Origin of the sequence: Paenibacillus hubeiensis, from assembly GCF_032334105.1 — a bacterium.
In the GTDB taxonomy this organism is placed as follows: Bacteria; Bacillota; Bacilli; order Paenibacillales; family Paenibacillaceae; genus Paenibacillus; species Paenibacillus hubeiensis.
In genome coordinates, this window is record NZ_JAVYAE020000006.1 from 230,687 (window position 1) to 317,170 (window position 86,484).

The window sequence follows — 86,484 nt, forward strand, 5'->3', positions numbered from 1 at the left end:
GGTTGCAAATGTACATTGCTCATCTTTTCGCGCTCCTTGATCCAATAATGATAAGGCGAGAATACCTCCTGACGAATAGCCAGCTTAATAGGCCTGGGCGCTTTTCGGTAGGCTGTCGGAGTAAGCTGAAAAGCCTTGCTGAATGCTCGTGTAAACGCTTCTTGTGATGAAAATCCGTACTTTACGGCAATATCCAAAATCCGCTGGTCCGTGTCACGGAGCTCCAAGGCGGCACGACTGATTCTTCGGGTCCAGACGTAATCGCGTAATGTCATTCCAGTTAATTGGTTGAACTGCCTGGAACAATAATAGGGGGAATACCCGAGCTGCTCCGACATTTTTAAAAGAGACCTGCTTTCTGTTATGTTAGCCTCCACCCAATCCACCATAAGCTGCACCATTTCGTTCCATTCGTACATGGACGTCCTCCCTCCTTTCCCCTCAATCATATCACCAGCGATTGTGGCATATTTGATCCCAGTTGCATAACAAAAGCTTGTCTGTAACGGTTAAGTTTTTGGGCCCTCATTTGTGGTAACAGACCAAAAGCGAGAAATGGCGGAGCAGGGATGAACTCCCTGGCGCCGCCATTCCTTTAATTCTGCTGATTTTTTTATAAAGTGAACTGAACTCGAATCGCTGCTTTTTAACTCTGACAATTTCTTGGGATGTATTTCTTAGGCATTCTCCGCCGTAACGGGGTTAACTGCAAAGAGGGAATGAATGTTGCCTTCTGGATCTGCAAAGAAGCCCGTGGTGTGCCCCCAGGACATCACCTTCGGCGCTGTTATCCCTGTAGCCCCTTTTGAAACAAAATCATCATACATCACATAGACATCCTCAGGAGAATCACATTCGAAGTTAAGCTCAAAAGCTTGCCCTCTACGCTCTTCTACAAAAGAATGGTGGCCGTTTGTGTTATCCGCCATTAAGGGTGCCGCGAAAATGGCCAGACGAACGCCATCATTCTCAAATTCAGTGTAATGTTCTTCTTCTACAAGAACCTTAAATCCCAGGACATCACGATAAAATCTAGTCAATCTAGGAACATCAAGCGCCAAAACAGTGATTCCTTCTAATTTTACTCCCATGCCCATACCTGCACCCCTCCAGCATCAATTTAATCAAATTCTGTCATCGGATATCATTACTATGAAATATTATATATCATCCTCATCCACTCTTACATATTAAAGTATAATATACAAAGTCTTCCTCAACCTTCGGTACGGTTCTCCGTGCTGTCCAATCTCCCTCTCGGAATGGAATTCCTCCAGAATCATTTTCGATACCTGCCGGCTTAACGGGGTGTCGGCGAACCGCTTAAGTCGAGAAGCATTCTCCAAAGCATGTCGCGTAAAGGGAATGGTTACTACAATACCAAACGGTTGAAGGCAAAAATAAAAATGAGCCCGGTACAGTACCGAACTCATTTTGAGAAAGCTGCCTGATGAAATCACCGCGTCTAACTTTTGGGGGGCACTTCAATCATATGGCTTTTTCTTTTTCAGCGACTTGGCCCAATCGTATATCAAAATTCCTACATTTAGAATTAGTTGTTTAATACTTTTGGCTCCTCATTTGCAGGCCCTACGATCGTGTTTCCGCCGAAACTGAGATGCTGACCATACTTCTCTACGATAAAGCTGTTAAACGATCCATCTGCATTCATTGTGGCAATGACTGTGGGAGCCCCTTTTTTGGTGAACGTCATTTGATCCTTGTCCCATGCATTTGTTCCTCTTGCTCCCTTATATCCTTTCAAATCCAGATTTAGCATCGTTTTTGCGTCTTTCACTGCATTCTTCATTAATGTATCCAACGTCAGATTCTTGATCTTTGCATCTTTTGCTTTTTCATCCTTTTGGAATTCTTCGTAATTATCTATGCTTTTACCATTACTATGATTTACGCCGGCTTGGAGCAGTTCCAGCGTTTGTTCTTCAATGGCAAAGCTCACATTCATCGTTTTTGATTTATACTTATATTGATACACATTCGGTTTGCCATCAAGGACAAACACACGATCCAACTTTTCTCCTTTCTTGACCTTACCATTGGTAAGCTTGGATAATACCTGAGCAGCCTTCTTCTGCACGCTTGCCGGGGCATCGTCAGGTGCATAATTTACGCCATGCAGCTCTCCGTTGTCTTCCATATAAACTTGTTTATTTTGTTTGGCATTCGATGAGATGGTACCCACATAGTAGGTTGACTCTGAGATATCCACATACTTTGGTGTTTCCCCTGGGAACAATGCTTCCCACGTTTCCTTCAGTTTGGTTTGATATTTCCCACCGTTTAACTCTTCATAATTGATTTTAATACTGATATTTTCGAGCTTTCCATTCTTTTTATAAGAAATCGTATCATATTTGAAATTCTCTCTTTTAAAATTCACAAAATCTTTCATGGCTGTTCCCTGAACTAACTTATAGGTATTTCCTGTTAGCTCTTTCAGTTTATCCTGAGCCTGCTGCATAAGCTTTTGATCCACCTTAACATCCTGTGAAGCATTGATATTTACCTTGTTAGGCGAATCTGCCTGAACAGGTGTTTGGCACCCCAGCAAACTTCCTGATAATAAGGCTACTCCGAGTAAAGGGAAAATTTTCTTTTTGTTCATATCAATGAACTCCTTTCTTTTGCTACCTCATGGTTATACTGAAATATAAGTGCATCTCCAAGCCGCTTTTCAATACATATCAGTCAATTAACAATTTGAGTTCTTCATTTGGGGGACCTACGATGGTCATTCCGTAAAAATCGATTTCCTGATTATACTTATCAATGGTAAAGCTGCTAAACGATCCGTTTTTATTAAATCTGGCAGTAACTGAAGGCGCCCCTTTTTTGGTGAACGTCATATAATCTTCATCCCATGCATCTGCACTTCTTTCTCCCTTATATCCTTTCAAATCCAGATCCAACATCGTTTTTGCGTCTTTCATTGCGTTCTTCATTAAAGTGTCCAATGTCAACTTCTTCATCTCTGTACTCTTTTCTTTTTCTCGTTCCTGGAATTCTTCATAACTATCTACACCTTTACCATCAGTATGGTGTACATCGACTTGGAGCAGTTCCAGCGTTTGTTCTTCAATGGCAAAGCTCACATTCATCGTTTTTGATTTATACTTATATTGATACACATTCGGTTTGCCATCGAGGACATACATACGATCCAACTTGGCCCCCTGCTCGACATTTCCATCGGTAAGCTTGGAGAATACCTGATCAGCCTTCTTCTGCACGCTTGCCGGGGCATTGTCAGGAGCATAATTTACGCCATAAACATCGCCATTCTCTTGCATATAAATTTGCTTGTTTTGCATAGCATTCGATGAGATTGTACCCTCATAGTAGATTGACTCTGAGATATTCACATATTTCGGTTCTTCCCCTGGGAACAAAGCTTTCCACGTTTCCTTCAGTTTGGTTTGATATTTTCCACCGTTTAAATCTTCATAATTGATTTTAATACTGAACGTTTCGAGCTTTCCATTCATGTTATAAGCAATAATATCGTCTTTGAAGTTCTCTCTTTTAAATTGGATAGCATCTTTCGTAGCCGTTCCTTGAATTAACGTATACGTATTTCCTGTCAATTCTTTAAGTTTATCCTGAGCCTTTTGCATAGGGGTTTGCTCTGATTTAGCACCTTGTTCGATGTTTGAATTTACGTTGTTATATGCATTTGATTGATTCGACGTATCAAATCCAAGCAAACTCCCTGATAATAAGGCTGCTCCGATGATAGGAAAAATTATTTTTTTGTTCATATGAATAAACTCCTTTATTTTTTATTTACTTACACACAGTTTTTAATGGAACTCTTCAGCCACGTTGAAATAAATCTATGAAATCAGCAGTCACCACCCCCTCTCATTGCATTGATTAGTCCGTTCCTTTTTCAGATAACTGCTTTAGCTCAATTTTAATTGAATAGATCGTTCCTTTAGAGGTGAATAGCGCAGTCACGTCTGGAGAACCCTCTTTTGTGAACGTTAATGTGTCAAACCGTGATTCAAGTTTGGATACGTTATAATCAGCCAAGTCCAAATTCATCCATGCTTTAGCCTGTTTCACGGTTTCCTCATGAATCATGTCCAGCTCAATTGCTTTTGTTTTCTCAACTAAATCATGATATTTATTTTTATCGTCCAATTGATTAAGTTGATCCGACAGCGGAAAAGCTACAATCCTTGTGATCTGATTCGTATTTTTTTGTACATCAATGAGGATCGAACCCTCGTGTGTATGATACACGAACTTATACACCGGATTCTGATCAGGTCTTAAGACCATTTGACTTACTGACCGTTCAATTTCTTTAAAATCCCCAACTTTATGAAAAGCTTGGTCCGCTGCATCTTTTGCAGCATCTGGAACCTGCTCCTCTCCAATCGTTTGCTGCGCATAATACCATTTACCTTGGTCAAATTCGATGGATCTGTTTTCGTTTCGCGCCTCTATGTGAAATGTGTTCGGTTTATATTCGTACATAACCACATCATTAATTCCTTCTCCTTGGGGAAAAATCTCATTCCATACCTTTTGCAGCTGACTTTTAAACTCTTGATCCTCAATGTCATCAAAGCGAATCATCCCCGAATGAAATTTCTTATTCCCATCCGAGCCTTTTACATAAATTGTATCGGCCTTCTCATTTGGATTTACTTTCATTTCTTTGGCGAACGGATTAATATATTCAAGCAAGGATAGCCGCTCTATGGCTTGAGCCATGACAGGAGTTAGAGACACACAAAAAGCAACCAATGCCGCTGCGATAACTCCCACTCTTCTTGTGAAGATCGGTTTTTGTGGTGGCACGCTTTTGGATTCAAGTTTTTCGACAATCTGTTGACTCATGCTGTGCTCTGGCGTCTCCGTATCCCGAATCATTTGCTCCACCTGGTGAATACTAACGGTTTTAGATGGATTTGGTGATCGACGCATTCACTGTTCCTCCTTCACTAACTTCCTTCGTCTGCAGTTTTTTGCGAAGGCGTTCATACTTTTTGCGCACGGTTGCTGGCTTCATATTCATGATTTCACTAATCTCGTTAAAGTGATATCGATGAATCGCCCGGAGAACTAATATATGTCTCTCTTCGGTAGTCAGTAAATTTAGAAGATCCTTCAGTGTCGTTTGACTGTCTATTTGCTGAGTCGAAGTATCAGGCTGATCATATTTATAACGATCGATAAAACGAAACCACCTTTTTCTGCTCCTGATTTGATTCAGACTGTAGTTGTAGGCAATTTTGTACAGCCATGCCGAGAAAGTCATATTTGGACGATACTTATGTATCTGTTCATACACTCTGATAAATATTTCTTGTAGAGCATCCTCGACTTCTTCTTTGTTTTTGAGCATATGGTAACAATAGATATACATTGGTTTTTCAAAGATTTTAATAATAGAAGCGAAAGCTTCCTTATCCCCAAGTTTAGTCCTTTCGACCAGCATCTCAATTTCTTCTGGGTTTGATTCATACTCTCTGTAGTCTCTATCCAAAAGTCATACCCCCTCCTGCCTACACTCTTAAAACACCAATGCAGCTCATTTTGTGACAGCAGCATCAAAAATAATACTTGGTCACATCATCAAGGCAAGTTTTAGAGCCATCCCTTATGGGATGGCTCGGGCGCTCTTTGCATCAATTACACTTTACGTACCGTAAACCAGATGCGTTCAGATCTGGACGCTGCCAAAATTTCCGGTTCCTTGCAAAAATTCATGAACCTCACCGATTCTGTGCTCCCCACTCGCACAGCTGCTCCAACACAGGCAGCAGCGTCTGCCCTCTCGGTGTCAGCGAATACTCCACTTTGGGCGGAATCTGCGGATACTCCACGCGCTTAACCAGCCCATCGGCCTCCAATTCCTTAAGCTGCGCGCTGAGAACTTTGTACGTCACCGCTCCGAGCTGTCTCTGCATTTCGTTGAATCGAATCGGCTGCTTGGCGGACACCAGATACAGAATTGCCATCTTCCACTTCCCGCCGATCACTGACATCGTATAACCGAACGGTGTGTCTTGGATTACCGTTTCCTTGCCCTTCAAATCGGAAATGCCCATGTTCACACTATCCTTTCGGATAGTAGCCCACTTCTTTGTGCGTACTATCCTTTTATTTTCGCCCAGTCTATACTAGCCTTACTTTAAAGTAAAGGGGCTAAAACAATGACGACCATTCAAACATACAACCATAATCTCTGGGATCACGGAATTTCGCAGGGGTACCTTGTCGACAGCACGCTGTATATCTCGGGACAGTTCTCCCATAACGCCGAGGGCGAGTTCGTCGGAGCAGGCGATATTCGGGCACAGATGAAGCAGACGCTGGAGAATTTGGATGCCGTGTTACGAGAGTTCGGAGCGACGAAGCATAATCTGGCTTACGTGGAGCTGTATCTGACGAATGCGCAGGAGCACGGGGAAACCGCGATCGAACTGTTCAAAAAGTATGTCGGAGAGCATCGGCCGGCGGGGAGCATGATCGGGGTGACTTACCTGGCATTTCCGGAACAGTGGGTAGAGGTTCGGGCTGTGGCGCATGTAGGCTAAGAAAAAAGAGAGGAGCTTCGCTTGAAGCTCCTCTCTTCGAATATTCGATTATTCTTCCCGAAATCGTCTAAGCTTGTGGCGTATGCTAGAGTGCAGACAGCTGCTTGATCCATCCTTCCAGCTCGTCGACCAATCCTTTTGCAAGTTCGAAATCGGTATCTTTCAAGGCCAATTCGATTTGCATTTCGACCAACTTTTTCTTTTGCTCCGTTTCCAAGTAGTCTTTATCGAAATGACTGGCATAGATCATCTGTCTGAATTTTCGCATACTCATTTTTCGAATGGTCTTATTGTCAACGATCAGCACATAATCCATCCCGTTTACGACGGAATAGAAATCGTGCGAGACCATAACGATCGCACCTTTGTAGTCGATGATGGCTTTTTCCAGCGCGATCTGTGTATAGATGTCCAAATGGCTCGTCGGTTCGTCAAGCAGCAGCAGGTTGGCTTGACTGGCCGCGACTTTAGCCAATTGGAGCATGTTCTTTTCTCCGCCGGACAACGATTCGATCTTCTGCGCAAGGATCTCTCCTTCGAAGCCGTAGTTCGCCAGATACGCTCTGACCTCGTCATAAGTTTTGAATCCGGCGTCGATGAATTCATGCAGGATCGTATTCGAATCTTGCAGCGTTTCGCCTTGAAGCTGAGATAAGTACGCCGCTTTCGTATCCGCATGGACTCCGATCGAGTCGTGATGGTTTCGGAAGATGTCCCGCAGCAAAGTCGTTTTCCCGGTGCCGTTCGGACCGATGATCGCGACTTTATCCGTGGATTTGATCTCGAAGTTTACGTTTTCCAACAGCAGCTCGTCGAAGGACGCGCTATAATGGTCGACTTTTACGACAACTGCGTCTTCCATTTCATGCTCGATCCCGAAGCGGATATCCGGCTGCTTGATCTCGACGAACGGCGCTTTGATTCTGCGCGCTTCCAGTCTTTCTTGGAACTTGACTCTGGCTTTTAACGCTCGGCCTCTGGATGCTTCTGAATTATAAGTCGCGATCGCTCTGAGGTTGTCGATGATGTGATCGTATCGCTCGATCTCTTCTGCCTCAGCGACAGCGATCTCCTGCAGCTCGATTTTGGTCTGAAGCAGCGAGAAATGATATTCGACATAGCTTCCGTCAAACTCTTGAATTTCCGTATTTTCCAGGTGAATGATTTTGTTGAAGCAATGGTTTAGAAGATAGCGGTTGTGCGTAACGACCAGCAGCATGCCTTTGTGGGAGTTGATCAATTTTTTGAGCGCGTTCAGATTTTCGAAGTCCAAAAATACATCGGGTTCGTCCATGATCATCAAGTCCGGATTCGTCAGCATTTCCTTCATGACTTGAATGAGTTTGAATTCCCCGCCGCTTAAGGAGGTTACGCTAACATCTTTTAACTTCGCGAGATTGGCCAGATTCAGCTTCTTATGAATGCGGCTCTCGAAATCGTCCCCGCCCATCGATTCCAACGCGTCCAGAGTGAGTTGATATTTCTCCATCAGCGAATCCATATCCGATGTCGTCGCCATTTCGGCATAGATCACGTTGAGCTTCTCCTGAATCTTGGTAAATTCTTCACTAATATATTCAAAAACGGTCATTTCTTTCGCCGGGTCCACCTGAGAGAACTGACTGACGTAACCGATTCGGCAGTTCGGATCGATCTCCAGCTTGCCATCGAACAAATGCTTTTCCGGGTCCATCAGAATCTCGATCAGGGTGCTTTTCCCGCTGCCGCTTGTTCCGATAAAGGCGCAGTGCTGCCCTTCTTCGAGTGTGAACGAAATGTCGGTATACAGTTCTTTTTGCGGGAACGAGAAGGATAAGTGTTCAACTTTGATCATTGTGTTACCTTTCTTGGTAGCTGAAATGGGGTTGATTAGAGGTACTGCAGAACATGAATACGGAGTCTGCCGCACCTCAGATTAACACTGTTTACTGCCAAATTCAATGCTTAGACCAAGCCCCGTTTTATTGTTAAATGATGTCTATATGATTTACTGTTGGTGATCCTCAAGTGCATCGAGACTCTAAGTCAAGAACCGGATCCCACTATTAGTGCCTTTTGGGTTTTGACATACGTTCCATGATCAAAGCCACCCTGCGCCTGCTGAAAAGTCGGATCATTAGAGCCATAAAGTAATTGCTGCGGCCATCGATGATATAGCTGCGCCCCTGATCAATTCCGCGGAATCCGGCCTGTACAACCTTTTCCGGGGTCGAGAGCTTCTGACCTGCTCCCATCTCCTCGCTGCCGACCGCATCGAAAAATCCCGTCTCGGTTGCACCCGGGCACAGTGCGAGCACGCGAACACCACGCCCGCGCGTCTCCGCCCATAGCGCCTCAGAGAAGGACAATACAAATGCTTTGGTACCCCCATAAACTGCAGAATATGCACAAGGCATGAACGCAGCCATCGAAGCCACGTTAACGATGATTCCATCCTTTCTCTCCAGCATATCGGGCAGCAGCCGATGCGTAAGATCGACTAACGTAGCCGTATTCAACAGAATCTCCTCCTGCTCGCGCTCCGGGTCTATTTCCTCGAAACGGCCATAAGTGCCAACGCCTGCGTTGTTGATGAGAATATCGACAGACAAGCCCAGTTCGGATATTTGTTCGGCCAGTTGACGCGGAGCATTCGCTTTGGACAAATCGCAAGAGAGTGCATAAGCCTCTACACCGTACTGGCGGTTGATTTCCCTTGCCATTGCATCCAGTTTGTCCTTGGAGCGAGCTGCCAGAACGACATGACAGCCTCGTGCCGCCAGTTCTTTGGCATACACTTTCCCGATTCCGGATGAAGCACCGGTGACTACAGCCAGCTTGTTTCGATATATATATTTGTTCAAGAAGCCAACCTCCTATTTAAGCGTCTCTGACGTAAATTAGCTTCATTGTACTGTCGGTGGAGGGAAGTCAACCACATCATGCTTATACTATTAGCGGGATTAACAGCCTCTGTACTCGTTACGGTTCTCTTTTGTAGAAACGGCATTCAACAGAGATTATAATAATCATATATAACGTTCTTTTGGTCCATTTGGTACTAGCAATCTGCATCTTCCCTATGAGTAAATAGATAAGTAAATAGAGGTGACCCACTTGAAAAAGAATCATTCTCCATCCGCATTGGGTGACTTCCTTAAATCGCGCAGGGAACGATTACAGCCGTCAGAGGCAGGGATCCAGCCGCTGCCCGGACGAAGACGTACTCCGGGTCTTCGAAGAGAAGAAGTCTCTTATCTTGCCAATATAAGCGTGACTTACTATGCCTGGCTGGAGCAAGGCAAGGAGGTTAATCCTTCGCCGGAAGTGCTGCTAAGTATCAGCAAAGCGCTTCAGCTTGACGAAGACGAGCAGAAGCATCTATTCGATCTCGCCAATGTAGATGTGGCTAGCGTCGTCACAGTGCCAAATAGCGAAGGGCCGGATACGAGAGTTTTGCAGCTAATCGTAGATCAGCTGCATTATCCTTCTTTTATCACGGACGAAGGTACGGACGTTATCGTCTGGAATCGAGCGGCAGAACTGATCGTAGCCGATTTCGGCAGTCTGCCGGACAACGAACGGAATATGATGGACATTATGTTTTTAAAGCCGGATTACCGCAATAGACTGGTGAACTGGGAAGCCGCTGCCCGTTACTCTGTAGCCGTTCTGCGGGCAGGCTTCGATCTTTACAAGAACAACCCGTTATATATGGAAAGGTTTGAACGCTTGACGCGGGAAAGCGCGGAGTTCGTACATTTCTGGGAGCTATATGAAATCAAACAAAAACGCGTAGCCACCGCCTTATTCCGTGTCCCTGACGCACAAGAGATGGAGTTCGAGCTCCACTCCGCGGCTGTAATCGATAATGACCCGGGACTGCACTGGTGTTTCTTTGTTCCGGTGCCCGGTTCAGGTACGGAGGAGAGATTACTGCGTATACTTGAGCGGGACAGGCAGCTACCGTAGACTGTTACTCCCGTTAATAGAATAGATGTGCTGTGGCTAGCTCCCTCCAGTTGCTTGTATGATTCAGTGGATGACAACGATTGGAGGGTGTTTAGCATGCAAACATGGTTCATTACAGGAGCATCAGGAGGCTTGGCTTCACGTATAACTCGCCAGTTGCTTGATAGAGGGGACCGTGTAGCCGCAACGGTACGCAAGCCGGGTGTGCTGGATGATCTGCAGGCACAGTATGGCTCTGGGCTATGGCAGGCTAATCTAGATCTGACAAACTCTCAGCAAATTGCTGAAGTGGTGGAACGTGCATTTTTAGAACTGGGTACGATCGATGTGTTTGTCAATAACGCAGCCTATGGATTGTATGGCGCAGTGGAAGAAGCAAGCGACAGGCAAATTGAGCACCAGTTTATGACCAATGTGCTTGGCTCCCTACGTGCAGCGCGTGCAGTCCTGCCCTTTTTCCGCAAGCAGGGCGGCGGTCACATGGTACAGATTTCGAGTATGGCGGGTCATTATTCTATTCCGGGTATGGGGCTGTATTGCTCTTCGAAATGGGCGGTCGAAGGAGCCTTTGAAGCGCTGGCTAAGGAAGTGGCTCCGTTCAATATTAAGACCACTATGGTGGAGCCCGGCGGAATCCGAACGAATTTCATTACAAGCAATGCCGTATTCGGCGAGCGGATGGACGAATACCGGGATACGGAGGCAGGCCAATTCGTTAGCCTGATGAAGGGAGAACTGCCTGGTATAGATATGAGCATGTTCAATCAAATGGTTGTCGGCGATCCGGATAAAATGGCGCAGCAGATTATCCGTCGTGTCGACCAGGGAGAGGGCCCGATACGTATGGCGTTGGGCAGTGACGCCTATGAGCAAATCCGGGCAGCCCTGCTGGACAGACTGGCCGCTCTGGAAGCACAGAAAGAGCTGGCTTACTCCACTGATTCAGATGATGTGGTAAAACCATCTTAAAGGATACCAAAGCATTCGACATCCACGACAACTGATATGCTCCTCTGAAGTAGCCGGGTTATTTATTAATCCTGTCTACTTAAAGGGGAGCTTGTTTAGGGATTTTCGTTATTTGTGATACGGTTCAGCTTAACGGGTCTACGGCGAATTTTAAAAGTACCCAATTAATTAAATGACCATTTAAGCAACTCAAAAACCGGGATTCGCCAAATAAGGCGTCCCGGTTTTTGACGTTCTATGTTGGGTTAATCATCTCAGATAGCAGAGGATATCTTTCTCTCCCTGATCCTTTATTGAAATCCATCTTTCAGCCAAGCGCTGGCTAATGCAGTAGCACCGCGGGCGGCCAACGTATCCGCCAAAGCATTCAACATGACGAAATCATGAATGATTCCTTGATAACGCACCGTTGTGACCTCTACACCAGCTTCCCGAAGCTTATTCCCATAGGCCTCGCCTTCATCTCGAAGAACGTCGGCTTCCGCCGTAATGATGAGAGCTGGAGGAAGATCGCGAAGCTGGTCGATGGAAGCTCTCAGAGGAGAAGCATAGATTTCATTTAACTCTTCCGGTTTGTTGATGTACTGTTCCCAGAACCAAGCCATCCCGTCACGGCGAAGGAAGTATCCTTCGGCAAATTCATGATACGAGTCCGTATCCATTCCCCCATCCGTAACCGGATAGAATAGCAGCTGGCGTTTAATCGCAGGTCCCTTTCTTTCCTTAGCAATCAACGTTATTGCCGCTGTCATGTTGCCGCCAACGCTATCGCCGCCGATGGAGATATGATCCGAATCCAGGCCATGATCCTTGCCGGAGGAAGCGATCCATTGCAGCGTAGCGTAGATCTCTTCAAGAGCTGTCGGGTATTTGACTTCGGGAGACAAGCTGTAATTAGGAAATACGATGGCCGATCTGCTTCTGACCGCTAGCTCGCGAATCAACCGATCATGGGTATGGGCATTACCGAACACCCATCCTGCACCATGTATGTACAAAACCGTTTTAAGCAGTTGGCCAGCCGTGTTCTTCGGACGCAGGATCCGAACGGACACTTGACCGCCTGGTCCGCCTGGGATATTGAGATCCTCAATGTCTACATCTTTTTTCTTGGTATCTCCCGACTGAACTTCGTCTACCGTCGCTCTCCCCTGCTCAGGTTCAAGATGGAATAAGTAGGGCGGATTCGCAGTTGCCTCAGCAAATTGTTGTGCGGCGGACTCCAGAATAATTTTTTTGGTCATTTTCAACATCTCCTCATATCACATTAGGTTTAAGAAATTAAATTGTGCACAATTATTAAGGGTAAAAAATTCGTTTCTATTATTGGGACAGCCAAGAATTGGCCAACAGCATTGCTCCGCGTGCAGCATTTGTATCCTTTAAGGCATTCAACATTACAAAGTCATGAATAATGCCTTGAAAGCGTACAGCCGTTACAGGTACACCTGCTTCTCTGAGCTTGTTAGCATAGGCTTCGCCTTCATCTCGCAGGACATCCGCCTCACCAGTGATTACAAGCGCTTCCGGCAATCCCTTTAACTGATCCTTCGTTGCACGAAGCGGTGAAGCATAGATTTCGTTTCTTTGTTTCGGATCTGTCGTATACTGATCCCAGAACCACTGCATACCATCACGACGCAGGAAATAGCCCGTAGCGAATTGTTGATAGGAGGCGGTGTCGAATTTGGCATCCGTAACAGGGTAGAAAAGAAGCTGCTTGCTAATTTTCGGGCCTTTACGGTCTTTAGCCATCAATGTAACCGCCGCCGTCATATTGCCCCCCACACTATCTCCAGCTACTGTGATTTTCTGTGAATTCAGTCCATTATTATTTCCATCTTTGGCCACCCATAGTAGCGCTGTGTAAATCTCCTCGATAGCAACCGGATATTTTGCTTCCGGAGAGAGATCGTAGTTCGTAAAGACTACAGCTGAGTTGGAACCAACGGCTAGCTCACGAATGAGACGCGAATGTGTCAGCTCGTCTCCAAATACCCAACCTGCTCCGTGGGTGTACAATATAACCGGCAGATCTTTCGTTACTCCCTTCGGACGAACAATAGTAAGTGACACGCTGCCTTTTGGTCCGCCTGGAATCGTCAAATGCTGAAGATCCACGTCTGGCATTTCCACGTCACCTGATTGTACTTGATCCACGGCTTTCCTTCCCTCTACTGGGCCGAGATCGAACAAATAAGGAAGTTTGGCAGTATCCTCGACAAACTTCTGAGCTGCCGGTTCAAGCACGACTTTATGATTAGAAGTGGTGGTGTTATTTTCCGACACCGTGGAACCGATCGAAATCTGCTTATTCTGAGCGTCGTAGACGGTCGAAACGTGTAGAGCATCCGCTAGGGTGCGAACCGGAAGATAAGTCAAGTTCTTATAGCTGATCGGCAAAACCTTGTTACCGTTCGCATCCGTAGGAGCATATTCCGCGCCATTGACCTTAAACTTGATATCATTGTTTAAATATGCCGTGATCTTCTCTTGATGGGTTCCTGCATATACGCCGGCCGTGCCGGTAATGGTCATGCCGAGCGCCATCATGGCCACAACGGATGTTTTGAATTTGTTCTTCATTTTCGGGTTCTCTCCTTTGTTATTCCATTCATTGGTAATCATATATTGCATCAATGGCAGGCCTTTGCCGTCCAATGTAGTTATGGCCATTATTAGTTGTTAAAAATTTAATTTTGCACAATCTTTACGGGTAAAAAAAAGATCATAACTTTTGCAGCTCCCAGAGAATATCCTCCGGTTCCATTCTTTTGGTAAAATCGGGATTCACATATGCGGAACGGATAACGGCGTATTCGTCAATCATGAACGTTCCCGTCATCGGAAGCACCCAATGATCTGTCCCATTGTACTCGTGCAGATCAATATTATGGCTTAAGTACATGTCCCTCAGATAGTCAGGCACGTCATACAACAGGTTATATTTGGCGGCAACGATTCCCTTAGGGTCGCTGAGAACTTTAAATGACATTTCTGCTTTCTCTTGATCAGACAGTGTATAATCCGGCAATTGTGGACTGACTGCGATAAGCTGCGCGCCTAGCGCCTGAATGTCGGGGAGAATCTCTTGGTATGCTCTTAACTGCCGATTGCAGTAAGGGCACCATCCTCCTCTGTAAAAGGTAAGGACAACGGGACCTTTTGCCAGTTCGTCGGCTAAATTTATTTGGTTCCCAAGTGAATCTGACAGTTCAAAGTCCTTGGCTTTCGTCCCGACTGGTAGCCCTGTGGCGTTCCCTCCCTCTTGAAGCTGCTGGATGACACGTTGGTGTATCGCCTGCACTTCAAAAGGGCTTGCTGCCGTAATCTTCTCTAACGCTGAAGTTAAGGTCATAGTTGACATGATCACACCTCGAATGGATTATTTCCCGCTAGTCTGAACGACTTTCTCTACTAACTCTTTGATCGTTTTGTTTAATTCCGAGACATCTTCGATTGACATTCCGCTGGCTGAGAGGAGTTCGGATGGAATACAATCGGATTGCTCCTTAAGGGCCAACCCTTTCTCTGTGAGCAGGACCAAGACAACCCTCTCATCTTCCGTTGATCTTACTCTCCTAATCAGTTCGTTCATCTCCATCCGTTTCAGCAGCGGCGTCAAGGTGCCTGAATCGAGGTCTAATTGTTCTCCCAGTTCTTTCACCGTCCGCCCGTTACTTTCCCAGAGGGATAGCAATACGAGATACTGAGGATAGGTAATTCCCATCTCCTCTAATAGCGGTCGATACAACCGAGAAATAGCTCGGGAGCAAGTATATAAGGAAAAGCAAAGGTGTTCGTTAAGTTGCAGCATGTGAGGTCAACCTCTCTATAATGTTGATTAATGATGTGACATGTACTTCACCTCATTTTAAGTTGTTTGCAAATTAGTTGTGCACAACTTTTATAAGCCAATAATACATACCCCTTTCTATATTGTCAACGATTTAATTTTATACAATTTAAATTTAGGGAATTTTTTTGAACACGTATTTCATGATAGGCGCTAGAGATGCCCGCTCAATAGTGAAGATTCCCAGGTAACGTGGCGGAGGTCACGTGCACCTAGAAGTTCGTCGAGTACTGGAAGAAGCGTGGATTTGAGATCGTGCAGAAGAATGAGGTGCGACTGATGCAGGATAGAGAAAATCATCCCGAGACTAACCTGACGTTTACCGACCAGGCCGTGAAGCTAGTCAAAATAGGAGCTGAGTGTAATTCTCGAACACCCAGGGGTTGTCCCACGCCCAGAAGACGCGGGCTATGAGGCTGTGCACGGGAAAAGATAGCTTTGATTTACTCGGTATGTACCCCAGAATGCAACTGGGACTTCTCTAAGTAAATAAGAACTCTACTTAAAGCGCTAAAATTGGACGGGCGGTTTGTTCTCCTATTCCTTTATCACCTGCCTCAATCCCTAGGATTCAACAAACATGCCGACCCCAAAAGCCCGTCGGTTGGTGCCATCTCCTTACTCGGATTCTCCACTTGGTTGACAGTGTAAAATGAAAGACAAGACAAATACCCCTTCTTGTGAAAAGGGGTAAGTTATCTTCATAAAAACCACCGGATGTTATTTCAAGCCAGTGCTCAGAAAGTTTCAGTTCAGGATTACTCCCTGTTCGCTATTTGCTCCTGAGCGAGACGGACCAATTCCCTAACCATGGAACCGCCAATTTTGCCACCGACATGGCCTGCTGATTCTGTTGTCAGTTGACCATTGTTTCCTGGGTGCAGAGGCACACCAAGCTCCTTCGCCACTTCGTATTTTACATCGTCTGGTTGATTCGGATTTACGGTATATCCTTCGCGCTTCATTACATCTGCTTTGAACGCTTGCATTCCCTGTTCGACCCCTGGCACCGCATATTTTCTCCTTCTTCTTGCCATCATACAGCACTCCCCTCGATGTTATTCCATAACATGCCCGGAAGCACAAAATTTCATCCCTATTCCCTAAAATTTATGAGTTAAATCATCATCTCCTCTTAATCTCCCGATCAAAGTACTTTTGATTCATTTACAAAAGACGAAGAAGCTGTTTTTGCACTTCTCACTTGCTGAAGAATCTGAAGCGACTGGATCAGTCGCCAAATTCAGCAGGCTATGAAACAATTGTTTTATTGACAATAGTCATTCGTAACGCATAATGCCTCAAACAGACGTTTTTTAAAGATCTCAAGGCCAGGAAACAGCAGTTTTCGCCCTACTTATGATACGGTTCAGCCCGCTAACTATTACGGCAGGTTTGATAAGCTATCATTCCAATAAATTTGGCAGATTTAGAGTAAAACCCTGTGTTCCAATATATTTTTCAAACTGATATGAGACTTTGAGGGACCCAGCTTTAAAAGGGAATCTTGAAATTCGGCAAGTTCCTCAATCGATGTCGTTTGTACCTTGATAAGATAATTATATTCTCCGCTTATTCGATATAAATCCGTTACTTCCCTAGCCATTTCACAAAAATCAACGATCATCTGGCAATGTTCTGTTTTGACTAGTATAAACGTAGTCATGCCCCGATTCAGATTCTTTAAATTTAATTCTGTGGAATACCCGGAAATTATCTTCTTATCTTCAAGTTTCAAAATCCTCTCTTTAACTGAAGGTTGGGACATACTGACTTCTTTACTGATTTGAGAGATAGACATTCGTGCATTGTGTTGAAGCAGCTGCAAGATCTTTTTATCCATATCATCGATTAGATGATCCATCCCCATCACTCCCTTGAATTGAATTTTAAAAAACTAAGCCATATCCATTAAAATAGCTTATATTTAGTTACCATCCTTTCATTATATCCTCATATAACATATGTAATTCAACAAGTTAGTAGCTGTATACTATAAACAACATTCAAAATATACACAAGGAGAAATCAAGAATGAGCATAAACGGTCTTTCACATGTGGCGATCCAAGCCAAAAACTATAAAGCTACTATTACATTTTATATTGAAGTTCTAGGGTTCAAGGTTGGTCATCATTGGTCTCTGCCATCCTTTCAAATCAAAGAAGCCTCCATGCTAGTTTCACCTGACCAAAGAACCTGTATTGAGATCTTTGATAACGACGCTGTCATCCCTGCTCAAGGGAAGAAAGCATCGTCTGAAGAAGATATAACTTACGGAGCGTTATTACATTTAGCCTTCTACGTGAATAATGTGGATGAAATGTATCAAAAAGCCCTTGCTCATGGAGCAAAGGCTTTTATAGAACCGGATTACCTTTCACTTGGCGAACCCCCACTTGTAGTGAAGAATGCTGTCATTCACAGTCCCAACGGAGAAGTTATCGAATTTATTGAAGAGGTTGATTTTGATATGTCTATCAAGACTCATGCAAATTAAGCTTTATAACGAAAACTTGCCCTTATTTGTGATACGGTTCACCTCAACGGGTCTATCGGCGAAAAATGCGAAAAGGAGCTGTCGCGGCCAGCTCCCTTGTACTGTAATCAATCCAATTCGGCGCGAGAGAATAACTCCCTGATTGCTCTTGTTTGACATACGACCCGCTATAAAAATGAAACTATTGTCGCAGCTATAGCTCTTTTTTGTCTTATCCCAAGCAAATCAGGGCAAAAACATCCTGGTTACGGAAAATCCAGCTCATCATCGATGACACGGAATATCTCCCTATTCCGCACCGGATACCGGGCATCCAGTTCCTCCCACTGCCGCTTCGGTAAAATCAAAAAGTCGTGCGTATCGGAAAGATACGAGGCCTCAAATCGTCGAATTTCGTATTTGTCCCGGATCAGCTCCTGAAAGCCGCGAATCGTGATATAGCGATCATTTCCGGTAAAGGTAAGCGCAATCGAATGCAGTTGTCCATTGTAGGTAACGTCCAGTCCTTTGTCCGTAGACGTCACCTCGATCGTTTCATCTGGAAGCCGTTTACCAAACAATCGGACGATCTCCTCGTCATCCTCTCCCCAATCTACAGTGACGCTGTATACAAAAGCCCATAAATATACACAGAAAGCCACCGAAGTAATCGGCAGCCTTATTATCGATGATTCAACTATCGTTCCGTTAGAACTATGGAGCCATTTAACGAAACGATACCAAAAACTTTATTCAAGTTTTTTCCAACTCTGTGTGGTGGCTGATCTACCATCATCATCTTCATCATTGACTCTTCCAAGTTGTTCAAGGGACTTTTTGTGTTCCTAGCAAAATAGTTCGTAGTAAGTAGAAGATTATGATAGCAATCTAATTTTTTATATCGTATGATTCTTCACATACCATAAGATTTTGCAATAATAAGCTTCATAATATATATCTTATTACACTTTAGGGGAATAAGGCGTACTGCGGATTATTTATATTTTCCGTACGGGAGTTTTTTCGGAATGGAGAGACTATGAAAAAAAATATTGTCTTTATGATTGCATTACTTATACTGTTCACCGGCTTCGCAACACCAAGTTATGCATTATCAGACTCGCAATCTGATTCAATACAAACATTGTTGGATGATGCAAGCCGTATATCAGGTGTACCGGGAATGTCAATCTCAATACTTGCGAACAATGAAGTGCTCTACTTTTCTTCCGGGTACGCAGATCGTGAAAAGGGACTGCCGGCAAGTGAAAATACTCTATATGAGCTGGCTTCGGTAAGTAAAGCCTTTACCGGCATGGGTATTCTGCTGATGGAAGAACAAGGACTGCTGTCAATGTCAGACCCTATCCAGAAATATTTGCCTTGGTTTACGTTAAAGTATCAGGGTAAACACGTGGATATGCAAAGTATTACACTCAATAACTTTTTACACCATACTAGCGGCTTAACAAATGGCAGTCACAGTCAAAACATTCCACAAGGCAATACGCCGGATATGTTGCAAAAAACCGTAGAAACGCTCGTAGATTCTGAATTGTCGTTCTATCCTGGTGAGCAGTATACTTACGGAACTGTTAATTATGACGTATTAGGTCTGGTTATTGAGATTGTGTCGGGACAAAGCTATGAGGACTTTATGAGGGAACAGGTATTTCAGCCGTTGGGTCTTCACCAGACGTATGTTTATAAAGAAGATGCTCGAGCCACCGGACAGTTGGCACAGGGCTACCGTTCTTCCTTTTTTATGACAACTCCATATAACGCGCCGGATTTTTCCGGGAATAAACCCGCAGGCTACATCATTTCTTGTACAAAAGATATGGCGCGTTGGATGGGCATACAGATGGGTATTGTGCAGGACATACCCGAAATATTCCATACGGTTATCGAAAAATCACATCAGGGTGATATGTCTGTTCCTGCTGTCAACGAAATGTATTATGCGGCGGGCTGGTCGGTAAACGCCAAACAAACGATTATAGAGCACCCCGGGGGCAATCCCAATTTCGGAACCGAAGTGGTCATACTGCCAAATGAACGAATAGCCATCAGCTTGCTGACCAACGGCGAAAATATCAATAGAAGCATGGTACTAAAATTTAAAGATATATTAGACGGCAATCTGACGCAGTCATATGGAATAAGCGGCACACAGCTTTTGGACATCATTTTGTCGTCTGCCACAATTATTCTTTGCCTATTGGCTGTTCTGTTCTTTCTCTTGGGATTACGCAGAAGGAAAACGAATGAGCGGCAGCCAATGACAAAAAGGCGAATAATCGTAACAGCTATTTTGCTAATTGCTACGATTGTCCAGTGTATAATATGCTATGCATTAGATTGGTCAGAGATACTTATTTGGCGAACGTATAGTGTTCTTACAGCTTTGATTTCGGCGGCCTTATTAACAGCAAGCATTACATGGTTTGTATACACTCACCGATATAATGCCTCGCTCCGAAAATAAGCATTTCATTCGTTCGCCTTATTGAAAAAACGCGAAGATTTCTTTTAATGAGAGAACAATATCAGCTTAGAAGGAAGTGTCAGGCACCCCCTATTTTTCGCCGTCACTTATGGTAGGGTTCACCGCGGTTAATCTTTACCGCCCGATAAATTTGCTCCACCAGCACCAGACGCATCAGCTGGTGCGGCAAGGTCATGCGCCCAAAGCTCAAACGCTGCTTCGCGCGGCGCAGCACCTCATCGGAGAGCCCATGGCTCCCTCCGATGACAAACACGACATGGCTCGTCCCGTACGTGCCGAGCTTGTCGATTTCCGCGGCCAGCTCTTCCGAGCTCCAGAGCTGGCCATCAATGGCGAGCGCGACGACATGCGCCTCGCTCTTCACATGCGCGAGGATGCGTTCGCCCTCGCGCTCTTTTACCGCCCGTACCTCTGCTTCGCTCAGGGTATCGGGCGCTTTCTCATCCGCGACCTCGATCATCTGAAATTTGATGTACGGGGCGAGGCGCTTGGCATATTCCTGAATGCCCAGCGTCAAATATTTTTCCTTCAGCTTGCCCACGCCAATAATCTGAATCAACATAAAACCATTTCCTCCATATCTTCAATCTCGGTATGTATCCATTTATGAGCGATGCCTCGACACGCCGTATATCCTCTAACGAACCTCACACACCTTATTCAGCCTCATTTACACATTTTGCGCGCCTAATGAACTTCAGCCACGCTAATATGCAGCATTTAAGCCATATGCACATCATTCCGGGCAAATAGCGTGGCTACGGTTCGTTAGCGCAAACATCGACCCAATTTACTCCGAATAAGACGTCTGAGGTTCCTTAGCGTGATTGCCCCCCTGCTCAACCTCCCCACAGACAGCACGCCACGCCAATGCGCAAACTCCCCCACAAAACGCAAAAAGAGCGCTCCGACACGCTCTCTTTGCTTCTTGCCTGTGATGTTCATACCGGATGGAAGGCAGGCCGGGGGCACCCTATCATACAGTGCCTGCGGCCGTTCGTTCCTACAGTACGCTAAACGACGAGGAATTCCGCGTGCTGTTCGCATTCGGAACATTTGGCAGGCGGGTCCCAGTCGGCAAATTCCGTCTCCTTCAGATCAACGATATCCGGAGCGTCCTCATACTCATCGACGAACTTGTCAATGGCGATGTCCACGTGTTCTTTGCATACAACGTACATCCGTTCAAGCATCCTTTCTGTAACCAGCTATGCTCCCGATTCACAACCGCTTATCCATACAGGATAGCCACTTCTCTGTTCTATCACACCTCAGGCTGAAAAGAAACCCCTAACTCCCATTTATCGTGCCCAACTTCCAGGAAACCTCTCCATTCGCCACGAGCAAACGGCAAAAAGCGCCCTCTCCGGGCGCTGTATCATATATATTCGGTTAGGCAGCTCCATTTACTCCAACCCGGATTGCGCCTTCGTCAGCAGCTTGCCGCCCTGGAATGCCAATACCGCATTGGCCCCCGTATCGCCAACCCCTTTGTAGTTATAAACCACCATATTTTCTGCTTCGCTCAAGGCTTCTCCCTCACCGCCCAGGATGTCGATTACTTCGTCAAACGTCATGCCCACTTCAATTTTCTCGTACTGTGCAAACGTAATAACTACGCTATCGCCCCTGCCTGCGGAACCGTTATTGCCTGGTCCGGCAGATGAGCTGCCTCCGCCCTGGCTTGCAGCAGCGACGCTTGCGCTCAGCTCATCCAGCTTTTTTTTCAGATCCGTAATTGTAATGTTCTGTTCTTCCAGCTTGCCGGACTGTTCCTCCAGCTTTTTCTCCAACGCGGCTACGCGGTCCTCCTGCCAGGAAGCATCGCCGCCGGATGCAGCATTCGTTTCTGTCTTGCTTCCGCATGCCGACAATACGGATAACAGCATCATAAGCGAAGTTCCGCCAAGCAGCAGCTTTCTAGCGTATTTCATAGTCCCAGGGCCCCCTATATTCATGTCTGCTTCCATTCTTCCGTCCAATACAACAACCTCAAGCGGAACACCAACGCCAACCCTCGACCATCGTCTCATGTCCTATAAGGCATAGTACTCACATGCTAACCAGTGTATCATAGCAGAAAACTTCTGTAACTGAGACTTTGGCTCTGGGCCCATCCGCTTAATCGGATAAACAAAAATCCCCTATATTCGCCAAACTGCGAGCCATGCCTGCATCAGACAAATGACAACGCCGTTCCCGAACAGGGGATACTCGCAATAATGTGCAACTGATAAACGGAGTGACTCCGCGCCTTGATCGAACAATCAAACAAGGCGGGACGATCTCCGCTTCGTTTTACTCCGGTTTATCTGCCAACGTTACGCTCACCTTTTCCACTTTTCCATCGCGGTAGAACGTCACTTCCAGTGTATCGCCGATTTTCTTTTTGTCGTACAAGTATTTCCGCAGATCCAGCGTAGAGGTAATCGGTTGCCCGTCAAATTCCGTAATGACGTCGTTCAGCTTCAGGCCGGCTTCGGCAGCCGGACCGGATGCCTCCAGCACCACCACCCCGCTGTCTACATGCGAAGGCAGCTTCAAATCCTTGCGCTGCTCATCGTCGAGCGGAGCGTACGGGTTGCTAAGATCAACGGTGTACACGCCCAGATATGGACGCGTTACCTTGCCGTGCAGCAGGAGGGCATCCACCGTTTTCATCACTTCATTCATCGGGATCGCAAAACCAAGCCCCTCTACGCCCGTATCCGAAATTTTCATCGTATTGATGCCGACGACCTTGCCGTTCAGGTCCACCAGCGCACCGCCGCTGTTCCCTTCATTGATCGCTGCATCCGTCTGAATGACGTTTTGCTCCCAATCGTACACGCCATCCTGGTTGATCGACACCGGCAGAATGCGATCCGTGTAACTGACGATGCCGGAGGTCAACGTACCTCCCAGTCCGAGCGGATTACCGATGGCCAGCACCGTTTGCCCGCGCTGCAGCTTGCTCGAATCGCCGATCTCGGCAGCCGGGCCAAGCCCTTCCGCATCCGCAGACAGCACGGCAATATCGCTCACCCTATCCTGACCGACCAGTTTGGCTTTGTGCGTTTCGCCATCTACCGTCACAATTTCCAAGTCGCTGGAACCTTCAATAACGTGATGGTTGGTCATGATGAAGGCTTTGCCGTCTTCCTTCTTGAAGATAACACCGGAACCGAGCGCGGACTCCTCCATCGACAGACTGCTGCCCGTTTTGTGATTGACGATGCTGACGACGGAAGGACGGACCTTCGCAGCCGCCTGGATAATCCGGTCATACGGATCGGCTGCTTGCGCCGCTTGAACCGAGCCTCCGCTTCCGCTGCCAATGACGTTGGACAACGGGACTGCTGTCGGCTGCGAAATGAAGCTGTAAAGCATCACCGTCACGACCGAGCTAATCACCGAACTGATGACAGCCACTTTGACGGTCGAACCGAATCCGGAGCGGGAACGCGATCTGCGCGGGTTCTGCCAGCGATCGCGCCCACCGGGGCGGAGAATCTGAAGCTTGCCTTTCTGTACAGGCTCGGCGCGTCTTGATACCTTGGTTGAATAAAAGTCGTCTCCAAACAATCCCATCGTGATCCTCTCCCCTTCGTTGTCACGCATCAAGACCTTGACTGCCGCCTGCCCTAATGTTCGTCGCGAACATGAACCGTCGCGCATCCCCGCATCGTTCACGCAAGCGACGGACAAAATTTCCGATCACTATTCCTTAAGCATGCTGCATCCATCATATTGGCGCTTGCCCGTTTTGCTACTTCATGCTCATTTTCGGAAATCTTTCATATCGTTACATTTTCGAAGGCAGCGGATGCCATCGACTATGTATAACAACATCGCTTCCATCCCGGTTCGCCATGCTGTTTGCAGCCTGATATTTATGCATAAAGCTTCTCGATTCCACACGAACTTATGGCCTTTAATCCAGCCCTCTATATACTAAACACGAAATATTCCAAAAAGTTGCATAATCATGAAGATGATCGTAAATTCTCTGCATTTTTTCTGTCTTCCGCACCCTGCGGCTAATTAGTCACACTATCTATCACCACAAAAACAGCCCTGCTAACCGCCTATTTCCGGCGTAAATAAAATAATTTCCAGTCCTGCCGAGCCGTCCCTTTCAGCATACACGCCATTCCAGCCAATTTGTAGAGGGAAAAAGAGGAATGTTTTCCACGTCCTCTGACTACAATAATAGTAAAAGATATTCGAAGCTTCATAGAAGGAGGGTTAACGTTGAATCGCACACGCACACTCACAGCTATGGAAGAGGTTCATATGGCATCCAAACTGGCCGACCTGAAGGAAGAGCATTATCGCAACACGCTTGCGCTCAGTACGATGATCGAACTGCTGGTGGACAAAGGCATACTCACCCGCGAAGAGGTGGAACGCAAGGCTGCCGAACTCGACAGCTTTATGGCTGACCCACCCTATCCCATGGCGTAGGTCGGTCGTAATACGTGTCGCACAGCCTGAACTCATGGTCCTTATAAAAGCAACCGCGGCTCTCCATGGCATCGCGCACCGACATTCTGGCCAAATCGATCATATTATGGTCCAAGCTAAGGTGCGCCAGATAGGTGCGCTTGAGGCGCCCGTTCATCAGCTCGCTGAGCGCCGCTCCTGCCGCCTCGTTCGAGAGGTGCCCGATATCGCTCAGAATGCGACGCTTCGTATTCCACGGATAACGTCCCATGCGCAGCAGCTCCACGTCGTGATTCGCCTCCAGAACGAGCACATCCGAATCTGCAATCGCGTCGCGCACCTTATCGCTCATATAGCCGAGGTCGGTCGCCACCGCCAGCTTCTCGCTGCCGTCATCGAACGTATAGCCGACCGGCTCTGCGGCATCATGGGAGATGCCGAACGATTCGACGCGCAAGGAACCGAAATCCTTGTTCTCCCCCGTCTCGAAAATACGCCGGTTTTCCTCCGGAATGGCTCCGACCGATTTCTCCAGCGCTTTCCACGTGTTCGTGTTCGCATAGATTGGTAAATTATATTTGCGGGAGATCGCGCCTAGTCCTTTAATATGATCCGAATGTTCGTGCGTGACCAAAATTCCGTCCAGCTCCGCTCCCGAAATCTCCCGTTCCAGAAACAGCGCCTCCAGCCGCTTCGCACTGAGCCCAGCATCGATCATCAACGAGGTTCCCCCATGCTGGATGACTGTTGCATTTCCCGTCGAACCGCTGGACAACACGGTAAAATATATCCCCATAACGCATTACTCCTCTAGTTTGTCTGTCTTGGGACTGAATACATCCCCGCTGATACCCTGCACGTACAGAATCTCGCCGCTTTCCAGCACGAACCGCCATGCCGGCATCGCCACTTGCATATCCGAGTTGAATAACTGACCATAATATCCCAATTGAATATCCTTCACGATGGCATCATTGGGCAAAAAGTTCTCGATCAGCGTTCCCAGCGCCTTCGACGCCGGGAGCACCTGCTGCTCGCTGTCCTCCGTTGTCGTGATCCGCACCGGCGTCTGACGGTAGCCCGTAATTTTCTGATCGCTGTAGAACAGCTCCAGGCTGACGTTGAAGAGCGGCCATTTCCCGTCCACCAACGGATGAAGAACGAAGGCCCCATCTTCGGCCATCAGTTGATCAAGTCGATAACTGCCGATTTGTGCAATTTCATCTTTTAGCGCATTTTCCAACTCGCCCTGTGCAAAGATCAGCTTGCTGTCGATCGGTTGATCGAGATTGACTTCAAGGCCCGCCTTATCCTCTTCAATGAACTCATAGGACAGTTTCGGCAGCTTCGGCGTTTCACTCGGGATGGGGGCAAGCACTTGAATGCCCTTTTCCTCCATCGCCAGCTGGGTATTGTCCGCCAGGGAGGTGAAGTCCAGATTGGCTCCGGCCGTCTCCCGGGCATCCACCCAGATCTGATAACCAAGCACCAGGTTAAGCAGCAAAAAGGCGTAGATCAACACATTTTTCGCGCGTCCCCAATCCAACAACCTCACCTCCGCTATGACATGATTCAAAAGAAAACCGTTACACTAGGCCATTCCTATGACACCGTGGTCTCTTCTCCGTTCGTGAAACGGATGACCCATACGGGGATCAGCTTCAAGCCATCCTCCGTCGCAGACGGGCGGTATGCCGGATATACGTCCTCTACCTGACGAGTGGAGCCGGTCACCTTTTCGATCAGTGCCTTCAGCTTGTCCCCTCCCGAGAGCTTGACCGCCTTTTTGGTCTCCGAGCCTTCGTTCAGGTACTCCAGCGAACGTTCATAACTCGACACCGTTTCCTGCTGCATTTCCATGCTGATCGTACCGAAACGGAATTGCGCCAGATCGAGAATCGGAAAACTGCCGTAGTACTGCTGGAATTGGAGACTGGTCCGGTTATCGCTGGATTCGATCATCATGCGGGACCTGCCCTTCCACCCGCCATGCTGGTTGACGAAATCCACCGCAGACAGCGCATCCTTGGCCGGGTCGCTCTGACCCGCCGGCGGTGCCGCAGGATCGGTATACGTCATCCAGCGCTGCTCCTGTTTGATTTGCAGACTGCGCTTGCTGTCCGTATAAATCTCCGATCCGTCCTTTTCCCGAATGTTTCGGGTCATGCTTGGATCGAAGAACAGGCTGCGCTGCATCTGCTCGACCGTGAATTGGCCTGTCGGCACCTCGGCTTCGATCGTTTCCAGCGCCGCCCTTGGAATGTAATATCCGCCTTCCATCAACGTATACGGCGTCCAATTGCTGCCGAAATCCACATGCTGCTGCACGTCCTGCACGGTCAGGTCGGCCTGTGCAGCTTCGTATACCACATCGCCTTTGGCACTAAAGAACAGCGCATGCACCTTGGAGTCGTTTTTGGCCGTATAAATGGAAATCCGGTTGATCGTCTCTCCCTGGAACAGCGAGTCCGTGCCAAGCCGCATTACCCGCTGCAGCAATTGCACGGGAATGCCTTCTTTGAAAGACAGCTCAAAGCCTTGATTCTCCTTGCGAATCTTCTCCCAATTGACGGATTGCACGTTTCGGCGCTGGAAATCCTCAAACGTCCGGCCCTGAATCCGCGAATAGATCAACTGATAAAAGGTATTGCCCGGATAGAACACGGTATGTTTATCCCCACCCAAATGAATAATCATCTGATCGGGGAAGATCAATTCCTCAATATTGCGCTCCTGGCCCATATTCTCGGTTTTGACATAGTTTGTCTCGGAGGTGACTACCGAATCGCCGCCGCCAGGCAGACGATAAATCAGGAAATAGCTCTGCACGAGGCTCGCAGCTACCAGCGAAGCAAGCACGAGTGACTTAATGCGTTCCTTCACTGTGCTCACCTCCTTCGCTCCGCATCGGCAGCTTAAACGTAACCGTTGTGCCGACGTCCAGCTCCGATTCGAGCGAGATGCTGCCGTCATGCGCTTTTACGATTTCCCGGGCAATGGACAGCCCGAGCCCTGTGCCGCCCATGCTGCGGGATCTGGCCTTGTCTACCCGGTAAAACCGCTCAAAAATGCGGTCCAGGTCCCGCTGCGGAATACCCACCCCGGTATCGCTCACCGAAACGGCCAGCGTATTCCCGCCTTCGCGCCTTGCCGAAATCGTAATCGTGCCGCCCTCCAGCGTGTATTTCAGCGCATTGGACACCACGTTGTCCAGCACCTGGTCAATCTGGTCGCGATCCAGCGGAACAAGCGGCATCCCGTTTTCCACCGACAACACGGACTGAATATCCTTCTGATGCATCTGGAAGGAGAAACGGTCCGTCACTTCCTCCAGCATTTCCAGCACATCGGTCGGCTGTTTGCGGAGTCGCGCCTCTTTGGAATCGAGCCGCGACAGATGCAGCAAATCGGTAACCAGCCGAATCATACGCTCCGTCTCGTTTTGGATGACGCCCACGAAACGGCCCGCCAGCTGCGGATCTTCCAGTGCGCCGTCATCAAGCGCTTCGGCATAACTCTTGATGGTTGTGAGCGGCGTGCGCAGCTCATGGGAGACGTTGGCGACGAACTCCCTCCGCGACGCTTCCAGTTCTTCTTGCTCCGTGACGTCCTGCAGCACGGCAATCGTCCCTGTAATGCCCAGGTCGCGCCGATGCACAGGCGTGAATGTCATGCGGATGACGACAGGCTCCTCCTGCCCGGCTGGCGCAATCTGCAGCAACGTCGATCCGGTGAATCCGCTCGCCAGCGCCTCGGCATCCTCCGGATCTATGCCGAGCAGCACGGCAAAATGCCTGCCCTCGATATCCGCAGGACGCATGCCCAGAATGCTGCTGGCGCGGCGGTTCACCAGTATGACTTTGCCATATTCATCGGTTGCCACCACGCCGTCGCTCATATTGGTCAGAATCGAAGTCAGCTTTTCCTTCTCTTCTTCGTTCTGGGAGAGAGCGTCGCGCAGCCTGCTCGTCATATAGTTAAAGGCCCGGCTGAGCTGTCCGATCTCATCCGTGCCGAATACGGGCGTCTGCTGGTCGAAGTTGCCTTCGGCCACCGCCGTGGCCCGCCGCGTGACTTCTTTGATTGGCTGGGTGATCGTATGCGACAGGATCACGCCAAGCACTGCCGTTAGCACCAGGGCGATCAGAATGCCCGAAATGAAAATTTTGTTGATGCCTTCCATGGTGGCGTACAACTCGCTCATCGAAGCGGCGATGTACACTGCGCCGATAATTTTGCCGCCGGACATGACCGGCTTGGCGACGACTTTTTTGCGCACATTATCTTCGTCGACAATGTACTCTTCATTATCCCGAATGCCTTGCAAGGCACGACTAACTACGGTCTGCGTGTTTTTCCGCCCCACGTAATCGGAATGGGAGCTTAAAGAGGTCGTCAGCACCTTCCCGCTGGCATCGAGAACCTGAATCTCCGCACCGTTGATATTGAACAGATTGTTCACCAACACGCGCAGGTTTTCCGTACGGTCTTCACCAGCCTCCGGGTCGCCGCCAGCCAGCGTTTCGCCCACCAGCACAGACAACATTTCAGCCCGGGCCTGCAAATCCTCCGTAAAATTGCTCGTTAACGAATTCTTCATCGCGCTGACGAAATAAACCCCGATCAATTGCATCGCAATCAGGATTAGCAGCACATAGATAATAATCAGCTTGGCTTGAATCGTGCGAAAGAATGAAAACTTCAAGAAGCGGCTCATTACAGACCTACGCTTTTGGGGCTGCGCACCAGATAACCGAGACCGCGCCGGGTCAAGATCGTTTCCGGCTTGCTCGGATTCTCCTCAATCTTCTCGCGCAGGCGGCGAATCGTCACGTCGACGGTCCGCACATCCCCGAAGTATTCGTAACCCCATACTGCCTGCAGCAGATGTTCGCGCGTCATCACCTTGCCCGAATTTTTCGCCATATAATAGAGAAGCTCATACTCGCGATGAGTCAGGTCGAGCGGTTCGCCTCCTTTGTACGCTGTATACATGTCCATATCGAACGCCAGGTCGAACAAACGCAGCACTTGCTTCTCATCATCCTCTGGTGCCTCCGTTGACGCTGCAGCGATGACCGGCTTCTGCCGCCTGCGCATCTGTGCCTTTACCCGGGCAAGCAGCTCGCGCGTACTGAACGGTTTCGTGACGTAATCATCCGCGCCCAGCTCCAGCCCGAGTACCTTGTCGATCTCGCCATCCTTGGCGGTCAGCATGATAATGGGCATCTCCAAATGAGCGCGAACTTCACGGCATACGTCCATGCCGTCTTTGCCCGGCAGCATCAAATCCAGCAGCATCAGGTCCGGCTTCTCGGATAGCGCCAGCTCAACCGCACGAATGCCGTCAAAGGCACAGATGACCTCATACCCTTCTTTCTCCAGATTAAACTTCAGAATGTCCGCGATAGGCTGCTCGTCGTCAACCACCAGAATCTTTCCCTGCATCTGCTGTATTCACCCCTATATCCTGCATGATCCGCCGCAGCGGTCTATTTCTCTTTTCTATATAAGCAACGCTTCGCTTCTCCAGATTGGTTCTGCCTCTCCGTTAGCGTGTAAAAATTGAGTTCAGCCTATATGCATGCTCATTCTCTATATAACGCACAAACGATGCTGCTATTTCCCGGTGGCGAAGCTTGTCTCCCCAATTCGGGAAATCACACATGTTTGTCCTACATTGGATGGATTATAATCAATAGTTTAACATACCTTGAGCGGCGTAACATCCCGAACCGGCGTCTCAATACTCAGAAATTGAAAGTTTTTTACATATTGATGATCATCGCAAAAAGGCCAGCCTAAGCTGACCCATAGATATAGCGGTTCGCACAGCAGCATTCGCAGCCACCACAATCCGCCTTATATTCAGTTCTAATTCAAATAAGTGAGCGGGTTCTCCACCGTTCCGTTGTTATGGATCTCAAAATGAAGATGGGTTCCGGTAGAGCGTCCCGTATTGCCCATAACGCCGATGCTTTCGCCTTTTTCGACGACTTGTCCTACCTTGACGCCGATGCTGTCCAGATGACCGTATAACGTTTCGTATCCGTTGCGATGGTTGATGATGATCACATTGCCATAACCGGTCTTCTGGCCTGCAAACGTCACTACGCCTTCGTCGGACGCCTTCACGTCCCGATTGCCGACCAGGTCGATGCCTTTATGCTGGCGGCCCCAGCGTTGTCCGTAGCTGCTGGATATGGAAGCGCTCGATACCGGCCAGGCAAACGCGCCAGTCCCTTCGCCCACGACCTTGGTTCCTTTCAGAACCACTTCCGTTACGGCAGCCTTCACGACTTCCTGACCCAGCCATTCTTCCTTAACGACCTCGCCATTCTCTTTGGTGACGCGGTACTGCATGTTTTTCAGGCCGCTCTGCCCCGGGCGGACCACTTTGGTCGTGCCAGCTTTCAGATCGGCGCTTTTGCGCACCTCGACTTGTGGTTTAATCTCGATTTGTTCCACGATCTGTTCGACCGACTTGACGGTCACGGCCGGTTTCGGCACCGTCAGCGTCAGTTTATCGCCGATTTGCATCGACGTTTCCTTGATTCCGGGATTGTTCTTGCGAATCTCCGCCTGCGTAATCTCGAATCTCGCTGCGATGGAGGAAATCGTGTCTCCTTCCTGCACAACGTAAGTTACCGGCGAGTCCTTGCCTACGGTCAAAGCCTTGACCGCTTCGGACACGTCCCAAATTTTGTTGGGGTCGGCTTTTACGGCGTCGGTGGAAACCTCCTCCTGGATGTCGACCGACTTCAGCGTGGTGCTGGGTCCATCTGCCTTGGAGGAAGAATTCGCCGATACCGACTTCGTCTTGAGCGGGCTGCTCACGGCCGCTGCCGATATGTATTTGCTCTGCACCTGTTCGAGTACCTTGTTCGCCGTTTCCTCGTCTTTCACGATGCCGATGACTTCACCGTCCACCTTGATTTCGACGCCTTTGGCGTAAGCTGTCAGCATATCGCTCAACTTATCCAACGTACCCTGACTGTCCACTTGAGGCTTGTAGGATTTCGCCGTTTCCGTCGTAATGCCTTCGGTATTCAGGACCATCTCTGCGTCCGGATATTTATTTTGGTATTCCTGCGTTTTGTCTGCGAATAGTTGTTGCAATTGTGCCTCGTCCGAGATGCTTCCGACAGGATTGCCTTTAACCAATACGTTGTAATACGTAAGCGTGTTGGCCGCTATGTATTGCTTGGCTGCGAATCCGATCGAAGCTGCGATGAATATCCCGCATGATGCGGCGATGATCCATTTGCGCGAGGTCCAGGCGCGCGCTTTCGTTACACTGAAGTTGGACATGCTCATGCTGTTCTTGTCTTCGGCCTTCGGGTGTTTTCCGGATGGTTCGTGTTTCCGGATTTTTTTGCCCGGTTGGCTTATGCCTTTGAAACCTTTCATGATTCTCTCCTTTTCAGCACTTCTAAAACCGCATTCTGTAAAGACATTACCCATCGTGTCTGTCTTATGCCTGTCAATGGTTATATTGGGTGTCCGCAAAAATCAGGACTTTAGCTGCGTTTGTAAAAGTGTCAAAATTTTAACCTTTCATCACACCCGTTTACTTTAACACAGGTTTTACAGGCATTTCAACTACAGCGATCACGGCGCAAATGTGCGCTCCCAGGCCGTTTTCCTTATTTATGCATAATGTGGAAGACCATCGCCGTCTGTGGCAATGCATTTTTTCCAAACTGGATTCACCCAAAAGCAAAGCCATTAGGAGTAGGTTCTAAGACCCAGTTTAACATCTTGATGATGCGCATTCACACCTTGTCTGGCTTGGGATTTCACCTTCTATGAAAGAGCCGACCATCCTGTACGGCCGACCTCATCATAGCGGAATTTTGATCCGTTCATCCGATGGCGTCCCAAGTTTTAGCGAATGTTCCAATGTAGTTTTGATCGTCCGGCAACCACGTATACAGTGAATTATTTTCCAGCAGAGAATGCCTGCGATGAATCGGCCACAGGATCTCAAAGATGTAATTGCGCTAATTCCCTCCCAGCTCCCGAGAGCCAAAAAAGCCACCGGGAAGGGGATAATCCCGTTCCGATGGCTTCTATTACATGTCCTGACCAGCATGCGTACATAAGTCTCTATTCCGGCCCTAGGCCTTGAAAATACCTAGCTATTTTAACCTCTTCATTCCGCCTGCAGCACTTCCATTAGGCCGTCGTATTCTTCGCTCGTTAAATACTTGGAAATGACCTGCTCAATCTCTCGCAATTCTTCTTCCGTCAATCCGCCCTCCATGGCGCTCGATATTTGCTGCATCTCCTGTTGCGGCAGCTTGTTCATGAGCAGACTGAAGATCTTCTCTTTCTCCGCCTGCGGCAAGCTGTCTTTTTTGTTCGTAATATCGTCCGGTGATACAACGACCGCTCCGGTCTCTGCGGAGGCTTTGCCTTCCTCCGTTCCATTGGACGCGTCTGTGGTACCAGCGGTTCCATTGGACGTCCCTGCTGTACCAGCGCCAGCATTTGCACCGGTTTCCGATCCTGTTTCGGAATTGGCTCCTAGATCCGATTTTTCATTTAAGTTGCCCTGGCCTGAATCCGGGTTGCCCTGCGATGCATCCTGCGAGGCTTTTTCCTCACTCTTCGTGCTCCCGTCACCTTCGTTCCCCATCACTGAAATGGCACCCTCGGGCACCTTCTCCTCCTCGGCACCGACGGGTTTATCGGTCGGTTCCGATTCAGGCTCACTCTTCTTTTCGTTGGTTTTGCTCCCGCCCAGAGCACCCTGAAACATGGAGGTTAATCCAAGCGATGACCCTTCCCATTCAATATTGAAGCTTGCCAGCAGCGATTTTACGTACGATTGCACTATCAGTCCGGTTGTCAGCAGCGTCAATGAGCTGACCAGCACAACCGTGAGCAGCATTTTTACAAACCATTGCAGCAGTTTCATTTCTCTTCACTCCCTCCGATGATCCGTCCTCCAGCCTGTCCGGGTGACGGTTAAGCCAAATCCGCTGTTAACCAGTATTGACGGAAAATCGGGGTTTCATATCAGATCAAATGCGAAAAAGCCCCAAGCGACGCCGGATAGGCAGTACTTGGGGCTTACTTATTTATAATGATGGATCAGACGTAGATCGGCATAACCTGATTCGTCTGTTCACGGTTACGGCCTACCGAGAAGATGGCAATCGGAATGCCTGTCAGCTCGGATACGCGTTTGATGTAGTTTTGCGTGTTCACTGGCAGATCTTCCAGCTTTTTCGCTCCCGTGATATCTTCACTCCAGCCTGGCAGCTCCTCGTAAACCGCTTCGCACTCCGCCAGCATTTTCAAGCTAGCCGGATAATGAGTGATGATCTCGCCTTTGTATTTGTATCCGGTACAGATTTTCACGGTTTCCAATCCTGTCATCACGTCCAGCGAGTTCAGGGACAGGCCTGTGATACCGCTCACGCGACGCGCGTGACGAACAACGACGCTGTCGAACCAGCCAACGCGGCGAGGACGTCCGGTAACCGTACCGTACTCATGACCCGTTTCGCGGATCTGGTCGCCAACAGCATCAAACAGTTCCGTTGGGAATGGACCATCGCCTACGCGTGTTGTATAAGCCTTAGCCACGCCGATGACCTGCTGAATGCGTGCCGGGCCAACGCCGGAACCGATACATACGCCGCCTGCGGATGGGTTCGAAGACGTTACGAACGGGTAGGTACCTTGGTCGATGTCGAGCATAACGCCTTGCGCGCCTTCAAACAGCACCTTTTTGTTCTCGTCGATGAACTCGTTCAGGACGACGGAAGTATCGCGCACGTATGGACGAAGAACCTCGGCATACTCCAGGTAATCCTTCAGGATTTGCTCTACATCCACCGGCTCGCCATCGTATACTTGCTCAATGACGCGGTTTTTCTCCTGCACCAGATGGCGCAGCTTCAGTTCGAACTCTTCGGCATCCATCAGGTCAGCCATGCGGATTCCGATACGAGCTGCTTTGTCCATGTAACAAGGACCGATCCCTTTGCCTGTCGTACCGATTTTGTTCGGTCCTTTACGCTCTTCTTCCAGCGCATCCAGTACCATGTGATATGGCAGAATGATATGTGCCCGGTCGCTGATCGTCAGGTTTTTCGTTGTAAAGCCATTGTCATGAATATAATTAATCTCTTCAATAAGTGCCTTCGGGTTAATGACCATGCCGTTGCCGATGACGCAAGCTTTGTCAGTGTTGAAAATCCCCGATGGAATCATCGTCAGCTTATATTTTTTGTTATCGATCAAAATCGTATGGCCGGCATTGTTACCTCCTTGGTAACGAGCGACCACGTCCGCGCTTTCCGCGAGATAATCCGTGATTTTGCCTTTTCCTTCGTCTCCCCATTGCGTTCCCACTACAACTACCGTTGACATGTGCATTCCTCCGTGGGTGCCTTGCGCACCTTTTATTGATCTGTCCGTCCTCTATCTCGGCAGGCAAATGAATGTGAAAACACCGGCGGAGAAGCGTGCTAACGGACAGTGAAAACTCCTTCGTTACATTGGAAGGAAGGTTTTCGCTGCTTTAACGCAGCAGTAATAGTGTACCAGTCCCCATTTTCAAAGTCAAATCAATAAACGAACTAATCATATATTTTTCGTTGTTAATGTTCGGAAATACACCTAAGTTGCGGCTAAATGTATCCATTATTGTTCCAAAAGCACGCAAAGAAAACCGGCTATGCCTGCGCCCTGGAAGCAGGATGGCATGCCGATTTCTTATGGCAACACGGAATTGCGCAAAACGGCGCAACTCCATCATTGCATATAATGCTTTGCGCATCAGAGGTCTGAACTACATCGCGAATGCATCGTTATGCGCCCGCTCGTAGTTGACGAATTTGTTGAACTGCTTCAGGAAGACCAACTCTACCGTACCTACCGGACCGTTACGCTGTTTGGCGATAATGATCTCGATAATGTTCTTCTTCTCGGTCTCCTGGTTGTAATAATCATCCCGGTACAAAAACGCCACGATATCGGCATCCTGCTCGATCGAACCCGATTCCCGCAAGTCACTCATCATTGGGCGCTTGTCCTGCCGCTGCTCCACGCCCCGGCTGAGCTGGGACAACGCGATAACCGGAACTTCAAGCTCACGGCCGATCTGCTTCAGCGTACGGGAAATCTCGGAGACCTCCTGCTGGCGGTTCTCCCCTGCTTTGCCGCGGCCGCTGATGAGCTGCAGGTAATCGATCAGGATCATGCCAAGCCCCTTCTCTTTTTTGAGACGGCGGCATTTGGCACGAATGTCGGCTACCGTGATCCCGGGTGTATCGTCAATATAGACTTCCGCTTCCGACAATGCAGCAATGCCCATCGTCAGCTTCTGCCAGTCCTCGTCGCCCTTGAAATCCCCGTTACGCATGACACCCGCATCCAGGTTCGCCTCAGCGCAGATCATCCGCTGCACAAGCTGTGCCGCCGACATCTCCAGACTGAAGATGGCTACCGTCTCCTGCGCACGAATGGCCACGTTCTGGGCGATATTCAGCGCAAAGGCGGTTTTACCTACGGAAGGACGTGCCGCTACAATGATCAAGTCACTGCGCTGAAAACCTGCGGTCATCTTGTCCAAATCGATAAATCCGGACGGAATGCCTGTTGTTGTTCCCCTGTTCTGATGCAGCGTCTCGACACGGTCGAACACTTCCATCAGAACATCGCGGATGGCAATAAAGCCGCTGCTGGAGCGACGATTGGAAATTTCCAGGATGCGCCGCTCGGCTTCCCCGAGCATGGCCGATACATCCTCTCCGCCTGCATAACCTTCGCTCACAATCTGCGTGGCGGTACGGATGAGTCGCCGCAGCATCGATTTTTCTTCGATGATCTGGGCGTAATAATCGACATTGGCTGCCGTAGGCACGCCATGGGCCAGCTTCGCAAGATAGCTGACGCCGCCGGCCTCCTCCAGCTCGCCTTTGTCCTTCAAACGCGAAGTCAGCGTGACAAGGTCAATCGGCTGATTTTCCTCGCCAAGCTGAATCATCGTTTCATAGATGAGTTGATGCGGCTTGTCATAGAAATCCTCGGTTTGCACCCGTTCCATCGCTGTAATCAGGGCCTCGCCCTGAAGCAGGATTGCACCCAGCACGGCCTGCTCGGCTTCCAGGTTCTGCGGGGGAATCCGGTCGAATAACATTTCGCCGCCCATCTTACTCCTCCGTTACCTGTACCTTGATAGTCGCTTTGACTTCAGGATGAACCTTCACCGTTACTTGTGTTACGCCGAGCGTACGGATTGGATCGTCCAGTTCGATTTTGCGTTTATCGATTTTCAAGCCTTTGGCTGCAAGCGCCTCAGCGATTTGTTTGCTTGTGATGGCCCCGAACAGGCGACCGCCTTCACCCGCTTTGGCTTTCAGTTCGGTGACTTCAGCCTCCAGCTTTTTGCCGAGCACTTCCGCTTCCGCTTTTTCTTCTTGTTTGCGGCGCTCTTCGGCTGCATTCTGGTTCTCCAGCGTTTTCATGTTTCCGTCGGTAGCCAGACGCACCAGCCCGCGCGGCAGAAGGAAATTCTGTGCATATCCTTCCGATACTTCCTTCACTTGTCCTTTTTTCCCCTGACCTTTAACATCTTTTATAAAAATGACTTTCATTCGAACAGCCCCTCTTCCTTTTCGATTTCAGCCAGTACGTTCATCAGCCGTTTTTCTGCCTCTCCCAGCGATCCTTCCAGCTGAACAGCCGCATTGGTCAAATGCCCGCCGCCGCCGAGCCGTTCCATGACGACCTGTACGTTCATGCGGCCGAGCGATCTTGCACTGATTCCGATCAGCCCGTCCGGACGCTCGCTGATCACAAATGAAGCGACGACGTCGTTCATGTTCAGCAAGGTGTCCGCCACTTGGGCGATCATCATTTGCGGGAGCTTGCTGCCGCGTTCAGTGACCGCAAGCGCAATGTTCCCATATACCATTTTAGCATGCTTTATGATTTCTGCCTTAGCAATATATTCTGACAGATTTTCTTTCATCAGCCGTTGGATCATGATGGTATCTGCACCACTTCTGCGCAGGAAGCCGGCAGCCTCGAACGTTCTTGACCCGGTATGCAGCGCGAAATGCTTCGTATCCACCGTAATTCCCGCGAGCAGCGCCGTCGCTTCCAGCGGCGTGAACTGTACCTTGTCATGGATATATTGCAACAGCTCGGTAACAAGCTCGGCAGCCGATGAAGCGTAAGGCTCAAGATAAATCAGCACAGCGTCGTTAATGAATTCCTCGCCGCGGCGGTGGTGGTCCACCACGACTACGCGCGTAGCGGCCTGTACCAGCTTGGGCTCCATCGTCATGGAGGCTTTGTGGGTATCGACAACGACGAGCAGCGTGTGCTCGGTCATGACCTGGGTTGCCTGTTCGGGCGAAATAAAGGCTTTGGCCAACTTTTCGTCCTTGTTCACCAGCTCCATCATTCGCTCAATGGACGGATTTACCCCATCCAGGACGATGCGTGCCTCCACATTGTACAGGCTGGCCGCTTTCCACACCCCGATGGAAGCGCCGATCGCATCCATATCGGGCATTTTATGCCCCATAATAATGACCCGATCGCTCTCCTGCATAAGATCCCGCAAAGCATGCGCAATGACCCGGGCGCGAACCCGCGTCCGTTTCTCGACGGCATTGGACTTGCCGCCATAGAAGGACAGCCGCTGTCCCGATTTGACGGCAGCCTGGTCGCCGCCGCGTCCTAGCGCCATATCGAGACTGGACTGAGCAAGCTCTCCCAGCTCGCTAATGCTATCCGAACCAAAGGCCAGCCCGATGCTAAGCGTCATCGGCACCTTGAGATCGGCGGTCATTTCCCGCACCTCGTCCAGAATGACAAACCGGCTCTGCTCCAGTTCCTGCAGCGCCTTGTGGTTCAGCATCATCAGGTAGCGGTCGGACGACAAACGGCGCAAATACACTTCGTACCGCTTCGCCCAAGCCGTGATTTCGCTGGTTACGCGGGCAATCAGCGAGGTGCGCTGCTGGTCGTCCATGCCTTGTGCCGCCTCGTCCAGATTGTCGAGCACCAGAATGCCCAGCGCGATTCGTTCATTTTCGTACTTATCCCGGAGAACAGCCAACTCGGTAATTTCATACACGTACACGTACCGTTCCAGCGGGTTATGGATGACGCCGTAATATCGGTCATCGAGTTGGAACTCGTCGTGCAGTTCCTTGGATGCCGCGTCTTTCGATCCGTCCTTCTTTTCTTTCGGCTGCGGCAGCTTTGGAAACAGATGGGTTAGCGTGCTGCCCACCATCGTTTTCTCCTGAAACATATCCGCCACAAAGCGGTTATGCCATTCTACCGTACGGTCTTCGCTGTACAGCACAATGCCGAAGGGAAGCATGTTTACCGCTTCCCCCTCCATCCGTTTGATGCGTATGGATAATCCATTAATGTAATCATTCAATTCCCGGCGAAAGGCAAGCTCCGCTTTGATCATGACAATGCCGAGCGCCGAAGCGAGTATCAGGCTGATCAAACCAAGCGTCCAGTTGTAAATGGTCACGAACATGACCAGCAGGAGCAATAGAATAAACGCCCATACGGTATAGTAGCCGTGCCAGCGCTTCTTCAGAAATTTAGGCATGACTCATCACCCTATCGTTTTGGTTTCGAAATTGCCTCTCGAAGCGGGAACGCCAGATCAATGATCCCGATAATCCGAAGCGGCCCAATGAAAAAGACGGCGGCGGCCAGCAGATAGGGGATTACCGGATTCCATTTCCTCACATGGGACAAGAAAAAGAAAAAACCGATAGCTTGAATCATGAAGCCCAAATTGATTAGCGGCGACAGATTGGCCGCGATCATCGTCCAATACGTCCCGTCGCTTTGTCTTGACACGACCTCGAAGATCAATGCAAGGAAGTAGTACCAGATCAACGCGCGTGGCATTCTCCATTCGCGTGCAGGCGGCAATTTGGACACCGTCACGCCCATAACACTCAGGATGGGACGAGCGACTGCATGCGTGATAAGAGCCATCACCATAGAGGTGACAACCAGTGCAAACGGAATCATGAGCTGCGTCTGTCTCGCCACGTCCTGCGTCATTTCCGGCGTCCATACAAAACCGTTAACCATCTGTGTGGATGATCCGGTTAATGGTTCGACCGTCAATTGAACCACATCGGTAATATAGCCGGACAGGTCGAACTGGAAAAATACAGTGCCTAAAAGCAAAAGGAACAAATATTCCCCCAGCATCGCACCCATTCCTGACATCAAAGCAAACAGAGCCGATTTCCTTTTCTTATAAGCATTACCCATAATCATGGCGGGAATCGTGAAAATCACGAGCAATAACAAATATATGGGACTGATCATCAACAAAATGACGGCTACCGGCACGAGATGCCATACAAAGGACTTCACCGATAAGGACGCGTACAATACGACTCCCGGAACCAGCACGAAAAAGATCGCGAGCACCGATAGAGGCGTTGGCAGCGAAAGCAACAAGAGCAAATACACGACGCTCCAAACGGCCGTTTTAAAGCTAAATTTCAACAATTTCACCTCTTACGCATATGATCTTCGAGCGCGGATATATCCTGGTACCAGTCTTCCAACTGGTGACCTTCCGATTTGTGCTTTTTCAGTTTCTCTACTAGCAGTGCATCCAGATCCTTGAACGGAATACCAAGCCTGCGGCCCAATATGTACACGCTCATCATCAGACTGGCGAGACTGTCCCCGATTCGGGAGGTGCTGCCTTCCCATAACGCTTTGAACAATCGGGACACCTGGTCAAGCACTTCGGTCTTCAGCCATTCAATCACTTTAGCGCGTTTGGCTACATCCAGTTCTTTAGGCATATTAGCGAAAGTCACTCTCCCCGGAAAAAGCTTTATTCTCCATTATAGCATAAAAAGGGGGGTGTAAAAATGTTCCCCCTTGGCAATGCCCCAAGCTGTCTCCTTGGATAAGGTTATGCTTAACATGATACCGAAAAGCACGGATTATCCCTTTTCTGCAACCGATTTTTTCAAATGGATTTGGCCTTGAGCGTTTCCTTGGCAACGATGCCTTCACAATATTCGATAATTTGGCTGCGCCGCACAATGCCGATAAATCGTTCCATGTCATCCACGACGGGTACAAAGTTCTGAACTTTGGCCAGATTGATCAAATCCTCCATGTTGGCATTGATCGATACCGGCTTGATATCAAGCCGCAGCGGAACGTCCTTGAGCAAAAACTTTGAAGCGTTTTCAAATGAAATCTTCCCTTCGGAGTTCTTCATGTGCCACAACAAGTCGCCCTCAGTCACGGTACCGATATATTTGCCTTCCTTATTCAAAATGGGCACCGCCGTAAATCGATGATATTCCATCCGTTCCAACGTTTGCCTGAGTGTAGAATCCGACGTTACGCATGTTACCTCTTGCTTGGGCAATAGAAAAAATGCAATATTCATACCCTTGCGTGTCCTCCCTTGTCCTACATACTCAAAAGTTTCTCCAAACTTTATTATACGGGTTATAACACGTGATGTTCCAATCGGGGGAACTCCCTGCGAAAAAGAAAAAAAACAGCAGCCCGTAAAACACGCACTGCTGCCCTGTTCTCATCACACATCGCTGGTATAGAATGGTTGGATTACTCGATCTTCTGCCGATCGGGAATCATCAGTGAGCCGACTGGGGTCGATTCATCCATCCAGTTCGTAATCAGCTCTTTGGCATATTGGACATCCTTCTCATCGGCCTTGCCATAGTAGATGCCATCCTTGCGCATCCCCTCGCCGAGAATCGTAAAGCTGGAAATTTGCGGCTTCTCTTGGGTCAACACCTGTTTGGCCAGGTCAATGATGAAGGAAGGCTGCATATCGGTCTGAAAATTGTCTCCCATGATCTGCAGCAGCTCCGGAATCTTGCCAATTTGATTGAGATTAAGCATTTCGTTCGCCATGGCGTTCAGGAAAATCTGCTGCCGTTTGGTCCGGTTAAAGTCGCTATCCTCACGGTACCTCACGTAGTAAAGGGCTTCCTGACCATCATAGATGGGTTTGCCGCCTTCAATGGTGAACTGTACATGATCCGGGTTTTTGTTCACGATATCCTCTTCAATGGGCAGCTTCACGCCGCCAAGCGCATCGACCACTTTTCGGATTCCATCAAAATTGATCGTGGCATAGTACCCGACATCGGCATCTAAAAATTTCTCCACCGTATTGATGGACATATTCTCTCCGCCAAAAGCGTAAGCATGCGCGATCTTGTCGTAATCGTCTTCGCCATCCTTGTTAGCATCCCGCCCTACAATCTGTACATAGGTATCGCGCGGAATAGATACCAGCAGCACCCTTGACTCCTTTGGACGCACAACGGCATACATGACCGTGTCGGAGCGTCCGCGGGTTTTCTCATAGGCGCGCTTGTCGGACCCGAGCAGCAGCACGGAGAATGGTTTCTCGCGATATACGATCGGATCGGGCGTTTTATTGCCTTCCTGCGGTACGTATGATCTGGAGAGCGAGTCTTCGACCGTACCGGCCAGAAACAGATCGAATGCAGCCACAGCGAGCTGCTGGCGGAACAAATAACCGCCAACTAATAGTACGACGAGTGATAAGAGCGTTATATATAGGCCTTTTCTTTTTTTCTTTTTCTTCTCTTTAGTTCTTCTTGTCATTCGCGGATTCCTTCTTCACTCTCAAAATGAATTGCCAATCTACACTTAACCGCCTGGAATGCGTTCTGACACAATGTTGCCTGACGTCCCCCGTCCTGAAACAGGGTACCTTATGCTCGTTCTATTGTAAACACTGCTGCTCCGCGAAAAGTTACAATCTGGTTAAAAGAAAAGAACAGCTTTCCCTTCATGAACGAGCCTGTGGCCATTCGAATCCCTGTCCCTGCCTGAAAGGGAGAAGCAGACCGGTTGGATCAGCCTCGAATATTTCTTCAACAGGATTTGGAAATCCGAACACACGCGGATCAGAGAATGCTGCACTCGTATAACAGATCGCTGTCCTTTCCATCCATATATGAAATGATACACCGGATTCAGCTGTTCGTCACGGCCTCGTTTGACTGAAGGCTTTTCTCACGGCTGCGAATGCGTCCCGTAATCAGCGCCGCCACAAGCGTAAGCACACTGAAGATTACAGCCGACCAGAACAAGCCGCTATAACCCTGTCCGGTCGTCTGATGCACAGCCTCCAGCAGCGTATCGCGAATGCCCTGATCGGGGATTTGCGCCAGTCCCTCCGTCAGACTGGATACATCGCTGCTCGCGGCCCCTTCGGATGCGAATTGATCCATCATTTCCGGCTGGACCTGGATGCCTTTGTCGGTGAAGGCATGCTGGACATTCGTGCCCAGGTTCGTAAACGAGCGAGCAAGGAAGCCGGCGAAAATCGTAGGCGCAATCGCCATGGCCATCTGGCGGAACAACGAACTGGTCGCTACGGCGATCCCCTTGTTGTTCTCACCCGCTTGCTCCGTAACCAGCACATTCACGGGTGCTCCCAGCATCATGCCGAAGCCGATACCGACCAGCACGCTCGCAATGACGAACTGCCAGAGGTCTTCCACCCATAGCGGGAAGAGCAAGAAACCGACGGCAGACAGGAGACCCGCTACCGATAGCGTCCAGATCGGCCCTTTACGATCGACAAGGTACCCGCCGCCGCCCGCTCCGATGCCGGATGCAAGGGCCAGCGGCGTAAACCAATAGCCGGAAGCCGTGTTGGACACGCCCAAATACTGCTCGACGAAACCAGGGATAAAGATGACCGATGCCAGAATGGCTCCGGAGAAAAACGCGATAAGCAGCGTCCAGCGAAAAGAAGCGATGCCGAGAAGCCGCGTAGACACCACAGGCTCGCGGCGTGTTCCTTCCAGCCTTTTCTCAAGGTAGTAGAAAATAATCAGGATAGCGATGCCTCCGGCGAAGAATCCGTAAAACATAGGGGATACGATGCTCTCCAGCATGTTGACGCCATCCAGATTGCTGAAGCTGTACATCAGACTGAGCACCCCGAGCGTTAGGACCGCTATGCCGCTCCAGTCTACAGCCGCTTTGTTGAGTTCCTGCTCCTCCTGGATATAACGGATGCCTGCCACAAACAACAGAATCGCAATCGGCACGTTAATGAGAAACAACCAATGCCAGTTGCCCGTAACATCCAGAATAAACGAACCGACGTTAGGCCCAAGAATGGCCGCGATGCCGTTCATGCCCCCCAGGATCCCCAAAGCGCTCCCTTGTCGTTCTGCGGGAAAACGGCTTAATACATATGAGCTCGCAATGATAAATATCCCGCCGCCGCCAAGCGCTTGAATAACGCGGGATATCAGGAAAAACGTAAAGGACGTGCTTAAGGCGACGAGCAACGAGCCGATGCCAAACAGAGCAACCTCAATCAAAAACAGCTTCTTGCGGCCATAACGGTCCGACAGCTTGCCTGCAATGGGCACGCTGACTGCAAGGCCCAGCGTATACAGCGTAATCGTCCACGCCCCCCATGTTGGCGTCACGCCGAACGAAGCGTTCAGCGTTGTAAGCGACGAAGTAATAATGCCGTTATCCAATGCTGCCATAAAAACGCCGACCGCGAATAACATGAGCGGCCATTTCATCTGTCTTTGCATTTCGCTGCCTCCTGATTCATAAAGTAGGTTTCGTTCTCTTCCTTATACATGTATATTAAACGACAACAATCCAAAATGACTCATTGGTCATTTTAAAGCAAATGGAATTCCTATGTCAATTTATGAGTAATCCAATGAAAAATGCCCCCTTGGTTTCAATAACCTGGCGGCATTCTTGACGAGCTGCACGGGTTGCCCTTAACGAAAGCCGAACCCGTATACTCTATATATGTAGATTTGTTCACGTCCGCGCTGAAACTACTGCTTGCTCGTAAAGCCATAGTTCAATAATTTGCGCGTTTCCACAAAGCGCCCTTCCTGCGTCTCGCTGCCAAACACCACTGAGATCAGGCGCTTGCCGCTCCGTTCGGCCGTCCCGACAAAATGATATCCGTCCTCTTGATCAAATCCTGTCTTGAGGCCGTCTCCTCCGTCATAGGCATACGGCCCATCTATGGAAGGCAGCATCCAGTTGGTATTGCTAACGTACATGCCTTTCTGATTCATGGATACCTGAATTTGACTGGAGATCTTCAGAATTTCCGGATGATGGCGGATCAAATAATAGGCCAGGTTGCATGCATCAAGCGCCGTCATGGAGCTATCGCCTTGGATGGCATCAGGTCTATGGGGACCAAGGAGCTCCGTGTGCAGCCCGGTGGAGTTGGCAAAGTGCGTGCGTTCCGACAAACCGATCTCGGCCGCCTTGCGATTCATCGCATCCACGAAGGCAGACTCCGATCCGCCGATATGCTCGGCGAGCGCAATCGTTGCATCATTCGCCGAATACAGCGAAACAACATTGAACAGTTCGCGTACGGTGAACCGATCCCCTTGCTTCAACGATAACTGCTTCCCTCCAACCGAGCTCGCATATTGGCTGATGGCCACCGGATCGTCCCAGTTCACCTCACCATTGGAGATGGCATCCATCACTAGCAGTTCAGTCATGATTTTACTAATGCCTGCAGGGGATACTTGATTGGAACCATTATAATCGAGAATAATCTGTTTCGTTTCTGCATCCATCAACACGGCCGATGCAGCCTTGATGGCCGGCTTACCTACCAACATGCCAGGCTGTATTCCTACATATATAATGACCAGCAAAGCTAGCAAAATGCTTGTCCGTTTCCAACGTTTTTTCACCGACGATCACCTCTTATAGATATAGACGAACGAAAGAGGCATTTTGTCTGCGATTTTTTAAAAAAAGTTAAATTTTTTTTATCTTTTTGTTACCAATGCAAATTAAATAAAAAAAACATGGACCCTGAACACCCGTGCAAGGCGTACAGAATCCATGTTATTCAAAGTCGCTCCTAAGCCATTAAGTATGTTTAAGTAGAATTAACAATCCCGCTCGTCAGAACCCCAATCCCTTTAAGCAGGTTAGTTAAATTAATTTAAGCCAGATGGCAAGCTACAAAATGCTGCTTTTCCACTTCCCGATATTCGGGAATCTCTCGCTTGCAAATATCCGTCGCTATCGGACAACGCGTATGGAATTTACAGCCGGAAGGCGGATTAGCTGGGCTAGGAATATCCCCTTTTAATACAATTCGCTCACGACGTAATGTCGGATCCGGAATCGGAACTGCTGATAGTAGCGCCTTTGTATACGGGTGAAGCGGCTGGCGAAACAAATCCTCTTTGGAGGCCATCTCCACCATGGAACCCAAGTACATTACCCCAATGCGGTCACATAGATGTTCAACCACGCTCAAATCATGGGAAATGAACAGATATGTGAGCTGCTTCTCCTGTTGCAGGTCACTAAGCAAATTTATAATCTGGGCCTGAATAGATACATCCAAAGCCGATACTGGCTCATCTGCAACAATGAAATCAGGATTCATGATTAAAGCTCTAGCAATGCCGATTCGTTGGCGCTGTCCACCTGAAAATTCATGCGGATATCGGTCATAATGATAGTCAGCCAATCCACAAATCTTCAGCGTCTCGATTACCTTGTCCTTGACCTGACCACGGATGGACATGCCATGATCTATCAATGCCTCCCCAATTGCTTCTCCAACCTTAATGCGAGGATTCAAGGAACTGAAAGGATCCTGGAATACAATTTGCATTTTGGGACGCAAATCGCGCAGCTTATTTTTGCTAAGTGCATGAACGTCCTCTCCGTTAAAAATCACTTTTCCTTCCGTCTTGTCGAGCAAGCGGAGGATTGTCCTTCCAATTGTACTCTTACCACACCCAGATTCTCCTACAAGGCCAAAGGATTCACCCTTGTTAATTTTAAATGAAACATCATCTACGGCACGAACATTTCCAATAACGCGTTGGAAGATTCCTCCGGTAATCGGAAAATACTTTTTTAAATTCTGTACTTCGATTAAAGCTTCTGCCATGTCATTCCTCCTCCTCAAACAACCAGCAAGCAACCTTATGGCCGTTAGCGTCCATTCGAAGAGGCGGTTCCTTCTCACAACAGATGTTCATACAAAATTCGCAACGATCGTGAAAATGGCAGTTCTCCCCAAGCTCAATCGGGTTAGGAACTTGACCCGGGATTGAGTACAGACGCTCTTGCTTTTGATTGATTACCGGTTTTGCCTTCAACAATCCCTGTGTATAAGGATGCTTGGGTGCTTTGAACAACTCGTAAACTGAGGCTTCTTCGATAACCTTTCCTGCATACATAACAACGACATAATCGGCCATCTCAGCCACGACGCCCAAATCATGCGTGATGAGCATAATAGAGGTTTTCATTTTTTCCTTTACATCACGCATAAGGTCGAGTATCTGTGCCTGAATCGTTACGTCCAGTGCCGTCGTTGGTTCATCAGCGATCAGAAGTTTGGGATTACAGCTCAAAGCAATGGCAATCATGATTCGTTGTCGCATACCTCCACTAAGCTCATGAGGATAGGACTCATAGATTTTCTCCGGCCGCGGAATACCCACCAGCGTGATTAATTCAATAGCACGTTCCTTCGCTTCCTTTCTTGACATTAACGTATGCAAAAGAATAGGCTCTGTAATTTGTTCTCCAATCGTCAAAACCGGATTCAAGGATGACATCGGTTCTTGAAAAATAACAGAAATATCATTACCCCGAATACGACTCATTTCACTTTTACTTATTTTTAATAAATCTTTCCCCTCAAATAAGATTTCTCCACCTACACGAGGGGTATCCACCAGACGCATTAGCGACATGGCTGTCACGCTTTTACCGCAGCCGGATTCTCCAACCACGCAGAGTGTTTCCCCTTCACGGATCGTAAAGCTCACGTCATCCACGGCTTTCACGACACCTGCTGATGTATGAAAATGCGTTTTGAGATTTTTAAATTCTACCAGGTTATTTGCCATGTCGCATCACCTACTTTTTCATTTTTGGATCAAGTGCATCACGCAGACCATCACCAATCAAGTTGATCGCTACAACTGTTATCAATATACACGTGCCTGGAGGAATCCAAAGCCATGGTCGTTTTCGGAATTCGATAATTCCGTTTGCTTCCGCGATCATGTTCCCCCACGATGGTGTAGGTGGAACAACACCTAGCCCTAGATAACTCAGGGCCGATTCTGCTAGGATTGCGGATGCTACTCCCAAAGTAGCTGAAACGATGATAATCGGTACCGTATTTGGAAGCAAATGCTTGAAAATTTTACGTCTGTCTCGTAAGCCTAAAGCTTCGGTTGCTTGCATAAATTCCTGTTCACGCAGGGTCAAAATTTGTCCACGGACCAGCCTGGATAGACCCGGCCATGATAAAATACCGAGAATAAGCATCAAAAAATAAATCCGGTCCTGCGGGGGAACCTTCAGATCAGACAACAACGCCCCCAGAATTATCAATAACGGCAATGTTGGAATTGACATGAAAATTTCAGCAATTCTCATAATGAAAGAATCCAAGAATCGACGATAAAAACCTGCCAAAGCCCCAAGAATAGACCCGAGGACAACCGTAATGAATGTAGCCACTACGCCTACCATAATTGATATTCTCCCGGCCAGCATCACACGCAAAACTACATCTCGTCCCAACTTATCTGTTCCCAACCAGTGTTCGGCACTCGGCCCCATATTCTTATCCTTTACACTGTAGTTATCAACGTTATACGGAGATAACATCGGCCCGAATATGCAGATCAGAATCATCAATGTAAGAATCAGCAGACCCGCCAGCGCAAGTCGATTTCGAGCAAAGCGCCGAACTGCAACCCGCCAAGGAGAATCAGGTTGTCGTGCAGACACTCTCGTTTGTGATTTAATTGGTGCGGCCTCCAGTGACAATGCAATCTCCTCCTACTTCAATCTAATTCTGGGATCTGCAGCCCCATAAAGAACGTCTGACAAAAGTGTCCCTATCAAGGTGAGAGCTGCCATAAACACAGTAAATCCTAGCATAAATGGATAGTCCCTCATCGTAATGGATTCCAGATAAACTTGCCCTACACCTGGCCATACGAATATTTTCTCTAGGATTATGGCTCCACCGAACAGAGCAGGTAATTCAAACCCCATTAGAGTGATTGCAGGAAGCATGGCATTACGCAGAGCATGTTTAAAAATAACTGTTTTTTCCTTAAGCCCTTTGGCGCGAGCTGTACGGATGTAATCCTGGCGAATAACTTCCAGCATGCTCGTTCTAAAATAGCGTGTGAGACTACCCGTACTTAACATGGTCAAAACCAAAACTGGAAGAAAAGCGTGGTACCCCACGTCTATCATCCAATCCCAAGTTGATCCTGTTTGCCCTGCCGTGGTCATTCCCCCAACAGGAAAAAGCTTAAGATCAATTGAAAGGAACTTAATCAGAACAAGCCCAATAAAAAATGAAGGGAGCGACATGCAAAGAAAGACGGCCAGTGTGACCAGTTTATCAAAAAATGAATATTGGAACTTTGCGGAGAACACCCCGCTAAAAATGGCGATAATCCATGACAAAATTAAACTTAGAAATGCGATGATAAATGAATTCCAGACATAATCTCCAATAACATCAGTGACAGGACGTTTATGTTGAAGTGAATCTCCCATATTACCCGTTAACATATTCCCAACCCATATGAAATACCGTTCAACGGGGCCCTTATCCAATCCATAAATTTCTCTTAATTGGGCAGCCTTCTCGGCAGTCATATTCGGATTTTGTTGCGCTGTTATATAGTCTCCTGGAACAAGTGTCGTAATCGCGAAAACAATAATAGTAATTCCGAGCATCGTCGGAATCATCTGTAGCAGCCGACGGATAATGTACTGCTTCATAGTATTCCTCCTGGGGGTAATTAGGAAAGCCCAGCTCTGGCGAGAGCTGAGCTTATCCGATTTATACCAAATTATCTTTTATTGTTCCAGTTCAGCCTTATACAGCTCAACTACAAATTTTTTGTATGGCGTGATATCCAGTCCATTAACTCGACCGTTGATTGCCCAACCATCTCTTCTTTGGTACATCAGGATATCAGGGATATCTTTATTCAATTCTTGGTAAGCTTTCGCATAAATCTCTTTACGTTTTTCCAGATTTAACTCGCGTTTGCCTTGCTTCATCAGATCATCATATGCAGGATTGGAATATTTCAGACGATTTTGAGCGCCACCTGTCAGATATACCGTGGAATCCGGATCAGGAGTAAGTCCCCATGCCATAAAGAACATATCAAAGTCACCCTTATCCGTTTTATCCAAAATCGCATTAAAGTCAAGCGTTTCGGCAACGATATCAATACCCAACTCTTTATAATTGGCAGTCATAATTGGGAGGATCGCGTCTACTACTGGATTGTCAGCCGTACCGGAGAAATCAATTTTGAACTTCTCTCCGTTTTTCTCGCGAATTCCATCTCCGCCAACAGTCCAACCTGCCTCATCCAGCAAGGATTTTGCTTTTTCAATATCGAACTCGTATTTTTCAATGCTTTCATCTGTATATGCCCAGGATTGTTTCGACTGAGGAATGTTGATTACATCAGCAAATTTACCGTATACTGCTTCAACAATCTCTGCCCGATTTAGACCATAAATAAGTGCCTGTCTTACTTTTGGATCTTGGAATTTCTCTTTCTCGTGGTTCATACCGATGTAGCCATACCCATTTGTCGGGAAGATGTTTATGTCAAGGAAACCAAGAAGTTGCAGTGCCTCAACGTTATCTTCGTCTACAGTAACCATGTCCATGTCGATCTCCCCAGATTCAAGCATCGCCAATTTAGTCTCGTCCGTAGTGGATTTAAAAATGACATTTTTTATTTTTGGAGTGCCTGCAAAATAGTTTTCATTTGCTACCAAGGTCACTTCCTGACCCGGTTTAAAAGATGTCAGGATGTATTGTCCTGTACCTAAAGGTTTTTCGTTCAGTGCTTTAACAGTCTCTACATTGCCTTGTTTATAATTTTTACCGTAGTAGTGTTCTGGGAGGAAAGGAATCCCTCCAAGAAAATCTTTGGTTAGAGCAGTTACTTCCGTAACTTCAACCTCAACAGTATTATCGTCAATGATTTTCACTCCTGAAATCTCATTCGATTTTCCATCGTAGTAATCTTGCCCACCTTTTATTGAGTAGGACAATGGATCAGATGAACCATCATAACTTTTATCATGAAGTACCTTCAGTGCAAAGTAGAAATCCTTAACCGTTACTGGTGTACCATCAGTGTAAGTTACTCCTGGCTTCAACTTGAATGTATACTTCAATCCATCGTCACTTACATCAATACTGTCTGCAAGATGTGGAGAGTATGTTCCGTCCCCATTAATCGATTCAAAGCTGTCGAAAAGCAAAAGGTTAATCTGATCATCATAAGCAGAATCTTGGAACAAAGGATTAAATACGCCTTTAGGTGACACGGTACCTACAACAAGAGTGTCCTTGCGGTTTGTTGCCGTAGATGGATTCGCCGACATGTCACTTGCTTCGAACAAACCATCGTTTTGCGTGGCTTCTTCTTTAGCAGGTGGTGTATTGCTTTGGGTTTCCGTGTTCGTACTCTCACCAGTAGCTGGCTCCGCATTCTCTCCACCGCCGGAGCATGCAGCTAGGACAGTAACAAACAACAGCATGATTACAAGCATCAAAGAAAATCTCTTCTTCATGAAAATCCCCCTCACCAATTTCTGAATTGCAATAAATTATCAGGATATAAATATCCATGAATAATTACACATTCCAAAACTAAACTCTAAAACCAATGGTAATTCAGCCTTTAGACCATTGGTCAATTAATGCTCACAATTCCTAGCGGGATTATATTGGAAAATAATTAATGTAATCATACGTGTAAATTTAGATGACGTCAATCATTATTTTGAGATTTTTGGTATAAATGTTTTCTATGCTACATATATGGGTATTTATTATGCATTAAAGGTAAAATAAAGGAAGGTTGTACGTAGAGGATGTCCCTTTTATGGGATTTATTACAATTTGATTGCAAGAAGTGTTGCAAATATGACATTACTGTTACATCAGATCCAATGTTCAAGCATCAGGAAATGTGGTTTTCTGTAACTTTCATGTTATGTTTCGTGCCAAAAATACATTTTTCTAAATTTGTCCATGTCAGGCGGACAGCAAACAATTTTATCCAAAACTTCTTTCTTTACGCCCTTCATCAGATGATTGTAAAAATCCTAGTTATTATAGTATATGTTCATTTATTTGCTGCTGTAAAGAATGAATTGTCAACTTTTATCATTTATTTTACAAAAGGTTGAAAAAAGTCCTGCAATAAGCAGGACTTTTTTAATATTTATGCGTTTATATCAATATTTATAATATCAATGTACTCCCTCTGTTGGCGGCCGCTTCCCACGCTTTAACTCGTTAATGCTTAAGCCAAAATCCATTTGCAAGTGAGGATAATCCGGGAAATTTGCCCAGTCCCCGCCCCAAGTGAATCCCAGCTCCTTGGCAATGTCCACCACTTCCATCCAATCCGCTTTACCGTTTCCGTTATCATCGCGTTCCATATCCCATACGATGTCTCCATCCGGCGTCCGAAGGGCAAAATCAATGGCCAGTCCATAATTATGATATGATTCTCCGCCGCGGGCATTCGTAACGATGTTCCCTGCCAAGGCTCTCCCTTGTTCAAAAAGCTGATCCTGTTCCTCTATACTGCGATACCCATGCGTGATGACAACTTCAATGCCGATTCGAGCCGCCTTACGCACGAGCAATTGCTCGCCTTCCACAACCTTGGGATGAAGACCAGTAATCGGTACCGCTGCTTGCTGTTTGCCTGGCCATATTTCATGCACGCGATCCTCTTCCTGGATCCATACGTAAACGACCGAAATCAGCAATGTGGCAACAATCCATGATCCAAGCCGCCCTTTCCGCTTTTGCTTCATTCTGCGCTTTGATTTATTCATAGATTCTCCTGATGTGTGTTCTTTCGTCCAACACTGCATTCATAGACTCTATTATTATAAAACATTTCGCTGCAAAATGCCTCTCGGCGCGATTAGCGAAGGATCTTCCCGAAATGCAAAAAAGCAGCCGGCGATTAAGCCGACTGCTTCGTATCCAAGCTGAGTAAATACTACTCAGTTGTGTATGGCAGCAATGCGATTTGACGGGAGCGTTTGATGGCAATCGTCAGCATGCGTTGATATTTAGCGCTAGTACCTGTTACACGGCGTGGCAAAATTTTTCCACGTTCGCTGATAAATTTACGGAGCAAGTCCGTATCTTTATAGTCGATGTGAGTGATTTTGTTCGCAGTGAAGAAGCACACTTTACGACGTTTGTTGCGGCCGCCGCGGCGAGCCGGTCTTTTATCGTTGTCTCCGCCTTCTCTTTGCTTGAAGCTCATGCTTTTCAGTCCTTTCCTATCGTTATTCCGCCAACTCGAATGAGAAGCGGTTCACGTTAAAATGGCAAATCATCATCCGATATGTCAATCGGTTTTCCGTCATCGGAAAAAGGATCCTGATTGTTACTGCGCGAATAGCTGTTGTTGTTGTTATTCGCACGTCCGCCGCCTCCGTAAGAAGGCTCCTCACGCATTTGTCCGCCACCGCCGCTATTGTTGCTATCGCGGTTAGACTCCAAGAAACGAACGTTATCGGCAATAACTTCGGTTACGTATACACGTTTACCTTCGTTATTTTCGTAATTTCGTACTTGAATGCGTCCTTCGACTGCAGCCAGACGCCCTTTGCGCAAATAGTTTGCACACGTCTCAGCAAGCTGTCTCCAGGTTACGACCGGAATGAAATCCGCTTCCCGCTCGCCTCCTTGGCTCGTAAACGGTCTGTCTACTGCCAAAGTAAATTGCGTAACTGCTACCCCAGCCGGAGTATAACGCAGTTCAGGGTCCCGAGTTAATCGGCCGATCAGAATGACACGGTTCAACAATGTAATCCCCTCCTTCAGAGCGTGTTAGGTACAATCATCACGGGTTGTCTTAAGCAACAACGTCGTTCGTAATGAGATAACGAATAACTTCGTCAGAAATTTTCATGAGACGCTCAAGTTCGTTAACAACTGCTGGTTCAGCAGTGAAGTTAACCAGAACGTAAACCCCATCACGGAATTTCTTGATCTCATACGCAAGACGGCGTTTACCCATAACGTCGTGAGCAGTAACCTCACCACCGCCGTTGGAGATGATGCCTTGGAATTTTTCGACTGTAGCTTGAACAACTTCTTGCTCAACGTCAGGACGAATAATGTACATCACTTCATATTTGCGCATAATTTTCACCTCCTTATGGACTTCGGCCCTCAATCCGAGTTGAGAGCAAGGAACGAGCACAAACTCGAACCATATTACTATAACAAAAACAACACCCGAATGCAAGCAAACGTTCCCTTTATTCTTTGCACATGATCAATTCCCGGTTGGAGCACACTATATGGGCAGCACGAACGACCATATTCAAGGAGGGAAACACCATGGGTGAACGAACCGAGTTTGAACCTGGAGACAAGGCACCGAACGATGGTGAATATACGGAGGTTGGGGAGCGAAGTTTTCACACGGAGATCCAAAATCCTAAACGGGTAACGCTGAAAAAAGGCGAGCCTTTTCCCGAAACGAGCAATCACAATCGCAAATGGAAAAAGCTGACCAAGGCACGGGTGCATTAAGAGCAACTTTTTTTTCGGAGGGCTGTATATAATCCGTCAACATGCACATAATACAATTAGGCGATACACAAGAGAGGTGTGGTTCCGTTGGACTACGTAGCCGAACTTGATTGGTTCGTTGGAGATGCATCACGTAATATGAAGAAGCAAGTGGTAAGTGCGTAAGACCATTCGTCTGAAGCACGTGTATTGCTCAGCAGTACGCCAGGTTTCTGACCGTTACGACCGATTGTTTTCTAACTAAACGCTGTATCGCCTTAGAGAGCCCTTCGGGGCTCTTTATCTTTTTTTGCAGCTTTTCACGTTGTCCATAAGCTTAATATGAAAGATGAACCATCAGACTAAAACGAAAAGACCTTCCATTAAGGAAGGTCTTTATCTTCATTTGATAACGTTAGTAGTTAGTGGCGGAAAGGGTGGGATTCGAACCCACGCACGCTTTGACACGCCTAGCTGATTTCGAGTCAGCCCCCTTGGGCCTCTTGGGTACCTTTCCGCAGCAATACTGATTATAGCACAGTTAATCGGATATGGCAATAGTCTATCTAATTAATTTGTAATCGGCCATTGCTATGGCTGTACTGCATTCAATTACTCGTCCGTTTTAACCTCGGTTTCTTCTTCGGCAACCGTAGAACGCAGTACTTTTTTCAGGCTTTTTTCAAATTTGGCTCTAGGAATCAGAACACTGTGCTTGCACCCCACGCACTTGATCCGGATATCCATGCCCATGCGAATGATTTCCATCTCATTGCTTCCGCATGGGTGCTGCTTCTTCATCTGCACGATATCGCCAAGTTGAAAAATTTTACGCTCCACCTCTTCCATCCCCCTCGTCCTTTTCCTGGGCTGAAGCAAACTCCAGCGCAGCCTGACTGCTGTTATCCCGGTATTCGAACATTTTTTTCACATCGCTCTGGATTTGGCGTTCCACCGATGCCCGCGAATTGGGCATACACTCGGCTACGATTCGCACTACATACTCTGAGGTCGTCATAGACTGAATGCCGAGCACATCAGGAACCTTGACGATATTGAGATCGCGGTCCTCGATGCCGGCGAGGGCCCTTTTTACAAGATGGACGGACTCATCCAAGCTCTGCTCTGCTTTCATTGGAATATCGACAACAGCAAGGGAGTTGGACATGGAGAAGTTCGTCACGCTCGCGATCGTACCATTAGGAATGATATGAACCTCACCCTGCCAGCTCACCAATTTAGTCGTTCTCAGACCAATCACTTCCACTGTTCCTTTGTAAGAGCCGGTCTGAATGACATCTCCCACGGCGAACTGATCTTCAAGAATAATGAAAAATCCGGTAATAACGTCCTTGACAAGGCCCTGAGCCCCGAACCCGATGGCAAGACCAAGCACGCCGGCACTGGCCAATAGCGGTCCTACCTTGACGTTCAGCTCCGACAGCACCAGCAATACCATAATAAAGTTACACGTAATGGAGGTCGCATTTTTAAGCAGCTCGCCAACCGTTACGAACCTCCGTGGATTCACGCGTATCCGTCCTTCTTGTTTGCGGGACATGGAACGGTCGATGATTCGATGCACTACCTTTATGGCAATACGCGTAAGAATGAAAATAATGATCAGACGAAGCGAGCTGAACAGAATGCTCATCCACATTTCGCCATCGGTTAACTGGTTCCACAATTTATCTGTCCACCGGATAGCGGTCTGAACGGCTTCCTCCGACGTGGAGGTCGGTGGTTCTGTCGCAAATTCAAAGGGCAACATGATGACTCCCTCCTCTACATCGGTATGTTATCATAGCTTGTTTCATTTTTGAAATAGAGGCCCCTGATCTCGACGAATTCATTGCGAATGATCTGCTGAACTCTGACAAGATCCTCTTTGGGGAATTGGATGCATAATGCGCAGCCTGCCGTAATTTCCTTCGGCGTTGGAAACAAATCAATTTCGATCTCCGCAAACTCAAGCAGCATCTCTGCCCTAAGCGCCTGCTGGGTCGAATCAAAAGCAATAAGCAGCCAATCATCCAACCATTCGTCCATGTTCGATCCCTCCAAAAAAGCCTGACTGACAAAGTATAAAATCTTCTATCCTTCCATATACTGATACTACCATTTCAAGGGGAGAGGATAGATCCTATGAATCCAACTTCACATTCCTTTTCGTCTCATGATACCACCAGTCTAAAGATTTCGCATACTGATCCTGGCGCCCGCTCCGCTATTATCCACCGTTTAATGTTCCATCTATACAAAGCCCATTCCCTGCGAAATGTCGTCGTGGTGTGCATCGGCACCGATCGCTCAACCGGCGATTGCCTTGGCCCGCTTGTGGGTTCGTCCCTGTCGAAATGGGACAGCCCCCTCTTTCACCTATATGGGACCCTCGACGAGCCTGTGCATGCCATGAACTTGCAGGATACGTTGAATAAAATCAACGCAGCCCATCACAATCCCTACATTATTGCCGTCGATGCCTGTCTGGGGCAATCATCCAGCGTTGGATGCATTCAAGTCGTTAACGGTCCATTAAAGCCTGGAGCAGGCGTAAATAAAGAATTACCGCCGGTCGGCGATATCCATCTTGCTGGTATCGTTAACGTCGGCGGTTTCATGGAATACTTTGTTTTACAGAACACCCGGCTGAGCCTTGTCATGCGTATGTCCGAAATGATCGCCAGCAGCTTGTATTCCGCCATTCGCGAATGGCATACCCGTTCTACTCTGCTTGCTGTGCGAGACTGATAGCTTCCTTTTCCTCCGGGGATAGGGTATACGAGGATTCTCCCCCTTTAAGAGGTTTAGCGTACACATAAGAACCATCACGGTTAAAAATGCCCGTTAATACCATGCCATCTTGGCTGTCGTTGATCATGGCCACGGAAAAGCTGAGATCGCCGCCGTTTCCGCCAAAGGCATTGTACCGTTTTACGCCAACCTTGCTCTGGATGCGGGCCAGTTTCTGCGTAATCGTCTGCAACTGGTTCGTTTGCATCTGATGCCCATCCTCAATGCTATCCATTTGGATTTTGAGGTTGATCAGCAATGACTCCAAATCCTCGACGCCGCTGCCGGCCATCATTGCTTCGTATTTTCGCTTGAACTTTCGAAGTCTTGCTCCTTGGGCAATGCTCACAATCAATAAAATTACCGTCAATAATGCCAATCCGCCAATAATCCATAGCAGCTGTTCCAGAATCAGCTCGTTTATTTCAGCCATGTAGTGTAACTACCCCTCTGTTTGTTCAAATTCATGTTTGCGTCTGTTGCATCAAGACGGTATCCCACATGTTCCTATTGTTGCCTGGCGGCATTCCATTCCCTAGATTAACCTAACCCTCTTCTTCTAATCAACCCGAAAATTGTAACATGTAAACACCAAAAAGATACAAATATGGAAATCTACGCGGCGAATTCGTATTATAAAGGTGTCTTTCAGGTGAAAAGTCGTCCCTAGTCTACTCTTATTCCATGTTTGCCAGCTCTTGTACAGCCTCGATGAGGGCATTCACCTCATCCTTTGTAGTACTGTATCCCACGCTTGCCCGTACGGCTCCACTTGCCGTCGTCCCCGCCGATTCATGCGCAAGCGGGCTGCAATGGAATCCTGCCCTTACGGCAATGCCGAAGCGCCGGTCAAGTTGAAATGCCAATTGGGCCGAATCGCAGCCTTCTAGGGTAAAGGATAACAAGCCTGTGCGTGGTTGATCAAGTTTCGGTCCCAGCATGTGTATGCCTTTAATCGAAGACAGTCCATTCATCATATGCTGAATGAGTCCCCATTCATGCTGGTATATTTGTGCCGGATCCAAGGAGGATACATGCCTCACACCTGCCTCCAATCCGGCTATGCCCACCGTATTCGGCGTTCCGGCTTCATATCGGTCCGGCCGAATAAGGGGTTGTTCAATGGCTTCGGACTGGCTCCCCGTTCCCCCGTGGATCAAAGGCTGCACATCGAGTTCCGGACCTATGTAGAGTCCACCCGTACCCTGTGGGCCGAGAAGTCCCTTGTGCCCGGGAAATGCAAGCATATCGATCTCCAACTGCCGTACGTTCAAAGGCAAAATTCCAGCGCTTTGAGCGGCATCTACAAGCAATGTCGCCTTATGTTTATGAGCGAGCAGCGCAATCTCGCCGATAGGAAGTATGCTCCCGAGCAAGTTCGAACTATGCGTGCACACGACCAGCCTGGTGTTAGGTTTGAACATGCGCTGCATTTGCGCTAAATCAACATCGCCGTTCTGATCGACACCAACATAATCCACCTCAACACAGCGAGTCCGCCGTAAATACTCCAGCGGTCGCCGTACCGAATTATGCTCGGCCATCGTCGCAATGACATGATCCCCATGACGAACCCATCCTTGGATGGCGATGTTTAACGCTTCCGTTGTATTTGCTGTAAACGAGATATCGTTGGCATTATGAATGCCCAACAAGTTGGCTATTGACTTTCTGGCCCCGAACAGCACCCGGCTTGCCGAAACGGCCATGCGGTGGCTCCCTCTTCCGGGGTTGGCCCCAGATTGTTGCAAGGCATTCACCATGGCTTCTGCAACGGCTGGCGGCTTCGGCCATGATGTCGCGGCATGATCAAGATATATAATGTCTTGCACCTGAACTACCACCTCTACTTCGATGATGGCCACTTTTTCATTATGCGAGAAAAAAAGAATAATGACATATCAAGTCTCCAGCGTTCGGAGGCGATATGTCATTCTCATGAGAGGCCCCGCTGATGTTGCCCTACTTGGCTCTATTGCAGCAACTCTAACAGCCGTTCCAAATCCTGTTTGCTGTAGTAGTTAAGCTCGATTTTGCCTTTGTCCTTATTATGTTTGATCTTTACAGTTGTTTTGAAGCGTTCGCGCAGCGATTCTTCCAGCGTATCAATAAAAGGGTCCTTTTTCTTCACCTTGGCTTTGGCCTTCGCCTCGCCCAACTTGGAACGGTCCAGTTGTTGAACGGCTTCCTCCAGCTCACGAACGCTCCATTCTTGATCGATGGCCTGTTTGGCCAACTGTTTCATCATGTCCTGATCTTTTAACCCCACAATAGCACGAGCATGGCCCATGGATAACGTTCCACGTGAAACATAATCCTTAACTTCCTCCGGCAAAGCCAATAACCTCAAGAAGTTGGCAATATGCGAGCGGGATTTCCCTACTTTCACAGACAGTTCTTCTTGCGTTAATGAGAACTGTTCCATTAAGCCTTGGTAAGCGACAGCAACCTCCATTGCATTCAGGTTCTCCCGCTGCAAATTTTCAATAAGTGCAATTTCCATCACCTGTTGGTCACTAAAGCTGCGTACGACAGCAGGTATGGTTGTATTGCCGCAATATTGAGAAGCTCTGAAACGACGCTCACCTGCAATGATTTCATATCCTCTCAGCACTGTTCTGACAATAATCGGTTGAATAACGCCATGCTGGCGGATCGATTCGGCTAATTCGTGTATTGCATCTTCGTCAAAAACTTTGCGGGGTTGATATGGATTGGCCCGCAACTGATTGAGGGGGATTTCCACGACTTTGTCATCGTCATTGATTGAAAGCGATGGGATCAGGGCATCCAGGCCTTTTCCAAGCCGCTTACTCATAAGAAATCACTTCCTTCGCGAGCTCTAAATATACTTCCGCCCCTCTGGACCGAGGATCATACGTAATAATCGATTGGCCATGCGATGGAGCTTCGCTCAATCGAACATTACGCGGAATAATGGTCTGATACACCTTCTGTTGGAAATACTTCTTCACTTCTTCAATGACCTGAATTCCCAGGTTCGTGCGTGCATCAAACATGGTAAGCAGTACGCCCTCAATTTGCAAAGACGTATTCAAATGTTTCTGCACCAAACGAACCGTATTAAGCAATTGGCTTAATCCTTCTAACGCATAGTACTCACACTGAATCGGAATGATCACCGAATCGGAGGCTGTTAACGAATTGATGGTCAACATGCCAAGGGAAGGTGGGCAGTCGATCAGTATGTAGTCATAATTTTTTTTCACTAGGGCGAGTGACTTTTTCAAACGAACTTCCCTGGAAATCGTAGAAACCAACTCGATTTCCGCGCCAGCCAGTTGAATTGTTGCAGGGATAATATGAAGTCCTTCGATTTTCGTTTCCAAAATGGCTTCTTGGGGATGAACCTCATTAATCAACACATCATATATGCAGTTGGCCACATCTGCTTTATTAATTCCAACTCCACTCGTTGTATTTCCCTGAGGGTCAATATCGACGAGCAATACCCTTCTCCCGAGCGAAGCCAGACCTGCACCCAAATTAACAGATGTCGTCGTTTTCCCCACACCGCCCTTTTGATTGGCTATGGTCATAATCTTAGACAATTACTTCACCTCAAATATAGGAGTCTTTTCTTGTAGGTTTAGGTTTATGAGATATCGTTAACTAAAAGCAGGTGGCGATCATCCATTACTGCAACAACCGTTTGTGCACCCTCATTCCCTTTCGTGCTGTCCATTCATGGCTTGCGTAGATAGAAAAAGCGGCCATTGCCGCCTCAAAGCTTCAATTATTTGCGCTTAGGTATATGAATGACGATTTCATAATGGTCTTCATGGTCCGATTCCTTCGTCTTAATATCCATGCCTGAACCAGTGACCATATCAATCGATTGCCTGATCGTATTGAGGGCAAGCCGTACATCCTTTGTATAGGATATGCGCTTCGATTTTTTCACTTTGGATGCTTCTTTATAAAAGGCTACCCGCGCTTCCGTTTGCTTGACGTTCAGTTCTTTGTCGATAATTTCTCCGAGCAGCTTCATTTGCAATTCCTCAGTGTCGAGGGAAAGCAGGGCCCGTGCATGCCGTTCCGATATTTTTCGCTCCATCAACGCCGTTTTCACGCCTTCCGGAAGCTGAAGCAGCCGGATTTTGTTCGCAATCGTGGATTGGCTCTTGCCAAGACGTTGAGCAAGGCTCTCCTGCGTGAGCTGGTGCAGGTCGATCAACTTTTGATAAGCAACGGCTTCTTCAATGGAAGTAAGCCCTTCCCGCTGCAAATTTTCGATCAACGCAATCGATGCCGCCTGTGAGTCATTGAATTCGCGCACGATGGCGGGAATTTGCTCCATACCCAGCTTGCGAACCGCGCGCCAACGCCGCTCTCCGGCAATAATCTCATAGGAGCCATTTCTCACCCGAACCACGATGGGTTGGATTACTCCATGGGTTCTGATCGTTTGCAACAGTTCGTCAATTTTCTCATCATCGAAAATGGTGCGGGGTTGATACGGGCTGCTCACAATTTCATTCACCGGGATTTGTTTTATTTCGTCACCGTTATTACGCTCCGCCAAACCAAACAACTTCGAAAATTGTTCTTTCATTCCGTATACTACCACCTAGTTTCATAATAGCGCTCGTCTGAAATCGAGGGCTTCTTATTCCATGCAAAGGATGCACATATTTGGATATGTCCTAAATACTCTATCATTGGTCATGCTCATAAATCGATCTATATCATTCAACGTAAAGGCGATGTCCGCCAAGAGCCGATACTTCTATTCTACCATCTTTTCTTTCATAATCCTATGCTTACCTATTCTTTAAAACGGCTCAATTTTCCTGCTTTTGATCACTTTGAGAATCAATATTTTGGTCTGCGTCCTACGCAGGAATCTTCAGATGTCTATGTCTTTCTGTCTTGTTGAATACAATGGCTTGGCCTATTGCCACACAAGGCAAGTTGTTCCATCTTTTTTGGGGGCACAGCATATTTTCAGATGGATTTCTGCAAATCAATGTTTCGTTTCCATATTGGCTGCGCGAATACAGATCTAGATAACCGCAATAATAAATCGGACCAAGCGACTGCGAGTACAGTACCATCTTCCGATCTCTGTATCTCCAAATTTTTTTAAAAAGGGAAATCCGGTGATCAGTCCATGCTCCCGGTCCAGCTTTCTTTCCGAAACTTATAAGCGACCGCTTTGCTTCTTCAGATTGTCCTGCCTTTCCGATCCAGACAACCTCCAATCCAAACCGCACCTCATATTATCTTTAGCAGCGCTTCTGATCTTTCATTCTTTTTCTCTTATTCAAAAACAAACCCATATCTTTTTCATAACTGGCTCCTCTCAAGGATTTGCAAACCTCATTTTACTATAGCCAACCATCGCGTGGGTTGATGCTTGTCTTCGCCCAATCCTAAGGATTGTTGCTCCTTTTACGTATAGAAAAAAAAGAGAATGTTTCACGTGAAACATTCTCTTTCCCTTTTGAACATGCCCCTCATATTCTGTTATTGAATCAACGGGGTCTTCAACGGCGTCCCCGGCTTGCGTGGATATTTATGAGGTGTCTTATCAAACTTCTGTACCAAAATAATGTGGCGTGCCGATTCCTCTACAGGAAGCTGGAACGGATGTACAGCCTTTACGCGTCCCTTCAATTGATTGAAGCTGAACTCGGCTTCCTTCATTTCATCGCGAGGGTCCCCGCCTTTCATCGCGGCGAAGAATCCTCCTTTTTGCACAAATGGCAGACAGAACTCATTCAGAACGGCAAGCTTGGCGACTGCACGCGCAGTGACGAGATCATAGCGATCCCGGTAACCTTCCTTGCGTCCCAATTCCTCCGCACGTCCATGAATCAACTCAACGTCAGTCAACCCCAGCGTGTCCACCACATGCTGCAAGAAACCAATCCGTTTGTTTAAAGAATCAATGATCGTGAGCTTGATATGCGGAAAACAGATTTTAAGCGGTATTCCGGGAAATCCGGCGCCCGAACCGATATCTGCAAGTCGCTCAACCTTCTCCATATCCACATAAAAGGCGAGCGAAACCGAATCGTAAAAATGCTTGGTATACACCTGCTCCCGCTCGGTGATTCCCGTCAGATTCATCTTTTCATTCCACGATACCAATTCCTGAAAATAAAGCTCGAATTGCTCCAGCTGGCGTTCATCCAGCTCCATTCCATGTTCCTTCAAGCGTAACTGCAGCTGCTGTTGAATCGTATCCATTATTGTCCCCTTGCTGCGGTTACGCGGTTATAGTGCTCCAGGTATACGAGCAAAATGGAGACGTCCGCCGGCGTAACCCCGGAGATCCGGGATGCCTGACCAATGGAGATTGGGCGGATTTTCGACAGCTTTTGTTTCGCTTCCATCGCCAACCCATGAACGTCATTGTATTCGATGTCGGCCGGAATCTTCTTTTTCTCCATCTTCTGCAAACGTTCCACGTGGATCAATTGCTTTTCGATGTAACCCGCATATTTGATCTGAATTTCGACCTGTTCCTTCATCTCAGCCGTCAATTCAACCTCGGAAGGAGAAATGTCTGCAATCCAATCGTACGTAATTTCCGGACGGCGCATCAAAGTGAGCAATGTGCTTCCATCTTGAATCGGCGCAGATCCGACAGCCTCCAGTTTATCGTTAACATCAGCAGGACGCACTTTGGTCGCTTTCAAACGCGCAATCTCTGCCTCTACCTTCGCTTTTTTGTCCAGGAATTTGGCGTAACGTTCTTCCGTAATCAATCCGATATCGTGACCAATTTCCGTCAGGCGCAAGTCCGCATTGTCATGGCGAAGCAAGAGGCGATACTCGGCACGGGAAGTCAACAAGCGGTAAGGCTCGTTGGTTCCTTTCGTAACCAGATCATCGATCAGCACGCCGATGTAGCCTTGGGAACGATCAAGCACAACAGGCTCTTTGCCTTGCACTTTGCGCGCGGCATTAATGCCGGCCATGATTCCTTGCCCTGCGGCTTCTTCATAACCGGAAGTCCCGTTGATTTGGCCGGCAGTGAACAATCCTGGCAGCCGTTTGGTTTCAAGCGAAGGCCAGAGCTGGGTCGGAACCATGGCATCGTATTCGATCGCATAGCCGTTTCGCATCATTTCTACGTTTTCCATCCCCGGGATCGAACGCAGCATACGAAGCTGCACATCCTCAGGCAAGCTGGTGGACAACCCTTGTACGTAATACTCGGATGTATTCTTGCCTTCCGGTTCCAGGAAAATTTGATGTTTTGGCTTATCGCTGAAACGCACGATTTTATCTTCAATAGAAGGGCAATAACGCGGACCCGTTCCTTCGATCAAACCAGAGAACATCGGTGCGCGATGCAAGTTGTCGTTAATAATCTGATGCGTTTCGACCGAAGTATACGTCAGCCAGCAAGGCAGCTGCTCGTTGTCCGAAGATTCCGTTTCATAGGAAAAGAACTTCGGTTCGTCATCGCCAGGCTGAATTTCCGTTTTGCTGAAATCAATCGTGTCTTTATGCACGCGCGGAGGCGTCCCTGTTTTGAAGCGAACCAGCTCAAATCCCAACTCGCGCAGATGTTCCGACAATTTCAACGAAGGCTGTTGATTGTTCGGCCCGCTCTCGTACATCAATTCACCCATAATGATTTTGCCGCGCAGGTATGTTCCTGTGGTCAGCACCACCGCTTTGGCACGATACTCGGTTCCCGTCTGGGTTACAACGCCAACGCACTGCCCGTCTTCAACAATCAAACGATCAACCATCCCTTGGCGCATCGTCAGGTTGCGTTCGTTCTCCATCGTTTCTTTCATGGTATGCTGATAAGAGAATTTATCCGCTTGCGCACGCAAAGCATGCACTGCAGGACCTTTCCCCGTGTTCAGCATCCGCATTTGAATAAACGTTTTGTCGATGTTGCGTCCCATTTCGCCGCCCAACGCATCGATTTCACGTACGACATGCCCTTTGGCCGGACCTCCAATCGAGGGGTTGCACGGCATAAATGCCACCATATCCAGATTGATGGTGATCATCAGCGTTTTGCTTCCCATGCGGGCTGCGGCCAGAGCAGACTCCACGCCTGCGTGGCCTGCACCCACAACAATGACATCATAATTTCCGCCATCATAAGCCATTTTCAATCTACCTCCTTATGCCTTCGCATAGCATCATCTATATCCAAATCAACCAACGACCGTAAACCCTTACTTGCCCAGACAGAACTGGGAAAAAATCTGATCAATCAGCGCGTCATGCGCCGTATCGCCCACGATTTCGCCAAGCTGTTCCCATGCCAGACGCACATCGATCTGGATCATGTCGATCGGAATCAACTGTTCGGCGGCTTCGAAAGCATCGATCAGCGATTGTTTCGCCTTTTTGAGCAGGGCGATATGCCGCACATTGCTCACATACGTCAAATCCGAAGACTCCAGCTTGCCGCTGAAGAACAAGGTAGAGATCGCTTCTTCCAAACGATCCACGCCCAGATCATCTTTGACCGACATCGGCACAAGCCGTTCCTCCGGAATGTAACGGAGCAGCACATCTCGCTCTACCTGAGGCGCCAAGTCCATTTTATTCATAATGACAATGGATTGTCTACCGCGGATTTGTTCCAGCAATTCGATCTCATCCTGATGCAGCGACTCCGCCGCATTGACGACCATCAGCAGCAGATCCGCCTCATTCACCGCAGAACGTGAGCGCTCGACTCCAATCTGTTCAACGACATCCATTGTCTCACGGATCCCCGCCGTATCCAGAAGCTTTAGCGGGATATTGTTGATTGTCACATATTCCTCGATGACATCGCGGGTCGTTCCCGGAATGTCGGTGACGATCGCGCGATTATCCTGAGCCAGCGCATTCAGCAGAGAGGACTTGCCCACGTTCGGCCGCCCGACAATGGCGGTCGTAATGCCTTCACGCAGTATTTTCCCTTGTTCGGCCGTTGCAAGCAATTGATCAATTTCATTGATGACCAGACTGGATTTTTCCTTGATAAAGTCGGCCGTCAGAGATTCGACATCATGCTCCGGATAATCGATATTCACTTCGATATGGGCTAGTGTCTCCACCAACGTATGTCTAAGATCCCTGATTTTTGTCGACAGCTTGCCTTCGACTTGTTTCAAAGCGACCGAGAAAGCGCGATCGGACTTGGAACGAATCAGGTCCATAACCCCTTCCGCTTGCGAAAGGTCGATCCGTCCATTCAGGAAAGCCCGCTTCGTGAATTCGCCGGGTTCGGCCAGACGAATGTCCAGCTGCAGCAGCAGGTCCATGACCCGTTTGACCGACACGATGCCGCCATGGGCGCTGATCTCCACGACATCCTCTGTCGTAAAGGAACGCGGTGCCCGCATGACGGTAACCAGCACTTCCTCCACCTTTTCGCCACTGGCCGGATCGATAATGTGACCATAATGTACGGTATGAGAGTCTGCCTGAGACAAAGGCGTTTTACTCCGAAAAATCTTCTCCGTCTCCGTAACCGAGTCCGGGCCGCTCACGCGAATGACCGCTATGCCTGCTTCGCCCAGAGCCGTTGATATCGCTGTGATCGTATCGCTGATCATTGCTCATCTCTCCTTGATCTATTTCAAATTTCGTCCCACAGGACGCCATGGAATTTCGTTTTATACGTAAATGCAAAAGCTTATTAGTACGAAAAAAGCAATGGCTTCTGCACCGGGCAGGAAGCCATTGCATCCTCAATGTCATGTTATTTCGTCGTAATGACCACACGCCGATTCGGCTCTTCACCCTTGCTGTACGTCTTGATCTGCGGGTGGTTTTGCAGCTTCGCGTGAATCACCTTGCGCTCGAGCGGCGGCATCGGCTCCAGCATGACTTCCTTGCCGGTCCGAATGGCTTGTCCAGCAAGACGCTCAGCCAGATCTTCCAGCGTTTTACGTCTGCGCTGGCGGAAGTTTTCCGCATCCAGCACAATGCGCACGAAGCTCTCCGAATAACGATTGGCAACAATGTTCGTTAAATATTGAAGGGCATCCAGCGTTTGTCCACGTCTTCCAATAATCATGCCAAGGTCTTCCCCGGCAATGTTGAACAGGTGTCCATCCCACTGTTTCTTGATGCTGACCTCAACGCTAAGTCCCATACCTGCTGCGACTTCCTTCAAAAAAGCAGCCGCTTCCTCATAGGGATTTTTCGCCGCGACGTCCTCAGGCGTTACATCCGCGCGGGGAGCATTCACGACTGGCTCGCTCGGCTGTGGTGGTGCCTCGGGAACAGGCAGCAGCCTGACTTCAACCTTGGCCGGTTTCACCCCGATCAAGCCCAGGAATCCTTTTGACGGCTGTTCTAACACTTGTATCTCGACCTTGTCCCTGCTCACGCCGAGTTCGGCCAATCCTTGGTTTACAGCATCTTCAATGGTTTTTCCTGACGTAATGACTTTGGTCATTTCGATTTTTTGGCCCCTTTCGACCGTTTGCCAGAGACGGTTGCCTTGCCGCCATTTTTGCGTTTAGCCCCGTTGTTGGAGCTGCTCTGCTTCACGTTCACCTCGGCTACGGCTTTGTCGTTATTCCGGTAAAGGAAGAAGTTTTGCACGATGGTGTAGATATTGCTGTAGAACCAGTACAACGGCAATGCCGAAGGGAACTGGTAGGACATGACAAAAATCAGGATCGGATATACCCATAACATGAATTGCATCGGTCCAACCTGCTGGGCCGGATTCATGCGCATCATCATCCAGGTTTGGACCCAAGTCGTGATCGCTGCCAGAATCGGCAAGATGAACAAGTGGTCCGGCGCTCCGAGCTGCAGCCATAAGAAATCATGCGTTCTCAGACTGGAGTTGCCGTAAATCGAGTTATAAAGTGCGATGTAAATCGGCATCTGAATCAGAAGCGGCAGACAGCCTGCCATCGGATTAACCTTGTTTTCCTGAAACAGTCGCATCGTTTCCTGCTGAACCTTCTCAGGTGTATCTTTATACTTTGCTTGAATTTCTTTCAATTGCGGCTGAATTGCCTGCATGGCCTTGGAACTGCGAACCTGTTTCATCGTCAGCGGCAGGATCAATGTCCGTACGATAAGCACCATCACAAGGACGGCCAGTCCATATTCACCGTTAAACCAGTTGGCAAATGTATCGAGCGCCAATGAGAACCAATACACTACATTGCTTTGCCAGAAAGATTCACTGTTCCTCAAGTCTTCCGTTGTTACACCGCTCCCTTGCGGAGTACATCCGGCGAGTACGGCGACCATTGCAATGACTGCAATAAGGAGAATCCACTTCCCCTTTGATGTCTTCAATCGCGACACTTCATAACCCCTCTCTTAACCATTCCATTCCACCGTAAATCATACCATATTCAGGAGGACAAATAAACCGAATACTATCGCTTGCTTGACTTCAAGAGGCTGCCCTTGCGCAAGACATGCAGCACGCTTTTTTCCATCTCCTGATAAGACATGGCCAAGGCTCCCTTTCGCACGATGAAAATCAGATCCATCTGGGTCACGATTTCCTGCTCGTGCCGTCTGACAATTTCCTTCACCATGCGTCTCATTCGGTTGCGAACGACAGCATTCCCGATTTTTTTGCTGCAGGACACTCCGACCCGGAATTGTTCGGTATCTTTACGGCGGCAGCCATACACTACGAATTGATGATTGGCGAACGATTTTCCATACCGGTATACGCGGTTAAAATCCGCCCGGTTTCGTAAACGCAGTCTTTTGTACACGGCGCTTCTCCTTGCTATTCTCCACCGTCCAACTTGACGGGGCTCCATTACTGATTTAGTATAGGCTTTCTTGCGTGGCGGTAAACCGCCGGAGCACAACTTGTTATATATGAAAAAGTACGTCGCACCGATGCCTGATCATACACGCCTGCGCCTAAAGCTGCGTCTCTCGCAATCTTTGGTTGGCTGCTGACTCCGGCTGCTTATGCTCTTGATATATATAAGGAAGTTTCCCGTTATCTTGTCGTGCATTGCATGAAAATCGGTTTAGCTTTGTAATGAAAAAAAAGACCACCGAAGTGGTCTTCTCATGCATTAAGCACTCAGGACTTTACGGCCTTTCAGGCGACGTGCAGCCAGAACTTTACGTCCGTTTTTTGTGCTCATTCTTTTACGGAAACCATGAACTTTTTTACGCTTGCTTACGTTCGGTTTGAATGTAGGTCTCAATGTATTGCACCTCCTTACAAGGAAATACTTATGTGATGAATCATTTTCATCTTCACAGAAAACACCTTTATATATTTAACCACGTCCCCATGCAAAAGTCAACTGAAAACGTATCCCCTCTTCCTCTTTTTCAAAAATATAGAATGATCCTCTCGCAAAAAGTTATCCCCAGCCTATGAGCAGGACCGTATTCTCCAATCCGATTCGATTTATCCACACCCGCGGAACGGATCAGCTTCATTCCCTTCGGCCTGGTTATACACATGTGGATAATCTTTTGTCCAGCTTCTTTTCTTTTTGCTTCAATATTCTGCCGTATTTTTTGATGATCTGTAATTTTCCGGGATTGAACTGGTTATGCTATCGTAGAAGCTTGAAATTTAATGTATTCGCTTTAATGTTCAGGTTTACAAGCTTTTGCGAAAGGTGTAGCATAAATAATGAGCTTGTATACAAGTATACTTATCGATGTCGTAAAATGTCTTTCGTGCCAAGATCGCTTCAAAAAGTCAGCGGTCCTCCGGTTGTGTTATGATCAGTATGGACGCATTCGGACTGCCTGCAAGTGGAAGTCTGTCTCGTGTACTCAAGAACTGATTATATTATAGGAGCGTTAGCCATTATGCAGTTTCCTTCTTCCTGGCTGCAGGGAGCTTCCCGCGGGGAAGCGATTGCCTGCGAATTGAGGTTGCGCATCATCAGCGGGGAACTCCGCCCCGGTGAAACATTGTCGGAAAACCGGATTGCCGCTGATTATGAAAGCAGCCGTTCTCCAGTGCGCGAAGCATTGCGTACACTGTCGAATGAAGGCTTGATTCGACTGGAGCGTATGGGCGTGGTTGTGCTCGGTTTGAAAATCAGCGATGTTGAAGAGCTATATGACGTCCGTTTTTTGATCGAGAGCTTTGTGCAGCAACGGTTGGCGAACAATGTACCCGTACAACTGCTGACGCAGCTTCGCAATACGATTGACAAAATGGAACTTGCCGGACGGCACAGGGACGCCATTGAGTTTGCCCATCAGGATCTGACTTTTCACGAGGCGATCATTGAAGCGGCCAAGCACACCCGGATCTCCCATTTATGGAAAAGCATCCGATACGTCGTCATGACGGTGATGCTGCTTACGACCCGCAGGGTTTTCGCTCAGGGCGAACAAAAAATAAGCGATGTCATTCATAAGCATCGCCTGCTCCTCAAGGCACTTGAATCGGGGGATAAAGAACAGATTCAAGCCGGGGTCCGCGCCTACTTCAAAGATTCGGGCAAGACGCTTCACGAAAGCTTTGAGTCATGATCGGCGATGTATCGCGCTTCCTTTAAACGGCACACGAAGGTCCCCGTAAGCATAACGTTGCTTTTACGGGCGGCCACAATCATTCTGCAGGGGAATGGTTGGACATTTACTTGTCGACAAGTATACACAATGCGATTTCCATTCATCCTCGGGGTCCATTGTAAGCGTTATATAAACATAAAAAGGAGCATACACCATGAGTACTCTTTTTGGTCTATCCCATAATGCCACCTTGTTGGTATGGACATTGATTGCGATCGTATTCCTGATCGTGCTGATCTCCAAATACAAATGGAACCCGTTTATAACGTTGATGCTGTCGGCCCTGATGCTTGGCTTGCTTGCCGGCATGAAACCGGCTGACGTGATTTCATCCATTACCGGCGGATTGGGCGGCACGCTCGGAACGATCGCCATCGTTATCGCGCTCGGCACCATGCTGGGCAAAATGATGGCAGAGTCCGGCGGTGCCGAACGCATAGCAACGACGCTTGTCGACCGCTTCGGGGTGAAGCGGGTACACTGGGCGATGATGATCGTTGGTTTTATCGTCGGCATCCCGGTGTTCTTTGAAGTCGGGGTTATTCTGCTTATTCCGATCATTTTCACGGTTGCCCGAAAAACCGGCATGTCCCTGCTTCAGATCGGCATTCCGATTCTGGCCGGACTTTCGACCGTACATGGTCTCGTTCCACCCCATCCCGCTCCAATGATCGCGATTGACGCGTTCAAGGCAGACCTGGGCAAAACGATTTTGTACTCCCTGATCGTCGGCATTCCGACGGCCATTATCGCCGGTCCCTTGTTCGGGAAGTTCATCGGCAAACGTATTCAACTGGAACCGCCGACCGAACTGGCCGAGCAATTTTCCACCAGCAAAACCGACCGATTGCCTGGGTTCGGGATCACCCTGTTTACAATCCTTCTGCCTGTTATTCTGATGCTGATCGGGTCGATTGCGAACATTGTGGACCCTGAGGGTACTAGCTCCTTCACGGTTTTCTGTGAATTTATCGGCCATGAGGTCATCGCGTTGCTTATTTCCGTCGTGTTCGCGCTGTTCTCCCTCGGATTCGCACGCGGGTTCAATAAACACGACATTTCCCGGTTCACCAGCGAATGTCTGGCTCCGACAGCTACCATCATTTTAATCATCGGTGGCGGCGGCGCGTTCAAACAAGTACTGATCAACAGCGGTGTGGGCAATGCCATTGCTGAAGTGGCCACGCATGCCCACATCAATGTCATCTTGTTCGCCTGGCTGGTTGCAGCCCTCATACGCGTAGCCACCGGTTCGGCCACGGTTGCCATGACGACTGCCGCGGGCATTGTAGCCCCGGTTCTGGCGCTCACGCCAGGTGCAAGCATTGAGCTGGTCGTGCTCGCTACAGGTGCCGGTTCCCTCGTCCTGTCTCATGTGAATGATGCCGGCTTCTGGATGATCAAGGAATTTTTCAACATGAGCGTTGCGCAGACCCTCAAGACGTGGACCGTTATGGAAACACTATTATCTGTTGTAGGCTTGATCTTTATCTTGATTCTGAGTACGGTGCTGTAAAGCACCTGCTCAGATTCGTTTTATTTTTAGGGGAAAAGAGGTTTAAATCATGAGTAACTATATGATCGGAATCGACATCGGCACCACCAGCACCAAATCGGTATTGTTTACGGAGCAAGGTGCCGTTGTTAGTACGTGCACACAAGAATACCCGCTGTATACGCCCGCGCCTGACGTAGCCGAGCAAGATCCGGAACAAATCGTACAAGCTGCCGTCCGTTCCATTCGCGGGGTCATGGACGAAAGCGGAGTCTCCGCAAATGAGATTCTGTTCGTATCTTGCAGTTCAGCCATGCATAGCTTGATAGCGATGGACAAGGATGACAAACCGATTACCAACTGTATCACCTGGGCAGACAACCGGAGTGCTGCTTGGTCCAGCAAACTGCAGGAGAATGGCGTAGGCCATCGTATCTATCGTCGTACAGGTACGCCAATTCATCCCATGTCACCGCTGACCAAGCTGATGTGGCTTCGCCACGACGAACCAGAGCTGTTCCAACGTGCCGCCAAATTCATTTCCATTAAGGAATATTTGTTTTTCCGTTTATTTTCTTCATATATCGTGGACTACTCCATCGCATCCTGCACAGGTCTGCTGAACCTGGAACAGCTGGATTGGGACGCAGAGGCGCTTGAGCTGGCCGGAATCACTCCGGATCGTCTGTCCCGCCTCGTACCAACAACACATACTATAGAGGGAATGCATCCGGAGTGGGCTGAAAAAACGGGACTCTCCCTCTCTACTCCTTTCGTCGTCGGAGCAAGTGACGGCGTGCTGTCCAATCTCGGCGTCAATGCCATCGAGCCCGGAGTCGTGGCAGCCACGATCGGCACCAGCGGCGCGATCCGCACCGTCGTCAATCGCCCTGTCACCGATCCGAAAGGCCGTACCTTCTGTTATGCCCTGACCGATAACCTGTGGGTTGTAGGTGGTCCCGTGAACAACGGCGGCATGCTGTTTCGCTGGGTACGGGACGAGTTTGCCGCTTCGGAAGTAGAAACGGCGAAACGTCTCGGCATCAATTCGTATGACGTGTTAACCCGCATCGCCGAACGTGTCAGCCCAGGATCGGAAGGGCTGCTGTTCCATCCGTACCTTTCGGGCGAGCGTGCCCCCCTGTGGAATCCGAATGCACGAGGTTCCTTCTTCGGGCTCACCCTTCATCACCAGAAGGAGCATATGATCCGCGCTGTGTTGGAAGGGGTTATTTTCAACCTGTATACCGTGCTGCTCGCTATGGAAGAACAGATCGGGCACCCCTCCTCCATTCAGGCTACCGGCGGATTTGCCCGTTCCCCGCTCTGGCGGCAAATGATGTCCGACATCTTCAATCAGGAAGTCGTGGTGCCCGAAAGTTTCGAAAGCTCCTGCCTCGGCGCCGTGGTTCTCGGTCTTTACGCAACTGGCCGTGCGAAGTCGCTTGATGTCGTCGCCTCCATGGTAGGCACAACGCACAGACATAGCCCTGTGCCGGAAAATGCAGCTATTTATCGCGAGCTTCTCCCTCTTTTTATCCGCATTTCGCGCAAACTGGAGGAGGAATATGCCGATATTGCAGAATTCCAGCGCAAACACTCTGTTCTGAAGGAATCCAAGTAGGACTCCTCCCTCTTAATAAGCTAAAAGGCAGCACCGCGGACCGTTGGTCCGCGGTGCTGCTTTTTTTCCTCCATATCAACGTGCCAGGCCACATCCGTGTTGAGCATCTGGCCTGGCATGACGCAATGATGCACTCCGTCGACGACAAAAGAGTTCACTTTAAAAATCCCATTCAACATCAAAGGACATCTTTTGTGCCTCTGTTTATCCACAATAAAGTTATTCACAAAATAGAAGCCCCATTTACGCACACTCGCCAAATTCCGCCGGATAACCTGTGAATAATCACATTTAGATTTTTAGGGCTTCATGTCGAAAATTAAACAAATTATAAACAATATATAGTGTTGTGATTAAAAATTATACACAAGTTATTGAATTTGTGGATAAAATCTCGCGATACATTGAAATGCCGGGCTTCTTTTGCTATGATTGTATTACTTTTGGATGTGAATATGTGATCTGAACCATAATATTATCAACAACCTGTGGATAAAGTTGTGAACAATTTTCCGTTGTTCATTCTTTTTTTGTTTTCGGCTTGCGGGAGTTTGGGGATAAATGCAACATTATTTCTCGTATTTCGACACTGCAACATGGCTTAAGCCACACTTGTAACATGTAAAAGGAGTGACAGTCTGTGGACAGCCATACTTCCGACTTATGGCAGCAAATCTTATCAATCATACAAAGCAAGCTCAGCAAACCAAGCTTCGATACCTGGTTCAAGGCCACCAAAGCAACCAAGCTGACGGACCAGACCATCGTCATTTCCGCGCCAACAACGTTTGCCGTCGAATGGCTGGAGAGTCGTTACACCAAATTGGTCGGCTCGACAGTATACGAATTGCTCGGCAAACAAGTCGACGTGAAATTTGTCATCGAAGAGAACAAGCCGGCTGAACCGGATCCGCAGCTTCCTGCACCAACACCTACCGTTGTACAAGAGGAAGCTGTGCTTAGCATGCTTAACCCCAAATATACATTCGACACTTTTGTCATCGGACCAGGCAACCGGTTTGCCCATGCCGCATCGCTGGCGGTCGCTGAAGCGCCCGCCAAGGCCTATAATCCCCTCTTCCTTTATGGAGGCGTTGGATTGGGCAAAACGCACTTGATGCATGCGATCGGACACTATGTTCTAGAACATGACCCAAGCAGCAAAGTGGTTTATTTGTCATCCGAGAAATTCACCAACGAATTTATCAATTCCATCCGCGACAATCGCGGGGAAAGCTTCCGCAACAAATATCGTAACGTGGACATCCTGCTTATAGACGATATTCAATTTTTGGCGGGAAAAGAATCGACTCAAGAGGAATTTTTCCATACGTTCAACGCGCTGTATGAGGAGCGGAAACAGATTATCATCTCCAGCGACAGACCGCCAAAGGAAATTCCGACATTGGAGGAGCGCCTTCGCTCCCGATTTGAATGGGGTCTGATTACGGACATCCAGCCTCCGGATCTGGAAACGCGGATCGCTATCCTGCGCAAGAAGGCCCGCGCGGAAAACCTGGATATCCCGAATGAAGCGATGATGTACATCGCCAACCAAATTGACACGAACATCCGCGAGTTGGAAGGGGCTTTGATCCGGGTCGTAGCCTACTCATCGCTGACAAACCAGGATGTCACGTCCCATCTTGCTGCCGAAGCCTTGAAAGACATTATTCCATCCAGCCGTCCTAAAATGATCACTATTCAAGACATCCAACAAAAGGTCGGGGAATACTACAACCTGAAGCTCGAAGATTTTAAAGCGCGGAAGCGAACCAAGGCCGTTGCCTTTCCGAGACAAATCGCCATGTATCTCTCCCGCGAATTGACCGATTTTTCGCTGCCGAAAATTGGCGAGGCTTTTGGAGGAAGGGACCATACCACTGTCATTCATGCGCACGAGAAAATCTCCCAATCCATTAAAAGCGATCAGGAGCTCTATAAAGTTATCAACAACTTAACCGAAAAAATTAAGAACCCAACCTGAACAAGTCCAAAGCCTATGCACAACGTGTACACATGTGGATAGGCTTAATTTTATGGGTTTTAACACACTTATCCACATATTCAGTGCCCCTATTACTATTAATACTAAAAAGATTTAAAATATATCTTCTCCTAAACAGACAAGTCGAAACAGGCCTATCGGCCTTTTGAATAACCGTAGCCCATCACTTGACCACCTAATGCACACACCCAAAAAATCCGTCAGGAGTGAAACCATGAAAATCAGCATAATGAAAAGCTATTTGAACGAGTCCATACAGCATGTATCCAAAGCGATCTCCAGCCGTACAACGATTCCGATCCTGAGCGGGATCAAATTCGACGTAAATCATCAAGGCGTCACGTTGACGGCAAGCGACACTGATATTTCGATCCAATCCTTCATCCCTCTTGAGGATGGAGATCGCAGCGTAGTTCAAGTCGAGCAGCAAGGAAGCGTCGTGCTGCCTGCCAAGTTTTTTGTCGAGATCATCAAAAAGCTGCCTTCGCAGGAAGTTCACATGGAGGTCAAGGAAAACTTCAATACGTTTATTTCAGCCGGAGCTACCGAAATCCAACTGGTCGGCCTTGATCCGGAAGAATTCCCTGTATTGCCAAGCATCGAGGAGAATCAAACCGTATCGATTCCCGGCGATTTGTTGAAAAACATGATCAAGCAAACGGTATTCTCCATTTCCACTCATGAAACCACGCCTATTCTTACAGGGGTGCTTTGGAGCCTGGCGGATAACGAGTTGAAATTTGTGGCAACCGACCGCCACCGTCTTGCCACCAGATCGGCAATGTTGGATAATGCAGAAGGCGTTCGTTTCAGCAATGTCGTTATTTCGGGAAAAACGCTGAACGAGCTGAGCAAAATCGTGCCGGACCAAAACACGCTTGTGGATATCGTTGTCGCTGATAACCAGGTCCTGTTCAAAATCGACCGGGTGTTGTTCTATTCCCGCATTCTGGACGGAACATATCCCGATACTTCTAGAATTATTCCGACTTCGTACAAAACAGAACTTGTTCTCGATACAAAAAAATTGAGCGAGTCGATCGACCGCGCATATTTGCTGTCCCGCGAGGAGAAAACGAATATTGTGCGCATGCAGACGATGGAGAACGGATCGATCGAGATTTCTTCCAGCTCCTCCGAGCTGGGGAAAGTAAGGGAAGAGATCGAGCCAGCCGAATTCACCGGCGATCCGCTCAAAATTTCGTTCAACTCCAAATATATGCTCGACGTACTGAAGGTTGTGGAAAGCGAGCAGCTGATGATAGCTTTTACCGGCGTCATGAGCCCGATTATCCTCAAACCGATGGATGACAGCCATAGCTTGTATGTCATTCTGCCTTACCGTACGACGAACTAACGAAAGGAAGATTCCTTTGAAACGAGTGACCATTCGTACAGACCGTACGGAATATATCAAGCTTGACCAGTTTCTGAAACTCGCTGACTGCGTCCCGACCGGAGGTATGGCCAAAGCGTTGCTTCAGGAAGGGCTTGTGAGTGTGAACAATGAGCCGGAGGAGCGCCGGGGACGGAAGTTATACCCTGGGGATATCGTTGAGGTGGACGGAGAAGGCACTTTCGAGGTTGCCGCGGAATAAAACGATGTGCTCCTGATGCCTCCTGATGAACGGAATCACAAGGGAGGGTAACGCGTGTTTGTCAAAAGCATAGATCTGCAGCAGTTCCGCAATTACGAGCATCTGAGACTGGATTCGTTCGGTCCGGTGAACCTGCTGATCGGGCAAAATGCCCAAGGCAAGACGAATATGGCCGAGGCTATATTTGTCTTGGCCCTTACCAAAAGCCATCGCACGTCCCGGGATAAGGAGCTGATCCGTTTCGGGGAAGAACGTGCCCGCTTGTTTGCTGAGGTTGACAAAAAGTATGGCGGGGTCCAACTGGAACTGTCGCTGTCCCAACAAGGCAAGAAGGCGAAGATCAACGGCCTGGAGCAGCGCAAGCTTAGCGATTTTATCGGGGCGCTCAATGTGGTGATGTTTGCTCCCGAGGATCTGGAGATCGTCAAAGGAACACCGGGGGTTCGCCGCCGGTTTCTTGACATGGAGATCGGACAAGTGGCACCGGGTTACCTCTATCATCTGCAGCAGTACCAGAAGGTGCTCGTGCAGCGGAACAATCTGCTTAAACAGCTGTGGGGCCAGGGCGCTTCCGCCCAGACGATGTTGGACATCTGGAACGAGCAGTTGGCCGAGCACGGTGTTAAAATCGTCAAAAAAAGGAAACAATTCATAAAGAAACTGCAAAAGTGGGCCGAAACGATTCATCAAGGCATCACCGGCGGCGGAGAAGTGTTAAAACTGGCATATGTGCCATCATTCGGCGAAGCCGCCGAGGAAGATGAAGCTGTTTTAATGGACCAATTTATGATAAAATTATCACAAATGAAAGAGCAGGAGATTCGCCGGGGGACTACGCTGAGTGGCCCGCATCGGGATGACCTGTCCTTTTTCATTAACGATCGGGAAGTGCAAACATATGGTTCGCAGGGACAACAGCGCACAACCGCATTGTCCCTTAAACTTGCAGAAATCGAACTGATCCATGAAGAAATCGGAGAGTACCCCGTCCTGCTGTTGGACGACGTGCTGTCCGAGCTGGATCCTTTTCGCCAGACGCAGTTGATCGAGACGTTCCAGAGCAAGGTGCAGACCTTTATTACGGCTACCGGAGTCGAGAGCCTGAACGTTGACAAGCTCAAGGATGCCAGTATTTATCACGTTCATGCCGGACAGGTTGAACGCTAGGGAGTGAGGGTGCCATGTACATTCATCTGGGCGGCGAGAAAATTATCCGTTCTTCCGAGCTGGTTGCTATTTTTGATATATCGATTGAAAAATCCTCAAAGATTTCCAAGCAATATGTTACGCATGCAGAGCAGGAAAAAACGGTGGAACACATCGGCGAAGAGGAAGCCAAGTCCATCGTGGTAACCAAAAACATTGTGTACTACTCGCCGATTTCATCTGCTACGCTCAAGAAGCGGGCGCACATCTTTCCGGACCTATGACATGTGCAAGCAACACGAGCGTTGCCTCCCGTTCCTTGGTTTTATTATGTTTAACGCATATTTAGGATATTGAATCTATAGAAGTAGGTGAAAGGCATGTCTATGAATCAACCGTCATATGATGCGAATGAAATTCAGGTCCTTGAGGGACTGGAAGCCGTACGGAAGCGTCCGGGGATGTACATCGGTTCTACCAGCGCCAAAGGTCTGCATCATTTGGTGTGGGAAGTAGTGGACAATAGTATTGACGAAGCACTTGCAGGATACTGTGACCATATCGAAGTGACGATTCATGAAGATAACAGCGTTACCGTCGTGGATAACGGGCGCGGAATTCCGGTCGGTGAGCATGCCAAAATGAAACGCCCTGCGCTTGAAGTCGTCATGACCGTACTTCACGCTGGCGGTAAATTCGGCGGCGGCGGTTATAAGGTATCGGGCGGTCTGCACGGTGTAGGGGTATCGGTCGTTAATGCCCTGTCCGAGAAAGTGGTCGTGACCGTTAAGCGTGACGGTCATATCCACCAGCAGGAATATCGCCGCGGTGCGCCGCAGTACGATCTGAAAGTCATCGGCACGACGGATGAGACGGGAACGACGGTTACGTTCCATCCAGACCCGGAAATTTTTACGGAAACGACCGTATACGACTATGAAACGCTGCTGACTCGTATTCGGGAGCTTGCTTTCTTGAACAAGGGAATCGGTCTTACGCTCACCGATGAGCGCACGGGGGCAACCAACTCATTCCTGTATGAGGGCGGAATCATCGAGTACGTATCTTTCCTCAACCAGAAGCGGGAAGTGCTTCACGAGAATCCGATTTACGTTGAAGGCTCACGCGATAATATCCAGGTAGAGGTGGCGTTGCAATACAACGACAACTATACCGAGAACATTTATTCTTTTGCCAACAACATCAACACTCATGAAGGTGGAACACACGAATCCGGATTCAAGAGCGCCCTTACCCGGATCATTAATGACTATGCACGCAAAACAGGCGTTATCAAGGACAGCGCGAGCAACCTGTCGGGCGATGACGTACGTGAGGGCCTGACTGCCATCATTTCGGTCAAAATCCCTGAACCGCAATTTGAGGGACAAACGAAAACCAAATTGGGCAATAGCGAAGTGCGCGGTGTCGTTGAATCCCTCTTCTCGGAGAAGCTGCAGGAGTTCCTGGAAGAAAACCCTTCTGTATCCCGCAGAATCCTGGAAAAAGGTCTGCAGGCTGCACGCGCTCGAGAAGCTGCGCGCAAAGCGCGTGAGCTGACCCGGCGCAAGGGAGCGCTTGAGGTAAGCTCCTTGCCAGGGAAGCTGGCGGATTGCTCCTCCAAGGATGCTTCCATCAGCGAACTGTACATCGTCGAAGGGGATTCGGCGGGCGGATCGGCCAAACAAGGCCGGGATCGTCATTTTCAGGCCATCCTGCCATTGCGCGGTAAGATCCTGAACGTCGAAAAGGCGCGCCTTGACCGGATTTTGGGCAATGCAGAGATTCGGGCCATCATAACGGCAATGGGGACAGGAATCGGCGACGATTTCGATATTTCCAAAGCACGTTATCACAAAATCATTCTGATGACCGATGCCGATGTCGACGGTGCGCATATCCGGACACTATTGTTGACATTCCTGTACCGCTATATGCGCAAGATTATCGAAGCGGGCTATGTATACATTGCCCAACCGCCTTTGTTCAAAATCGAACGTAACAAGGTCATTCGCTACGCAGGTTCCGAGAAGGAACGTGATGAGATCATTGCAAGCTTCGGCGAGAACGTGAAAGTCAACGTCCAGCGTTATAAAGGTTTGGGCGAAATGAACGCAGAGCAGCTGTGGGAAACGACGATGGACCCTGAGAGCCGGACGATGCTTCAAGTATCCATCAATGATGCGATGCTTGCTGACGCCATGTTTGATACGCTGATGGGCGATAATGTCGAACCACGACGCGATTTCATTCAGGAAAATGCAAAATACGTTAAAAACTTGGACATTTAATTTCGTTGATTGCGAACGGCTTAATGACAAGGATATGGGGCGCCTGATGGCGCCCCTTTCACTTTGTGGTCATATAATCCGGTGGTGGCGTGCAATAGAGCAGACAGTCACTGTTTTTTGGACTTAGCGGCACTTGTTTTTAGCTGGCGTATTTGGCGGGCTGGCTTTGATTTTTTGGAAGGCAGTCTGCCATATGCGATGGCATAACGCTTAATCTTACGGTAGGTTTCTTTGTCGGGCAAAAGGCCGAATGCATAAATGCCGGGAAGTGTGTTGACTTCCAGAATCCAGGGTTGACCCGATGGGTCCAGCGCAATATCAACGCCGATTTCTTTGATTCCGGGGTAGTACTTCCTCAGTTGCCGTGCAATCAGGACCCCTAGGATATTCAGTTCGTTGCGAAGCTGCTGATAGCGCTTTGGTGTGAAGTGAGGTTGTACGAGTTCCGCGAAGGTTGCGAGGCGTCCGCCGCCGTGAATGTTGGTTATGATTTTGCCGGGGGCGGCGACCCTGCCTAAGATACCGGTCGTTTCCCAGTTTCCTTTCAAGTTTTTTTGCGTCAGCACCCGGAGGTCGAAGGGCAAATCCTCATGTTTGAGCAGGGGGATGCCTTGCTGGATGATGTAATCATGGTTTTTGATCCGTTTTTGCAGTGCCGAATCCAAATCGTCCAGACTGTGATATGAAAACTGTTCCGTACCATGTTGCAGCTCGTAAGCAAAGGTTGGGAGTGCGGAGATTTGGGCTTGGAGGATTTCGGAATTTCCCTCGATTGTGGACAATTCGGACTGTCCGACGGCTTCATCTCCAGCAGCATCATGTCGGAAATCCTGAGGAACTTGGTAGGTACGAAGCGCTTTGACTCGCATAACTCCATTCCCATAGGTGCCACGATCGGGTTTGATATAGTTCGATTCAAATAAATTTAACATTTGTTCCAGGGTCTGGCGACTATATTGGCGGGTGACTGGAATATATGGGGCTATACCATGGTTACGCCGTAAAACTGCTGTCTTGGCCCATTTGCTGGAGACGCGCTGGATACTCAGAGGGCATCGTTCCTTTCTGTTGTAATCAGAATCGCGTGCAGGCAGAATTGCAGAGAAATCAAAGGACAATTGAGGATTTCAATGGTATAATAGAGAAATATGGCGTTTTGTGCGGTTTGCTGCACAATTTGCAGTTTAGTCTTGTGAATGGGAATGGCGAATGCCTGATGGAAGCAGTATAACTGCCGCTTTTTCTAGCATTGTATGTACAAATGCCGAGGAAGTAAGGGCTAACCCCCAAACTACCCCAAGTTCCCGGAAAAAGGCTAAAACCCAGCGGACGTTTAATTGTGTAACTTTTGTGAAAGTAATATAATAAAGAGTAGCGTTTTTGTGCGGTTTTAGCCTTGTTATGCTTTTCACATATAGTGATTGAATGGATTTGGAACGTTTGTTGAAGGTCAAGAAGGAGGTCCAGCATGGCGGAAGAAATGAACTCGCAGATAAAGGATCGGGATATTGGCGTCGAGATGCGTGAATCGTTTATGGACTACGCGATGAGCATCATCGTTAGCCGCGCGCTTCCTGATGTGCGTGACGGATTGAAGCCGGTGCACCGGCGGATTTTGTACGCAATGTCAGAGCTAGGCATGACACCCGATAAACCGCATAAAAAGTCGGCCAGAATCGTCGGAGAGGTCATTGGTAAGTACCATCCGCACGGAGACTCGGCTGTATACGAAACGATGGTACGGATGGCTCAGGATTTCTCTCTTCGCTACATGCATGTCGATGGTCACGGCAATTTTGGTTCGGTAGATGGCGATATGGCGGCTGCCATGCGTTATACCGAGGCACGCCTGTCCAAGATTGCGATGGAGATGCTGAAGGATATCAATAAAGATACGATCGACTTCCAACCAAACTATGACGGCGAAGAAAACGAGCCGGTTGTTCTGCCTGCCCGTTTTCCAAACTTGCTTGTCAATGGTGTAGGGGGGATCGCCGTAGGTATGGCGACCAACATTCCTCCGCACAATCTGGGTGAGGTTATTGACGGCGTACAAGCGATGATCAAAAACCCGGATATTACTTCGATGGAATTGATGGACTACATTCAAGGGCCGGATTTCCCGACGGCTGGTTACATCATGGGCCGTTCCGGTATTCGCCAAGCTTATCAAACGGGCCGCGGATCAGTGACCATGAGGGCGAGAACCAACATTGAGGAACATAACAACAAGGCCCGCATTGTCGTTACGGAAATTCCGTATCAGGTCAACAAGGCAAGACTTGTTGAGAAAATTGCCGAGCTGGTGCGTGACAAAAAAATCGACGGCATTACCGATCTTCGGGACGAGTCGGATCGTAACGGGATGCGTATCGTCATCGAGCTACGCCGCGACGTGAATCCAAACGTTGTGCTTAACAATTTGTACAAGCATACAGCGATGCAGTCGACTTTCGGGATCAATATGCTGGCCATCGTGAATAAAGAGCCGAAAATTCTGAATTTGCGCGAAGTGCTCTATCACTATCTGCAACATCAGATTGAGGTTATCCGTAGACGGACCCAGTTTGAGCTTCGGAAGGCTGAAGCCCGTGCACACATTCTCGAAGGATTACGCATTGCTCTTGATCATATCGATGAGATCATTGCGCTGATCCGATCTTCGGCGACGGCCGATGCGGCAAGAGAAGGTTTGATTGAACGCTTCGGACTCAGCCATGACCAGGCGCAGGCGATTCTTGACATGCGTTTGCAGCGTCTGACAGGTTTGGAGCGGGAACGCATTGAGAACGAATACCAAGAACTGATGGCCAAGATTGCCGAGTATCGCGAAATTTTGGCGAATGAGCATCTCGTTCTCGACATCATCAGCACAGAGCTGGAAGAGATTCGCGAGCGCTTTTCCGATGATCGCCGTACCGAGATTACGATTGGCGAGGAAAGCATTTTGGATGAGGATCTCATTCCTCGCGAAGAGGTCATCATTACGATCACCCACACGGGCTATGTGAAACGTCTTCCTGCGTCGACATATCGCAGCCAGAAGCGCGGCGGACGCGGCGTGGTTGGCATGGACACAAAGGATACGGATTTCGTGGAGCATCTTTTCGTGACCAACTCGCATAACTATTTGATGTTCTTTACCGATAAGGGTAAAGTATACCGTCTTAAAGCTTATGAAATTCCTGAACTTGGCCGTACGGCACGTGGAACACCGATCATCAACCTGATCCAGATCGAGCAGGGAGAATCAGTCAACGCGGTAATTCCGGTGCAGGAATTCGAAAGTGACAAATATTTGTTCTTTGCCACGCGCCAAGGGGTTGTGAAAAAGACGCCGCTTGAGGACTATACCAATATCCGCAAAGGCGGTCTGATCGGTATTTCCCTGCGCGAGGACGATGCCTTGATCGAAGTGAAGCTGACCGATGGGCAGCAGGAGATCATTATGGGGACAGCCCACGGAATGTCGATTCGCTTCTCCGAAGAGAATGTTCGTTCAATGGGTCGCAGTGCTACCGGTGTCAAAGGGATCACGCTTGAAGGCGATGATGCCGTTATCGGCATGGACGTTGTCGATCATGATCTGGACGTACTCATCGTGACTGCCAAAGGTTACGGCAAACGGACTCCGGTTGCGGATTATCGTATTCAGACCCGGGGCGGTAAAGGGATCAAGACGATTAATGTTACCGATAAAAATGGCGAAGTAGTCAGCCTGAAAATGGTTAAGGATGACGAAGACTTGATGATTATCACATCCAGCGGCACGCTTATTCGTACAAGCATGGATGGCATCTCCACGATGGGGCGTTACACCCAGGGCGTGAAGCTGATCAATATTCGTGAAGAAGACGATGCGGTGGCTACCGTCAGCCGAATCGACAAAAATGAAGAAGAACCGGACGAGCAAGAACTCGAAGGATTGGAGGGCACGGATGCCGATAGCGAGGCAACTGCCCCGATGGAAGATTCAAATGCTGACACGGAAAACGATCCTTCCGATACAGAAGCATAAAACGGAATAAACATGGATGAAGAGCCCTGCATAAGGGCTCTTTTCTTTTATGCTCTGATCTAGGCAGATAATGTACAGCAGCATAGCTGTGCGGAGAAAATCCTTAGAATATGGGATGTACAAGCCCGTTTGCTCAGTAATATAATGGGGAATATCATGCGATCCGGGACTATGGTCATACAAAATTCATAGATAAACAACGAGGGGATAAATATGGGACTAATTACCGTGTCTGAGGCCAAACCAGGCTTTAAACTGGGAAGTGACGTGCTTACTACGCGCGGAAACGTGTTGTTGCCGAAAGGCAAGGTCATCTTACCAAAGGATATTGAAGTGCTAAAAGCTTTCATGATACATAAGGTCGAGATCGAACAGGCGAAAACAGGTGCAAATGCTCCGACCTTCATCCCGAACGAAACAGAAGATCCAATCCTGAACGGAAAGAATGCTGAGCGGCCAGTTTCGGATGGAGGAGCAGCTTCAACTGTGCAGTCTTCTTTACAGGATGAGTATGAGAAGATGGTGAATTTGACTAAAAGTGCTTTTTTGGCCTCTATTGCTGCCGAATTGCCAATATATGAGCTTCGTACGCAGTTGGAATCCTTGCTAGGATATATTAAGCAGTACAATCCGCTAACCTTCAGTCCGAGAAATATGATGGATCACGATTATGTATATCACCAAGCGGTGTTAAGTGCAATGACCTCCTACCAATTGGCTCAATGGATGGATCTTCCGTCCAAAGACTGGATGCAAGTAGCTTTTGCAGGGTTATTCCATGATATAGGAAACAGCAAGGTCGATCCTCAAATTTTGCATAAACCAACGACGTTGACAAGCTCGGAACAGGAGGAAATCCGACAGCATACGAAATATGGGTATCAATTGCTGAAGCAGGCAAAAGCGATTAATGAAGGGGTCAGGCTTGCCGCTCTCCAGCACCATGAAAAAGTGGACGGATCGGGTTATCCGCTACAGCTGAGTGGCAGCCAGATCCATGTATATGCGAAGATTGTTGCCATAGCGGACATTTTCCATGCGATGACACTGGAGAAGGTTTACCGCAAAGCCCAGTCTCCTTATTTGGTGCTCGAGCAGCTCCAAAGCGAAGCGTTCGGTAAGTTGGATCCGGCGATTGTAAATGTTCTGGTTCAACGTTCAACGCAAATTCATAATGGAGTAAGAGTAAAGCTAAGCAACCATCAGATTGGTGAAATTGTATTTTCGGATCGGGATCATCCCACGCGCCCAATGGTTTCTGTGGAGGGCAACATCATTAATTTGATGCAACAGCGGCAGCTACATATTCAGGAGGTTATTGGTTGAACTGAATCCTGGACAAAGCACGATGAAGAAACTAGTCAGGTTATAAAGTGTGTTTCTTTATCGTGCTTAAGTTATGTATCTTCTGCTGCCACCATAAATTTTATTCGAAATATTATTAAAAAAACACTTGCATAATATTTATGTACATGGTATATTCTAAATCCGGCCAAGAAAACACCGAGAAACATGGTGCGGCAAGCAAAGCAAATAAGCTTCGAAAAAAGAAACTTAAAAAAATGCTTGCAAAGTTGGTTCGGATGTGA

81 protein-coding genes, 1 tRNA gene and 1 pseudogene (1 of these 83 running past the window's edge) are annotated in these 86,484 nt (G+C 48.2%); 20 read left to right on the forward strand and 63 right to left on the reverse strand.

Going from position 1 to position 86,484, the window contains the following annotated elements; genetic code table 11:
- Together RSX24_RS17915 and RSX24_RS17920 are read right to left on the reverse strand one after the other, a co-directional pair.
- Window positions 1-419, reverse strand: partial view of a helix-turn-helix domain-containing protein gene (locus tag RSX24_RS17915; RefSeq protein WP_343261369.1) — the start only. 487 nt of this gene lie to the left of the window's left edge; the window shows 419 of its 906 coding nt (coding positions 1-419); it begins with the start codon at window positions 417-419; its stop codon lies beyond the left edge, outside the window.
- Window positions 420-677: 258 nt separating this feature from the next.
- Complete coding sequence (locus RSX24_RS17920; protein ID WP_236413594.1) at window positions 678-1,097, reverse strand: VOC family protein; 420 nt, start codon at window positions 1,095-1,097, stop codon at window positions 678-680.
- 225 nt (window positions 1,098-1,322) lie between these two features.
- On the opposite strand from RSX24_RS17920, the pseudogene RSX24_RS17925 reads away from it, so the two are divergent.
- Window positions 1,323-1,451: pseudogene (locus tag RSX24_RS17925) on the forward strand (IS3 family transposase); the annotation flags it as partial.
- A 101-nt stretch (window positions 1,452-1,552) separates the two neighbouring features.
- On the opposite strand, the gene RSX24_RS17930 reads toward RSX24_RS17925, so the two are convergent.
- The 5 genes from RSX24_RS17930 to RSX24_RS17950 all read right to left on the reverse strand — a co-directional run bounded on the left by RSX24_RS17930 (window position 1,553) and on the right by RSX24_RS17950 (window position 6,083).
- Window positions 1,553-2,626, reverse strand: a complete 1,074-nt coding sequence (locus RSX24_RS17930) for a hypothetical protein (protein ID WP_343261370.1) — start codon at window positions 2,624-2,626, stop codon at window positions 1,553-1,555.
- 79 nt (window positions 2,627-2,705) lie between these two features.
- The gene (locus tag RSX24_RS17935) at window positions 2,706-3,779 is read right to left on the reverse strand and encodes a hypothetical protein (protein WP_343261371.1); all 1,074 of its coding nucleotides are present in this window, start codon (window positions 3,777-3,779) and stop codon (window positions 2,706-2,708) included.
- Window positions 3,780-3,894: 115 nt separating this feature from the next.
- Entirely contained in the window at window positions 3,895-4,956 is a 1,062-nt protein-coding gene (locus RSX24_RS17940) for a hypothetical protein (protein ID WP_343261372.1), read from the reverse strand.
- A complete protein-coding gene (locus RSX24_RS17945) occupies window positions 4,931-5,518 on the reverse strand; it encodes an RNA polymerase sigma factor (RefSeq protein ID WP_343261373.1) in 588 nt (195 codons plus the stop codon). The genes RSX24_RS17940 and RSX24_RS17945 overlap by 26 nt, the downstream gene beginning before the upstream one ends.
- 229 nt (window positions 5,519-5,747) lie before the next feature.
- The gene (locus RSX24_RS17950) at window positions 5,748-6,083 is read right to left on the reverse strand and encodes a winged helix-turn-helix transcriptional regulator (protein WP_236413601.1); all 336 of its coding nucleotides are present in this window, start codon (window positions 6,081-6,083) and stop codon (window positions 5,748-5,750) included.
- Window positions 6,084-6,188: 105 nt separating this feature from the next.
- On the opposite strand from RSX24_RS17950, the gene RSX24_RS17955 reads away from it, so the two are divergent.
- On the forward strand, window positions 6,189-6,572 hold the full coding sequence (locus tag RSX24_RS17955; RefSeq protein ID WP_236413602.1) for a RidA family protein: 384 nt from the start codon (window positions 6,189-6,191) through the stop codon (window positions 6,570-6,572).
- 85 nt (window positions 6,573-6,657) lie between these two features.
- Here the strand turns inward: RSX24_RS17955 and RSX24_RS17960 are convergent, their stop codons facing one another.
- Both RSX24_RS17960 and RSX24_RS17965 read right to left on the reverse strand, forming a co-directional pair.
- Window positions 6,658-8,406, reverse strand: coding sequence for an ABC-F family ATP-binding cassette domain-containing protein (locus RSX24_RS17960; protein WP_343261374.1), 1,749 nt, complete (start codon window positions 8,404-8,406; stop codon window positions 6,658-6,660).
- Window positions 8,407-8,617: 211 nt separating this feature from the next.
- Window positions 8,618-9,415 (reverse strand): SDR family NAD(P)-dependent oxidoreductase, encoded by a 798-nt coding sequence (locus tag RSX24_RS17965; RefSeq protein WP_343261375.1) that lies wholly within the window; start codon window positions 9,413-9,415, stop codon window positions 8,618-8,620.
- A gap of 244 nt (window positions 9,416-9,659) precedes the next feature.
- On the opposite strand from RSX24_RS17965, the gene RSX24_RS17970 reads away from it, so the two are divergent.
- Together RSX24_RS17970 and RSX24_RS17975 are read left to right on the forward strand one after the other, a co-directional pair.
- Window positions 9,660-10,523: a helix-turn-helix transcriptional regulator gene (locus RSX24_RS17970; RefSeq protein WP_343261376.1), complete on the forward strand. Its 864-nt coding sequence runs from the start codon at window positions 9,660-9,662 to the stop codon at window positions 10,521-10,523.
- A gap of 96 nt (window positions 10,524-10,619) precedes the next feature.
- Window positions 10,620-11,492 (forward strand): SDR family oxidoreductase, encoded by an 873-nt coding sequence (locus tag RSX24_RS17975; protein WP_343261405.1) that lies wholly within the window; start codon window positions 10,620-10,622, stop codon window positions 11,490-11,492.
- 290 nt (window positions 11,493-11,782) lie between these two features.
- Here the strand turns inward: RSX24_RS17975 and RSX24_RS17980 are convergent, their stop codons facing one another.
- From RSX24_RS17980 to RSX24_RS18005, 6 genes are all read right to left on the reverse strand, one after another.
- A complete protein-coding gene (locus RSX24_RS17980; RefSeq protein WP_343261377.1) occupies window positions 11,783-12,736 on the reverse strand; it encodes an alpha/beta hydrolase in 954 nt (317 codons plus the stop codon).
- 79 nt (window positions 12,737-12,815) lie between these two features.
- On the reverse strand, window positions 12,816-13,781 hold the full coding sequence (locus RSX24_RS17985) for an alpha/beta hydrolase (protein ID WP_343261406.1): 966 nt from the start codon (window positions 13,779-13,781) through the stop codon (window positions 12,816-12,818).
- A gap of 439 nt (window positions 13,782-14,220) precedes the next feature.
- Window positions 14,221-14,859 carry a peroxiredoxin-like family protein gene (locus RSX24_RS17990; protein WP_236413609.1) on the reverse strand — a complete coding sequence of 213 codons (639 nt, stop codon included), beginning with the start codon at window positions 14,857-14,859 and terminating at the stop codon, window positions 14,221-14,223.
- A gap of 18 nt (window positions 14,860-14,877) precedes the next feature.
- A complete protein-coding gene (locus tag RSX24_RS17995) occupies window positions 14,878-15,309 on the reverse strand; it encodes a MarR family winged helix-turn-helix transcriptional regulator (protein WP_236413611.1) in 432 nt (143 codons plus the stop codon).
- 797 nt (window positions 15,310-16,106) lie between these two features.
- On the reverse strand, window positions 16,107-16,388 hold the full coding sequence (locus RSX24_RS18000; RefSeq protein WP_438286854.1) for an alpha/beta-type small acid-soluble spore protein: 282 nt from the start codon (window positions 16,386-16,388) through the stop codon (window positions 16,107-16,109).
- Window positions 16,389-16,777: 389 nt separating this feature from the next.
- Complete coding sequence (locus RSX24_RS18005; protein WP_343261378.1) at window positions 16,778-17,212, reverse strand: Lrp/AsnC family transcriptional regulator; 435 nt, start codon at window positions 17,210-17,212, stop codon at window positions 16,778-16,780.
- A gap of 170 nt (window positions 17,213-17,382) precedes the next feature.
- On the opposite strand from RSX24_RS18005, the gene RSX24_RS18010 reads away from it, so the two are divergent.
- Entirely contained in the window at window positions 17,383-17,847 is a 465-nt protein-coding gene (locus tag RSX24_RS18010) for a VOC family protein (RefSeq protein ID WP_343261379.1), read from the forward strand.
- A 245-nt stretch (window positions 17,848-18,092) separates the two neighbouring features.
- Here RSX24_RS18010 and RSX24_RS18015 read toward each other — a convergent pair whose 3' ends face one another.
- Entirely contained in the window at window positions 18,093-18,407 is a 315-nt protein-coding gene (locus RSX24_RS18015; RefSeq protein ID WP_343261380.1) for a hypothetical protein, read from the reverse strand.
- A gap of 458 nt (window positions 18,408-18,865) precedes the next feature.
- Between RSX24_RS18015 and RSX24_RS18020 the strand changes: the two genes are divergently transcribed.
- The gene (locus RSX24_RS18020) at window positions 18,866-20,314 is read left to right on the forward strand and encodes a serine hydrolase domain-containing protein (RefSeq protein ID WP_343261381.1); all 1,449 of its coding nucleotides are present in this window, start codon (window positions 18,866-18,868) and stop codon (window positions 20,312-20,314) included.
- A 103-nt stretch (window positions 20,315-20,417) separates the two neighbouring features.
- Here RSX24_RS18020 and rlmH read toward each other — a convergent pair whose 3' ends face one another.
- The 4 genes from rlmH to RSX24_RS18040 all read right to left on the reverse strand — a co-directional run bounded on the left by rlmH (window position 20,418) and on the right by RSX24_RS18040 (window position 23,905).
- Complete coding sequence (gene rlmH, locus RSX24_RS18025) at window positions 20,418-20,897, reverse strand: 23S rRNA (pseudouridine(1915)-N(3))-methyltransferase RlmH (protein ID WP_236413617.1); 480 nt, start codon at window positions 20,895-20,897, stop codon at window positions 20,418-20,420.
- Window positions 20,898-21,348: 451 nt separating this feature from the next.
- Complete coding sequence (locus tag RSX24_RS18030; RefSeq protein WP_236413618.1) at window positions 21,349-21,516, reverse strand: CxxH/CxxC protein; 168 nt, start codon at window positions 21,514-21,516, stop codon at window positions 21,349-21,351.
- Between the two features lie 225 nt (window positions 21,517-21,741).
- A complete protein-coding gene (locus tag RSX24_RS18035) occupies window positions 21,742-22,269 on the reverse strand; it encodes a hypothetical protein (protein WP_236413619.1) in 528 nt (175 codons plus the stop codon).
- Between the two features lie 364 nt (window positions 22,270-22,633).
- Entirely contained in the window at window positions 22,634-23,905 is a 1,272-nt protein-coding gene (locus RSX24_RS18040; RefSeq protein WP_236413620.1) for a S1C family serine protease, read from the reverse strand.
- Window positions 23,906-24,595: 690 nt separating this feature from the next.
- Here RSX24_RS18040 and RSX24_RS18045 point away from each other — a divergent pair.
- Window positions 24,596-24,781, forward strand: a complete 186-nt coding sequence (locus tag RSX24_RS18045) for a hypothetical protein (RefSeq protein ID WP_236413759.1) — start codon at window positions 24,596-24,598, stop codon at window positions 24,779-24,781.
- Here RSX24_RS18045 and RSX24_RS18050 read toward each other — a convergent pair.
- The 26 genes from RSX24_RS18050 to rpsF form a co-directional block, all read right to left on the reverse strand.
- Window positions 24,750-25,556: an MBL fold metallo-hydrolase gene (locus RSX24_RS18050; RefSeq protein WP_339275411.1), complete on the reverse strand. Its 807-nt coding sequence runs from the start codon at window positions 25,554-25,556 to the stop codon at window positions 24,750-24,752. The genes RSX24_RS18045 and RSX24_RS18050 overlap by 32 nt on opposite strands.
- Before the next feature lie 6 nt (window positions 25,557-25,562).
- The gene (yycI, locus tag RSX24_RS18055) at window positions 25,563-26,306 is read right to left on the reverse strand and encodes a two-component system regulatory protein YycI (RefSeq protein ID WP_343261382.1); all 744 of its coding nucleotides are present in this window, start codon (window positions 26,304-26,306) and stop codon (window positions 25,563-25,565) included.
- Between the two features lie 56 nt (window positions 26,307-26,362).
- Entirely contained in the window at window positions 26,363-27,643 is a 1,281-nt protein-coding gene (locus RSX24_RS18060; RefSeq protein WP_236413626.1) for a YycH family regulatory protein, read from the reverse strand.
- On the reverse strand, window positions 27,627-29,477 hold the full coding sequence (walK, locus tag RSX24_RS18065; RefSeq protein ID WP_236413628.1) for a cell wall metabolism sensor histidine kinase WalK: 1,851 nt from the start codon (window positions 29,475-29,477) through the stop codon (window positions 27,627-27,629). Before walK ends, RSX24_RS18060 begins: the two co-directional genes overlap by 17 nt.
- Window positions 29,477-30,208: a response regulator YycF gene (gene yycF, locus RSX24_RS18070; protein ID WP_339275416.1), complete on the reverse strand. Its 732-nt coding sequence runs from the start codon at window positions 30,206-30,208 to the stop codon at window positions 29,477-29,479. Before yycF ends, walK begins: the two co-directional genes overlap by 1 nt.
- Before the next feature lie 426 nt (window positions 30,209-30,634).
- The gene (locus RSX24_RS18075; RefSeq protein ID WP_236413632.1) at window positions 30,635-32,170 is read right to left on the reverse strand and encodes a peptidoglycan DD-metalloendopeptidase family protein; all 1,536 of its coding nucleotides are present in this window, start codon (window positions 32,168-32,170) and stop codon (window positions 30,635-30,637) included.
- A gap of 745 nt (window positions 32,171-32,915) precedes the next feature.
- Window positions 32,916-33,683, reverse strand: a complete 768-nt coding sequence (locus RSX24_RS18080; protein ID WP_343261383.1) for a hypothetical protein — start codon at window positions 33,681-33,683, stop codon at window positions 32,916-32,918.
- Between the two features lie 176 nt (window positions 33,684-33,859).
- A complete protein-coding gene (locus tag RSX24_RS18085) occupies window positions 33,860-35,146 on the reverse strand; it encodes an adenylosuccinate synthase (RefSeq protein ID WP_236413636.1) in 1,287 nt (428 codons plus the stop codon).
- 421 nt (window positions 35,147-35,567) lie between these two features.
- Complete coding sequence (dnaB, locus tag RSX24_RS18090; RefSeq protein ID WP_236413638.1) at window positions 35,568-36,929, reverse strand: replicative DNA helicase; 1,362 nt, start codon at window positions 36,927-36,929, stop codon at window positions 35,568-35,570.
- Window position 36,930: 1 nt separating this feature from the next.
- Complete coding sequence (gene rplI, locus RSX24_RS18095; RefSeq protein ID WP_236413640.1) at window positions 36,931-37,374, reverse strand: 50S ribosomal protein L9; 444 nt, start codon at window positions 37,372-37,374, stop codon at window positions 36,931-36,933.
- Window positions 37,371-39,362 (reverse strand): DHH family phosphoesterase, encoded by a 1,992-nt coding sequence (locus RSX24_RS18100; RefSeq protein ID WP_339275420.1) that lies wholly within the window; start codon window positions 39,360-39,362, stop codon window positions 37,371-37,373. The genes rplI and RSX24_RS18100 overlap by 4 nt, the downstream gene beginning before the upstream one ends.
- Window positions 39,363-39,373: 11 nt before the next feature.
- Complete coding sequence (locus RSX24_RS18105; protein WP_236413644.1) at window positions 39,374-40,285, reverse strand: DUF2232 domain-containing protein; 912 nt, start codon at window positions 40,283-40,285, stop codon at window positions 39,374-39,376.
- A 5-nt stretch (window positions 40,286-40,290) separates the two neighbouring features.
- Window positions 40,291-40,593, reverse strand: a complete 303-nt coding sequence (locus tag RSX24_RS18110; protein ID WP_236413646.1) for a MazG-like family protein — start codon at window positions 40,591-40,593, stop codon at window positions 40,291-40,293.
- A 170-nt stretch (window positions 40,594-40,763) separates the two neighbouring features.
- Complete coding sequence (locus tag RSX24_RS18115; protein ID WP_236413647.1) at window positions 40,764-41,195, reverse strand: CBS domain-containing protein; 432 nt, start codon at window positions 41,193-41,195, stop codon at window positions 40,764-40,766.
- A 182-nt stretch (window positions 41,196-41,377) separates the two neighbouring features.
- Entirely contained in the window at window positions 41,378-42,412 is a 1,035-nt protein-coding gene (locus RSX24_RS18120; protein WP_236413648.1) for an LCP family protein, read from the reverse strand.
- A gap of 374 nt (window positions 42,413-42,786) precedes the next feature.
- Entirely contained in the window at window positions 42,787-44,376 is a 1,590-nt protein-coding gene (locus RSX24_RS18125) for an MFS transporter (protein WP_343261384.1), read from the reverse strand.
- Between the two features lie 258 nt (window positions 44,377-44,634).
- Window positions 44,635-45,525 carry a D-alanyl-D-alanine carboxypeptidase family protein gene (locus RSX24_RS18130; protein ID WP_343261385.1) on the reverse strand — a complete coding sequence of 297 codons (891 nt, stop codon included), beginning with the start codon at window positions 45,523-45,525 and terminating at the stop codon, window positions 44,635-44,637.
- A gap of 257 nt (window positions 45,526-45,782) precedes the next feature.
- Window positions 45,783-46,748, reverse strand: coding sequence for an ABC transporter ATP-binding protein (locus RSX24_RS18135; protein ID WP_343261386.1), 966 nt, complete (start codon window positions 46,746-46,748; stop codon window positions 45,783-45,785).
- A 1-nt stretch (window position 46,749) separates the two neighbouring features.
- Entirely contained in the window at window positions 46,750-47,718 is a 969-nt protein-coding gene (locus RSX24_RS18140) for an ABC transporter ATP-binding protein (RefSeq protein ID WP_343261387.1), read from the reverse strand.
- A 10-nt stretch (window positions 47,719-47,728) separates the two neighbouring features.
- Entirely contained in the window at window positions 47,729-48,652 is a 924-nt protein-coding gene (gene opp4C, locus RSX24_RS18145) for an oligopeptide ABC transporter permease (protein WP_343261388.1), read from the reverse strand.
- Between the two features lie 12 nt (window positions 48,653-48,664).
- Window positions 48,665-49,627 carry an ABC transporter permease gene (locus tag RSX24_RS18150; protein WP_343261389.1) on the reverse strand — a complete coding sequence of 321 codons (963 nt, stop codon included), beginning with the start codon at window positions 49,625-49,627 and terminating at the stop codon, window positions 48,665-48,667.
- A gap of 78 nt (window positions 49,628-49,705) precedes the next feature.
- Complete coding sequence (locus RSX24_RS18155; RefSeq protein ID WP_343261390.1) at window positions 49,706-51,454, reverse strand: ABC transporter substrate-binding protein; 1,749 nt, start codon at window positions 51,452-51,454, stop codon at window positions 49,706-49,708.
- Between the two features lie 684 nt (window positions 51,455-52,138).
- Window positions 52,139-52,735 carry a M15 family metallopeptidase gene (locus RSX24_RS18160; RefSeq protein WP_236413658.1) on the reverse strand — a complete coding sequence of 199 codons (597 nt, stop codon included), beginning with the start codon at window positions 52,733-52,735 and terminating at the stop codon, window positions 52,139-52,141.
- Window positions 52,736-52,905: 170 nt separating this feature from the next.
- Entirely contained in the window at window positions 52,906-53,178 is a 273-nt protein-coding gene (gene rpsR / locus RSX24_RS18165) for a 30S ribosomal protein S18 (protein WP_062327715.1), read from the reverse strand.
- A gap of 56 nt (window positions 53,179-53,234) precedes the next feature.
- Window positions 53,235-53,723 carry a single-stranded DNA-binding protein gene (gene ssb, locus RSX24_RS18170; RefSeq protein ID WP_236413659.1) on the reverse strand — a complete coding sequence of 163 codons (489 nt, stop codon included), beginning with the start codon at window positions 53,721-53,723 and terminating at the stop codon, window positions 53,235-53,237.
- Window positions 53,724-53,772: 49 nt separating this feature from the next.
- Window positions 53,773-54,063, reverse strand: a complete 291-nt coding sequence (gene rpsF, locus RSX24_RS18175; RefSeq protein ID WP_236413660.1) for a 30S ribosomal protein S6 — start codon at window positions 54,061-54,063, stop codon at window positions 53,773-53,775.
- Between the two features lie 200 nt (window positions 54,064-54,263).
- Here rpsF and RSX24_RS18180 point away from each other — a divergent pair, with 200 nt between their 5' ends.
- Window positions 54,264-54,458, forward strand: a complete 195-nt coding sequence (locus RSX24_RS18180; RefSeq protein WP_236413661.1) for a YjzC family protein — start codon at window positions 54,264-54,266, stop codon at window positions 54,456-54,458.
- Between the two features lie 405 nt (window positions 54,459-54,863).
- Here RSX24_RS18180 and RSX24_RS18185 read toward each other — a convergent pair.
- The 4 genes from RSX24_RS18185 to RSX24_RS18200 form a co-directional block, all read right to left on the reverse strand.
- Window positions 54,864-54,954 (reverse strand) — tRNA-Ser (locus RSX24_RS18185).
- A gap of 95 nt (window positions 54,955-55,049) precedes the next feature.
- A complete protein-coding gene (locus tag RSX24_RS18190; RefSeq protein WP_343261391.1) occupies window positions 55,050-55,277 on the reverse strand; it encodes a DUF951 domain-containing protein in 228 nt (75 codons plus the stop codon).
- Window positions 55,267-56,208, reverse strand: coding sequence for a mechanosensitive ion channel family protein (locus tag RSX24_RS18195; protein ID WP_339275437.1), 942 nt, complete (start codon window positions 56,206-56,208; stop codon window positions 55,267-55,269). The genes RSX24_RS18190 and RSX24_RS18195 overlap by 11 nt, the downstream gene beginning before the upstream one ends.
- Window positions 56,209-56,222: 14 nt before the next feature.
- The gene (locus RSX24_RS18200; RefSeq protein WP_343261392.1) at window positions 56,223-56,486 is read right to left on the reverse strand and encodes a putative Se/S carrier protein; all 264 of its coding nucleotides are present in this window, start codon (window positions 56,484-56,486) and stop codon (window positions 56,223-56,225) included.
- Window positions 56,487-56,582: 96 nt separating this feature from the next.
- On the opposite strand from RSX24_RS18200, the gene yyaC reads away from it, so the two are divergent.
- A complete protein-coding gene (gene yyaC / locus RSX24_RS18205; protein WP_236413670.1) occupies window positions 56,583-57,188 on the forward strand; it encodes a spore protease YyaC in 606 nt (201 codons plus the stop codon).
- Here yyaC and RSX24_RS18210 read toward each other — a convergent pair.
- From RSX24_RS18210 to rpmH, 12 genes are all read right to left on the reverse strand, one after another.
- The gene (locus RSX24_RS18210; RefSeq protein WP_236413671.1) at window positions 57,163-57,663 is read right to left on the reverse strand and encodes a DUF4446 family protein; all 501 of its coding nucleotides are present in this window, start codon (window positions 57,661-57,663) and stop codon (window positions 57,163-57,165) included. The genes yyaC and RSX24_RS18210 overlap by 26 nt on opposite strands.
- Before the next feature lie 244 nt (window positions 57,664-57,907).
- Window positions 57,908-59,062, reverse strand: coding sequence for an aminotransferase class V-fold PLP-dependent enzyme (locus tag RSX24_RS18215; protein ID WP_343261393.1), 1,155 nt, complete (start codon window positions 59,060-59,062; stop codon window positions 57,908-57,910).
- A 140-nt stretch (window positions 59,063-59,202) separates the two neighbouring features.
- Complete coding sequence (locus RSX24_RS18220; protein WP_236413672.1) at window positions 59,203-60,048, reverse strand: ParB/RepB/Spo0J family partition protein; 846 nt, start codon at window positions 60,046-60,048, stop codon at window positions 59,203-59,205.
- The gene (locus RSX24_RS18225) at window positions 60,041-60,802 is read right to left on the reverse strand and encodes a ParA family protein (RefSeq protein WP_236413674.1); all 762 of its coding nucleotides are present in this window, start codon (window positions 60,800-60,802) and stop codon (window positions 60,041-60,043) included. The genes RSX24_RS18220 and RSX24_RS18225 overlap by 8 nt, the downstream gene beginning before the upstream one ends.
- 185 nt (window positions 60,803-60,987) lie before the next feature.
- On the reverse strand, window positions 60,988-61,806 hold the full coding sequence (noc, locus tag RSX24_RS18230; protein ID WP_236413675.1) for a nucleoid occlusion protein: 819 nt from the start codon (window positions 61,804-61,806) through the stop codon (window positions 60,988-60,990).
- A 914-nt stretch (window positions 61,807-62,720) separates the two neighbouring features.
- On the reverse strand, window positions 62,721-63,446 hold the full coding sequence (gene rsmG / locus RSX24_RS18235; RefSeq protein WP_236413677.1) for a 16S rRNA (guanine(527)-N(7))-methyltransferase RsmG: 726 nt from the start codon (window positions 63,444-63,446) through the stop codon (window positions 62,721-62,723).
- Window positions 63,446-65,335 carry a tRNA uridine-5-carboxymethylaminomethyl(34) synthesis enzyme MnmG gene (gene mnmG, locus RSX24_RS18240; RefSeq protein ID WP_236413679.1) on the reverse strand — a complete coding sequence of 630 codons (1,890 nt, stop codon included), beginning with the start codon at window positions 65,333-65,335 and terminating at the stop codon, window positions 63,446-63,448. The genes rsmG and mnmG overlap by 1 nt, the downstream gene beginning before the upstream one ends.
- Window positions 65,336-65,404: 69 nt before the next feature.
- A complete protein-coding gene (mnmE, locus tag RSX24_RS18245; protein ID WP_343261394.1) occupies window positions 65,405-66,781 on the reverse strand; it encodes a tRNA uridine-5-carboxymethylaminomethyl(34) synthesis GTPase MnmE in 1,377 nt (458 codons plus the stop codon).
- A 146-nt stretch (window positions 66,782-66,927) separates the two neighbouring features.
- A complete protein-coding gene (jag, locus tag RSX24_RS18250; protein ID WP_343261395.1) occupies window positions 66,928-67,629 on the reverse strand; it encodes an RNA-binding cell elongation regulator Jag/EloR in 702 nt (233 codons plus the stop codon).
- Complete coding sequence (locus RSX24_RS18255; protein ID WP_236413684.1) at window positions 67,626-68,501, reverse strand: YidC/Oxa1 family membrane protein insertase; 876 nt, start codon at window positions 68,499-68,501, stop codon at window positions 67,626-67,628. The genes jag and RSX24_RS18255 overlap by 4 nt, the downstream gene beginning before the upstream one ends.
- Before the next feature lie 74 nt (window positions 68,502-68,575).
- Window positions 68,576-68,926, reverse strand: coding sequence for a ribonuclease P protein component (gene rnpA / locus RSX24_RS18260; protein ID WP_236413685.1), 351 nt, complete (start codon window positions 68,924-68,926; stop codon window positions 68,576-68,578).
- A 315-nt stretch (window positions 68,927-69,241) separates the two neighbouring features.
- Complete coding sequence (rpmH, locus tag RSX24_RS18265; RefSeq protein ID WP_019914530.1) at window positions 69,242-69,376, reverse strand: 50S ribosomal protein L34; 135 nt, start codon at window positions 69,374-69,376, stop codon at window positions 69,242-69,244.
- 622 nt (window positions 69,377-69,998) lie between these two features.
- Between rpmH and RSX24_RS18270 the strand changes: the two genes are divergently transcribed.
- The 9 genes from RSX24_RS18270 (at window position 69,999) to gyrB (ending at window position 80,877) form a co-directional block, all read left to right on the forward strand.
- Window positions 69,999-70,673: a GntR family transcriptional regulator gene (locus RSX24_RS18270; RefSeq protein WP_343261396.1), complete on the forward strand. Its 675-nt coding sequence runs from the start codon at window positions 69,999-70,001 to the stop codon at window positions 70,671-70,673.
- A gap of 196 nt (window positions 70,674-70,869) precedes the next feature.
- A complete protein-coding gene (locus RSX24_RS18275; protein WP_236413687.1) occupies window positions 70,870-72,231 on the forward strand; it encodes a GntP family permease in 1,362 nt (453 codons plus the stop codon).
- A 49-nt stretch (window positions 72,232-72,280) separates the two neighbouring features.
- Complete coding sequence (gntK, locus tag RSX24_RS18280) at window positions 72,281-73,834, forward strand: gluconokinase (RefSeq protein WP_236413688.1); 1,554 nt, start codon at window positions 72,281-72,283, stop codon at window positions 73,832-73,834.
- A 640-nt stretch (window positions 73,835-74,474) separates the two neighbouring features.
- A complete protein-coding gene (dnaA, locus tag RSX24_RS18285; RefSeq protein WP_343261397.1) occupies window positions 74,475-75,821 on the forward strand; it encodes a chromosomal replication initiator protein DnaA in 1,347 nt (448 codons plus the stop codon).
- A gap of 235 nt (window positions 75,822-76,056) precedes the next feature.
- The gene (gene dnaN / locus RSX24_RS18290) at window positions 76,057-77,199 is read left to right on the forward strand and encodes a DNA polymerase III subunit beta (RefSeq protein WP_236413690.1); all 1,143 of its coding nucleotides are present in this window, start codon (window positions 76,057-76,059) and stop codon (window positions 77,197-77,199) included.
- 16 nt (window positions 77,200-77,215) lie between these two features.
- A complete protein-coding gene (yaaA, locus tag RSX24_RS18295; RefSeq protein WP_343261398.1) occupies window positions 77,216-77,440 on the forward strand; it encodes a S4 domain-containing protein YaaA in 225 nt (74 codons plus the stop codon).
- Between the two features lie 54 nt (window positions 77,441-77,494).
- Window positions 77,495-78,607, forward strand: coding sequence for a DNA replication/repair protein RecF (recF, locus tag RSX24_RS18300; RefSeq protein WP_343261399.1), 1,113 nt, complete (start codon window positions 77,495-77,497; stop codon window positions 78,605-78,607).
- 14 nt (window positions 78,608-78,621) lie between these two features.
- Window positions 78,622-78,870 (forward strand): extracellular matrix regulator RemB, encoded by a 249-nt coding sequence (remB, locus tag RSX24_RS18305; RefSeq protein WP_017691405.1) that lies wholly within the window; start codon window positions 78,622-78,624, stop codon window positions 78,868-78,870.
- A 96-nt stretch (window positions 78,871-78,966) separates the two neighbouring features.
- On the forward strand, window positions 78,967-80,877 hold the full coding sequence (gyrB, locus tag RSX24_RS18310; RefSeq protein ID WP_236413696.1) for a DNA topoisomerase (ATP-hydrolyzing) subunit B: 1,911 nt from the start codon (window positions 78,967-78,969) through the stop codon (window positions 80,875-80,877).
- A 107-nt stretch (window positions 80,878-80,984) separates the two neighbouring features.
- Here the strand turns inward: gyrB and RSX24_RS18315 are convergent, their stop codons facing one another.
- Window positions 80,985-81,974, reverse strand: a complete 990-nt coding sequence (locus tag RSX24_RS18315; protein WP_343261407.1) for a YheC/YheD family protein — start codon at window positions 81,972-81,974, stop codon at window positions 80,985-80,987.
- Between the two features lie 371 nt (window positions 81,975-82,345).
- Between RSX24_RS18315 and gyrA the strand changes: the two genes are divergently transcribed.
- Together gyrA and RSX24_RS18325 are read left to right on the forward strand one after the other, a co-directional pair.
- Window positions 82,346-84,895 carry a DNA gyrase subunit A gene (gene gyrA / locus RSX24_RS18320; protein WP_236413700.1) on the forward strand — a complete coding sequence of 850 codons (2,550 nt, stop codon included), beginning with the start codon at window positions 82,346-82,348 and terminating at the stop codon, window positions 84,893-84,895.
- Window positions 84,896-85,108: 213 nt separating this feature from the next.
- A complete protein-coding gene (locus RSX24_RS18325; protein WP_236413702.1) occupies window positions 85,109-86,221 on the forward strand; it encodes an HD-GYP domain-containing protein in 1,113 nt (370 codons plus the stop codon).
- Window positions 86,222-86,484: the final 263 nt, after the last annotated feature.

Excerpts from the sequence above, each read along its gene's own strand:
- RSX24_RS17935 (WP_343261371.1), bottom strand. The coding sequence starts at position 3,779 with ATGAACAAAAAAATAATTTTTCCTATCATCGGAGCAGCCTTATTATCA.
- RSX24_RS18075 (WP_236413632.1), bottom strand. The coding sequence starts at position 32,170 with ATGAAAGGTTTCAAAGGCATAAGCCAACCGGGCAAAAAAATCCGGAAA.
- RSX24_RS18180 (WP_236413661.1), top strand. The coding sequence starts at position 54,264 with ATGGGTGAACGAACCGAGTTTGAACCTGGAGACAAGGCACCGAACGAT.
- RSX24_RS17940 (WP_343261372.1), bottom strand. The coding sequence starts at position 4,956 with ATGCGTCGATCACCAAATCCATCTAAAACCGTTAGTATTCACCAGGTG.
- RSX24_RS18030 (WP_236413618.1), bottom strand. The coding sequence starts at position 21,516 with ATGTACGTTGTATGCAAAGAACACGTGGACATCGCCATTGACAAGTTC.
- gyrA (WP_236413700.1), top strand. The coding sequence starts at position 82,346 with ATGGCGGAAGAAATGAACTCGCAGATAAAGGATCGGGATATTGGCGTC.
- rpsF (WP_236413660.1), bottom strand. The coding sequence starts at position 54,063 with ATGCGCAAATATGAAGTGATGTACATTATTCGTCCTGACGTTGAGCAA.
- yycF (WP_339275416.1), bottom strand. The coding sequence starts at position 30,208 with ATGCAGGGAAAGATTCTGGTGGTTGACGACGAGCAGCCTATCGCGGAC.
- RSX24_RS17960 (WP_343261374.1), bottom strand. The coding sequence starts at position 8,406 with ATGATCAAAGTTGAACACTTATCCTTCTCGTTCCCGCAAAAAGAACTG.
- RSX24_RS18200 (WP_343261392.1), bottom strand. The coding sequence starts at position 56,486 with ATGGACGAATGGTTGGATGATTGGCTGCTTATTGCTTTTGATTCGACC.
- RSX24_RS17995 (WP_236413611.1), bottom strand. The coding sequence starts at position 15,309 with ATGCTGCAACTTAACGAACACCTTTGCTTTTCCTTATATACTTGCTCC.
- remB (WP_017691405.1), top strand. The coding sequence starts at position 78,622 with ATGTACATTCATCTGGGCGGCGAGAAAATTATCCGTTCTTCCGAGCTG.
- RSX24_RS18210 (WP_236413671.1), bottom strand. The coding sequence starts at position 57,663 with ATGGCTGAAATAAACGAGCTGATTCTGGAACAGCTGCTATGGATTATT.
- RSX24_RS18135 (WP_343261386.1), bottom strand. The coding sequence starts at position 46,748 with ATGGCAGAAGCTTTAATCGAAGTACAGAATTTAAAAAAGTATTTTCCG.
- RSX24_RS18040 (WP_236413620.1), bottom strand. The coding sequence starts at position 23,905 with ATGGGATTGTTTGGAGACGACTTTTATTCAACCAAGGTATCAAGACGC.
- RSX24_RS18220 (WP_236413672.1), bottom strand. The coding sequence starts at position 60,048 with ATGAGTAAGCGGCTTGGAAAAGGCCTGGATGCCCTGATCCCATCGCTT.
- RSX24_RS17955 (WP_236413602.1), top strand. The coding sequence starts at position 6,189 with ATGACGACCATTCAAACATACAACCATAATCTCTGGGATCACGGAATT.
- RSX24_RS18275 (WP_236413687.1), top strand. The coding sequence starts at position 70,870 with ATGAGTACTCTTTTTGGTCTATCCCATAATGCCACCTTGTTGGTATGG.
- RSX24_RS18100 (WP_339275420.1), bottom strand. The coding sequence starts at position 39,362 with ATGCCTAAATTTCTGAAGAAGCGCTGGCACGGCTACTATACCGTATGG.
- RSX24_RS18140 (WP_343261387.1), bottom strand. The coding sequence starts at position 47,718 with ATGGCAAATAACCTGGTAGAATTTAAAAATCTCAAAACGCATTTTCAT.
- jag (WP_343261395.1), bottom strand. The coding sequence starts at position 67,629 with ATGACCAAAGTCATTACGTCAGGAAAAACCATTGAAGATGCTGTAAAC.
- RSX24_RS17990 (WP_236413609.1), bottom strand. The coding sequence starts at position 14,859 with ATGTCAACTATGACCTTAACTTCAGCGTTAGAGAAGATTACGGCAGCA.
- RSX24_RS17930 (WP_343261370.1), bottom strand. The coding sequence starts at position 2,626 with ATGAACAAAAAGAAAATTTTCCCTTTACTCGGAGTAGCCTTATTATCA.
- RSX24_RS18010 (WP_343261379.1), top strand. The coding sequence starts at position 17,383 with ATGAGCATAAACGGTCTTTCACATGTGGCGATCCAAGCCAAAAACTAT.
- mnmG (WP_236413679.1), bottom strand. The coding sequence starts at position 65,335 with ATGGCTTATGATGGCGGAAATTATGATGTCATTGTTGTGGGTGCAGGC.
- RSX24_RS18270 (WP_343261396.1), top strand. The coding sequence starts at position 69,999 with ATGCAGTTTCCTTCTTCCTGGCTGCAGGGAGCTTCCCGCGGGGAAGCG.
- RSX24_RS18080 (WP_343261383.1), bottom strand. The coding sequence starts at position 33,683 with ATGAAACTGCTGCAATGGTTTGTAAAAATGCTGCTCACGGTTGTGCTG.
- RSX24_RS18110 (WP_236413646.1), bottom strand. The coding sequence starts at position 40,593 with ATGCCTAAAGAACTGGATGTAGCCAAACGCGCTAAAGTGATTGAATGG.
- RSX24_RS18120 (WP_236413648.1), bottom strand. The coding sequence starts at position 42,412 with ATGACAAGAAGAACTAAAGAGAAGAAAAAGAAAAAAAGAAAAGGCCTA.
- yyaC (WP_236413670.1), top strand. The coding sequence starts at position 56,583 with ATGAATCCAACTTCACATTCCTTTTCGTCTCATGATACCACCAGTCTA.
- RSX24_RS18150 (WP_343261389.1), bottom strand. The coding sequence starts at position 49,627 with ATGAAGCAGTACATTATCCGTCGGCTGCTACAGATGATTCCGACGATG.
- RSX24_RS18045 (WP_236413759.1), top strand. The coding sequence starts at position 24,596 with ATGGAAGAGGTTCATATGGCATCCAAACTGGCCGACCTGAAGGAAGAG.
- RSX24_RS18035 (WP_236413619.1), bottom strand. The coding sequence starts at position 22,269 with ATGAAATACGCTAGAAAGCTGCTGCTTGGCGGAACTTCGCTTATGATG.
- RSX24_RS17950 (WP_236413601.1), bottom strand. The coding sequence starts at position 6,083 with ATGGGCATTTCCGATTTGAAGGGCAAGGAAACGGTAATCCAAGACACA.
- noc (WP_236413675.1), bottom strand. The coding sequence starts at position 61,806 with ATGAAAGAACAATTTTCGAAGTTGTTTGGTTTGGCGGAGCGTAATAAC.
- gntK (WP_236413688.1), top strand. The coding sequence starts at position 72,281 with ATGAGTAACTATATGATCGGAATCGACATCGGCACCACCAGCACCAAA.
- RSX24_RS18050 (WP_339275411.1), bottom strand. The coding sequence starts at position 25,556 with ATGGGGATATATTTTACCGTGTTGTCCAGCGGTTCGACGGGAAATGCA.
- rplI (WP_236413640.1), bottom strand. The coding sequence starts at position 37,374 with ATGAAAGTCATTTTTATAAAAGATGTTAAAGGTCAGGGGAAAAAAGGA.
- RSX24_RS18005 (WP_343261378.1), bottom strand. The coding sequence starts at position 17,212 with ATGGATCATCTAATCGATGATATGGATAAAAAGATCTTGCAGCTGCTT.
- RSX24_RS18020 (WP_343261381.1), top strand. The coding sequence starts at position 18,866 with ATGAAAAAAAATATTGTCTTTATGATTGCATTACTTATACTGTTCACC.
- walK (WP_236413628.1), bottom strand. The coding sequence starts at position 29,477 with ATGAGCCGCTTCTTGAAGTTTTCATTCTTTCGCACGATTCAAGCCAAG.
- RSX24_RS18325 (WP_236413702.1), top strand. The coding sequence starts at position 85,109 with ATGGGACTAATTACCGTGTCTGAGGCCAAACCAGGCTTTAAACTGGGA.
- RSX24_RS18195 (WP_339275437.1), bottom strand. The coding sequence starts at position 56,208 with ATGTTGCCCTTTGAATTTGCGACAGAACCACCGACCTCCACGTCGGAG.
- gyrB (WP_236413696.1), top strand. The coding sequence starts at position 78,967 with ATGTCTATGAATCAACCGTCATATGATGCGAATGAAATTCAGGTCCTT.
- RSX24_RS18000 (WP_438286854.1), bottom strand. The coding sequence starts at position 16,388 with ATGATGGCAAGAAGAAGGAGAAAATATGCGGTGCCAGGGGTCGAACAG.
- rlmH (WP_236413617.1), bottom strand. The coding sequence starts at position 20,897 with ATGTTGATTCAGATTATTGGCGTGGGCAAGCTGAAGGAAAAATATTTG.
- dnaB (WP_236413638.1), bottom strand. The coding sequence starts at position 36,929 with ATGGGCGGCGAAATGTTATTCGACCGGATTCCCCCGCAGAACCTGGAA.
- RSX24_RS17975 (WP_343261405.1), top strand. The coding sequence starts at position 10,620 with ATGCAAACATGGTTCATTACAGGAGCATCAGGAGGCTTGGCTTCACGT.
- mnmE (WP_343261394.1), bottom strand. The coding sequence starts at position 66,781 with ATGATCAGCGATACGATCACAGCGATATCAACGGCTCTGGGCGAAGCA.
- RSX24_RS18160 (WP_236413658.1), bottom strand. The coding sequence starts at position 52,735 with ATGAATAAATCAAAGCGCAGAATGAAGCAAAAGCGGAAAGGGCGGCTT.
- RSX24_RS18155 (WP_343261390.1), bottom strand. The coding sequence starts at position 51,454 with ATGAAGAAGAGATTTTCTTTGATGCTTGTAATCATGCTGTTGTTTGTT.
- RSX24_RS17980 (WP_343261377.1), bottom strand. The coding sequence starts at position 12,736 with ATGACCAAAAAAATTATTCTGGAGTCCGCCGCACAACAATTTGCTGAG.
- rpsR (WP_062327715.1), bottom strand. The coding sequence starts at position 53,178 with ATGAGCTTCAAGCAAAGAGAAGGCGGAGACAACGATAAAAGACCGGCT.
- RSX24_RS18125 (WP_343261384.1), bottom strand. The coding sequence starts at position 44,376 with ATGCAAAGACAGATGAAATGGCCGCTCATGTTATTCGCGGTCGGCGTT.
- rsmG (WP_236413677.1), bottom strand. The coding sequence starts at position 63,446 with ATGGATACGATTCAACAGCAGCTGCAGTTACGCTTGAAGGAACATGGA.
- RSX24_RS18115 (WP_236413647.1), bottom strand. The coding sequence starts at position 41,195 with ATGAATATTGCATTTTTTCTATTGCCCAAGCAAGAGGTAACATGCGTA.
- dnaN (WP_236413690.1), top strand. The coding sequence starts at position 76,057 with ATGAAAATCAGCATAATGAAAAGCTATTTGAACGAGTCCATACAGCAT.
- RSX24_RS18085 (WP_236413636.1), bottom strand. The coding sequence starts at position 35,146 with ATGTCAACGGTAGTTGTAGTGGGAACGCAATGGGGAGACGAAGGAAAA.
- RSX24_RS17920 (WP_236413594.1), bottom strand. The coding sequence starts at position 1,097 with ATGGGCATGGGAGTAAAATTAGAAGGAATCACTGTTTTGGCGCTTGAT.